Source organism: Kineococcus sp. NBC_00420, assembly GCF_036021035.1.
GTDB lineage: Bacteria > Actinomycetota > Actinomycetes > Actinomycetales > Kineococcaceae > Kineococcus.
The window spans coordinates 4474905-4590247 of sequence record NZ_CP107930.1 but is presented as its reverse complement, the minus strand read 5'-3'; the positions used below and the strand labels follow the sequence as shown (position 1 = coordinate 4590247).

The following is a 115343-nucleotide window of genomic DNA, read 5'->3' as shown; positions in this document are numbered from 1 at the left end:
CTGCATCCCGAAGGACACCCGGGTGAAACCCGCCGCGGCGAGGCGCTGCAGGCCCTCGGGGGTGACGGAGTCCGGGTTCGCCTCGGTGGTCACCTCGGCGCCGGGCGCGATGCCGAGTTCGTCGCGGACGGCGCCCAGCATCAGCTCGAGGTCGGCGGCCGGGAGCAGCGTCGGGGTCCCGCCGCCGAAGAAGACGGTCTCGGCGGGCCGGACGGCGTCCCCGAGCACGCGGGCGGCGAGGTGGACCTCCTGCGCGGCGGTCGCGGCGTACGCGGCCTGCGAGCCACCACCGCCGAGCTCGGTGGCGGTGTAGGTGTTGAAGTCGCAGTAGCCGCAGCGCACCGAGCAGAACGGGACGTGCAGGTAGACGCCGAAGGTGCGGTCCGCCGCGCCGCGCAGGGCGTCGGGGGGCAGCGACCCGTCGGTCGGGACGGACTCGCCGTCGGGGAGGGTGCTCGGCACGCCCCCAGTGTCACCCCGCCGCCGCCGCTTCGTCTTACCCCTAGGGGGTAGGGGTTGCAGGAGGAACCCCAGGGGGGTATCAAGGAGTCATGGAGAACGCAGTCGGGTACGCCGGCGAGAAGGACGAGGTCCTGAAGCGCCTGCGCCGGATCGAGGGCCAGGTCCGTGGCCTGCAACGCATGGTCGAGGAGGACGTCTACTGCATCGACGTCCTGACGCAGGTCTCGGCGGCGACGAAGGCCCTGCAGGCCGTCGCGCTGTCGCTGCTCGACGACCACCTCGGGCACTGCGTCGCGCAGGCGGTCGCCGAGGGTGGTCCGGTCGCGGACGCCAAGATCAAGGAAGCCAGCGCAGCCATCGCGCGGTTGGTGAAGTCATGAGTGACGTCGGGAGTGAGGCGACGATGAACGAGTTCGACGTGTCCGGCATGACGTGCGAGCACTGCGTGCGGGCGGTGACCGAGGAGGTCTCGGCCCTGCCCGGTGTCACCGACGTCCGCATCACCCTCGTGCCCGGCGGGAACTCCACCGTGCACGTGACGAGCACCTCCCCCCTCGACCGGGCCGCGGTCACCGCCGCCGTGGACGAGGCGGGGTACGAGCTGGCGGAGTGACCCGGTGAGCGATCGGGTCGAACTGCTCATCGGCGGCATGACGTGCGCGTCCTGCGCGAACCGCGTCGAGAAGAAGCTCAACCGGATGCCGGGCGTCGAGGCGAGCGTCAACTACGCGACGGAGAAGGCGCACGTCCTGCTGCCCGTCGGCACCGCCGTCGAGGCGGCGATCGAGGTCGTCGAGGCGACGGGTTACACCGCCACCGTGCCCACCCCCCTCCCTGAGCGCGAACCCGTGGTCTCCCAAGGGGATCCGGCGACGGAGGTCCTGCGGCGCCGGGTCCTGGTCTCCGCCGCGCTGGGGCTGCCCGTCCTGCTGCTCTCGATGGTCCCCGCCCTGCAGTTCACCAACTGGCAGTGGCTGGCCCTCACCCTGACCGCCCCGGTCGCGGTCTGGGGTGCGTGGCCGTTCCACCGCGCCGCGTTCGTGAACGCCCGCCACGGTGCGGCGACCATGGACACCCTCGTCAGCCTGGGCGTGATCGCCGCGTTCGCCACGTCGCTGGTGTCGCTGTTCCTCGGTGACGCGGGGATGCCCGGGATGCACATGGAGTTCTCGCTCTTCGGCTCCACCGGCGACGAGCTCTACCTCGAGGTCGCCGCGGTCGTCACCGTGTTCGTGCTCGTCGGGCGCTACCTGGAGGCCCGGGCCCGGCGCAGTTCCGGCGCCGCACTGCGGGCCCTGCTGGCGTTGGGGGCCAAGGACGTCGGGCTCCTCGACGACACCGGGGAACGTCGCGTCCCGATCGCGGAACTGCGGGTCGGGAACCGGTTCGTCGTCCGCCCGGGTGAGACGGTCGCGACCGACGGCACGGTGCTCGAGGGATCCTCCGCCATCGACCTCAGCATCGTCACGGGTGAGACCGTCCCCGTCGAGGTCAGCGCGGGTGACGCCGTCGTCGGCGGCACCGTCAACGCCGGCGGCCGCCTCGTCGTGCGGGCCACGCGCGTCGGGGCCGACACCCAGCTCGCCCGGATCGGTCGCCTCGTCGAGGCGGCCCAGTCGGGAAAGGCTGCGGCGCAACGACTCGCGGACCAGGTGTCGGGGATCTTCGTGCCCGTCGTCCTCATCGGGGCGGTGGCGACCCTCATCGGCTGGCTGCTGGCCGGGGCCTCCCCCGGTGCGGCCCTGACGACGGCCGTGGCGGTCCTCGTCATCGCCTGTCCGTGCGCGCTCGGGCTCGCGACCCCGACCGCGCTGCTGGTCGGCACCGGGCGCGGCGCCCAGCTGGGGATCCTCGTGAAGGGCCCGGAGGTCCTGGAGTCCACCCGCCGCATCGACACCGTCGTGCTCGACAAGACCGGCACCGTGACGAGCGGCCGGATGGCCCTCGTCGACGTCGTGCCCGCGGCCGGGGTGTCCCCCGAGGACCTGCTGCGAGCGGCCGGTTCGCTCGAGGACGCCTCGGAGCACCCCGTGGGCCGGGCGCTGGCCGCCGGGGCCCGGGCGCGGGTCGCGCTCTCCCCCGTGCGGGACGTGGTCGCCGCGGCGGGGGCCGGGATCGCCGGCGTCGTCGACGGTTCGCCCGTCCGCGCTGGTCGTCCCGACTGGGTGGGGGTTCCCGTGCCCGCGGAACTCGCCGGCGCCCTGGAGCAGGCCGAGTCCGCCGGACGCACGGCCGTCCTGGTCGCCTCCGCCGGCCGGGCCCTCGGCGTGCTGTCGGTCGCGGACACCGTGCGCGACACCAGCGCCGACGCCGTCGCCGGTCTGCGGTCGCTGGGCCTGCACCCGGTGCTGCTCACGGGCGACAACGAGCGGACGGCGCGGGCCGTCGCCACGGCCGTCGGCATCGACGACGTCACCGCCGGTGTCGCTCCCGAGGACAAGGTCGCCCACGTCGCCCGGTTGCAGGCCGCGGGGCACGTCGTCGCGGTCGTCGGGGACGGCGTCAACGACGCCGCGGCCCTCGCGACCGCCGACCTCGGCATCGCGATGGGCAGCGGCACGGACGTGGCGATCGAGGCGAGCGACCTCACCCTGGTGCGGGCCGACCTGCAGGCCGCCGTCGACGCGGTCCGGCTGGCCCGACGCACGCTGTCCACGATCCGCGGGAACCTGTTCTGGGCCTTCGCCTACAACGTCGCGGCCCTGCCGGTCGCGGCGGCCGGACTGCTGAACCCCGTCGTCGCGTCCGCGGCGATGGCGTTCTCGTCGGTGTTCGTCGTCACCAACTCCCTGCGGCTGCGCCGTTTCCGCTGACCAACTTCTGGGGAGCTTTCCACCCTTCCGGGGGCCGAGAAGGGTGGAAAGCTCCCCAGAAGTTGGTCAGTGGAGGGCGTTGGCCTTCGAAACCTCACCCAGCCAGTGGGCAGAGGGTTTGGGGTGGCGTTCGAAGGTCTCGCGGTCCCAGGCGACCAGGCCGAAGGTGGGACGGAACCCCGAGGCCCACTCGTAGTTGTCGAGCAGGCTCCAGTGCAGGTACCCGCGGACGTCGATCCCGTCCTCGAGGCACGCGTGGACCCCCTCGAGCGCACCCTGGGTGTAGGCGATCCGACGGGAGTCGTCGGCGGTCGCGATGCCGTTCTCGGTGACCATCAGCGGGACACCACCGGTGAGTTCCCAGGCCGAGCGCAACCCGTCGGCCGCGGCCTGCGGGTAGAACTCCCAGCCGGTGAGCGTCGTCTCGACGTCGTCGGCCACGGGGACCGGGCCGTCCGGGCCGACGAAGGTGCGGGTGTAGGCCTGCACGCCGACGAAGTCGTTGCCCTGGGAGTTCTCCAGGTACCAGTCGTCGCGCGGGTGGCCGTAGGTGTGGACCATCTCCTCCGCGCCCGGTTCGCCCGTGCTCCTGAACGCCTGGGTGGCGATCGTCCAGCCGGACTTCACCTCCGGCAGCTGCGAGAGCACGTCGCGGGCGCGTTCGTGCGACGCCAGCAGCTGGTCGGCGACGTGCAGGTCCGGGTTCGGCAGACCGTGCGCGACGAGGTTCGAGGCATCCTCTCCCCCGGCCAGCATCGCCGCGATGTTGGGTTCGTTGATGGTGCAGACCCACTCCACGTCGCGGACGACGGGCAGGGCCGCCTCCACGTAGCGGCCGAACAGGTCGACGGCGTCGTCGGCGCGCCAGAACCCGTCGCGCTCGAACCAGCGCGGCACCGTGAAGTGCATGAGGGTCACGACCGGCTCGATGCCGAACTCGCGGCAGGTGTCGACCATCCGCCGGTAGTGGTCGAGAGCCGCGCGGGAGACGAAACCCCGTTCGGGTTCGATGCGGGCCCACTCGATGCTGAACCGGTAGGAGTTCATCCCGAGGTCGGCGAGGATCCGGATGTCCTCGCGGTAGCGGTGGTAGCTGTCGGCGGCGTCGCCAGAGGGCTCGACGATCGAGGTACCGGTTTCGTGCTCGTGCACCCACCAGTTGCTGCCGACGTTGCCGCCCTCGATCTGGTGGGCGGCGGTGGCGGCACCCCAGAGGAAGCCGTCGGGGAAGCGGAGCATGGGTCGTCCTTCCGGTGTGTCGATCAGCGCGAGTGCGCGCGGGCGGGGTTCGGGACGGCGTCCAGCAGTTGCACCGTGTAGGGGTCGGTGGGGTGCTGCAGGACCTGCGCTGTCGACCCGCGTTCAACGACGCGACCCTCGTGCAGGACGAGGATGTCGTCGGTGATGAGCCGGGCGCTCAGCAGGTCGTGGGTGATGTAGAGCAGCGACAGTCCGAGCCGTTCACGCAGTTCCTCGAGGAGGGCCAGGACGCCGGCGCGCAACGACACGTCGAGCATCGACACCGGTTCGTCGGCGATGAGCACCTGCGGTTCGCAGGCCAGCGCGCGGGCGATGACGACCCGCTGACGCTGCCCGCCCGAGAGCTGGTGCGGGAGCTTCTGCGCGAACTGGCCGGTCGGCGCGAGTCCGACGGTCTCCAGGATCTCGTGGACCCGACGGCGAGCGTCGGCGCCCTTGAGGTCGGTGTGGTTCAGCACCGGACGGGTCAGCTGGTACTCGACGGTGTGCAGCGGGTTCAGCGCCGCGTAGGGGTCCTGGAAGACCATCTGCACGTTGCGGTGCAGGGCCTTCAGACCCCGGCCGTTGAGCTTGCCGATGTTCAGGTCGCCGTGGGAGACGGAACCCTCGGTGGGGGCCTCGACGCCAGTGATCATCTTCGCCAGCGTGGACTTGCCGGAACCGCTCGCCCCGACCAGGGCCAGCGCACCGCCGGGTTCCAGGGTGAAGGAGACGTCCCGCACGGCCTGCACGGGGGCTTCGCCCCGACGCGGCGCCGGGTAGGTCTTCGAGACCCCGTCGACGACGATCGCGGAACCACCGGGGCGACCGTGGTCGCGGCGGGGACGCAGGCTGCGGTCCTCGAACCCGGGCAGCGAGACGACCTCACCGCGCGGGTCGGCGTAGTGGCTCAGCAGCATCCGGGTGTAGTCGTCGTGGGGGTCCTCGTGGACCTGCTGCGAGGTCCCGTCCTCGACGATCCGTCCCTCGTGCATGACCAGCACGCGGTCGGCCGTCTCCAGGACGATGCCGAGGTCGTGGCTGATGAGGACGGCGGTGAAACCCTCGGTGCGCTGGAGCGCGGTGATGGTGTCCATCACCGCGTGCTGCACCAGGACGTCGAGCGCCGTCGTCGGCTCGTCGAAGACGACCAGCTGCGGGTCCAGCGACAGCGCCAGTGCGATCGAGACCCGCTGCCGCATGCCCCCGGAGAGTTCACCGGGGAAGCGGTCGAGGACCTTGGTCTCCAGTTCGACCTTGCCGAGCAGCTCCGCCGCCCGGTCCCGCCAGTGCGCCCGCGGTACGTGGCCGTGGGCCCGGAAGACGTCGACGAAGTGGTCGCGGATGCGACGCACCGGGTTCAGTGCGTTCATCCCGGACTGCAGGACCATCGCGAACCCGCCCTGCCGTTGCCGGCGGAGCTGTTCGTCGTCGAGTTCGCGGACGTCGTGACCGCCGAAGAGGATCTGCCCGCCGTTGGTGCGGGCCGGGGGCTTCTGCAGCCGGGTGATGGCGTAGCCGAGGGTCGACTTGCCGGACCCCGACTCCCCCACCAGACCGACGAACTCGCCGCGGCGCAGCGTGAACGAGACGTGGTCGACGGCCTGGACGGGGTCCTGGCCGGCCGACTCGTAGACGACGGACAGGTCGCGCACGTCCAGCAGCGGCTCGCCGAGCTCGCCCCCGGAACGCGATCCGGTGCCCAGGGTGTCGGGGCTGGTCATCACTTCCCCTTCCGAGCGGTCTTCGGCGCGGTCTTCCGGGCGATCTTCGTCGAGCCCTCGCGCAACCTGGGGTTGCTGACGGCGTCGACGCCGAAGTTGATGAGGGTCAGGCTCATGGCCAGCAGAGCGATGCAGAGACCGGGGGCGAACAGCAGGGCCCACTGCCCGGTGAGCAGCGCACTGGAGTTCTGCGCCCAGTAGATCATCGTGCCCCAGCTGACGACGGAGGTGTCGCCGAGGCCCAGGAACTCCAGCCCCGCCTCGGCGAGGATCGCCGCGGTCGCCGCGCCGAAGAAGCTCCCGACGATGAGCGAGGTCATGTTCGGCAGGATCTCGCGGAAGACGATGCGGGCCGAGGAGTCGCCGGAGAACCGGGCCGCCTCGACGAAGTCGCGGGAGCGCAGGGACTGCGTCTGGGACCGCAGGACGCGGGCACCCCAGGCCCAGCCGGTGATGACGATCACGGCGATGATGACGGTGATGCCACCGTTCTGCAGGTAGGCCGCGATGACGATCATGAAGGGCAGACCCGGGATGACGAGGAACAGGTTCACCACGAACCCGATGACCTCGGCCACCCACCCGCGGGTGTAACCCCAGGACAGACCGACGAGCACGGCGACGACCGTCGCGAGCAACCCGGCGGTGAACCCGACGAGGACGCTGATCCGGGCCCCGTGGACCAGTTGGCTCAGGACGTCCTCACCGGCGGCCGTGGTGCCCAGCCAGTGCGCCGCGGAGACGTCCTGGCCGCCTTCGAAGCTGTTGTCCTTGCCGTCGTAGGGCGCGATCAGCGGCGCGAACACCGCGACCAGGAGGAAGAACACCAGGACGACGACGCCGACCCGGGCCTTGCGGTTGGACCAGACGGTCGCGGCGGAGCGGCCGACGGTGCGCCAGGCGCTCGGTCCGCGGTCGACGCTGAGATCGCTCGGGGTGGTCGAGGTGGCCACGGGGATCACTTCCGGGTGCGGGGGTCGAGGAGGCCGTAGAGCACGTCGACGAGGAAGTTCGCGACGAGGACGCTCACGGTGATCATGAGGAACAACGCCTGCATCAGCGGGTAGTCCTGCCCGATGACGGCGTTGAAGAGAAGGTAGCCGATGCCCGGGTACCCGAAGACCTGCTCGACCAGCACCGACCCGCCGACGACCCCGCCCAGCGACAGCCCGAAACCGGTGAGGTTCGGCAGGATCGCGTTGCGGGCGGCGTAGCGGATCGCGACGGTGCGCCCGCGCAGCCCGTTCGCCTCGGCGAAGGTGACGTAGTCGTCGCCGAGGGTGTTGATCATCGCGTTGCGCATCCCGAGGATCCAGCCGCCCAGCGAGGTCAGCAGGATCGTGATCGCGGGCAGCGCGGCGTGGGCCAGGGCGTCGCCGAGGAAGTCGAGCCCGAACGCCGGCGTCGTCGTCGCCGAGTAGGCCCCCGTCGTTGGGAACCAGTGCAGGACGTAGCCGAGGAAGAACAGCAGCAGCAGCGCGGTCCAGAAGTACGGGAACGTCGAGAGGAAACTGCCCGACAGGGTCGGCAGCGCGTCCAGCCAGGTACCCCGCTTCCACGCCGAGGCGACGCCGATGAGGGTCCCGAGGACGAACGCCAGCACCGTGACCGCACCGACCAGCACCAGGGTGTAGGGCAGGGCCTGGGACACCATCGAGGAGACGGTCTGCGGGTAGAACGTGTAGGAGACCCCGAAGTCCAGGGTGAGCACCTGGTGCAGGTAGGAGACGTACTGCGAGAGCAGGTTGCCGTCCGGAACCCCGAGCTGGGCCTCGATGGCGGCGCGGGTGGCGGGGCTGACGGGTCCGTTCTGGGAGAGCTTCGCGACGGCGGCGTCGGCCGGGGTGCCCGGCATGAGCCGCGGCAACGCGAAGTTGACGGTGACGGCGGCCCAGAGGGTGAGCACGAACAGGCCGAGCTTCCCGAGCAGGTAGCGACCGGGGAACCCGGCCCCGGGCACCCGGGAGACCCGGGGTGGCGCAGCGGTGTCGAGGGCGGTCATGCCGCACCCCCCTTCCCGGTGAGCCGGAGGCGGGTGAAGATGCCCAGCGGCGCGGAGTCGTAGTTCTGCGGGGCCATGTACGGGTCGGCCTCGGTGGGCCAGCCGGTGAACTTGGCGTCGTTGTAGAGACCCCAGAGCCCGCCGTAGTAGAGCCCGATGACGGGCAGCTCGTCGTAGACCTTCTGCTGCAGCGCCTGCGCGGCGCGCAACTGGGCGGCGGGGTCGGTGGAGGACTTGAACGCCGTCAGCAGGTCGTCGACCGCGTCGTCGGAGAACCGTTCGTAGTTCGCCTGCGTCGTCTTCCCCACCTCGGTGACGAAGTCGCTGGACATCAGGTCGTTGAAGGCGCGGAACACGTCGCCGCCGCCCATGCCGCCGATCGCGACCTCGAACTCGCCGTTGCCCAGCGCGGACTGGTACCCCGCCGGCTGCGGGAGCTGGAGGGAGACGTCGAGGCCGATCTCGCCGAGCTGGCGCTGGACCTCCTGGGCCGCGCGGGTCCAGTCGGTGTAGCCGTTGGCGGAGGTGAGGGCGAAACCCAGCTGCTTCCCGCCCGCGTCGACCAGCTTGTCCCCCTGCAGGGTCCAGCCGGACTGCGCGAAGGCGGCGAGCGCCCCGTCGCGGTCCTGGGCGACCATCCCCTGGTCCGGGATGTCGGGGTTCAGCCACTCCTGCTGGTTGGGCAGCATCAACCCGGTCTGGCCGGCGGGTTGCATGTACCCCTCGCTGGCCACCTGGGCGATGCGGGCCCGGTCCAGGGCGAGCGACATCCCGCGGCGCACGTCGACGTCGTCGAAGGGGGCGACGGTGTGGTTGGGGACGAGGGCGATGATGCCGCCGGGCGGGAACCAGAACTTGTTGTGCTCGCTGGCCGCACCCCACGTCCCCTCGACGTCGGAGATGAACGAGTAGCTCCAGTCGTAGCCGCGGGTGACGGTGTCGAGCTGGTTGCTGGTGCCCGGCAGGATCAGGTGGGCGATCTCGATCTTCTCGGCCTGCCAGTAGTCCTCGTTGCGGTCCATCGAGTACTGCTGCGGGTTGTAGTTGCCCAGCACGAAGGGTCCGGTACCGACGGGGTTCTCGTTGCGGAACGTCGAGGGATCCGCGACGTCGCGCCACAGGTGCCGCGGCACGATGCAGGTGACGCCGAGGACCGCCAGCGCCGGGACGTCGTCGGTCTGCAGGTGGAAGACGACGTGGTCGCCCTGCACCTCGAGGGAGTCCAGGTGCTGCCAGGCGCCCTTGGTGTCGAGGGAGGGGTTCGCCTGGAACAGGTCGAAGGTGAACTTCACGTCGTCGGCGGTGAACTCCTCGCCGTCGCTCCACCGCGCCTGCCGGATCGTCATGTCGATCGTGCGGGCACCGGGGAGTTCCCAGGACTCGGCGAGCCAGGGGATCTGCTCGCCGTCGAGGGGGTTCACCAGGACGAGGGGTTCGTAGATCCACGTGGACGCGGTCCGCTTGTTCGTCAGGTACGGGTTGAAGTTCCTGTCGAAGAGCGGGTTGCCCTTGTCCGCGTTGATCAGCATGGTGTCGGCGCCGATCGTCGGATCGGCCTGGCTGCGCACCTGCACGCTGCATCCGCTGAGTCCTGCGGCACTCGCGAGCGCGGCACCTGCACCGAACCCTGCGAGCACTCCCCGGCGCCTCATGGCCGGGCCCTGCCGAAGCGTCATCGCTCTCGACCTCCACGTCGTCGTCCAGGCCAACGTATGCGCTTACATCGCGTGGTGCAAGCCCGTGCTGCCCGGACGGCTCAGAGCGTGGGCGGGCAGCTCTCCCGCAGCAGCACCTCGACGGGCAGCCGGGTGTCCAGCCGCGGCGCCTGCGGCAGCGCGAGGCGGTCGACGATCGCGCGCACCGCGGCCCGCCCCAGTTCCGCCATGGGCTGGGCGACGGTGGTCAGGGGCGGCTCGGTGAACCGGGAGACGTCGATGCCGTCGAACCCGGTCACCAGGACGTCCCCGGGGACCGAGAGCCCGCCGGCCCGGACCGCGTCGAGCGCCCCCAGCGCGGACTGGTCGTTGGCGCACACCAGCGCCCGCGGGGTCCGCTCCCGCAGCAGCCGGGTCACCGCCTCGAAGGCCCGGTCCCCCCGGAAGTCCCCGCGCAGCACCGGGACGGTCTCCGGCGCCACCCCGGCCGCGGTCAGCGCGGCGAGGAACCCCCGACGTCGCTCGGCCTCGTCCGGGGAGTCCTGCGGACCGGCGACGTAGACGACGTCGCGGACCCCGAGGGTGGTGACGACGTGGGTGGTGAGGGCCTGCATGCCCGCGGCGTTGTCGACGCTCACGTGGTCGAACCCGTCGGCGCGGGTCGCGTCGGCCAGGACCACCACGGGGATGCGCCGCGCCACGTGGGCCAGCAGGTCGTCGGAGACCGTGCGGGCCAGCACGGCGAGCCCGTCGACCCGGCCGGCGATGTCGTTGACGATGACCTCCCGGCTCGGTCCCCGTCCGGCCGCGACCATCAGGGCGAACCCGCGCCGCCAGGCCTCCACCTCGGCCCCGCGCAGCACCTCGTCGAAGTAGAGGTTGCGCATGGCCGGCGCCGGTCCCGGTCGGCGGTCGTCGACGATGCGGACCCCGCCCCGCAGCGTCATCGCGGGTCGCGGGTCGCGGACCGCCTCGTCGCGGGGGTCCTCGCCCTCCAGTCCGTCGTGACCGGGGAAGCACAACCCGATCACCCCGGTGCGCCGCCCGGCGAGCGCACGGGCGTTGCCGGAGGGGACGTAGCCGAGGTCGCGCACGGCCGTCATCACCCGTTCGCGCGTCGCCTCCCGGACGGCGTCGGGGGTGCGCAGGACGCGGGAGACGGTGGCGATGGAGACGCTCGCGCGGTCGGCGACGTCGTAGACCGTGGGTGCCTTGCCGCCGGAGGTTCCCGGGGACGACGTGGCCGCCATGGCTGCGCGCCTCCTGCTCGCTCGTGCTCGTCCCGCGCTCGAGCGCGGTCACCACCGCAGAGCGCGGTGGGCTCGGACGATGCTACGGCGCTCCCCGGATCCCACCACCGGTTGCGGCGCGGGCCCCGGGGTCCAACCCTGTTCCGATGAACAGCAGGAACGTCCAGTCCCGGGCCGAAGAGGGCGCCCGTCGGGGTGAGGCCTTCGCCCGGGCCCACGAGGCCGGGGTGAAGCGCGTCGGACGCGTGGGCGTCGCGGCCGAAGGGGTGGTCTACCTGCTCATCGCGTGGCTCGCGGCGCAGGTGGCGCTGGGTTCCGGCAGCGGTTCCGCCGACTCCAGCGGTGCGCTCGGCCAGATCGCCTCGAAGCCCTTCGGGGAGGTCCTGCTGGTGGTCCTGGCCCTCGGCTTCGTCGCCCTGCTCGTCTGGCAGGTCGTCGCGGCGATCACCGCGGACAAGACCTCGCGCCGGGTGAGCGCCGTGGCCAAGGCCGTGGCCGCCGCCGCGCTCGCGGTGTCGTCGCTGAAGTTCGTCGCCGGGGGCGGCTCCTCCAGCGGTCAGCAGCAGCAGACCGTCACCCAGCGCGTCCTCGAGGCCCCCGGCGGGGCCGTCGTGGTCGTGGTCGTGGGTCTCGTGATCGTCGGGATCGGGGTCGCGACGGTCGTGCGCGGGCTCCAGGAGAAGTTCGAGGACAAGGTCGAGGGTTCGCTCTCGCCGGCCCTGACCGGACTGGGGGTCGCCGGCTGGGTCGCCCGCGGAGTCGCCTTCGCCGTCCTGGGCGTGCTGGTCGTCGTCTCGGCGACCGGCGACACGGGCAAGTCCCGCGGCCTGGACGCCGCCTTCCACGAGATCGCCGCCCAGCCCTTCGGCACCGTCGCGCTCCTGCTGGTCGCCCTCGGGCTCGCGGCCTACGCCGTCTTCCAGCTGATCACGGCCCGGCGCCGGAGTCGGGCCTGATCCGCTCGGCCCACCGTGAGAACGTGATCCGACCGGGACGGCGGCCCGGGAACCAATCCGGCCGAGGATCGGTTGCGAACTGAGGGTGGCCTTATGGACGCGGGCGCCGAACCGGCACACTGGTCCGCGGCAGTCCACCCCCAGACTGGGATCTCACGGAAGCAGGAGTCACGTGTCTCGCAAGATCATCACCCCGGGGGACATCCGCGACCACGTCCTGCGCCTCGGGGAGAAGTACCCGCCGATCAGCCTGGACTCCGTCGACCGCACGGTGCACGACCCCCGCCGGGTGCGCGACACCTTCGGCCACGTCATCGACTACCTGGCGCGCGTGGAGCTCGAGGTGGACCGCAACGTCCTCGAGCTGCTCACGCTGCTGCCGGACGTCTCCGAGACGGACCGCCTCTTCTACGCCGACGTCTGGCAGCCCCAGGAGATCCAGCACGGGCTGATCCTGGACCGGTTGCAGCAGGACATCGACATCGCCCCCGCCGACCCCAACACCGACGACGTGAGCGCCAAGATCCGGCTGCTGGGGTCCCTGGCGCACTTCAAACCGATCCAGGAGGTCGCGCGGCTGCTCTACTACCTGACCGGCGCGGCGACGGAGAAGTCCGCGGTCGTGGCCTACAACCTGCTCGTAGACGGCCTCGACGGGATCGGCGAGGACGCGATCTCGAAGACGGTCGTGCAGCCCATCCGCCGTCAGGAACCGGGCCACTTCGCCTTCTACCGGCTCTCGGCGACGGAGATGATCCAGCAGAACGTCCTCGCCCCCTGGCAGTTGCGGCTGGCTAAGGTTCTGCGTCGCAAGTCCTTCGGCCTGGTCGGCGCGCACAACCCGCAGTACTCGGCGCAGCTCGGGGGGATCCTCAGCACCCTCGGTCTGGCCGAGAAGCTCGAGGACTTCGGCGCCCAGATCGGCCTGGTCGAGCGTGAGCTGCTGTGGGCGCGCGACCAGGGGATGCGCGTGCCCGACTACATCATGGCCGCGCTCAAGGACACGATCGAGCAGTTCCGCACCCAAGGACTGCCCCGCGTCGTGTGAGCAGTAGCGTTCCACCGTGCCGCTGACCGATCTCCCGCTGGCCGAACTCCGCACCTACCGCGGTGACGTGGCCGAGCCCGCTGACTTCGACACCTTCTGGGCCGACAGCCTGGCCCTGGCCCGTGCCCACGACCTCGCGGTGACGCTGTCGCCGTACGAGGGGCCGGCGCTGCCCGCGCTGCAGGTCCACGACGTGCGCTTCGCGGGCTGGGCCGGCGATCCGATCGCGGCGTGGCTGATCCGCCCCGCGCACCTCCCCGGCCCGCTGCCGGTCGTCGTGGAGTTCATCGGCTACTCCGGGGGGCGGGGTCTGCCGGTGGACCGGACGACCTGGGCCGCAGCGGGCTTCGCCCACCTCGTCGTCGACACCCGCGGGATGGGGCAGGACACCCCCGACCCGGACCCGAACGCCCCCGCGGGACAGTGGTTCGGCGGGTTCATGACCAAGGGGATCACCGACCCGGCGACGTACTTCTACCGCCGGGCCTACGTCGACTGCGCCCGCGCCGTGGACGTCGCGCACGCCCTGCCCGCCCTCGGGATCGACGTCGACACCCGCCGGGTGGTCGTGCGCGGCGGCAGCCAGGGCGGCGCGTTCACGCTCGCCGCGGCGGGCCTGTCCGGGGACCGGGTCGCCGCGGCGCTCGTCGACGTCCCGTTCCTCTGCCACGTCCGTCGGGCCGTGGACACCGCCCCCGACGGCCCGTTCCCCGAGGTCGTCCAGTACCTCCGGCGGCACTCCCCCGAGGCCGTCGAGCAGACGTTCACCACGCTGTCCTACGTCGACGGGGCGAACTTCGCGGCCCGGGCGAGCGTCCCCGCCCTCTTCAGCGTCGCCCTCATGGACCCCGTCTGCCCGCCCTCGACGGTGTTCGCGACCTACAACCGCTACGGCGAGCGCAGCGGCCGGGACGTGGCCAAGGACATCGACGTGTGGGAGTTCGCCGACCACGGCGGGGGTCTCGGGTTCCAGGTGCAGCGCCAGTTGCGCTTCCTCGAGCGCCTCGGGCTCCGGTGAGCGGGTTCGAGCCGGAGGTCGACCCGTGGGCCCTGTCCCTGGTGGCCCGCGTCGAACGTGAACCGCTCCCCACCCACACCGACGTCCTGGTCGCCGCGGCCCGGGCCGTCGTCCTGCTGCTGGACGACCCCCGGGCCACCGACCCCGAGGGTGAGCTCCACGACGCGGTCCAGGCCTGGCGCGACCGGCGGATCCGCAAGATCTGCCGCCGTGCCCGCGGCGCGAAGTGGGAGCGCACCGAAGGGCTGGCGCACGTCGAGGCCTCCCACGGGGACGCCGTGGTCCGGGTCTTCGCCCCGCACCCGCGCGACGAGGTTCCGCCTGCGCTGAAACCCCTGCAGGTCGGCGGCCTCGACCTCACCGACCCGGAGGACCTCCGGGCGCCCGGTCCCGACGGGCTGCTCACGATCAGGCTCAGCCCCGGGGTGACGATGACCACGGGCAAGGCCGCCGCGCAGGTCGGGCACGCCGCCCAACTCGCGTTCGAGCGGCTGCCCGCGGCCCGGGTGGACCCGTGGCGGGCGGCGGGTTTCCCGGTGCGCGTCGTGACCGGGGCCCCGGTCCTGGGGGCCGCCGGACGGATCGACGTGCGCGACGGCGGTTTCACCGAGGTCGCGCCGGGAACGGTCACCGCCAGTGCAGGTTTCGAAGGGACGGTCTGACGTGCCGGAACAGGGTGTGGCGCTGCGGCGCATGGGGTTCCTGACGATCGGGTCGTTCGACCCGGCCGATCCCGGACCCGGTCACGAGACGACGCTGGAGGTCGTGGAACTCGGTGAGCAGCTGGGTTTCGACTCGGCGTGGTTACGTCACCGGCACCTGCAACCGGGGATCTCCTCCCCCGTCGCGGTGCTCGCGGCCCTGTCCCAGCGGACCAGCAGGATCCACCTGGGGACCGCGGTCACCCCGCTGGGCTGGGAGAACCCGCTGCGCCTCGCCGAGGACCTCGCGACGGTCGACGTCCTCACCGGCGGTCGTCTCGAACCCGGCGTGAGCGTCAGCACGCCCATGCAGTACGAACGCGTCAAGGCGGCGCTGTACCCCGACACCGCCGACGTCGAGGACTTCGGCTACGAACGCGTCCTGCGGTTGCAGCGGTTCCTGCGCGGCGACCCCGTGACCGACTTCGCCGGGACCGAGGGCATCGAGGTGTTCTCCGACCGGGTGGAACCGCACTCCCCCGGCCTGGCGGACCGGCTCTGGTACGGCGGCGCGAGCCTCACGTCCGCCCGGTGGACGGGTGAGCAGGGCATCAACCTGCTGGCCTCCAGCGTCGTGCGCTCCGAGGACGGGTCCAGCGACTTCGCCGCGATCCAGGCCGGGCACCTCGAGGCGTTCCGCGCGGCGCACCCCACGGGGCGCACCTCGCAGGGACTGGTGGTCATCCCCACCGACACCGCCACCGCCGCACAGCGCGCCAGGTACCAGGCCTACGTCGACGCCCGGACCCCGCGCACCCGGGAACCGCAGGGCCCCGGCCGCTTGCTGTTCGCCCCCGACGTCATCGGGTCCAGCGAGGAGATCGCCGCGCAGTTGTGGGCGCACGCGGGGTTCCGCCTCGTCGAGGAGGTCGCCTTCGCCCTGCCGTTCGGTTTCGAGCACGAGGACTACGTGCAGATCCTCACCGACATGGCGACCCGGCTGGGCCCCCTCCTCGGCTGGGCACCCGCCCCCTGAACCGACCGTGGTCCCGCTGGAGACCCAGCGGGACCACGGTTCGGGGAGGTTACTTCTTGGCGTTCTTGGGGTCCGCCGCGTCGGAGGAGAGCGCGGCGATGAAGGCCTCCTGGGGCACCTCGACCCGCCCGACCATCTTCATGCGCTTCTTCCCCTCCTTCTGCTTCTCCAGCAGCTTGCGCTTGCGGGTGATGTCCCCGCCGTAGCACTTCGCGAGGACGTCCTTGCGGATGGCGCGGACGTTCTCCCGGGCGATGACCCGGGCCCCGATGGCGGCCTGGATCGGCACCTCGAACTGCTGGCGGGGGATGAGGTCCTTGAGCTTGCCGGCCATCATCACGCCGTAGCCGTAGGCCTTGTCGCGGTGGACGATCTGGCTGAACGCGTCGACCGTCTCACCCTGCAGGAGGACGTCGACCTTCACCAGGTCGGCGGCCTGCTCGCCGTCCACGTCGTAGTCGAGGGAGGCGTACCCGCGGGTGCGCGACTTCAGCTGGTCGAAGAAGTCGAAGACGATCTCGGCCAACGGCAGCCGGTACCGCATCTCGACGCGGTCCTCGGAGAGGTAGTCCATGCCCTGCAGGTCCCCGCGTCGCTGCTGGCACAGTTCCATGACCGCGCCGATGAACTCGGCGGGACACAGGACGGTGGCCCGCACGACCGGTTCCCGGACCTCGGCGATCTTGCCCTCCGGGAACTCCGAGGGGTTGGTCACCTCGACGACCCCCTTGTCCTCCAACGTGACCTGGTAGGGAACGCTGGGGGCGGTGGAGATCAGATCGAGGTTGAACTCGCGTTCGAGGCGCTCGCGGACGATCTCGAGGTGCAGCAGTCCGAGGAACCCGATGCGGAACCCGAAACCCAGGGCGACCGAGGTCTCCGGTTCGTAGCTCAGCGCCGCGTCGTTCAGCTTCAGCTTGTCGAGGGCGTCGCGCAGCAGCGGGTAGTCGGACCCGTCGATGGGGTACAGACCGGAGAACACCATCGGCTTCGGGTCGCGGTAGCCGCCCAGCGCCTTCGTCGAGGGTTTCGCCGCGTTGGTGACGGTGTCACCGACCTTGGACTGGCGGACGTCCTTCACCCCGGTGATGAGGTAGCCGACCTCACCGACCCCGAGGCCCTTCGACGGCGTGGGCTCGGGCGAGCTGACCCCGATCTCGAGGAGCTCGTGCGTCGCCCTCGTCGACATCATGACGATCTTCTCCCGCGGGGAGAGGCTGCCGTCGATGACGCGGACGTAGGTGACGACCCCGCGGTAGGTGTCGTAGACGGAGTCGAAGATCATCGCGCGGGCCGGACCGTCCGGGTCGCCGACCGGGGACGGGATCTGCTGCACGATCTGGTCCAGCAGCGGTTCGACCCCGACGCCGGTCTTGCCCGACACCCGCAGGCAGTCCTCGGGTTCGCAGCCGATGAGCTTGGCCAGTTCCTCGGCGAACTTCTCCGGCTGCGCGGCCGGGAGGTCGATCTTGTTGAGCACCGGGATGATCGTGAGCTCGTTCTCCATGGCGAGGTAGAGGTTCGCCAGCGTCTGCGCCTCGATCCCCTGCGCCGCGTCGACGAGCAGCACGGCGCCCTCGCAGGCGGCCAGCGAGCGGGAGACCTCGTAGGTGAAGTCGACGTGCCCCGGGGTGTCGATCATGTTCAGCGCGTAGTCGGTGCCCTCGTGGCCCCACGGCATGCGCACCGCCTGCGACTTGATCGTGATGCCGCGCTCGCGCTCGATGTCCATGCGGTCGAGGTACTGCGCGCGCATGGCCCGCGAGTCGACGATGCCGGTCAGCTGCAGCATGCGGTCCGCCAGCGTCGACTTGCCGTGGTCGATGTGGGCGATGATGCAGAAGTTGCGCAGCAGCTCCGGCGGCGTCGAGGCGGGTGCCGGTGAGGCGGCGGCCATCGGGGACACGGGCGGGGAGCACCTCTCGATCGGGCGGGCAGACGAACCCCCATGGTCGCACGTCCGCCCCCTCTCCCGTCCGTCTGCACGTCCCCGTGCGCGGGAACCGACGGGTGCACAGCGGCGTCCCAGCTCCACGGTCACGGCGACCGAACCCGCTGGAGGTGCCCGATGCCCGAGCCGACTCCCCCGTCCACCCGTCCCACCCCGTCCCGGGGCCGGCTCCTGGCCGCGCCCGCCGTGGCCCTGGTCCTGGTGCTGGGGGCCGCCGCCTGCAGCGGGTCCGGCGCCGGCTCGGACGGCTCCGGTTCCTCCCAGGGCATGGCCGACAGCGGCGGGGACAGCGGCGGGGGCAGCGCCGGCACGGCGGAGGGGGGCAGCGTCGCCGCCCCGGCGGAGGGTGCGGAACCTGCGGCCGTCGCGGCCGTCGGGGACGCCCAGCGTGCGGTCGTCTCGACCGGGACGCTCGCGGTCCGGGTGGAGGACCTCCCGAGCGCGACCACCGCGGTCGAGGCGTTGACGACCGGGGCGGGCGGATCGGTCGCGGCCAGCCAGGTGGGCGCCGCGGGCGAGGACCAGCAGGCCCACCTCACCCTGCGGGTCCCGTCGGCGTCCTTCGAGGACGTGCAGGCGGGCGTCGCGGAGCTCGGTCAGCAGACCGACCGCTCGACGACGTCCACGGACGTGACGGCGGAGGTCGCCGACGTGGACAGCCGGGTCGCGTCGGCGCAGGCCGTCCTCGTGACCTTCCGCGACCGGCTGCCGCAGGCGAGGACGATCCCGGACGTCCTGGCCATCGAGGGCGAGATCGCCACCCGGCAGGCGGACCTGGAGGCGCTGCAGGCCCGGCAACGGGTGCTGGCGGACCAGGTGTCGCTAGCGACGCTGGACGTGACGCTGACCCAGGGCGCTCCGACGTCGATCGTCGCGGCGAGCGACCCCGGGTTCCGAGGCGGGCTGGGTGCCGGGTGGCACGCGCTCGGCGAGTTCCTGCGGGTGGCGTCCCTCGTGCTCGGGGCGGTGCTGCCGTTCGTGGTGCCGGTGGCGGTCGTGGCCGTTCCGGTCCTGCTGCTGCGCCGGCGCCGGACGCGCACCACCGCACCGGTGGAATGAGCCGGGGAACTCCCGAACCCCTTGACCCCGGACCTGATCATCACTGAGTGTGTCTAGATGATTGCGGTGCAACTGCCCTTCCTGGTGGGGACGGTGGTGCTGGCCGTGGCGGGAGCGGGGAAGCTCCGGCACCCGGACGGTACGGCGCAGGCCCTGCGGACCCAGGGTCTGCCGTCGCACCGCGGGCTGGTGCAGGCCCTCGGCGTCCTGGAACTGCTCACCGCCGGGGCCGCCGTCGCCGGTTCGACCGTTGCGGCGTGGGGAGTTTCCGCGTTCTACACGGGTTTCACGGGTTTCGTGCTGCTCGCCCTGCTGCGGGGACGTCCGATGAGTTCCTGCGGGTGCTTCGGGGAACCCGACCTGCCCCCCACCCGCACCCACGTCGGGGTGACCGCCCTCCTCGCGGTGGCGGCGGGCACCGCGGCCTCCTCGGGTGCCGTCGGGGTGCCGCCCGTGCTGGCCCTCGGGCCCGCAGGAGCGCTCAGCACGTTCGCCGTCACCGCCCTGCTGTGCGCGCTGTGCCTGCTCACCCTCACCGGACTGCCGAGACTGACCGCCGCCCGCACCACGATCCGGGGAGCCGCCGCGTGAGCACCGTCGTGACGATCCTGCTGGTCGGTCTGCTGCTGGCCGTGGCGCTGCTCTCGGTGCTCGTCGCCGGCCTGCTGCGCTCGCACGCCGAGATCCTCCGCTCGCTGCACGAGCTGGGCGCCGGACGGGAGGACACCGCCCCCGGATCCGGACGGGTCCCCTTCGAGGTGGGACGCGGGGTGGTCGAGGGCAGCGGCCCGACCGGCCAACCGGCCCCCGACGTCAGCGGATCCACCCCGGCCGGCGACGCCGTGCAGGTCGCCGTCGGCGCCGCCGGGACCCACACCCTGGTGGCGTTCCTGTCCAGCGGATGCCTGACCTGCCAACGCATCTGGGACCGTCTCGCCGACCCGGCACCGTTGTCCCTGCCCCCCGCGACCCGGCTGGTCGTGGTGACCCGCGACGCCTCGGCCGAATCCCCCAGCACCATCGCGGCGCTGGCCGCCGGCCCGGTGCGGCGCGGGATCGAGGTGGTGATGTCGACGGCCACGTGGGAGGGCTACCAGGTCCCGGGTTCGCCCTACTTCGCCTACGTCGACGGGGACAGCCGCCGGGTCCGGGGCGAGGGGAGCGCGACCGACTGGGAACAGGTGGAACGCCTCGTGGGAGAAGCGGTGGGAGACAGCGTGATCCAGCTGCCCCGTCACGACCACCCGTACGACCACGAGCACCCGCACGACCACTCGCGAGACCACGGTGACGGGGCGCACCGCGAGGCCCGGGCGAACCGGGAACTCCTCGCCGCCGGGATCACCCCCGACCACCCGAGCCTGGGGCTGACCGCCACCGACCAGAGCGACGGACGCTGAATCCCGTGGAACCCCCGGCCCTCGCCGCGCTGGTCGTGGGGGTGCCGACGGCCGCCGTCGCCGCGCTCCGCAGCCTCTGGTCCCCTTGAGGCGAGTCGATGCTGTCCAGCATCACCCCCCTCGGTGAGCGGGGACGCGCCAGCCGGTGGCCGGTCACGGTCACCGCCCACCTCGTCGGTTCCGCCGTCGGGGGAACGGTCCTCGGAACCCTGCTCGGCGCCCTGGGGCTGGTGCTGCCGGGTTCGTCCCGGGTGGCCTTCGTCCTGGCGGTCCTCCTCGCCGGCGCGACGATCGCGGCCGAGACCGGCCGGCTGCGGAGGTTCCCCAGCTGGCACCGCCAGGTCGACGAGGACTGGCTGCACCGCTACCGCGGCTGGGTCTACGGGTTCGGCTACGGCGCGCAGCTCGGGACGGGGGTCGTCACCATCGTCACCTCCCCCGTCGTCCACCTCGCCCTGGCCCTCATGTTCGGGACCGGGAACCCGCTCGCGGGGGCTCTGACGGGTTTCACGTTCGGCGTCGTCCGGGCGCTGCCGGTGCTCGCGACCCGCTCGGTCACCACGCCGCAGCGGCTCGCGGGGATGCACCGCACGCTGGAACGGCGCGCACCGCAGGGCCGGGCGCTGACCGGAGCCTGGTCGGCGGTCGTGGCTCTCGTCTCGATCGGACTGCTCGTGGGAGGTTCCTGGTGAGGCTCGACGCGCACGGCATCTCGGTGGAGGCACCGCAGGGTTGGGAGGTCCGGATCACCCGGCGGAGCACGGAGGGGCACGACCCGCAGTCGCACCGGCGACCCGTCCTGCACGCCGCCACCGTTCCGTTGCCGGCGGTCCGCGGCGACTTCGGGGGTGGGGTCACCGGAACCCTCGGCGAGCAGGACCTCTTCGTCAGCCTCTTCGAGCACGACCCGGCCGCGTCCACGACGGCGCTGTTCGCCGACACCGGGTTCCCGCTCCCCGAGCTGGCCGACTTCGCCCCCAACCGCCTGCAGCGCAGCATCCCCGGTCAGGCCGGCGGCCAGTGGTTCTTCCACGTCGGCGGCCGGGCGTTCTGCCTCTACGTCGTCCTCGGTTCGTTCGCCCGCCGCGCCGAACTGTTCAACCGGCTCACCCCGCTGCTGCGCAGCGTCCAGCTCCAGACCGTCGAAGGGGTCTCCTCGTGAAGGTCACCGAACGGGTCCTCGGAGCCGTCAGCACGGCCCTGGCCGCCCGCACCAGCCGGCGGGGTTTCCTGGCCCGGACCGCCGTCGTCGGGTCGGCGTTGAGCGTCGGGCCGTGGGGGTTCCTCACCCGCCCGGTCTCCGCCTACGCCGCGGTCTGCGGCATCGACTCGACCTGCTCCTCGGGGTACACCGTCTTCTGCGCGACGATCGGCAACGGCGTGAACCGCTGCCCACCGGGGAGCCTCGTGGGCGGCTGGTGGAAGTCCGACGGGTCGGGGTTCTGCTGCGGCGGCGCCCGCTACTACATCGACTGCCACAGCTTCTGCTCCTGCGGGTGCGACGGCCGCCGGAAGTTCTGCGGCGAGGGCTGCCGCAACTGTTCCTGCGGGTGCGGTCCGGCCGGTCAGTGCGACCAGCGCAAGGTGTGCTGCAACGAGTTCCGCTACGGGCAGTGCAACCAGGACGTCGCCTGCACGGGTCCGGTGTGGTGCCGGGTCGTGACCTGCACCCCGCCCTGGAAGATCCCCGACTGGGAGTGCACCACGACCTCGGCCACCGACCAGCGGACCGGTTCCCACAGCGCCCCCGCCCTGCGCGACTGCACCCCGATCGGGCGGGAGTACACGGCGATCGGGGGGCAGGGCGGCGTCTTGGGCGAACAGCGGACCCCCGAACTGGGCACCCCCGGTCCCGGCGGGACGTACCAGTTGTTCGACTTCGGCTCGATCTACCACTCCCCCGCGACGGGGGCCCACGCGGTGCACGGCGCGATCCTGGCGACGTTCGCGGCGCTGGGCTGGGAGGCCGGACCGCTGGGGTACCCGACCACGGACGAACTCACGACGCCCGACGGCCGGGGCCGGTTCAACCACTTCGCCGGGGCCGACGGGTCCGGCAACGCCTCGGTCTACTGGACCGAGGCGACCGGGGCGCACGCCGTGCTCGGCCCGATCCGTTCCTGCTGGCAGCGGCTGGGCTGGGAGGCCGGTCCGCTCGGGTACCCCGTCACGGGCGAGACCACCACCCCCGACGGCAGCGGGTCCTACCTCCACTTCGAGCGGGGCTCGGTCTACGCCACCGACCGGACCGGGGCGTGCGCCGTCCTCGGCGCGATCCGGGAGGAGTGGGCCGGACGGGGCTGGGAGGCGGGGCCGCTGGGCTACCCCACGACCGACGAACTCCGTACCCCCGACGGCCGGGGCCGCTTCAACCACTTCACCGGGTCGCGCGGTTCGACCGGGGCGTCGGTCTACTGGACCCCGCAGACCGGGGCCCGTACCGTCCTCGGCGCGATCCGGGACGCCTGGGCCTTCCTGGGGTGGGAGGCCGGTCCCCTGGGCTACCCCGTGACGGGTGAGACGGCCACCCCCGACGGGCGGGCCGTCTACAACCACTTCGAGCACGGGTCGATCTACTCCGCCCCGGACAGCGGGACGCACGCCGTGCGCGGCGCGGTGCTCGACCTGTGGCGCCGGACCGGCTGGGAGGCGGGTCGGCTGGGGCTGCCGAGCACCGACGAGACCCCGGTGGCCGGCGGCACGTCGCAGAACTTCGAACTCGGTTCCGTCTACGTCTCGCCCGCGACCGGGGCCCGGACCGTCTCGGGTCCCCTCCGCACGGCCTGGCTGGACACCGGCGGCCCCGGCGGCCGGATCGGGTTCCCGGTGGCCGAACCGGACCCGGTCTCCGGCGGCCAGGTGCGGCAGCGCTTCGAGCACGCCACCGCGGTCCTCACCGTGGCCACCGGCGCCGTGACGTTCACCTGACCCACCCGACCCGTGGTCCCGCGGGGAACCCCGGCGGGAGCACGGGTGGTCAGGCGACGCGGGCGACGAGGACCTGCGCGGTGACCGTGGACTTGGGGCCGGAGTAGACGCCCTGCAGGGGTGAGACGTCGGAGTAGTCGCGGGCCCGGGCGACGACGACGTGGCGGTCGCCGATGGCGATGTCGTTCGTGGGGTCCCAGCCGGTCCAGGCGCCGTCGAAGAACTCGATCCACGCGTGGCTCTCGCCCGCGACCTCCTCCCCGAGTTCGGGGTCGCGGCGCGGGTGCAGGTAGCCCGAGACGTAGCGGGCCGGGATGCCGAGTTCGCGCAGGCCCGCGAGCGCCAGGTGGGCGAGGTCCTGGCAGACCCCGCTGCGCTGGTCCCAGGACTCCTGCGCCGTGGCGTGGACGCCGGTCGCCCCCGGGACGTAGGAGACCTCGTGGTGGATCCAGCCGCAGATGCGGTGCGCGGCCTCGCGCGGGTCCGAACCGCCCGCCAGGTCCCGCACCGCCTCGCGGAAGCCCTCGGGCGGCGGCAGGGTGCGCGGGGTGGGGGTGAGGAACTCCGCGAAGTCGTCGAGGAGGGCGTCGGAGCCGAGTTCCTCCCACGTCAGCGGGTCGGGGACGACGAGTTCCGCGCGGCGGTCCGTCTCGACGAGGCTGATGCCGCGGGTGACGAGGACGTCGTGGCGGGTGTGCAGGTCGAACGCCGTGACGTGGGTCCCCCAGTAGTCCCAGTAGCGGGTCAGCGTCGCCGTGGGGCTGACCTCGACCCGGGTGTCCAGGGCGGTCTGGTCGGGCAGCGTCAACGGGGTCAGTCGCGCCTCGTTGAAGGAGACCCGGACCGGGCCGCCGTAGGTGTGGGTGCTGGTGTGCTCGATGCGCAGTCTCATCAGGACCTCCCGGCCGTCCAGGACACGGCCCCGGCCATCGGGAAGAACCGTTCCGCCACCGCGGAGGACGCCGCGGAACACGCTTGCTGCACCTGTCGCATCTGGTCGTGCAGGTCGGCCAGGAGTTCCTCCGGGCTCTGGAACTCCAGTTGCGTGCGGGCCTGGCCGATCACCCGCCGGGCGTCCTGGGCGTAGCCGACCCGGCGCAGTTGCGGGTCGATGGCCTGCAGGCACCCCTCGGCGACCTCGAGCGCCGCGACGACCGAGCGCGGGAACAGCCGGTCGAGGAGGAGGAACTCGGCCGCGTCGGCCTCGCCCGCGGCTCCCGTGCTGGAGCCGTGGTAGGTGCGCAGGAACGCCTCGTAGGCCCCGGTGGAACGCAGCAGCAGGGGCCACTGGGTCCCCCCGGACACGACCCGCGTCGCGACGAGCCGGGCCGTCATGTCGGCCCGTTCCAGGGAGCGGCCGAGGACGAAGAACTGCCAGGAGTCGTCGCGGCTCATCGTCGCGTCGACGAGACCGGAGACGACGGCGGTCCGTTCCCGGATCCAGGAGAAGAACCGGTGGGGGCTCGCGGCGCGCCAGCGTCCGGACGCGAGCGCGTTCCACGTCGTGTTCAGCGACTCCCACATGTCGCTGGACACCGTCTCCCGCGCGCGCCGGGCGTTCTCCCGCGCGGCCCCGAGCGCCCCCGTGATCGAGCTGGGGCTGACGGTGTCGTAGGCCAGGGTCTCCAGCAGTTCCCGGCGACCGGTGCGGACGTCGTGGTCGACGGGCGCACCCATGACGCTCAGCAGCGAGCGCGAGACCGCGGCCTCGTCGATCCACGGGTCGGCCAGGGTGCGTTCGACGTGGACGTCGAGGATGCGGGCGGTGGAGTCGGCGCGTTCGACGTAGCGGCCGATCCAGAACAACGACTCCGCGATGCGGCTCAGCACGATCGACCCTCTTCCCCGAGTTTCTGCTGTTGCTGCTGCTGGGCCTGGTCGCTGCCCGACCCGGGCCCCGGGTCGGCCAGGTGGTGCTGCCCGGTCGGCGGCGCGGGTTCCTCGACGGGGGCCGCGACCTCGACCGCGACCGGCGGGAGGAGCTCCTCGACGGCCTCGTCGTCCCCGGCCAGGACCCAGGTGTCCTTGGACCCCCCGCCCTGGCTGGAGTTCACGACGAGGGACCCCTCGCGCAGGGCGACGCGGGTCAGGCCGCCCTTGAGGACCCGCACCTGCCGGCCGTCGTTGACGGCGAAGGGGCGCAGGTCGACGTGGCGGGGACGCAGGTGCGCCTGGGCGAGGGTGGGGACCGTCGAGAGCGCGATGACGGGCTGCGCGATCCAGCCCCGCGGGTCGGCCAGCACCCGGGCGCGCAGGTCCTCGATCTCCTGCGGGCTGGCGTCGGGGCAGACCACGAGGCCCTTGCCGCCGGACCCGTCGACCGGTTTCACCACGAGCTCCTCGAGACGGTCCAGCGCCTCCTCCCGCTCGGCGGGGATCTCGAGGCGGTAGGTCGGGACGTTGCCGAGGACGAGCTCCTCGCTCAGGTAGTACCGGGTCAGCTCGGGGACGTAGGTGTAGACGAGCTTGTCGTCGGCCACCCCGTTGCCGACGGCGTTGGCGATGCTCACCCCGCCGGCGCGGGCCGCGTTGAGGATGCCGGCGGCGCCGAGCACGGAGCTGCGGCGGAAGTGCAACGGGTCGAGGTACTCGTCGTCGACGCGGCGGTAGACGACGTCGACGCGGCGGTCGCCGGCGGTGGTCCGCATGAAGAGCCGGTTCCCGCGGCAGACGAGGTCGCGGCCCTCGACGAGCTCGACGCCCATCGCCCGGGCCAGCAGCGAGTGCTCGAAGTAGGCGGAGTTGTAGACCCCGGGGGTCAGCACGACGACGGTCGGGTCGTCCACCCCGGCCGGTGCCGAGGCGCGCAGCGCGGCGAGCAGGTGCTGCGGGTAGTCCGCGACGGGCTGCACGCGGTGGGCCTGCAGCGCTTCGGGCAGGACCTGGGTGATGGCCTGCCGGTTCTCCAGCACGTAGCTGACGCCGGAGGGGACGCGGACGTTGTCCTCCAGGACGCGGAAGTCGCCGGCCTCGTCGCGGACCAGGTCGATGCCGGCCACGTGGATGCGGACGCCGCCCGGCGGCTCGATCCCGACCGCGGCGCGGTGGAAGTGGCTGGAGGAGGTGATCACCTTCCGCGGGATGACCCCGTCCTTGACGGCCCGCATGGGGCCGTAGACGTCGGCCAGGAAGGCCTCCAGGACCCGTACACGCTGCGCCACGCCGCGCTCGACCCGGGCCCACTGGCGGGCCTCGATGATGCGCGGGACGACGTCGAGGGGGAAGGGTCGTTCCTCGCCCGCGTAGTCGAACGTCACCCCCCGGTCGAGGAAGGTGCTGGCGAGCTGGTCGGCCCGGGCCCGCAGCTCGGTGACCGGGAGCTCCTGCAGCGTGTCGTACAGCGCCGCCCACTCCGGTCGTGGTCTCCCGTCGACGTCGAGCATCTCGTCGACGGCTCGACCGGCCGCCGCTCCCGCCGGTGCATCGCGGTAGCCCTCGAACACGTCACCCATGGGGCGCACCCTAGGGAAGATGACGTTTCCGGCGCGTTACGCGGACGTTGCGGCGCGTGTCGTGGACGTGTCGCCGACCCGTTCCGTCCGCTGCTAGTCTTGAAGGCGCCTTCGCCTGAGTGCGGAGGTCACGGTCTCCCGCCGTCCCTCCCGGTGTCCCCACGCCGGAAGTCCCCGGTGGAGCGACCGCCCTCTGACACGATCAGCGATCGACAGGAAGACGGAACACGTGGCGAACATCAAGTCGCAGAAGAAGCGCATCCTCACCAACGAGAAGGCGCGCCTGCGCAACAAGGCCGTCAAGTCGGAGCTGCGCACCGTCGTGCGTGGCTTCAAGGAGGCGCTCGCCTCCGGTGACGCCGAGAAGGCTCAGGCCGCTCTGGCCCTGGCGAGCAAGAAGCTCGACAAGGCCGTGAGCAAGGGCGTCATCCACAAGAACCAGGCCGCCAACCGCAAGTCGGCCATCGCCAAGGCTGCGGCCAAGGTCTGATCTCCGGATCCCTGCGAAGGGCCGGCTCCCCACGGGGAGCCGGCCCTTCGTGCGTCCGGGCCGTCCGGGGGCTCAGGTGCGCGCCTCGCCGACGGTGCGGACGGCCTTCTCCAGCGCGTGCTGGGCGTCGCCTCCCCCGCCCTTGACCGCGTGGTCCGCGGCGGCGACGGCGAGGATCGCGTCGGAGAGGCCCTCGGGTGAGAGGTGCTGGAGGTCTCGACGGGCGCGGTCGATGAGCCACGGCGCCATCCCGAGGTCGTGGGCGACGTCGGCCGACCGGCCGCGCCCGGCCGCCGCGACCTTGGCGAGCTGGCGCAGCCGCGCGGCCAGCGCGGCGACCACCACGACCCCGGGGACGCCGGTGGCGGCGGCGTGGCGGACCAGCACCAGCGCCTGCCCCGTGCGGCCCTCGATGGCCGCGTCGGCGACCTCGAAGCCGCTCGCCTCGCGTCGACCCCCGTGGTAGCGGTGCACGGCCTCCTCGGTGACCGTCCCGTCGGTGTCGGTCAGGAGCTGGTCGACGGCCGCGGCGAGCTCGCCCAGGTCGCTGCCGAGGGCCGCGACGAGGGCGCGGGCCGCCTCGACGTCGATGCGCCGCCGGGCGCGTCGGACGTCGGCGAGGACGAAGTCGACCTTCTCCTGGTCGCGCTTCAGCGGCTGGCAGGAGACCTCGACGACCCCGGCGACGGCCCGGGCCGCGTCCAGGACCTTCTTCGCCCGGTTGCCCCCGCGGTGGCGCAGCACGAGGACGACCGTCTCGACCGGGGCGGTCAGGTACTCCAGGACGTCCTCGACGAACGCCTCGCTGGCCGCGTCGACCCCGTCGACGAGGACGAGGGAGCGCTCGTCGAAGAGGGACGGTGACGTCCAGGTCGAGAGCTGCCCCTTCTGGTAGCCCGCCGCGGAGACGTCGGTGCGCTCGAAGGTCGGGTCGAGCTCGCGCATCCGCGCGTTCAGGGTGCTGAACGCCCGGTCGGCGAGGTGCTCCTCGGACCCGACGAGCAGGACGACGGGAGCCGGGCCGAGGTCCTGCGGGGCGGTCGTGGCCGCCGCGGACGCCTTCTTCGCGGGGCTCTTGCTAGCGGTCTTGGCGGGCACGGGCCCACTGTCGCACGCGACCCCGACAGTGACTCCCCGCCTGCGAACGGGCACGCTCCGCTGTTGCTCGTGCGGCTCCTGAGACGAGGGAATTCCCGTGAGGGTGCGTTCGAAGGTCCTCAGCGGTGCGGCCGCTCAGATCCCGGCCCGGTGGGTGAACTCGCCCCCCAGCACCGTGGCGAGAACCTCGGTGGCGCGCAGCGCGGCGGCTCCCCCGGTGGCGAACGCCTCGGCGGGGTCGACCGCGACGAGGACCAGGTCGGCGACGTCGCCGACGTGGACGCCGTCGCGGCCACCACTGCTCGCCACCAGCGCGACCTCGAACGGCAGGTGCTGCTCGGGGTGCCACGGCGCCCGGTCGTCGACGCTGCGGTGGACGGCGCTGGCCAGGGCGTCCCACGGGTCCAGCGGCGCCACGGGCGCGTCGGAGCCGAGCAGCAGCCGCGCCCCGGCGGCGTGCAACGACGCGTAGGGGTAGGCGCGCTCGGCCCCGGTGGGCCAGTGCCGTTCCACGGTGTCGCGGTCGTCGACGACGTGGCGCGGCTGGATGCTCGCGGTGACCCCGAGACGGGCGAACCTGGGCACGTCGTCCGGGTGGACCTGCTGGGCGTGCTCCAGGGTTCCGACGCACGCGGCGGCCTCGAAGCCGTCGAGGGCGACGCGGACCGCGTCGTCACCGATGGCGTGCACGGCCACGGCGAGACCGTGCGACGTGGCCCGGCGCAGTGCGGGTTCCAGTTCGGCGAGCGGGATCCGCAGCATCCCGTGGCCCCCGGAGGGGTACTCCTCGTGGCAGAACGCCGTGCGGGTTCCCAGCGACCCGTCGACCACGTGCTTCACCGGTCCCACGCGGACCCGCTCGGGAGCGCCGGGAACGCGGTCCCCGGTGCGCAGGCCGGCGGCGACGGCCGCGTCCAGCCAGTCCGGCCAGATCCCCGCCGCGACCCGGACCGCGGGGTTCTCCCGGCGGGTCCAGACGTCGATCGGGGCGTACTCGAGGTCGACGATCCCCGTCACCCCGCGGGCGGCGGCGACGCTCGTCGCCTCCGCCACCCAGCGGTCCAGCCCGCTCGCCTCGGCGGCGTCCACGGCGGCGAAGAGTTCCATCGCGGGCGCCTCCCGCAGCACCCCGCTGGGTTCCCCGACGCCGAAGCGGGTGGCCGCCGCGGAGTTCAGCCAGGCCGCGTGCAGGTCCCCGCTCACGACGACCACCGGGCGGTCGAGGAACCGGGCGTCCAGCGCGTCCCGGTGGGCGGGTTCGCTCCACAGCCCGTCCCGGTAGCCGTGACCCAGCACGAGGTCGGAACCCGGCACCGCCCGGGCGAGGAGGACGTCGGCGACCTCCGCGGGCGAGGTCGCCGCCGCCACGTCGATGCGCCGGCGGGCGGCGGCCCACTGGGTGAGGTGGACGTGGGAGTCGACCAGACCCGGCAGCAGGACGGCCCCGCCGGCCTCGACGACCTGCACGCCGTCCCGCGGGTCGAGGCCCGTGCCCGCCGCGCGGAGGTCGTCGCCGATCGCGACGACGCGGCCGCCGGCGAGCAGGACGTCGCAGATCCGGCCGTCCCGCCGGACCTCGTGCAGCAGCAGCGGGGCGGGCGACGCACTCATCGACTGACCTCGAGACGGGCGGCCCGGCGGCGGGCCTGTTCGGCCGGGTCGGGCACCGGCGCCGCCGCCGGCAGCCGTGCACGGCGATCGTCTCGCACAGCGGGGCGGACCCGCCACAGCACTCAGCGCGGTGTGGGCGCTGCTGCGACCGGGCCGGTGAGCGAGGCGAGCATCCGGAGCTTCTCGTCGCTGGGGCTGCCCCGGTCCGCGTAGTAGAGGACCAGGAGCACCCCGTCGACGGGCAGCTTGTCGCGGTGCAGCTGCAGTTCGCCGACGACGGGGTGGTTCACGATCGCCGACCCACCCTCCAGGACGCGGACGTCGTGACGTCCCCAGAGGTCCCGGAACCGGTCGCTGGTCAGGGCGAGTTCCCCGACGAGTTCGACGATCCGGGGGTCCTCGACCTCGTTCCCGACGGACCCGCGCAACGCCGCGACGAGCCCCTCGGTGGCAGCCTCCCAGTTCTGGTGGAACTCCCGCTCCTCCGGGTCCAGCATCAGCGAGCGGAGGCGGTTGTTCCCAGAGCGCAACCGCGGGGAGAACGCGACCGCGAGGTCGTTGGCGGCGAGGACGTCGAAGGCCCGTCCCTCCACGAACGCCGGCACCCCGACGCTCGCCAGCAACTGGTGCAGCCGCGCGGGAACGCGTTCCGGTCGGGGCTGTCGGCGGGGTCGCGCCCGGGTGGTGGCGAGACCGAGGAGGTACTCGTGGTCGAGCTCGCCGAGCTGCAGGACCCGGGCGATCGCGCCGAGGACCTGGGCGGAGGGGTTCTTGTCCCGACCGCGTTCGAGACGCAGGTAGTAGTCGCCGCTGATCCCCGCGAGGAGGGCGACCTCCTCGCGCCGCAGCCCGGGAACCCGGCGGTTCCCGCCGCCCGGCAGTCCCGCCTGTTCCGGGGTGACCAGACCCCGCCGGGCCCGGAGGTACTCCCCCAGCCGGTTCGCCCGCTCCTCGCTCACCCTCCGATCGTAGGTCCGACGCGCTGCCGCAGAGGGGGTCCTGCCAGGACCCCGGACGAGCGGGGTCCTGGCCGGGTCTCGCGCCCCGGCGCACCGTGGAGGCATGGACACCAGCAACCGCACCGTCTTCCTCCCCGGCGCCACCTCGGGCATCGGCCTCGCCCTGGCCCGGCACCTCCGCGCCGCGGGCAGCACCGTCGTGGTGGGCGGCCGCCGCGCCGACCTGCTCGAGACGCTCGCCGCGGAGGGTTTCACCACCGTCGCGATCGACGTGACCGACCCGGCGAGCGTCGACCAGGCCCGCGACACCGTGCTCCGCGAGCACCCCGACCTCGACACCGTCGTCACCCTGTCGGGGGTGATGCTCGTCGAGGACCTCCGCGACCCCGCGCACTTCGCCGCCGCGCAGCTGAGCGTCGAGACGAACCTGCTCGGCACGATCCGCCTGCTCGACGCGTTCACCCCGCACCTGCTGGCCCGCGGGTCGGGGACGATCGTCACCGTCACCTCCGGCATCGGTTTCCTGCCCTTCCCGCTGATGCCGACCTACGCCGCCACGAAGGCCGGCGTGCACGCCTACTCCGAGGCGCTGCGCGCCCAGCTGGCCGGCACCGGGGTCGAGGTCACCGAACTCGTCCCGCCCGCGGTGGCGACCAGCCCCGAGGTGGCGCGGAGCAACCCCGCCGCCCTCGACCTCGAGGAGTTCGTCACCGAGGTGATGGACCTCCTCGGTGCGGACCCGACCCCCCACGAGATCCTCGTCGAAGGGGTCCGGATGCACCGCTGGGCGGAACGCGACGGGACCTACGACGAACTCGTCGCGCGGCGTTCGCAGGCGTTGGTGACGTTGCCGGGCCGTTGACCGCGGGTGGACGCCGGCGGTTCGGGGTCCACCCCTCAGCCGTTGGAGTACTTCGCCCGCCGCTTCGCCTGCGTCGGGTCCGAACCCCGCACCACCGTCCGCAACGCCCCCGCGGACCCCGCCACCGCCACGTCTCCGTCGGTGTCCGTCCGCAGCACCCGCGCGCCCGTCCGCGCCAGCAGCTCCAGCGTCGGCGCGGCCGGGTGGCCGTAGTCGTTGACCTCCCCCACCTCCACGATCGCCACCCGCGGCCTGAGTTCCGTGTAGAGCTCGGGGAACTGGTTCGCCGATCCGTGGTGGGCGACCTTCACGACGTCCACCACCGTCCCCTCGGGAACCTCCGACAACGCCCGCCGCTGACCGTCGCGTTCCAGGTCGCCGGTCAGCAGCACCGACACCCCGGCCACGTCCGCCAGCAACGCGATGCTCGCGTCGTTCACGTCGGAGGAGTCCGGCGCGGACTCCTCCGACACGGCGGGCAGCGGCGCCAGCACCGTCCACGACACCGAACCCGCCGAACCGGTCAGGCCGGAACTCAGCACCGTGACGTCCGCCCCGGCACCTGCCGCGATCTCCGCCACCCTGCGCGCGGCGGGTTCGACGGCCAACGGCGAGACGAACACCTCCCCCACCTCCCGCCCGTCCACCGCACCGGCGAAACCCCCGACGTGGTCGGCGTGGAAGTGGGTCAGCACCACCGCGTCCAGCCGCTGCACCCCCAACCGGTCCAGGCACCCGTCGACCAGCACGTCGTCCGGACCCGCGTCGACCAGCACCGCCGACGACGGCCCCGACCGCAGGACGACCGAGTCGCCCTGCCCCACGTCGCACCCGACGACCAGCCAGTCCGGCGGCGGCCACGGCCCCGACGGCGCACCCCAGCGCGGCGCGCACCGCACCAGTGCCGCACCGCCCACCACCAGCACGAGGGCCAGCCCCAACCACCTCCGCGGCCGGGAACCACTACCCCGGGAACCACTGCGCCGGAAACGCACCACGGCCGCCACCGCCCCGAGCAACAGCACCGTCAGGACGACCACGACCAGCACCCCGGTCACCCCGCCGGGAACGGTCACCGCCACCGGCAGCCTCGCGGCGACGCGGGCGAGACCGGCGATCCACCACGCGCACAACCCCGCCGGCCAGGCCAGCCACGTCGCCCCGGTCGACCACACCGGCGAGACGAGCGTCGCCGCCAACCCCAGCACCGTCGCCGGCGCCACCGCGGGGGCGACGAGGACGTTCGCCGGGATCGACAGCGGGTTCACCGCCGGCTGCAGCAGCACCAGCACCGGGCCGCAGACCACCTGCGCCGACACCGGGACCGCCACCGCGAAGGCCACCGGGCGCGGGAACCCCAACTCCAGCAACCGTTCCGCGAAGGGGCGCCCCAGCAGCACCAACGCCCCCGTCGCCAGCACCGAGAGCACGAACCCGAACTCGCGCGCGAGCCACGGATTCGCGACCAGCAGCACCAGCACCGCCGCGGCCAGCACGGGGACTCCCCGCACGGGTCGGCCCACCGCCAACCCGACCAGGCCCACACCCCCCATCACCGCGGCGCGCAGCACGCTCGGATCCGGCCGGGCGAGCACGACGAAACCCACCAGGCCGGTCGCCGCGACGACGAGGCGGGCCCGCCGGCCGAACCCCAGCCACGACGCGACCAGCACGAGGAACCCCACGACGAGGGTCGTGTTCGACCCGCTCACCGCGGTCAGGTGGGTCAGCCCGACGGCCTTCATGTCGTCCTCGAGGTCGCTCGGGAGGCGGGACGTGTCGCCGACGACGAGGCCGGGCAGCAGCCCGCGGGCGTCCGCGGGTTGCGGTTCCACCGCCTCCCGCAGACCCCCGCGCAGCCGCTCCGCGCCCCGGAACACGCGGCCGGCCGATCCCACCACCTCGGGTCGCCCGCTCGAGGAGACCACGGCGGCGGACCGTTCACCGGGGTCCGCGGGTCCCAGCCGACCGCCGAACTCCACGCGCTCCCCGAGGTGCACCCGAGCCCACCCCTCGGCGTCGGCGAACACCGTCACGCGCGCCGCGACCGGGATGTCACGACCGCGAGCCTGCAGTCGCGACACCGTCACCTCGACGACGACCCGCGGCGGTCCGCCGGGCCGCAGCGCCGTGATGGCCCGGGGATCGCTGCTCACGACGCCGGTCGCGGTGACGCTCACCTGCCGTTCCGCGAGATCGGCGATGCCCCCGTGGCCGGACCGGGCCTGGTGCAGCACGACCGAGGTCAGGACGAGTGCGGTCGCGACGAGCACCAGGAGGAGCCGGGCTCCCCGGCGGAGCACGACGAGCGCGCCGCCGGTCAGCGCCACCCCGACGAGCAGACCGCCGAGGGACGTCCTGGCGGCGAGCGGGTGGGCGATCACGACGAACGCCGACAGCCAGGCCAGGACGGCGGCCGCCACGAGCCGCAGGTCGAGTCCGACGGTCACACCGTCACCAGGTCCCGGACCCCGTCCAGCAGTTTCGGCCCGATGCCGGTCACCTCGCCGAGGTCGTCGACGGAGGTGAACCGGCCGTTCTCCTCCCGCCAGGCGACGATCCGGCCGGCGAGCACCTCCCCCACCCCCGGCAGGGCGTCGAGCTGCTCGGCCGTGGCCGCGTTCAGGTTCAGCGGTCCACTGCCGCCGGAGCCACTCGCCACCACCGGCCCCGCGACGGCCTGCCCCGGAGCGGGCACCAGGACCTGCTCGCCGTCGACCAGGACACGCGCGAGGTTCACCGCGTCGAGGTCGGCGTCCGGCAACGGACCGCCCACCGCGGCGAGGGCGTCCCCGACCCGGCTCCCGCCGGGCAACGTCACCAGCCCCGGGGTCGCGACCCGTCCCGCGACGTGCACGACGACCGGGGTGCCCGAGACGTCCGGCGCGGGAGAGCTCGAGACCGCCACCGTCGCCGTCCGTCCGGGCAGGACGTCCCCCGCGGGCGTCGCGTCCTCGGGCCAGGAACGCCACGCGGCGACGGCCAGCCCCGCGGCCACCAGCAACGCGACGATCAGCACCCCGACCGCAGCGCGCGGACTCACCCGCACCCGCGCCGCCCGGACGGAGGGCGGTGTCCGGTCGGCGATCCGCCGGCGCAGTTCGCCGGTACCGGAAGCGAACGGCTCCTCGGTCTCGTCGTCCCAGTCCTCCTCGAGGTCGTCCTCCACCGCGTCGGGCACGACGGGTTCCACCCGCCGGAACTGTCGGGACGCCAGCGCACGCGCTCGGTGCGCCGACTCACGCGGCCGGTAGGAGGAGGACACCTCGGCACGCTAGGTGGGCGCCCGGCACCGGGCGGGTCGCCGCCACCGCGCCTGTGGACGAGACTGCCCCGCAGGAACCTGTGGAGACCGCGGTGTCCGGGTGGTCCGCCGCACCCGGCCCGACGCTCAGCCGCTCGGGAGTTCCCGCTCGATCTGGGCCCCGACCTCGGCGACCATGTCGACGTCGTCGGGGTGCAGCAACCACTGCACCTGCAGACCGTCCATGACCGCGACCAACCGTCGGGCCGCGGACGCCGGCGCGGGGTGGGCGCAGTCGGCGAAGGCGTCGGTGAGGGTGGCGACGACGGAGCGGTAGCGCTGGTCGAAGAACTCGTGCGCGGGGTGCTCCGGCGAGGCGGACTCCGCGGCCAGGACGGTGAACAGCTCCACGACTCCGCGACGGGACTCGTTGCGGCGCACCACCTCGAGCAGCGCCGCGAGGCGCTCGCGGCCCGCACCGACCTGCAGGCCCGACGCTGCGGCGTCGTCCACGTCACGGCGTTCGAGCACGGCGAGCAGCAACGACTCCTTGCTCCCGACGTGGTGCTGCAGACCGGCCGGGGAGAGCCCGCAGCGGGCCGCGAGGTCGCGCATCGACGCCGCCCGGTACCCCGCTTCGGCGAACAGCGACACCGCCTCGTCGAGGATCTGCTCCCGGCGCGCTCGCCCCTTCGCGTACTCCCCACGGATGGCCATCCCCAATACCTATCACCTGCATGGTTTTCGGGGGTAGCCTCTGCGCCATGACCGACACCGACGTCCCCACCACCCCGCAGGGTGTCCTCGCGCAGCTCACGCTCGAGGAGAAGGCGGCCCTGCTGGACGGTTCCGACTTCTGGCACACCGAACCCGTCGAACGCCTCGGCGTCCCCGCGCTGATGGTCACCGACGGCCCGCACGGTCTGCGCAAGCAGCCCGAAGGGGGCGACCACCTCGGCCTGAGCGGCAGCGTCCCCGCGACCTGCTTCCCGCCCGCCGCCGGGCTCGCGTCGTCCTGGAACGTCGACCTGCTGCGCCGCGTCGGTGCGGCCCTGGGCCGCGAGACCCGCGCCGAGAAGGTGTCGGTCCTGCTCGGGCCGGGCGTGAACATGAAGCGGTCCCCGCTGTGCGGGCGCAACTTCGAGTACTTCTCCGAGGACCCCGTGCTGGCCGGCGACCTCGCCGCCGCCATGGTCGACGGCGTCCAGAGCCAGGGCGTCGGGACGTCGCTGAAGCACTACGCCGCGAACAACCAGGAGACCCGGCGGATGACGATCTCCGCCGACGTCGACGAGCGGACGCTGCGCGAGGTCTACCTGACCGCCTTCGAGCGCGTCGTGAAGCAGGCGCAGCCGTGGACGGTCATGTGCTCCTACAACCGGATCAACGGCGTCTACGCCTCCGAGGACCCCTGGTTGCTGACCACCGTCCTGCGCGAGGAGTGGGGTTTCGCCGGCCTCGTCGTCTCCGACTGGGGTGCGGTCAACGTCCGCGAGGACGGCGTCGCCGCCGGTCTCGACCTGGAGATGCCCTCGTCCTCGGGAGCGGGCACCCAGCGCATCCTCGCCGCCGTGGCGGCCGGGACCCTCTCCACCGAGGACGTCGACCGCGCCGCCCTGCGCGTCCTGGAACTCGTCGAGAAGTCGAAGGCCGCCCTCGCCGACCCCGGTTCGTTCGACGTGGCCGAGCACCACGCCCTGGCCCGCGAGGCCGCCACCGAGAGCGCCGTGCTGCTGAAGAACTCCGGCGACGTGCTGCCGCTGGCCGCGACCGGCGGCACCATCGCCGTCGTCGGCGAGTTCGCCCGCACCCCGCGCTACCAGGGCGCCGGCAGTTCCCAGGTGAACCCGACCCGGCTCGACGACGCGCTGACCGCCCTGCAGGCGCAGTTCGCCGGCCACCGTGAGGTCACCTTCGCCGCCGGGTTCGTCCCCCAGGACGAGGAGGTCCAGCCCGGGCTCGTCGCGGAGGCCGTCGCGAACGCGGCCGCCGCCGAGGTCGTCGTGCTGTTCCTCGGCCTGCCCGCCTCCTACGAGTCCGAGGGCTACGACCGCGACCACACGAACCTGCCGCCCGCGCAGCTCCACCTGCTCGAGGAGGTCGTCGCCGCGAACGCGAACGTCGTCGTCGTCCTGGCCAACGGGTCCGTCGTCAACCTCGCACCCTGGCAGGGTTCCGTGCCGGCCGTCCTCGAGGGCTGGCTCGGGGGCCAGGCCGGTGGCGGTGCCGTCGCCGACCTGCTCTCCGGGGTCGCGAACCCGTCCGGCAAGCTCGCCGAGACCGTCCCGCTGAACTACCTCGACAACCCCACCGTCGGGAACTTCCCCGGCGAGAACGGCCACGTCCGCTACGGCGAGGGTCTGCTCATCGGCTACCGCTGGTACGACGCGCACCAGCTGCCCGTCGCCCACCCGTTCGGCCACGGCCTCTCGTACACGACCTTCGCGTACTCCGACCTCAGCGTCGTCGACCGGGGCGAGCACGTCGAGGTCTCGCTCACCGTGGAGAACACCGGCGCGCACGCCGGGACGGAGACCGTGCAGGTCTACGTCAGCGACCACGAGGCGAGCGTCTACCGGCCCGAGCAGGAACTGAAGGGGTTCGCCCGGGTGACCCTGGCCGCCGGAGCACGCGACCGCGTGGTCGTCTCCCTCGACGCCCGCGCGTTCTCGTTCTGGCACAGCGCCGCCGGTCGGTGGGTCCTCGAAGGGGGCGACTTCGGGATCCGCGTCGGGTCGTCCTCCCGCGACATCCGGCTCGCCCGGACCCTGACCCTGCAGGGTCAGGGCGTGAAGCTCGAACTCGCCGTGGACGCCGAGGCCGAGGAGTGGCTGGCCCACCCCGTCGCCGGGGACGCCGTCCGCAGCGCGCTCGAGGGCACGATGTGGTCGGAGATGCTCTTCGACGAGCACAACGGGCAGATGATGCGGGCCATCCCGCTGCAGCGCCTCACCCGCTTCCCGGGGTTCCCCCTCGCCGAGGGCGATCTGCCGGAACTGGTCGCGAAGGCCAACGCCTCCTGAGGACCCGCGACGCACGAGGAGCCCGCCCGGATCCCGGGCGGGCTCCTCGCGCGCCGTGCTCAGAGCGGGAGGGTCATCACGACGTGGGGCCGTTCCTCGCTGTCCCCGCGCCACCCCTCGGTCATGCCGAGCTTGCGGGCCACGGCGAAGCTGGCGACGTTGTCGGGGTGGATGATCGAGATCAACCGCCGCAACCGCAGCACGTCACGGGCGTAGCCCACCCACATCGACGCCGCCTCGGTCGCGAACCCCTGGCCCCACGCCGACCGGGAGAGCCGCCAGCCGATCTCGACGTCGTCGGGGTACCAGCGCATGTGGTGCAGACCGGTGAACCCCAGGAACCGCCCGTCCTCGCGACGTTCCACCGCGGACAGCCCGAACGGGTTCTGCTCGAAGACCCCGTCGCAGCGCTCGGCCAGCGCGTCGGAACCCGCGCGGTCCAGCGGCGCGGGGAAGTGCCGCATCACCTCGGGATCGGCGTTGAGCTCGGCGAAGGGTTCCCGGTCGGCCGCGGTCCAGCGCCGCAGCAGCAACCGGGGTGTGACCAACCGGAAACCCTCGTTCACCGCCGGACTCCTCAGGCCGGGACGATGTTGACGAGCTTCGGCGCCCGGACGATGACGGTCCGCAGGCCCCGCCCCTCGAGCGCGGCCTGGACCTTCTCCGAGCTCAGCGCCAGCTCCTGCAACGCCTCCTGGGTGATGTCCGGGGACACCTCCAGCCGGTCACGCACCTTGCCCTGGATCTGGACCACGCACGTCACGGTGTCCTCGACGAGCAGCGCCTCGTCGACGACGGGCCAGCCGGCGCGGGCGACGCACGGGTCGTGGCCCAGCAGCGACCACATGTCCTCGGCCGTGTACGGCGCGACGAGCGACAGCATGATCGCCGTCGCCTCGGTGGCCTCGCGGACGGCGGGGTCCCCGCCCCCGACGCCGGAGTCGATCGCCTTGCGGGTCGCGTTCACGAGTTCCATGACGCGGGCCACGGCGACGTTGAAGCGGAACGCCTCGACGTGCTGCGACACCTCGTGCACGGTCTTGTGCGTGATCGAGCGCAGGGCGTTGTCACCCGTGGAGGGGTCCACCCCTGCAGCGGAGGTGACGTCGCGCGCCAGGCGCCACGCCCGGCCCAGGAACTTCGAGGAACCCGACGGGGACACGTCGGCCCAGTCGATGTCGTCCTCGGGCGGGCCCGCGAACGCCATCGTCAGCCGGATGGCGTCGACGCCGTGCTCCTCGAGCTGGTCGGAGAGCCGCACGATGTTGCCCTTGGACTTGCTCATCGCCGAACCCTCCATCTGCACCATGCCCTGGTTCAGCAGGCGGGTGAAGGGTTCGTCGAAGGGCAGGTAGCCCAGGTCGTGCAGCACCTTGGTGATGAACCGGGCGTAGAGCAGGTGCAGGATCGCGTGCGTGACGCCGCCGACGTACTGATCGATGGGGCCCCACTGCGCGATGAGGTCCCGGTCGAACGCCTGGGTGTCGTCCTTCGGGGACACGAAGCGCAGGTAGTACCAGGACGAGTCGACAAAGGTGTCCATCGTGTCCGGGTCCCGGCGCGCCGGAGTTCCGTCGACGGGGCTGGGCACGTTCACCCAGTCCTCCGCCGCCCCCAGCGGCGAGGTGCCCTTGGGGGTGAGGTTCAGACCCTCCGAGGGCGGCAGCACGACGGGCAGCTGGTCCTCGGGGACCGGGACCTCACCGGTCTCGGTGTGCACGATGGGGATCGGGGTGCCCCAGTAGCGCTGACGCGAGATCAGCCAGTCGCGCAGGCGGTAGTTCTTCGCCGCCCGGCCCTTGCCGGCCGCGACCAGGTCCTCGACCGCCCGGGCGATGCCGGCCTTCTTGTCCAGGCCGTCCAGCGCGCCGGAGTTCACCAGCCTGCCGTCACCGGCCGTCGCCTCGCCGGACTCCACCGGGTCGGGCAGGGGGTTGCCGTCCGCGTCGCGGACGTCGACGACGACCCGGACGGGCAGGCCGAACGCCTTGGCGAAGTCGAGGTCACGCTGGTCGTGCGCGGGCACGGCCATGATCGCGCCGGTGCCGTAGTCGGCCAGGACGTAGTCGGCGGCCCAGATCGGCAGCCGCTCCCCGTTGACCGGGTTCACCGCGAAACGACCCAGGTCGACCCCGGTCTTCTCGCGCTCCGAGGCGAGGCGGTCCATGTCGGAGGTCTCCTGCACCTGGGTGCGGTAGACCTCGAACTGCTCACGGACCTCCGGCGACGCGCCCGCGGCCAGTTCCTCGGCCAGGTCGGAGTCGGCCGCGACGACCATGAAGGTCGCGCCGTGCAGGGTGTCCGGTCGGGTCGTGTAGACGCTGATCGGCTCCGCGCGGCCCTCGATGACGAACTCGACCTCGGCGCCGGTGGAGCGCCCGATCCAGTTGCGCTGCATCGAGATGACCTTGGCGGGCCACTGGCCCTCCAGGGCGTCCAGGTCGTCCAGCAGCCGGTCGGCGTAGTCGGTGATCCGGAAGTACCACTGGGTCAGCTTCTTCTTGACGACCTTGGCGCCGGAACGTTCCGAGGTGCCGTCGGGCAGCACCTGCTCGTTGGCCAGCACGGTCTGGTCCACCGGGTCCCAGTTGACCAGGGAGTCCTTGCGGTAGGCCAGTCCCTTCTCGTACAGCTTGAGGAACAGCCACTGGTTCCACTTGTAGTACTCGGGGTCGGACGTGTGCAGGACCCGGTCCCAGTCGAAGGAGCACGCGTAGCGGCGCATCGACGCACGCTGCTGGGCGATGTTGTCGTACGTCCACTGCCGCGGGTCGAGGCCGCGCTTGATGGCGGCGTTCTCGGCGGGCAGACCGAAGGCGTCCCAGCCGATCGGGTGCATCACGTCGAAACCGCGCTGCAGCCAGTACCGCGCGATGACGTCCCCGAGCGCGTACGCCTCGGCGTGACCCATGTGCAGGTCGCCGGAGGGGTACGGGAACATGTCCAGCACGTACTTCTTCGGGCGTTCGTCGCCCGCCTCACCGCTCGTGAACGGCTTGCGCTCGTCCCAGACCGGCAACCACTTCTCCTGCAGCGCGAACGCGTCGTAGCGGTTCTCGTCCGCCTCGTCCCGTGCCTGCGTGTCGGCCTGCGTCATCTCGTCCTCCCGGTGCGTCCGTGCGTCCCGCACCTGAACCTCCTGCGGACAGCGGAAGACCCCTCACTCAGGAGGGGTCACGGCGCCGGCACCTGCGAGGTCGCAGCAGCTCAGCGCCGGCTGGCAAGTCGGCGGGAAGACACGACCGACAGCCTACTCCGTCGGACTCACGAGCGTTCCGGACGGGCCGAGCGGTCGGCGCGACGTCGACCCCAGCCGTGCTGCGGGGTGCTGCGACGCAACGCGCGACGCTGGGCCAGGGCCTGCTCGGCGCGCACCAGCAGGTCGGTGACGCCACCCTCGTCCCAGGGCGCCAGCACGGCCGCGCCGGCCTCGACGGACAGCCGCGCACTGGGCGCCCCGCCGGCGGTCGCGGCCGGGTCGAGGGCTGCGGCGACCTGCAGCCGCTCCTGCGCCAACCCGACGCGCATCCGCCGTTCCAGCTCCTGGGCGTGCAGCCCGGCCCCGGGTCCCAGGACGATGAAGCGGCCCTCGTCCACGCGGGCGACGACGTCGGAGGTGCGGGTCGCGGCCCGCAGCGAACCGGCCGCGGCGGCCCACTCGGCCTCCTGCTGCCGGCGCTGCTCGTCGGCGCTGCGCACGAGGCCACCGACCTGCACACCGGGGGTGACCTCGATGATGCAGGCGTGCACGGCGCCCCCGGAGCGGCGGGCCGACTCCAGCACCTGGTTGCCGATGAGCATCAGCCCCCGACGGTTGAGCAGCCCCGTGACCACGTCGTTGACGTTCTCGTCCCGGGCGTGCTCGAGGGCGGACACCAGCGAGTCGGCGGCTCGCTCGGCCTCCCGGTGCGCCCGGTGCGCGACCGCGAGAGCCGCGGCGAGGATCCCCGCGAGCGCCAGGGCGCAGCCGAGGGCGACGAGGAGGGTGGTGGTCACCGGGGCCACGGTGGCCGTGACGGCGGTCGCGAGGACCCCCGCCACGGGCACGGCGACGAGAGCGGTGGTCCACGTGCGGCCGGCGGGGCTGCTGCTGGCGCGCGCCGGACGGACCGAGGGCTCGGAGGATCCGGGGGTGCTGTTCACCCTGGTGACGTCGGCACGCGGAGGTGTCGGCTGGATGGGGCGAGAGGGTGACGAGCGCATCCGTGCATCGTGACGCGGCGATCCGGGTGGACCGCCCGTCTCAGGCCGTGGCGCGCGAGAACTCACCCGCCCGGCGCACCTGGTCCTCGTCCGGGCGAACGCCGGTGTAGAGGACGAACTGCTCCGCGGCCTGCAGGGCGGCCACCTCGGTCCCGGTGACGACCTGCTTGCCCAGCTCACGACCGAGGCGGACGAAGGGGGTGTCCTCGGGGACGGCGACGACCTCGAAGACGGCGTCGGCGGCCTCGACGGCGGCCCGCGGCACGGGGAGGTCCGCGGCGGCGGAGCCACCGGCCATCCCGACGGGGGTGGCGTTCAGCAGCAGGGTCGGGCGGTGCTCCCCGAGGTCGGGCACCCAGCGCGCGCCGTGGGCCGCGGCGAGCGCCGGGCCGGCCTGGGGGTTGCGGGCGACGACGACGAGGTCGTCGAAGCCGTTGTCGCGCAGGGCGGCGAGCGAGGCCTTGGCCATCCCGCCGCTGCCGAGGACGGCGGCGGGGCCGCTGGGGACGATGCCGTGGGTGGCGAGGAGGCCGGCGACGGCGAGGTAGTCGGTGTTGTGGGCGACGAGGTGGGCCACCCCGTCGATCGGGGTGTTGACGATGGTGTTGACCGAGTCGATGGCGGCCGCGGAGGGGTCGAGGGCGTCGACGAGCGGGATGACGGCCTCCTTGAAGGGCATCGAGATCCCGGCACCGCGGATGCCGAGGGCGCGGAGGCCGCCGATCGCGGCGGGCAGGTCGGTCGTCGTGAACGCCTTGTAGACGAAGTCGAGCCCGAGCTCGGCGTAGAGGAAGTTGTGGAACCGGGTCCCGAGGTTGCTGGGCCGGCCGGACAGGGAGAGGCACACCTGGGTGTCTTTGGAGAGCACGACCCCATCCTGGAACACACCGAGGATGTTGATGGTTCAATGACAGTGTGAACAGGTCCGCGAAACGCATCGGGTTCCTCTCCTTCGGGCACTACCAACCCGTCGCCGGGTCGGCGGCCCGCACCGCCCGCGACGCCCTCGTGCAGACGGTGGAACTGGCGGTGGCGGCCGAGGAACTCGGCTTCGACGGCGCCTACGTCCGCGTCCACCACTTCGCGCGTCAGCAGGCGGCCCCCTTCCCGGTCCTCGCCGCGATGGCCGCGCGCACGAGCCGCATCGAGCTCGGCACCGGCGTCATCGACATGCGCTACGAGAACCCGCTCTACATGGCGGAGGAGGCGGCGATGACCGACCTCATCTCCGACGGCCGGCTGCAGCTCGGCGTGAGCCGTGGTTCACCCGAGCCCGCCCTGCACGGTCCCGCGACGTTCGGCCACGTCCCGGCCGAGGGTGAGACCGAGGGCGACATGGCCCGGCGTCACCTCGACGTCTTCCGCCACGCCATCGCCGGCGGCAAGGTCGCCGAGGCGAACCCGCGGATGACGGGCAGTTCGCGAGCGCTGCCGGTCCTCCCCCAGGCCCCGGGCCTCTCCGACCGGATCTGGTGGGGCTCCGGCTCGCGCGAGACCGCGCGCTGGACGGCCGAGCAGGGCCTGAACCTCATGAGCTCGACCCTGCTCACCGAGGACACGGGCATCCCCTTCGACGAGCTGCAGGCCGAGCAGATCGCCCTGTACCGCCAGGTCTGGAAGGACTCCGGTCACTCGCGCGAGCCGCGGGTCTCGGTGTCGCGCAGCGTGATGCCGATCGTCAACGACCTCGACGAGGCCTACTTCGGCCGCGACCGGCACTCCACCGACCAGGTCGGTTCGCTCGGCGAACCCGGCCTCGCCCGCTTCGGGCGGACCTACGCCGGGGACCCGGACCAGGTCGCGGAGGACCTGGCCAAGGACGTGGCCGTCCAGGAGGCCGACACCCTGCTGGTGACGATCCCGAACGCCCTCGGGGTCGACTACAACGCCCACCTCATGAGCTCGATCGTCGAGCACGTGGCCCCTGCCCTGGGGTGGACGCGCGCGTCCTGACCTCCTCCCGCACGACCGCGGCCCGGGCCTCGACCTCGTCGAGGACCCGGGCCGTCGTCGTCCTCGGACCCACCGCGCACCGCCCCGCACGTCCGGCCTCTGGCGCGGGCGGGCGGATCGGCGCACGCTGGTGACGAGCCCGGCGACGAGGAGGCGCATCGTGGACGTGTCCCGACGAGGTGCCGTCACGGCCGGCGTCCTGGGCCTCCTCGCCGCCCCCGCCGGACCGCGACCCGATGACGTCTCCCTCAGCGCCACCGACCTGCTGACCGGGCGTCGCCTCGAGCACCGCGCCGAACGCCCCTGCCCCGTGCTGACCCTCTCCGCCGGTCTCGCCCTCGGCCTCCTCCTGCGCGAGCGCGGTGTGGACGAGCTCACCCGCGTCGTCCGCTTCACCCGCGGTGACGTCGTGCGCTCCTCCCCCGTCTGCGCCTGGCACCTGCAGCAGGGGTTGTCCCTGGCCCGTCTCGGCGACGCGGCCCTGCGTCGCGGCGACGCGACGGCCACGAACCTGCTCGTGCGCCACGTCGGCGGGCCCGCGGCCCTCACCGGGTTCTGCCGGGAGCTCGGCGACGAGTGGACGAGGCTGGACCGGGTCGCCCCGGCCTCCTGCGGCGGTGACCCCTGGGACCCGCGCGACACGACCACGGTCACGGCCCTGGCTCTCGACCACGCGGTGCTGCTCCTCGGCGGCGTCCTCCCGCCCGGCAGCCGGGGTGTGCTCAGCGGGCTGTTCCCCACGGCCCGCCTCGCCGGCGGGTGGGAGTTCAGCGGGAGCACCGCCACCGCGCGCTACGGCTCCGTCGTCGCCGTCGGCACCGCGCGCCGGGACCGGCGTCGCGTCGTGCTGGCCGCTGCCGTGCGCAGCGGGCAACCGGGGACGTGGGGCTCGGAGCGTGCTCTCGTCCCGGTGCTGGACGACGTGCTGGCCGGCCTGGATCGCAGGTGGTGAAGTCCCGGGAACGACGGAAGGCCCGGACTCTCGTCCGGGCCTTCCGTCTGCGGTGGAGCTGAGGGGATTCGAACCCCTGACCCCCTCCATGCCATGGAGGTGCGCTACCAGCTGCGCCACAGCCCCGCTTTCGTCACTCAGGGTTTCCCCCGGCAACGAGGACAACACTACCGCACCGGCCGGGGTGGTCCGAACCACCCCGGGGCGCGGCGTCAGCCCTCGGCGCCCACCGCAGCGCCGGGCGGGCCGGCGTTGTACTCCTCCAGGACCCACTCCCGGGAACGGCGGCGCAGCACCGCCCAGTGGGCGTTGCGGAAGCCCGCGAAGGCGCTGCCCGCGGTCACCGGCAGGTCGAGGAGGCGCAGCACACCCGCCTTCAACGCCGCGCCGTGCGAGGCGACGAGCAGGGTCCCCCCGTCGGGGACCGCGGCGGCGTGCGCCTCGACGGCGGCGGCGATGCGCTCACCGAGCCGGGTGCGGGTCTCGCCCCCACCCATCGCGACGTCGTCGCCACGACGCCAGGCCGCGTGCTCCTGCGGCCACTTCCGCGCGATCTCGGCGCCGACCAGGCCCTGCCACTCCCCCGCGTCGACCTCGCGCAGGGCGGGGTCACGGGTGAGGGTGTGCCCGGTGCGGGACGTGAGGGCCGAGGCGGTGTCGAGCGCGCGGACGAGGTCGCTGGAGACGACCACGTCGATCGGCAGGGTGCAGAGGTGAGCCGCCGCTGCGGCGGCCTGGGCCCGCCCGACGTCGTCGAGGGGGACGTCGAGCTGGCCCTGGAAGCGGTTCTCGGCGTTGAACGGGGTGCGCCCGTGACGCCAGAGGACGACGGTGGAAGCCGTCACGCCTGACTGTCGGACGGCGCGGACGCCGCCGTGGACGCGGTAGCCGCCAGTTCGATGACCGGGCAGTCCTTCCACAGCCGCTCGAGCGCGTAGTACTCGCGCTCCTCGGTGTGCTGGACGTGCACGACGAGGTCGACGAAGTCCAGGAGGACCCAGCGGCCTTCGCGTTCGCCCTCGCGGCGCACCGGCTTGGAGCCCATCGGGAGGAGCTTCTCCTCGATGGCCTCGGCGATGGCGCGCACCTGGCGTTCGTTGGGAGCCGAGGCCACCAGGAAGGCGTCGGTGATGAAGAGCTGGTCGGACACGTCGAGCGCGATGACGTCGGTCGCGAGCTTGTCCGTCGCCGCGGCCGCGGCGCTGGTCACCAGCTCGAGGGCTCGATCGGTTGCGGGCACGGAACTCCTCGCCTGCATGAGCAGGTGTCGGCCGGGCACGAGGCCCGGGAAGCGGTCAGTCCGCTGATTCTCCCACGGCGAGAGCCTCCTGCCGGGCGCCGACCGCCGCACCCTCCGCCGGGGCCGCGTACAGGCCGTGCTTGGAGATGTGCTGGACGACACCGTCGGGCACGAGGTACCAGACCGGGAGGCCGCCGGCGACGCGATCGCGGCAGTCCGTGGAGGAGATCGACAGCGCCGGGACCTCCATCAGGCTGACCCCGTCCAGCGGCAGGCCGTCGTCGCTGAGGGGGTGGCCCGGCCGGCTGACGCCGACGAAGTGGGCCAGCGACCAGAGCTCCGCGACGTCCTTCCACTGCAGGATCTGCGCGAGGGCGTCGGCGCCCGTGATGAAGAAGAGGTCGGCCTCAGGACGGATCTCACGCAGCTCACGCAGCGTGTCGATCGTGTACGTGAACCCGCCGCGGTCGATGTCGATGCGCGACACCGTGAACCGCGGGTTCGACGCCGTCGCGATCACCGTCATGAGGTAGCGGTGCTCGGCCGGGGCGATGTCGACGCGCGACTTCTGCCAGGGCTTGCCCGTGGGGACGAACACGACCTCGTCCAGGTCGAAGCGGGCGGCCACCTCGCTGGCGGCCACCAGGTGCCCGTGGTGGATCGGGTCGAAGGTGCCACCCATGACCCCGACCCGGGGCCGGCGACCCGCCGACGAGCTCAGTGGCGGGTCCCGACGCTCTTGAACGCCAGCGTCACGATGAGCATCATCGCGAGGAGGCACAGCGCCACGATCATGAAGGCGATGGGCGGCATGGGCAGCTTCCCGTGGACCTCTTCGGTCGCCTGGTTGGCCTGCGCGACGAGCGCGTGCAGCATGGTCGTCCTCCTGGCTTGCGGGCTGGTGCGTGCTGATCGGTGCGTGCTGGGTCGTGCGGTGGAGCCGGTGGTCAGTCTGTCACGGCGCGCGGAGCACCGCGGGGCGGGTGTGCGGGAGGATCCCCACGTGTCGACCGCCGAGAGCCCCCCCGACGTCGCCCTGTCCGTGGTGGTGCCGGCCTTCGACGAGGCCGAGGTGCTGCCCGCGTTCGCGCAGCGGCTGCGTCCCGTGCTCGACGGCCTGCTCGAACAGGGTCTCGGCGGCTACGAGGTGCTCGTCGTCGACGACGGCAGCTCGGACCCGACGCCCGTCGTCCTCGCCCGGTTGCGCCGGGACTGGCCGCAGCTGCGGGTGGTCCGTCTGCGCGCCAACGCCGGACACCAGGCGGCCCTCTCGGCGGGGCTGGCCCGGGCCCGCGGGCGCGGCGGGGTGCTCACCATGGACGCCGACCTGCAGGACCCGCCGGAGGTCCTCCCCCGGATGCTCGCCGCCGCCGCCGGGAACGACGTCGTCTACGCCGTGCGCGAGGACCGCTCCGTCGACTCCGTCCTCAAGAGGCTGACGGCGGCCGCCTTCTACCGCCTGGTCTCCGCGCTCGGCGGTCGGGCCCCCGCGCAGGCGGGGGACTTCCGCTTCACGAGCCGGGTCGTCGTGGACACCGTCCTGGGCCTGCCCGAGGCGCACCGGGTGCTGCGCCTCGTCGTCCCCGACCTCGGCTTCGCCTCCACCACCGTCGGCTACGTCCGCGAGGCCCGCGGCGCCGGGCGCACCAAGTACCCGCTGGGGCGGATGCTGCGACTCTCCCTGGACGCCATCACCGGGTCCTCGACGGCACCGCTGCGCCTGGCGTCGTTCTTCGGCCTGGGCGGGGCGCTGCTGACGTTCCTGCTGCTGCTCTACGCGCTGGTGTCGTTCGCGCTCGGGTCGACCGTGCCGGGGTGGACGTCGACGCTGGCCGTCGTCGCCGGGGTCGGCACGCTGCAGCTGCTCTGCCTCGGGGTGCTCGGCGAGTACGTCGGGCGGCTCTACGTGCAACTGCAGAACCGGCCGACGTACCTGGTGGCGAGCGACTCCCTCGAGGACCCTGCGGACCGGGGTCAGACGCGGACGTGACCGTCGCCGAGCACCTGCCACGTCGTGGTGGTCAGCTCGGCCAGCCCCATCGGGCCGCGGGCGTGCAGCTTCTGGGTGGAGATCCCGACCTCGGCTCCCAGCCCGAACTCCCCGCCGTCGGTGAACCTCGTCGAGGCGTTCACCGCGACGACCGCGGAGTCGACTGCGGCGCAGAAGTAGTCGGTGACCCGGACGTCGGTCGCGAGCACGGCTTCGGTGTGCGCGGAGGTCCACCGGGAGATGTGCTCGACGGCGTCCTGGACCGAGTCGACGACGCCGACGGCGATCTCCATCCCGTGGAACTCCGCCGCCCAGTCCGCGTCGGTGACGGGCTCGGCCGGGATCCCCTGCGCCTGCGCGGCCCGCAGCGAGGTCGCGTCGGCGTGCAGGAGCACACCCGCCCCGTGCAGCGCGGCGAGCAGCGTCGGCAGGAAGTCGGCGGCGAGCGCCGAGTGGACGAGGACGGTCTCCGCCGCGTTGCAGACGCTGGGTCGCGAGGTCTTGGCGTTGAGGACGATCTGGACGGCCTGGGCGAGGTCGGCGGAGGCGTCGACGTAGACGTGGCAGTTGCCGACGCCGGTCTCGATGACGGGGACGGTCGCCTCCCGCACGACGCGCTGGATGAGGTCGGCGCCGCCGCGCGGGACGAGGAGGTCGACCAGCCCGCGGGCGGTCAACAGGACCCCGACCCCGTCCCGGCCGAAGTCGTCGATGCTCGTGACCGCGTCGGCGGGCAGCCCGGCGCTCTCCAGGGCTGCGCGGATGACCTCGACGAGGACGGTGTTGCTGGACTGCGCGGCCGAGCCACCGCGCAGGACGACGGCGTTGCCGCTCTTGAGCGCCAGCACCGCGACGTCGACCGTCACGTTGGGCCGGGCCTCGTAGACCACGCCGAGCACCCCCATGGGGACGCGCAGCTGCCGCAGCCGGATGCCGTTGGGGAGGGTGGAGCCGCGGACGACCTCGCCGACGGGGTCGGGCAGCGCCGCGACCTCGCGGACCGCGGCGGCGACCCGGACCGGGTCCAGGCGGAGGCGGTCGAGCAGGTGCTGGGAGGTGCCGTCGGCCTCGCCGCGGGCGAGGTCCTCGGCGTTGGCCGCCACGATGCGCTCGGTGGCGGCGTCGATGGCGTCCGCGATCGCGTGCAGCGCGGCGTCCTTGGTCGCCCGGGTGGCCACGCGCAACGGTCGTGACGCCACCTTGGCGCGTCGGCAGACCGCCAGCACGGCGTCCTCGACGGTGGTTCCGGCAGCCTTCTCGGGCGCGAGCGTCATGGCCGCAGCCTACGCGTGCCCCGCAGATCGTTCAACGATCCTTCGCCGGCGAGGCCAGGGACCTCACCAGGGAGCGATGTCGCCGATCAGGTCGAGGGTCCGCACGCGGCGGGTGGGCACTCCCCCGCCGCCGACCCCGTGGCGCCGGCGTTCCGCCTGCTGGTCGACCCGGTGCTCCACGGTCGCGCGGTCGACGACCTCGACACCGACCACCGACCAGCACGGCAACCCGGCGCTCGCGCGGTGCTCGGGCCACAACCGCAGGGCCATCGCGGCGGCGTCGTCGACGTCGCGGGCCTCGTCCCAGTAGCGCAGTTCCACCCTCGTGCTGCTGTAGCGCACGCTGGAGAGGAACGGGTGCTCGCTCAGCAGGCGGTCGAGCGCGCTGCGCAGGGTCTCCAGGTCGGTCTCGACCCCGGCGACCGTCAAGGTCACCGACCACAACGGCAACGGCGTCTGCGCCACTCCTGGCTCCCCGGTTCGAAGCTGTCTGGGTCGAGGGCGCGGTCAGCGCCCCAGGAGCACCAGGTGGTCACGGTGGACCACCTCGCGCTCGTAGGCCGGGCCCCACTGCCGGGCGAGCTCGCGCGTCGACCGGCCGAGCATGTCCGGCAGTTCTTCCGAGGAGTAGTTCACCAGTCCCCGGGCCAGCGCGTGGCCGTTTCCGTCGACCAGGTCCACCGGGTCCCCCGCGCGGAAGCGTCCCGACACCCCGACGACCCCCGCGGGCAGCAGCGAGGAGCGGTTGGCGCGCACCGCGCGCACGGCCCCGTCGTCGAGCACGAGCCGGCCGGCGGGTGCGGCGGCGTGCGCGAGCCAGAGCTGTCGCGTGCTGCGGCGGGCCCGGCGAGCGGTGGGCAGCGCGAACCAGGTGCCGACGTCCACCCCGCTCAGCGCGTCGTGCGCGAGCGTCGCGGAGGTCACCAGCGTCGGTACCCCCGCGGCGACGGCGATCGCGGCGGCCTCGACCTTCGTGCTCATCCCGCCCGTCCCGACGCCCGCGGCCCCGGCGGAGCCGACGGTCACCCCCGAGAGGTCCTCGGGGCCGCGGACCGTGGCGATCCGGCGCGCGCCCGGCGTCGAGGGCGGGGCGTCGTAGAGGGCGTCGACGTCGGAGAGCAGCACGAGCGCGTCGGCGCGCACGAGGTGGGCGACGAGCGCCGCGAGCCGGTCGTTGTCGCCGAAGCGGATCTCGTGGGTCGCGACGGTGTCGTTCTCGTTGACCACGGGCACGACCCCGAGGCCGAGCAACCGTTCCAGCGTGCGCTGGGCGTTGCCGTAGTGGGTGCGTCGCACGACGTCCTCGGCCGTCAGCAGCACCTGCCCGACGGTGAGGCCGGCTCGGGCGAAGGCCCGGGTGTACTCGGCCAGCAGCAGGCCCTGCCCGACGCTGGCCGCGGCCTGCTGGCTCGCCAGGTCACGCGGACGCTTGCGCAGGCCCAGCGGCGCCAACCCCGCCGCGATGGCGCCGGAGGAGACGAGGACGACGTCCCCGCCCCCCAGCCGACGTCGCGCGAGCACGTCCACGAGCGCGTCCAACCGCGACGCGTCCAGTCCCCCGGCCGCCGTCGTCAGCGACGACGAGCCGACCTTGACGACGACGCGCCGGGCCTGCGCGAGGTCCTCGCGCCGGGCGACCGGGGACGGGGTGGTCACTGCTGTGAGAACTCCTCGCTGGTGGTGTCCTCGTTGGTCCAGTGACCGGCCTGGCGTTCGGTCTCGAGCTCCCCGCGGGCCTCGGCCTTGGCGGCACGACGCTCGCGTTCCTGGACGCGCTTCTCGTCACGGGTGGGACGGGAGTGGTCCTCCAGGCGCAGGTCGCTGCCGCGCTGGCCCAGGACCTCGGCCCCGGCGATCATCGTGGGTTCCCAGTCGAAGACGACGGCGTTCGCGTCGTCGCCGATGACCACCTCGGCGCCCGGGGTCGCCCCGGCCTTGAACAGCTCGTCCTCGACGCCCAGGCGGGCGAGGCGGTCGGCCAGGTAGCCGACGGCCTCGTCGTTGGTGAAGTCGGTCTGGCGGACCCAGCGACGGGGCTTCTCGCCCCGGACGCGGAAGCGGACCTGACGGTCCTCGACGTCGCCGTACTCCTCGCGCGTGACCTTGAAGCCCTGGTCGTTGATCGCGGGCGGGTTGAGCACGATCCGGGTCGGGACCGCTTCCGGCGCAGCGGCTCGCGACGCGGCGACGAGTTCGGCCATCGCGAAGGAGAGCTCGCGGAGCCCGGTGTGCGCGACCGCGGAGACGACGAACACGGGCGCGCCGCGCTGCTCGAGGTCGGCGCGGACGATCTCGGCCATGTCCCGCGCGTCGGGCACGTCGGCCTTGTTGATCACGATGATCCGCGGACGGTCCTGCAACGGGACCGTGCCGTCGTCGACGGGGTAGGCGGCCAACTCCTTCTCGATCGCCTCGAGGTCGCTGACCGGGTCGCGGTCGCTCTCGAGGTTCGCGCCGTCGAGGACGTGGACCAGGGCGACGCAACGCTCGACGTGGCGCAGGAAGTCCAGGCCCAGCCCGCGGCCCTCGCTGGCGCCGGGGATCAACCCGGGGACGTCGGCGATGGTGTAGCGGGTGGAACCGGCCTCGACGACACCGAGGTTGGGGACGAGCGTGGTGAAGGGGTAGTCGGCGATCTTGGGCCGGGCCGCGGACAACGCCGCCACCAGGCTGGACTTGCCGGCGCTGGGGAACCCGACGAGCGCGACGTCGGCGAGGGTCTTGACCTCCAGGTGCAGGTCGAGGACCTCACCGGGCTCACCGAGGAGGGCGAAACCGGGCGCCTTGCGCTTGGCGGAGGCCAGCGCCGCGTTGCCCAGACCACCGCGTCCACCGGGAGCGGCCACGAAACGGGTCCCGTAGCCGACCATGTCGGCGAGGATCTCGCCCTTGGCCGAACGCACGATGGTGCCCTCGGGGACGCCGATGACGAGGTCGTCGCCCTCGGCGCCGTTGCGGTGGCTGCCCATCCCGAAGCGGCCGTCGGGCGCGCTGCGGTGCGGCCGGCGCTGGAGCTCGAGGAGGGTCGTCACCTGCGGGTCGACCTCGAGGATCACGTCCCCGCCCTTGCCGCCGTTGCCGCCGTCGGGGCCGCCGAGCGGCTTGAACTTCTCGCGGTGGACCGAGGCGCACCCGTTGCCGCCGTCACCGCCGGACGCGTGGACGACGACGCGGTCGACGAAGTGGGTGGACATGGTTGAAAGCCTCTCGTAGCCCAGCGATGGTGATCTTGCAGGTAGTCCCAGCTCGATCTCCGGCGCTGGGCGCCGGCTCCACGATTGCGGGGGCTGACGCACGGAGGGGCGGACCGGATCGCTCCGGTCCGCCCCTCCGCGTTCACGACTGGTGGTACGTCACACGCCGGCTGCGACGATGTTGATGACCTTGCGGCCACGACGCGTGCCGAACTCGACGGCGCCGGGGATCAGAGCGAACAGCGTGTCGTCGCCGCCACGGCCCACACCCGCACCGGGGTGGAAGTGGGTGCCGCGCTGGCGGACGATGATCTCGCCCGCGAGGACGACCTGACCGCCGAAGCGCTTGACGCCGAGGCGCTGGGCGTTGGAGTCACGACCGTTGCGCGAGGAGCTCGCGCCCTTCTTGTGTGCCATGAGTCAGCTCACTCCCCGATGCTGGTGATCTTGACGCGGGTCAGCGGCTGGCGGTGGCCCTGACGCTTGCGGTACCCGGTCTTGTTCTTGTACTTCAGGATGGTGATCTTGGGGCCCTTGGCCTCCTCGACCACCTCGGCGACGACCTTGACACCCGCGAGAGCCGAAGCCTCGTGAGTCACGGTCTCACCGTCGACGAGGAGAAGGGGCTGCAGTTGCAGCGTCTCCCCGTTGGCCACGGGGACACGGTCGATGGTCAGCACGTCGCCGACCGAGACCTTCTCCTGCCGGCCGCCGGCGCGGACGATGGCGTACACCACAACGAACCCGTTTCTCTCGTCACAACTGGAAGGCCAGCAGACCGATGGACGGTCTGTGGCTCGCGCACGATGGCGCACCAAGGGTCAAGCGTACGGAACGCCGTCCCATGGGTCAAAACGGCTGGCCGCGAACGGCCGGCCGAGTCGTTCAGTCGCCCGCGGACGAGGCGCCCGGGGCGGACCCCTCGCGCTCCTCGCGCTCCTTGTGGCGGGCGGCCGCGGCCACGGCCGCGATCGCGGCGAGGACCGCGGAGTCCTTGGCGGGCTCCCGGGGGGCGTCCTGCTCGGACTCCCCGCGCGGGGCGGAGCCGTTCGAGGAGGATCCCTCGACCGAGGGGGCGTCGCCGGCGGGACGGCCGTTCTCCGTCTCCCCCTCGGCCCCCTTGTCCCGGCCCCGACCACGGCGCGAGCGGGACTTCGTGCTGCCCCCGTTGCCACCGGAACCGCCGTTGCCCCCACCGTTCGAGGAGGGGCCGGAGGAACCGCTGGAGGAGCTCGAGGAACCCGTGGGCGTCGGCTGCGGGGCGGGGTTCGCGTCGGCGGCGGCGTCGAGCTCCTCGAGGACCGCCGCGAGGCCCTGTCCGGTCCGCTTGCGCGTCATCTGGACCAGCCCGAGCGAGGTCACCTCGGCCACCTGGTGCTTGGTCCGGTCCCGGCCCAGGCACTCGATGAGGCGGCGCAGCACGAGGTCGCGGTTGGACTCGAGGACCATGTCGATGAAGTCGATGACGATGATCCCGCCGATGTCGCGCAGCCGGAGCTGACGGACGATCTCCTCCGCGGCCTCGAGGTTGTTGCGGGTGACGGTCTCCTCGAGGGTCCCGCCGACACCGGTGAACTTCCCGGTGTTGACGTCGACCACGTGCATGGCCTCCGTCGGGTCGATGACCAGGGAACCGCCCGAGGGCAGCCAGACCTTGCGGCCCAGCGCCTTCTGCAGCTGCTCGTCGATGCGGTGGTGGGCGAAGACGTCCTCGCTCCCCTCCCAGCGCACGAGCCGGTCAGCGAGGTCGGGGGCCACGTCGTCGACGTAGTCGCGCACCGTTTCCCACGCCTCGTCCCCGGACACGACGAGCTGGGTGAAGTCCTCGTTGAAGACGTCGCGCACGACACGGACGGTGAGGTCCGGCTCGCCGTGCAGCAGGATCGGCGAGTTCTTGCTGGACGCCTTGGCCTCGATGGCCTCCCAGGTGGCCTGCAACCGCTGCACGTCCGCGGCCAGCTCCTCCTCGGCCACACCCTCGGCGGCCGTGCGCACGATGACGCCGGCCCCCTCCGGGACGACCTGCTTGAGGACCTTCTTCAACCGCGCGCGCTCGGTGTCGGGCAGCTTGCGGGAGATGCCCGTCATCGACCCGCGGGGGACGTAGACGAGGTAGCGACCGGGCAGCGAGACCTGGCTGGTGAGTCGCGCACCCTTGTGCCCGACCGGGTCCTTGGTGACCTGGACCAGGACGGAGTCGCCGGACTTCAGCGCCGCCTCGATCCGGCGCGGCTGCCCCTCGAGCCCGGCGGCGTCCCAGTTGACCTCACCGGCGTACAGCACGGCGTTGCGGCCCTTGCCGACGTCGATGAACGCGGCCTCCATGCTGGGCAGCACGTTCTGCACGCGGCCCAGGTACACGTTGCCGACCATCGTGGTCTGCGCGGACTTCGCGCCGTAGTGCTCGACGAGGATCCCGTCCTCGAGGACGCCGATCTGGGTCTTGTCGTCCTGCTGACGCACGACCATCACGCGTTCGACGGACTCGCGGCGGGCCAGGAACTCGGCCTCGGTGAGGATCGTGCGCTTGCGGCCCTGCTCGCGGCCCTCGCGGCGGCGCACCTTCTTCGCCTCGAGACGCGTCGAGCCCTTGAGCGCGGTGATCTCGTCCTCGCCGGTGCCACCGATCGTGACCGCGGCACGGGGACGACGCGGTTCCCGGACCCGGGTGACGGTGTTCGGCGGGTCGTCGGGCGAGACGTCCTCGGACTCCGCGGAACCGCTGCGACGGCGACGGCGACGACGGCGGCGGGAGGACCCGTTCGACTCCTCGCCGTCGTCGTCCTGCTCGGTCTCGTCCTCGGGGTCCTCGGTCTGGTCCCCGGAGTCGGTCTCGGCGACGTCCTCGTCGTCCGCGCCGGTCTCGCCCGACTCGTCCTCGACGTCACCGTCGACGGGGGTGCGGCTGCGGCGACCGCGGCCACCGCGGCGGCGACGCCGACGCGGCGCACCACCGTCGTCGTCGTCGTCGTGGTCGTCGTCGCCCGCGTCACCCTGGTCATCGATCTGGTCGTCCTCGTCACCGGTCCGGTCGAGGGCGTCGTCCACCTCGACGTCGGACTCGCCGTCCTCCTCGCCGTCGAAGGCGAAGGTGTCCTGGTCGCTGACGGGGGGCGGGCCGGCGGGTGCGGAGGCGCGACGGCTGCGACGCACGGGCTCCTCGTCGACGGGGGCCTGGAAGAAGAGGGCGGTGGCGCGGGCGGCCGCGTCGGCGGCACGCTCACCCTCGCTGGGGGCCCGTCGTCCCTGGGCGAACCCGGCGGCTCGCAGCAGGACCGGGTCGTCCATGAGGTCGGGGTCCTCCGCCACCGGGGTGACGGGGGTCTCGACGGGGGCTTCCTCCACCGGGACGTCCTGCGCGAGCGCAGCGGCCTCGACGGGCTCCTCCTCGACGGGGACGGCCGGCACCACGGGCGCGACGGCCGTCTTGCGGCTGCGACGACGACGGGCGGGGGCCGCGGCCGGGGCCTCGGCGGGGGCCTCCGCAGTGGTCTCCACGGCGGCCGGTTCGACGGCGGGCTCGGGGGTGGGTTCCGGGGTGACCTCGACCTGGGGGGTCACCTCCGCCACGGGTTCCACGACGGGTTCGGCGACAACGGGTTCGGCGGCCACCTCGGCCGGGGTCGCGACCTTGCGGGTCGCCCGACGCGCACGACGACGCGGCGGCGCCTCGGTCTCCACGACAGGCTCGGGTGCCGGGGCCACGACGGGCTCCGGCTCCGCCGCCACGACGGGATCGGGCGTCGGTTCCGCCACAGCGGGGGTGGCGGGGGTGGCGGGCTCGGCCGCGGCGCTGGTCTCGCCTGACACGTCGACGTGGGCCGGCGGACCGGCGGGTCGACTCGCCGCACGGCGCCGGCGGGGCCGCGTCGTCGCCGCGCCCTCGGCTGCTGCTGCGTCGTTCTCTTCGGGTGTGGTGCTCACGGGTGCTCCGCTCGCCCGCGGCGCCCGCTCCACCGGTGAACCCACGGCCGCGCGAGCGTCCTGGTCGGAATCGCCGGGTGGGTCGTCCCGCACCCGACGGAAGTCCTCTGTGTGCACCGACGGGTTCGCGCTCTTCGCGTGCTCCGTCCGTGCCGCCGGCGGTCGACGTCCGGCGTGTGGCCCGGGGCGCCTGCGAGGTCCTTCCACTGGACCGCGGCGCTCCCCGGAGCCCGCGCGCAGGGCGACGGTCTCGACAGCGGGCCGGGCGCCCGGTGTAGGGAACGCTCGACCACTGTCAGTGTCGCACAGCTCGCCAGGACGGGTCCGGGCCGTCCGCGGCAACCGTCGCCAAGGGGGCCGGCGGTCCGCTACTCTCCGATCAACACCATCCAGAGTGGCCGAGAGACCTGGCTCGACGACGCCACAGCAACCACCGCGCAGCGGCAGGTGCTCCCGCCAGGGCGATGGAGGAAACAGCGTGATCAGCCGTACCCGCTCGACCCTGACCCGGCGCTTCCACGTCGACTTCTCGCGCGCCGCCTCCACGGCGTGTCGCCAGGGCGCTCCGATGCGCCGGGGGACGCCGCGCGCGGTCTGAGCACCGCCGCCGCATCCCCGCAGCACCTCGCTCGACCTCCTCCCCCGCGCCCTCGCGCACCCCGACGGACGGTCACCGTCCGCCTACCCCCCGGAGCACACCCATGTCCGCGCCCCGTCGCACCCTCCTGCCCGCCAGCACCTCCCGACTCCTCGCGTCCCGTCGGCGGGTCCTCTCCGGGGCTCTCGGCCTCGGCGCGCTCGCCGGCACCGGCACGCTGGCCGCCTGCGGTGACGAGAGCACCTCCTCGGGCCTGAGCGCCGGGAAGGCCGTCGACCTCAAGGGGGCGACGATCAAGCTGATGGTGAACCAGCCGCACGTGCTGGCCTTCACGGACCTGCTCGGCAAGAAGTTCGCGGCGGAGTTCGGCGGGAAGCTCGAGGTCACGGCGATCCCCTACGACCAGCTCACGAGCAAGCAGATCCTGGACGTGCAGGGCGGCGACGGGGAGTTCGACGTCTTCGACTACTTCTACTTCGGCCTCGGCCAGCTCGTCGACGCCGGCGCCCTGGTCGACCTCACGGACTGGATCGGCGCGAACACCGACATCGCGACCGACGACTTCCTGCCCTCGATCTACGACCCGTACACCCTGATCGACGGCAAGCGCTACGGCCTGCCCTTCGACGGCGACACCCACGTCCTCTACTACAACACCGAGGTCTTCGAGAAGTACGGCGTCGAACCGCCCAACACCTGGGACGACTACGACGCGGTCGCCGCGAAGATCACCCAGGACTCCGGCGGCAGCGTCTACGGCGCGATCGTCGAGGGTCAGCAGGTCCCGATGATCCTGGGCTGCTCCTTCATCAACCGCCTCGCCGGCTACGGCGGCACGCTCGTCGGCTCCGACGGCAAGGCCGCGTTCCACGGGGCGGAGGGGCTGGCCGCGCTGCAGCACCTCATCGACGTCTCCCCCGCGGCCCTGCCGACACCGCTGCAGACCGGCTTCGACCAGGCCAACTCCGCCTTCCTCTCCGGTCAGGGCGCGATGCTCGACACCTGGACCGACCTCGGGCTGAAGGCGCAGGACCCGGCCGGCTCGAAGATCGTCGACAAGTGGGGCGTGGTCACGCTCCCCGTGGGCGGGAAGAACACGACCGCGCGCACCGCGCTGGACGCCGGGTTCGGCCTGGGCGTCTCGAGCGCCTCCCAGCAGATCGACAAGTCCGCCGCCTTCGTGAAGTGGGCGACGAACCAGGAGAACAACCTGCTGCTCGCCTCCACCGCGGGTTCTGGGATCGACCCGGCGCGCAAGACCGTCCTGGACTCCACCGACTACGCCACGGCCGCGGGCATCGCGACCGACGTCATCCGCGAGGGTCTCGACGGTGACCCGCTGGCCTGGCCGAGCCGGGCCGGTGCGCCGAAGGCGCTGCAGGACCTCGTCGACCAGCTGGCGCTCGCCATCCAGGGGTCCACGGAACCGCAGGCCGCGCTCGACAAGGCCGCTGAGAGCTGGGAGAAGGAACTCGGATGAGCCAGCTCCTGGACGGGCAGCGCACCGTGCCCGGGCCGCGGCGGGGTCGCCGCGATCCTGCGGCCCGGCGCGCGGTCCCCGGCCGCCACCGGCCGGGGCACGTCTCGACGTGGCTGGCCGCGCCCAGCCTCGCGGGGCTGGCGCTCATGCTGGTCTACCCGACGGTGTTCGTCGTGGCCCTGGCCTTCACGAAGTCGTCGCTGGGCAAACCCCTCCAGCACTTCACGGGGGTCGACAACTTCGTCGACGCCTGGGAGTCGCTGGCCTTCGCGGGTTCGCTGGTCCGTTCCGTGGTCTTCGCCGTCGTGGCCGCCCTGGTCGCGACGGGACTCGGCATCGCCCTCGCCCTGTTGCTGCACGCGCGGGGGACCCGGTTCGGCGCGGTGGGAACGATCCTCCTGCTGCCCCTGGTCACGCCGCCCGTCATGGTCGGGGTGGCCTGGAAGCTCATGCTCGCCCCGGTCGGGGGCGCGTTCGGCGGGTTGTTCTCGGCGATCGGCTTCCCCGGCGCGAACCCGTTGGGCGACAGCGTGGGAGCCTTCGCCGCGTTGATCGTCATGCACGTCTGGCAGTGGACGCCCCTGGTGACCCTGCTGGTCTTCGCGGCCCTGCTGGGGGTCCCCGAGGAACTCCGCGAGGCGGCCTCCCTCGACGGCGCCGGTGCGTTCCGCACGTTCACCTCGGTGGTCTGGCCGGTCGTCGCCCCCAACGTCCTCTCGGTCCTGCTGCTGGAACTCGTCATCGGGTTGAAGGTCTTCGACCTGGTGACCGTGGTGACCCAGGGCGGGCCGGGGGTCTCCACCATCGTCAGCAGCTTCGAGATCTTCCGGACGGGCATGCGCGGCAGCTACGAGATCGGGACGGCCGCCGCCGAGACGCTGGTCTTCGGCCTGGTCGTCGGGGTCCTCACCACCGTGGTGACGCTGGTGCGTTCGCGTGCCGTGAAGGCCGACCGGTGACCGGCGCCGTGCTGCGCCGCAGCGGTCTGCGCGTGATCCTGGCGGCCGTCGCGTTCGTGGCGCTGCTGCCGATGCTGTTCATGGTCTCGCTGTCGCTGCGCAGCGTGGACGACATCGCCAACGGCGGCTGGCTGCCGACGAACTTCGTGTGGTCGAACTTCAGCAAGGCCTTCGCGACGGTCCCGCTCTCGACGATGCTCGCGAACTCGTGGGTCGTCGCGATCGGGGCGACGCTGCTCACCTCGATCGTCGCGGTACCCGCCGCCTACGTGACCGCCCGGGCCGGGGCGCGCGGTGAGCGTCTGCAGACGGTGCTGCTGGCCAGCTACTGCGCCCCGCCGATCGTGGCGGTCCTGCCGCTGTACTACTTGCTCAAGCAGGCGGACCTGACGAACTCCGCGATCGGGCTGGTCCTGGTCAACGGCCTGGCCAACGTCCCCGTCGCCGTGTGGTTGCTCGACGGTTTCGTGCGGCGCATCCCGCTGGAGGTCGAGGAGGCCGGCTGGGTCGACGGCCTGTCCACGACGAGGGGGCTGTGGCACCTGGTGCTGCCGCTGCTGGCGCCCGGACTCGTCGCCGCCCTACTGATCTGCCTGTTCCTGTCCTACAACGAGTTCCTCTTCGCCGTGTCGTTCTCGCAGAGCACCTCCAGCCAGACCCTGCCGGTCGGGTTGTCGCTGTTCCAGGGTGACCGCACGGTGCAGTTCGGCCAGCAGGCCGCGGCGTCGCTCGTCGGGATCATCCCGATGTACGTGCTCGCGGTGGTGGCCCAGAAGTGGCTCGTCGGTGGGTTGTCCGCCGGGGCCGTCAAGTGACCGAGTTCGAGGAGACGTCCGTGACCGACCGCAGGATCCACCTGAACGCCTTCGACATGACCTGCGTCGGTCACCAGTCCCCCGGGTTGTGGAGGCACCCGGCCGACGAGTCGCACCGCTTCGACGACATCCGCTACTGGACCGACCTCGCGAAGCTGCTGGAGCGCGGGAGGTTCGACTCGCTCTTCATCGCCGACGTCCTCGGGATCTACGACGTCTACCAGCAGGGTCCCGAGACGGCGCTGCGCGAGTCGACGCAGGTCCCCGTGGGCGACCCGCTGCTCGCGGTGTCGGCGATGGGTGCGGTCACCGAGCACCTCGGGTTCGGCGTCACCGTCTCGCTGACCTACGAACAGCCGTACTCCTTCGCCCGGAAGATGGCGACGCTGGACCACTACACCAACGGTCGCGTCGGCTGGAACGTCGTGACCAGCTACCTCGAGTCCGCCGCGAGGAACCTCGGCCTCTCCACCCAGATCACCCACGACGACCGCTACGAGCTCGGCGAGGAGTTCATGGAGGTCGTCTACAAGTTGTGGGAGGGCTCCTGGGAGGACGACGCCGTCGTCCGCGACGCGGAGGCGGGGGTGTTCACCGACCCGGCGAAGGTCCACCCGATCGAGCACCACGGCCGGTTCTTCGACGTCCCCGGCATCGGGCTCACCGCGCCGTCCCCGCAGCGCACGCCGGTCATCTTCCAGGCCGGTGCCTCCCCGCGGGGGATCGCGTTCGCGGCCCGGCACGGGGAGGCGATCTTCAACACCGCCACGCGTCCCGAGGTCATGCGCCCCTGGGTCGACCGGCTCCGGGCCTCGGCCGCGCAGGCCGGTCGCGACCCGCGCAGCGTCAAGGTGTTCACGCTCGTCACGATCATCACCGCGGCCACCGACGAGGAGGCGCGGGCGAAGTACGAGGACTACGCGCAGTACGTCAGCTACGACGGCGCCCTGAACCTCTACGGCGGCTGGAGCGGGCTGGACCTGGCGAGCTACCCGCCGGACGAGCCGCTGGAGTACGCCGAGACGGAAGCCGTCCGCAGCGCCGTCGAGGCGTTCTCCACCGCCGACCCGGACCGGAAGTGGACGCCCCGCGACATCGCGAACTGGGTGGGGATCGGGGGGATGGGTGCCGTGATCGTCGGCTCCCCCACCACCGTCGCGGACGAACTGCAGCGCTGGATCGAGGTCGGTGACGTCGACGGGTTCAACTGCGCCTACGCCGTCACCCCGGGCACGTTCGAGGACATCGTCGAGTTCATCGTCCCCGAGCTGCAACGCCGTGGCGTCTACCCCAGCGACTACGAGGGGGAGACGCTGCGCGAGACGATCTACGGCAAGGGTCAGGTCCACGTGCGCGACGACCACCCGGCGGCGGCGTACAAGGTCTCCCGGGTGCCGCGGTGACGGCCCCCGTCGCCGCCGACTCCGCCGCGGCGTCGGTGTCCTCGAACCTCTCCGCCCTGCTCGACGTCTTCCCACCCGCGAACGGGTGGGTGTGAGGAGAACCATGACCACCAGGAACCAGGTCCTCGACGCCGCCCGCGACGTCGCGAACCACCTCGCCCTCGACGCGCTCGAGCGTGACCGGGCGAACGCCGAACCGTTCGCCGAGGCCGAACTGCTGCGCAAGGCGGGCCTGCCGAACGTGCTGCTGCCCGCGACGATCGGCGGGGCCGGCCTGCCGTGGTCGGTCGCGCTCGAGGTGGTCCGCGAGATCGCCCGGGCCGACGGCTCGATCGCGCAACTGCTCGCCTACCACTACGTCAACGCGCACAACCTCGTCTGGGTCGCCGACGACGCGGGCCGGCGCCGCTGGGGTGTGCCCACGGCCGAGAACCAGTGGTTGTGGGGCGACTCGGTGAACCCCGTCGACCCGGACCTGCAGCTCGTCCGCGACGGGGACGGGTACCGGTTGCGGGGCACGAAGAACTTCTCCACCGGCGCGAGCGTCGGTGACGTCACGGTGGTGGGTGGCCTGACCGACACCGGGGAGGACCTGCTGGTCGTCGTCCCCCGCGAGGCCGAGGGTTTCGTCAAGGGGGGCGACTGGGACAACCTCGGTCAGCGGCTGTCCGCGTCGGGTTCGGTGCGCTTCGACGACGTTCGCGTCGAACCCGACGCGGTCCTCGGCTCGGCGTCGACGAGCGGGGCGTTCGGGTCGCTGGTCACGCCCGCGATCCAGGCCGCGTTCGGGCACTTCTACCTCGGGGTCACCCGGGGGGCCTTGGAGGCCGCCGCGGAGTACACCCGCACGTCGTCACGGCCGTGGCTGCTCTCCGACGTGCAGAAGGCCGTCGAGGACCCCTACGTGCTCGCCACGTACGGGCGGCTCGTGGCCCGGCTGCGGGCGGCGGAGGCCCTGGGCCGCAGCGTCGGTGAGTCGCTGTCGCAGGCGCACGAGCGCGGCGGGGACCTGACCTGGGCCGAACGCGGCGAGGTCGCGGAGGAGATCGCGGCCCTCAAGGTCGTGTCCTCCGACCTGGCCCTGGAGGCGACGTCGGCGATCTTCGAGGTGACCGGGGCCCGGGCGTCGGCGAACCGGTTCGGGTTCGACCGGTTCTGGCGCAACGTCCGCACCCACACCCTGCACGACCCCGTGCAGTACAAGGCGCGCGAGGTCGGCGACCACTTCCTCACCGGCGCCCACCCGGCCTTCTCGCTCTACACCTGACGCTTCTCCCCCGCGGAAACAACACTTTCCGCCCTCGAACGCCTCCCCGGAGGGCGGAAGGTGTTGTTTCCGCCCTCCGGGATGGGGGGTCAGGGGGTGTGGCGCAAGAGCACGGCACCGTGCGGTGCGAGCACGACGGGGATCGCGGTGCTGCCGGGCGCGACGCCGCGGGTCGAGTCCTCCTGCGCCGTCACCGGGACCGTCGAGACGGGTGTCCCCGTCCACAACTCCTCGACGGTGCCGAGTCGCGCGGGCAGGTCGACGTTCTGGCTGTCGAGGGCGACCTCGAGGGGCTCCGGGCCCAGGTTGAAGGCGGCGACGTAGCCGACGCCCTCCCCCTGCGACGTCCAGAGCACCAGCGGTCCCTCCCGGAACACCTCGCGGTTCCCCGTGGAGGACAGGACGGCGAGCACGTCGGGGTTGGTGAACAACGCGATCGTCGCCGGGTCCGAGGTCGGCAGGTCACCGCCGATCATCAACGGCGACCGGGCCACCACCCACAACGTCATGAGGGTCCTGCGTTCGGCCGGCGTCAACCGGTCGTGCCGGGGTTCCCCCCGTTCGGCGCGGATCCCCACCCGACCGAGCGGGAGCATGTCGCCGTCCGGCCACCCCTGCGGCCCCGCGTGCGGGGCCCAGCGCGCGAACCGGGCGAAGTTCGCCTCGACGTCCTCCCACCGGTCCCACAGGTCGTCGCAGATCCGCCACATCGTGGCGTGCTCGCGCAGGTGGTCCAACCGCGACAGGGAGAGGTCACGTCCGGGCGACAGGCTGAGTTCCATCGGCCGCCCGCAGCGCCGGATGGCGGCGGCGAAGGCCTCGATGTCGACGGCCTGGTAGGGCCAGAGCATGTCGTCGACCTTGAGGAAGTCGACGCCCCACTGCGCGTAGAGGCTCAGGACCGAGTCGTAGTAGGCCTGAGCGCCCGGGTTCGTGTGGTCGAGGCCGAACATGTCGGGGTTCCACTCGCACACGTTGGTCCGGTCGGCCACCTCGTCCACCCCGGGCACCGAGCGCGGGATCCCGCGCATGACGTGGATCCCGAACTTCAGGCCGAGGGCGTGCACCTGCTCGGCCAGCGGAGCGAACCCCTCCCCACCCGCGGCGGACGGGAAGCGGCCCGGGTCCGGCACCAGCCGGCCGAGCTCGTCGAGGCAGAGCGGCGCCCCGTCGTTGTACCCGTGTGCGCGGGCCGTCGGGTCGGACCAGTCGATGTCGACGACGACGGTGTCCCAGCCGAACTCCAGGAGGTGCTCGGCCATGAAGCGGGCGTTGGCGAGCACCTCCTCCTCGGTCACGGTCGTGCCGTAGCAGTCCCAGCTGTTCCAGCCCATCGGTGGACGGCTCACGGGCGCAGCGCCTCCGGCAGCCGGTCCGCGTGCGCGGCGAGCAGTTCGTCGGTCATGGCCCGGATCTGCTCCAGCGTCAGCAGCGCCGCGGTCAACGGGTCCATCGCGACCGCGTGGTGGACGTTCTCGACGTCGCCGGTGAGCGCGGCGCGGACGGCGAGGGTCTGCACGTTGACGTTGGTCCGGTTCAGCGCCGCCAGCTGCAGCGGCAGTTCCCCGATGGCCGTCGGCTGCACGCCGTTCTCGTCGACGAGGCAGGGCACCTCGACGCACGCGTCGGCGGGCAGGTTCGAGATCACGCCGGTGGCGTTGGGGACGTTGCCGTAGACGACGCTGGGGACACCGGTGACGACGGAGTTCACGATCGACGCGCCGTACTCGACGCTCGGGGCGAGGTCGGCCTTGAGCTTCTCGAGCTGGGTGTCGATGTCGCCCTGGTCGTCGTGGTTGACGCAGATCTCGTAGTAGTCCCAGCGCTCGGGGATGTACTCGCGGATCATCTCCGCGTTCTTTCGGAAGTACGGCAGGTACTCCGAGGCGTGGTGGCTGGACTCGGTCTCGAAGTAGCCGAACGACTTCATGATGGTCGTGCGCACCTGCTCGTTGCCACCCTCGTAGGTGCTGGCGGAGGCGGCGGCCTCGCTGTGGTCGCCGTCGTCGCCGGCGAGTTCGGCGGCCGCCCGGCCGACGACGTGCTTCTGGTTCATCACCTCGCGCAGTCGCGGGTAGAGGTCCTCGGTGCCGTGGCGGAACCTCAGGATCCAGGCCTGGTGGTTGATGCCGGCCGAGAGGAAGTTCACCTCGTCGTAGGGGACGCCGAGGGTGCGGGCCAGCATGCGGGTCGTGCCCTGGACGCTGTGGCAGAGGCCGACGGTCTTCAGGCCCTGGGCGTTGAGGTAGGCGGTGGCCATCGCCATCGGGTTCGCGTAGTTGATGAACACCGCGTCCGGGCAGACCTCGCGCGCGTCGGCGGCGATCGCCGCGTAGGCGGGGACCGAGCGCAGGAAGCGGAACACCCCGCCGGGCCCGATGGTGTCACCGACGGTTTGGTCGATGCCGTACTTGCGCGGGATGAGCACGTCGTGCTCGTAGGACTCCACGCCCCCGACCTGGAAGGTGATGATGACGAAGTCGGCACCGTCGAGGGCGGTCCGGCGGTCGGTGGTCTCGACGACCTCGGTGTCGAACCCGTGGTGGGCGACGAGCTTGCGCGCCGCGTCGGCGACGGGGGCCAGCTTGTCGGGGTTCACGTCCATCAGGCACAACTGCGCCGAACGCAGGGCCGGGAAGCTCACGAGGTCGCCGATGAGGCGGAAGGGGAAGACGAAACCACCAGCGCCGATGATGGTGATCTTGGGGCTCTGCGTCGAGGACATGGCTCGATCCTAGGCCGCGGACCGGTCGACGGCCTTCAAGAAGTCACCGCAGTGGTTCCAGTATCCTCAGCTACGCTCGGGTCTGTGAACACCCCGGACGTCCAGGAACCCGCCCTCTGGGTGCACCGCGGTTCCGCACCACCGATGCGGGAGTTCCACCGTCACGACGACCTGGAGATCAACGTCGCGCTGCGTGGATCGCTGGAGTACCTCCTGGGGGGTGAGCGGGTGCTCGTCCCCGAAGGGCACACCGCCCTGTTCTGGGCCGCGGCGCCCCACCGGTTGATCGGGGCGGATCGGTCGCAGGAGAGCGACATCTGCTGGATCCACCTACCGCTCGCGGCGGCCCTGCGCTGGGCACTGCCCGAGGCCTTCTCGACCGTCGTCATGTCCCACGGCACCGTCGTCGTGCCGACGGCGGCCGTCGGGACGCACGTCGAGGCGCAGTTCGAGACCTGGCGGCGGGACCTCGACGCCGGGGCGGACACGGCCATGCTCCTGCTCGAGGCGAACGCTCTGGTGCTGAGAATCCTGGGACACCGGGAACCGATCCCCACCCCCGCCGACCGGCCACGGTCCGCGCTGCGCCCCGTCGCACTGATGGCCCGCTACACCGCCGAGAACTTCCGGGAGGCGATCTCCCCCGCCGACATCGCCCGGGCGGCGAACCTCAACCCGAACTACGCGACGACGTTGTTCCGGCGCTCCACCGGCGTCACCCTGGGCGACCAGCTGCTGCGCCACCGCATCGCCGAAGCGCAGCGACTGCTGCTGACGACCTCCCTGACGACGGCCGCCGTCGCGCACGCCGCGGGTTTCGGCTCGGGGAGCAGCCTGTACGCGCACTTCGCGCGCGCCTGCGGCTGCTCCCCCGGCGCCTACCGCGCCACCCGGTCGGTCACCCCCACGAACCCCTCGTCCGTCACGGCGGCGCCTTCGCCGTGAGGAGCGCGTCCAGCGTGCGTCGGCCCCTGTACCTGCTGGTCGGGCGAGCCACCCTCGGTGAAGGCCGGCGGGGGCATGCACTCCTGGTCGATGAGGCCCTCCACCGGTCGTCATGGCCCGGCCCGTGGGTGTCGATCTCGGCGGTCGCCTTGACGCCGACGGCACCGTCGACAGCGCGCTACCCGGGGTGGGAGGACGTCCCGTTCGGGACGGCCCTCGCAGCCGAACGCAGGTTGCCCGTCATCGTCGACGACCTGGTGGCGGCGGTGGGGAACTTCACCATGCCCGAGAGGATCGTCATCTCGGGCGAGAACGCGCGCCTCGCCGAGGTCGGCCAGGCGGCCCTGCACGACGGGATCGCGCAGGGCCGCAGCCGGATGGCCTCGGAACTCGTGGTCGACGTGCAGCTCACGGGTTTCGCGGAGTGGGCCCGGGGTGCGGCCGTGACCGCGATCCGGACGTTCGTCCTCGGCTCACGCCGCTGACGGACGTCCGGACCGCAGCCTTCAGACCACCGGTTCGAAGGTGAGCACGAACCGCGTCGGCTGCGCCTGGAGCCGGTAGGCCGGCAGCGCACCCGGTCCGCAGGAACCCGTCCCGATCCCCTGCTGGGCCTGGTCGAGGTGCAACCAGATCCGGCCTTCGTCGTCCAGCGCCGAGGTGTGCGTCGCGGCGTCGAGGGTCTCGGTGCTCCACGGCCGCACCGTCACCCCGATCGTGGGTTCCGCGCGGACCCGCAGGCCCGAACCGTCGGCGGCGGTCAGGACCGCCCACCGCACGTCGGCCCGCTGGCCGTTCTCCTGCGGACGGACGTAGGGGGTCTGCAACTCCTCCACCGACCGCGAGAACCTCCCGGTCCACGTCGCCGACCCGGTGTCCGGGTAGGCCTCGCCGGGACCACGGCCGAACCAGTCCAACCGCCGCAGCGTGCGCGGCAGCGCCAACCGGATTCCCAGCCGCGGCAACGGGACCGACAGCCCACCCGGGGTCTCGGGGGTCACGTCGACCTCGAGCCGGACGGCTCCCCCGACGTCGCTCCACCGCCAGGTCGTCGCGAACCCCGTGTCCGTGCCCGCCGGGGCGGAACGCCCGGTCACGACGACGTCGCGCTCGGACACGGCGACGGAGACCGTGCGGTGCCGCAGCCGGTGCAGACCGAGGGTGCGCCAGGTGGGTTCCAGGGGTTCCCCGTGCTCCCCGCGGTCGTTGTCGGTGGGGGCGCGCCACACCGACAGTTCGAGGGTCTCCACCGGGAGCCCGCCCAGGGCCCGCAACGTCCCGGTCCGGGCGTCGAGGACGGCCGGCCCGACCAGCAGGTCCGGTCCCCGGCGGACCGGGGCGATCGCGGCCGGGGTCTTCGGCAGCGCGGCCTCCACCAGCTGCACCTGTCCCCGTCCCAGCACGTGACCCGCCGGCGCCCAGCCGGTCTCGTCCACGAGCTCGGCGACGACGGTGAACCAGCGTTCACCCACGGCCGGGGAGAGCTGCCGGACCTCCGCGGGGAGGTCGAGCAACACCGAGGCGCGCGGGGCCAGGTCGGGGGTGGGCAGGTCACCGTGGGCGACCTCGATCCCCTCGTCGGCGACGCTCCACCGCAGGCGGACGTGGGCGAGGTCGACCACGTCGTAGTGGTTGGTCAACCGCAGCCGCGTCCCCTCGGGTCGCAACCGCACCTGGGCGATGACGGCGGCGTAGTCGAGCAGGCCCGGGGACGGGGTGCGGTCAGGGAAGACCAGACCGTCGGCGACGAAGGCGCCGTCGTGCAGGGGTTCCCCGAAGTCGCCGCCGTAGGCGAAGCGTTCCCGGCCGTCCGGACCCTGCTGGCGCAGACCGTGGTCGATCCACTCCCAGACGAAACCGCCCATGCACCGCTCGGAGCTCTCGAAGAGGTCCTGGTACTCGACGAGCCCGCCCGGGCCGTTGCCCATGGCGTGGGCGTACTCGCACTGCACGAACGGCATGGCCCGTCGCCGGGCGTCCGCCTCCGCGTCCGGCAGGGCCTCCTCGCTCCGGGTGGCGATGTCGGCGACCTCGGCGTGGCTCGCGTACATGCGGGAGTAGACGTCGGCGTAGGGGACGGCCCAGTCGTGTTCGTAGTGGACCAGCCGGGACGGGTCGCGGTCCTTCGTCCAGGCCGACATGGCGGCCAGGTTCTGCCCGGTCCCGCTCTCGTTGCCCAGCGACCAGAGCACGACGCTCGCGTGGTTCTTGTCCCGCTCGACGGTGCGCCGCATCCGGTCCAGCAGGGCCTCGCGCCAGCGCGGGTCGTCGGAGGGGTTGTCGCGCCAGTCCAGCAGCCAGAAGCCGTGGGTCTCCAGGTCGCACTCGTCGACGACCCAGAGGCCGTGCTCGTCGCACAGGTCCAGGAACGCGGGGTGGGGCGGGTAGTGGCTGGTGCGGACGGCGTTCACGTTGTGCTGCTTCATGAGCAGGACGTCGGCCAGCATCTCGGCCGGGGTGACGGCGCGACCGCGGTCGGCGGAGACCTCGTGGCGGTTCACCCCGCGCAGCTTGACCGGGGCGCCGTTGACCGTGAACACGCCGTCGAGCACGGCGACGGTGCGGAAGCCGATGCGCAGCCGGACCCGCTCCCCCGCCGAGACGACCTCGGCGGCGTAGAGCCGGGGCACCTCCGCGGACCAGGGCTCGACGCGCTCGAGGACGACGTCCTCGTTCGTGGCGACGTCGACGCCCAGTTCGGGCACGAGCAGCCGCGCCGCCGAAGGGGTGTCGACCCGCAGCGTCCCCGCGCCCGTGGTGTGGTCGTAACCGGCGTGGACGAAGACGTCCTCGACGCCGTCGAGGGGACGGGCCAGGAGGGTGACGTCGCGGAAGATCCCCGACAGCCACCACATGTCCTGGTCCTCGACGTAGCTCGCCGCGGACCACTGGTGCACCCGCACCGCGAGGACGTGCTCGTCGGAGCCGACCAGGGCGTCGGTGACGTCGAACTCCACCGGGAGGCGGGACCCGACGGAGCGGCCGACCTCGGTCCCGTCGACCCACGCGGTGAACGCGGAGTCGACCCCCTCGAAGCGCAGGACCACGCGGGGGGCGCCGGCGGTGAACCCGTCGGGCAGCACGAAGGTGCGGCGGTGGTCCCCGGTCGGGTTCTCGTCGGGCACGAAGGGCGGCTCGACGGGGAACGGGTAGACGATGTTCGTGTAGGCGGGTTCACCCCAGCCCTGCAGCTGCCAGTGCCCGGGAACGGTGATCTCGCCCCAGGCCGCGTCGTCCAGCGCCGGGTCGGCGAGGTCGGCCGGGGTGTCCGCGCGCTCGGCGTAGCGGAACCGCCAGCCGCCGTTCAGCGACAGCGTGGGTGCATCGGAACGCACCCACGCCCGCGCGGGGAGGTTCCCCCGCGCGGGCGTGAAGTCCTCGAACCAGTGGCTCATCCCTTGGTGGCTCCCAGCGTCAGACCGGAGACGAACTGCTTCTGCAGTGCGAAGAACACGACGAGCACCGGCAGCGCGACCAGCACCGAGCCGGCCGACAGCAGGTTGTAGTCGGTGAAGAACTGGCCCTTGAGGTTGTTCAGCGAGCTGGTGATCGGGAACTTGTCCCCCGACTGCAGCAGCACCGTCGCCCAGAAGAACTCGTTGTAGATCCAGGTGATCTCGAGCACCGCGAGGGCCGCCAGCGCCGGGCGGCACAGCGGCAGGGTGATCTGCCAGTACTGCTTGAAGACGCTCAGGCCGTCGACCTGAGCAGCTTCGTAGAGCTCGTAGGGCAGCGTCTTCATGTAGTTGCTGAGCACGAAGGCGCAGAACCCCGTCTGGAACGCGGTGTTGACGATGATCAGCGCCCAGTAGCTGTCCAGCAGCGTCCCGGAGTAGCTGAACCAGTACGGGACCTGGATCGCCTTGAACAGGCGGAACAGCGGGATCAGCAGCGCCTGCGGCGGGAGCAGGTTCGCGGCGGTGAACAGCCCCAGCAGGGCCAGGTTGAACTTGAAGTTGAACCGGGCCACCACGAACGCGACCATCGAGGCCAGGAACAGGGCCAGCACCACGGAGGGCACCGTGATGATGACCGAGTTCAGGAAGTGCTGCCCGAAGTCGCCCTGCTGCCAGGCGTTCACGTAGTTCTGGATCGTGAACCCGCCGAAGGAGGCGTAGCCGTGCGCCTGGGTGTACCCGTAGTCGCGGAAGGAGTTGAAGACCGCCCACAGCAGCGGGAAGAGCCAGAGCACCGACGCGGCGATGAGGAAGACGTACAGCACGATCCGGGCCGGCGGCACCTTGTGCGGCACCTTCGGGACGTCCGCGGCCTGGCCGCGGACCCGAGGCACGGTGGTGGAGCTCATCGTTCTTCCTCTCGCATGACGACCGCCAGGTAGATGCTGATGAAGACCAGCGAGATCAACAGCATGATCGTCGCCAGCGCCGATCCGAAGCCGATGCGGCTCGCCTCACCGACGATGTTCGCGGTGACCAGCGTGGCGATCAGTTCCAGTCCGTTGCGGCCCTGGTTGATGACCCACACCAGGTCGAAGGCGCGCAGGGACTCGATGACGGTGATGACGAGCACGATGATGTTGATGGGACGCATGACCGGGAAGACGATCCGGAAGAACGTCTGGACCTGGTTGGCGCCGTCCATCTGCGCCGCCTCCTTGAGCGAGGCGTCGACCCCCTTGAGGCCGGCCAAGTACAGCAGCATCACGTAGCCGACCTGCTTCCAGCAGGTCGCGAAGAGCGCTGCCCACAGGTTCCACTTCGGGTCGCCGTAGAAGTCGACCTGCGTCCCGAGGACCGCGTTGATGAGGCCCTGGTCCCGGGAGTACATGAGCTGCCAGATGAACCCGACGAGCGCCAGCGACAGCACGACCGGCAGGTACAGCGCGGTCTGGTAGAACCGGCTGCCCTTGAGGTCCTTGTCGATGAGGACCGCGAAGAGGATGCCCAGCGGGGTCGCCACCACGAACATCACGACGAGCCAGATCAGGTTGTGCTCGATCGCCGGCTTGAAGGGCGGGTAGTTCGTGAAGACGTTGGTGTAGTTCTCCACGCCGATGATCTTGACGTCGGCGAGCGACCCGATCCCGTTCCAGTTGGTGAAGGACAGGAAGACCGAGGAGATCGCGGGGAGCCAGATCAGGCCGACGACGATCAGGGTCGGGATCGCCACCATGAGGATGACGGCGATGCGGTCGAAGCCGCTGAGCCGCTTGACGCGCTGGTTCTTGCCGGTGCCGTGGTGCGACCCCGCAGTCGGCGCGGGGTGCGCCGTCTGCGGGGCGACGAGCGGCAGGTCGGGAGACGACACGGAACGCTCCTCAGGAGGTGAAGATGCTCTTCTTCTGGTTTTCGATCTCGGTGCACAGACCGTCGATGTCGCTCGGGTCCGAGATGAACTTCTGCAGCTCCGGGATCATGACCGTGGAGGCGAAGTCCGGACGGGTGTCGCGGTCCATGAACTGCGAGATGGACTTGGCGCTGGCCACGAACTGCGCGCACTTCTTCTGCAGCTCGGTGTAGTGGCCCTGGTCGGACTTCGTGTTCGCCGCGATGCCCGAAGGGTCGTTCGTCGTCTGGACGACACCGTCGTCGGGCGAGCCGAAGTACTCGAGCAGCTTCTTGGCGCCGGCCTCGTTGCGGGGCCGCTTCGACATCATGAAGCCGTCGATGGGGGCCTCGACCGCGTCCGCGCCGATGTTGGAGTCGACCTCGGGGAAGTTGAAGAAGTCGATGTCGTCCTGGTCGGCGTCCTCGAACTGCTGGCCGATGAAGGAACCGATGACCATCATGCCCGAGGTCTTGTTGACGACACCGGTGGCCGCCTCCTGCCAGGTGCGACCCAGGGAGTCGGTCTGGTGGTAGGGCAGCAGCCCCTTCCAGGTGTCGAAGACCGTCTTGACCTTCTGGTCGGTCCAGGCCTCCTTGCCGGCCATCAGGTCGACGTGGAACTGGTAGCCGTTGATGCGCATGTTGAGCTGGTCGAAGGTGCCCATGGCCGGCCAGCCCTCCTTGTCCGCGAAAGCCAGCGGCACGAGGCCGTCGGTCTGCATCTTCTTGGACAGGGTGACCATCTCGTCGAGGGTCTCGGGGGCCGTGTAGCCCTTCTCCGCCCAGAGCGACTTGCGGTAGAAGACGGCCCACGGGCCGTAGGTGGTCGGGACGAAGTACTGCTTGCCGTCCTCGCCCGTGGAGGCCTTCTTGAAGGCGTCGGTGTAGTTCGCCCCGATGGTGCTCCAGACGTCGGTCAGGTCCGAGGCGAGGCCCTGGGCGGCGAAGAACTGCATGCGGTACCCGGCGAACCAGGCGAACACGTCGTCCGGGCTGCCCTGGAGGTAGTTGTTGATGTTGTTCTGGAAGGTCGTGTGGTCGACGGTGTTCAGCTTGACCTTGATGCCCTGCTTGGTCTGAGCGTCGGCGACCATGGCGTTCATGGCCTTGACCGGGACCGCGTCGGAGAAGTTCGAGCCGAGGGTGACGTCGCCGCCACCGCCCCCGCCACCGCCACCGGCGGTGTCGTTGCCGCCGCACGCGGCGAGCAGGGCGGGAACGCCGGCGGCGAGCAGCGAGCCACGCAGCATCGAGCGACGGCTGAAACCGTGGCGGCCGGCGGAGGCGGGCACGAGGCCTGCGAGGTACTCGGCTTCGGTGGTGGGGCGGTTCATCGCGACTCCTTCGTCGGCGTCCGGCGAGGGCCGGCTCTGCGCGTCTTCGAGTCGACCGGGAACGCGGTCGACCACGACAACAACTCTGGGCCCGGGGCCGTCCGCTGTCAAGCTGTTCGCGCAGAACCGAACGAACCTGTGACCCGTTGATGTTCGGGTCTGGTCGAAACCGGTGTCCGAAACCGCCCGTCGGCGTTGACTCCGGGACCCCCGAGCCGCATGCTCGACGGGTCAAGGTCGACGGAACCACGCTCGCCGTGGGGTGGGGGTGTCCCGGTGGTACTGGCTCGAAATCGACAGAAACTCATCCTCGAAGCGTTGCGCAGCAGCGGAAGCGTCCGCGTCTCCGACCTGGTGGACCGCCTCGGCGTCTCGGACGTGACGATCCGCCGGGACATCACGGAACTGTCTCGATTGGGTCTCGCCGACCGTGTCCACGGCGGCGCGGCCCTCCCCGAGGGTTTCGGCGCGGAGTTCGGTTTCCCGACACGAGACACCGGGAACCGACACCTGGAACGTTCGATCGGAGAACTCGCCGCGTCCCTCGTCCAACCGGGTTCCTCGGTCGCCCTCTCGGCGGGCCCGACGACGCTCGACGTCGCCTCCGCCCTGCACAGCGTCCCCGGTCTGACGGTCGTGACGAACTCCCCGGCCGTGGCCCAGGTCCTCCACGAACCGTACCGGCACGACCGTGCCGTCATCCTCACCGGCGGGATGCGGAACGCGGCGGGCGCGCTGGTGGGACCGGTGGCGAACCGCAGTCTCGAACCCCTCCACGTCGACCTGCTGTTCCTGGACGTGCACGGGTTCAGCGCCGCGGAAGGACTGACGAGTTCCGAACTCGCCGAGGGCGAGACGAACCGTGCCCTCATCTCCGCGGCGGCCTGCACCGTGCTCGTCGCCGGCTCCGACCGCTGGGGTCTGGTCGGTCTCGCGACGATCGCGGGCCTGGACGAGGTGGACGTCCTGGTGAGCGACGACGGTCTGCCGCAGGCGGCCTGCAGAGCCGTCAACGACCGCGGCGGGCAGGTTCTCCTCACCCCGGGTGACGGTGGTGGGGCCGGCTGACCGGCCCCACCTGCCTCAGACCCGCCGTGCGCGCACCAGCACCAACTGCTGGGGTTGCAACGCCGGAGCCGCGACCCCGACGGCGGCGAGCGTCCGGCCGTTCATGCGCACCCCGTTCGCCAACCAGGGCAGGTCGGCCTCACTCCGCACCGCGGGGATGTCCCCCGGTGCCTGCGCGCTGACCTCGTACTGCGCGTCGGGCAGCAGTCCCGGCAACCGGACCCGGCCCGGGACCGAGGCGTCGGGGGTGCTCAGCTGCACGACCGCGAAGAGGGCGTCGGAACCGTCACCGGCCACCGTCCCGTGCACCTGGAAGGACGGGTCGTGGTCGTCGCAGCGCACCACGGTGCCGGTGTGCAGCAGACCCCGGAGTTCCTTGTACAGGGCGACCCAGCTCGCGAGTTCCGCCCGTTCCGCGGGTTCCAGCCTGGTGATGTCGGTCTCGATGCCGAACGAGGCGAACAGCGCCGTCCCCGCCCGGAACGACAGGTCCGAACTGCGGTGGGTGGTGTGCGACGGCGAGGCGCCGACGTGGGAACCGATGAGTTCCGGCGGGACGAGCTGGGTCGTCCAGCGCTGGATCTGCTGCCGTTCCAGCGGATCGATGCAGTCGCTGCCCCAGACCCGGTCGGTGTGCTCGAGGATCTCGAGGTCGACCCGCAACCCGCCCGAGGAGCAGGACTCGATCTCGACCCCGGGGTGCCGGGCCCGCAGTTCGTCGAGCAGTCGGTACACGGCGAGGGTCTGGGCGTGCACGCCGGCCGCGCCGGAGGGTCCGGAACCGGCCTCGAGCAGGTCCCGGTTGTGGTCCCACTTGAAGTAGGCGATGTCGTACTCGGTGAGCAGCGCGTCGAGACGTTCGAGGACGTGGGCGAACGCCGCCGGGTTCCCGAGGTCGAGGACCTGCTGCTGACGCGACGGCAGCGGGGTGCGCCCGCCCGTCTGCAGGACCCAGTCGGGGTGGGCCCGCACGAGGTCGGAGTCGGGGTTCACCATCTCGGGTTCGACCCAGAGGCCGAACTCCAGCCCCAGCGCCCGGACGCCGTCGACGAGCGGGTGCAGGCCCTGCGGCCAGACGCCCTCGTCCACGTACCAGTCGCCGAGGCCGGCGTCGTCCCGGCGGCGGTGGCGGAACCAGCCGTCGTCGAGGACGTAGCGTTCCGCGCCGACCTCCGCGGCGGCCCGAGCCAGGGCCAGCAGCTTCTCGAGGTCGAGGTCGAAGTAGACGGCCTCCCACGTGTTCACGACGACCGGTCGCGGGGTCGAGGGGTGGTGCGGACGCGACCGCAGGTACTGGTGGAACCGCGCCGCCATCCCGTCCAGCCCGTCGGCGGACCAGGCCCCGAACACCCACGGGGTGCGGTACTGCGCCCCCGGCGCCAGTCGGACCTCGCCGGGCAGCAGGAGTTCACCGGCCGCCAGCGTGGTCGTCCCGCTGGACAGCTTCTCCACGCTGCTGCGGTGGTTCCCGCTGAACGCGGTGTGGGTCGCCCAGACCTCCCCGTCGCGGAAGCCGAACCCCCGGGTCCCGACGGCGAGCACGAGGGGCGCGTCGGGACCGGTGCGACCGCGGCGGTTCTCCCGCACGTGGGCGCCGAAGACCAGCGGACGCCGCTGCGGGACGCGTTCCTTCGCCCAGCGACCCGCCAGGTCGAAGATCTCGGTCGCGACCGGCGGGACGGGGAGCGCCAGGGCGAGGTCGGCGACCTCGTAGTCCCCCTCGCCCGTGTTCGTCAGCGTCGCCCGGTGGCGCAGCAACCCCGAAGGAAGCAGTTCGAGCTCGAGGGTCAACGCCAGACCGGCCTCCGGGTCGGCGGTGTCGAGCACGAGGCGGCCACCGTCGCTCCGTTCCTCGACGAGGGCCCCGGTCGGGACGAACCGCGTGGACCACGCCGTGCCGGCGCGGTGACCGGACAGGCCGGGACGGCCGTTCCATCCCCAGGCCTGCTCGGGGAGCAGCCGGGTGGGCTGCGGCACGTCCAGGTCGTTGTTGGCCCGGGCGGTCCGCCCGGACGTGACGAGGTCGGCGAGGGCGGCCTCGGAGAGGTCGCCCAGGTCGGCTCCCCAGTGCACCAGCGTCGGGGTGGAGGTGGCGTGCAGGTCCACGACGAGGCTCACCCCCGCCGTCCTCAGGTGCAGGACGCGGCCGAGCGCAGCGGTAGTGGCCCCCGGGGTCGCGGGAGGGGTGCTGCGCTGGGGGTCGTGCGGTGAGGTCACAGGAACTCCGTCGGGGCACGTCGGTGTGGCGGACGGTGACACTTCTACGCTGAAAGCTCCACGGCGTCAATCACCCGTCCAGCGGGTCGTCTCCTCGACCGAACCGCCTCGGGTAGGTTTCACTCCAACACTCACGACGACGAGAGGACTGGACGTGGACGCACCGCCTCGCACCACCCCGTCCACGGTGTCCTGGACGCCCCTGACCGGGACGGCCCACAGCATCGCCCTCGAGGTCCTGCTGGACGGACCCCTGCCGCGCAGCGAGCTCGCCCGCCGCCTCGACCTCTCGGCCGGGACCCTGACCCGCTTGTCGAAACCCCTGCTCGACTCCGGGTTGCTGCAGGAGACCGGCAGCGCCTACGACCCCGTCACCGGGCGGCCCACCCGCCCGATGGACGTCGACGAGCACTCCCACCTCTTCGTCGGGGTGAAGCTCACCGCCCGCACCGCGCACGCCGTCCTCACCTCGTTGCGGGCCACGGTGCTGGCCAGTGACGAGGCCGTCCTCGGCGACACCTCGCCCGGGGCGGTGGTCGCCACCGTCGTCGGGCTCGTGCGGTCGCTGCTGGCCGAGCACGGGGCGCGGGCGTCGCTGCGGGCCGTGGGGGTGAGCCTCGGCGGTCTCGTCGGCGAGGGCGGGCACGTGCTGAACGCCAGCTTCCTCGGCTGGCAGGACGTCCCGCTGGGGCCGGTGCTGGAGGAGCAGCTCGGACTGCCCGTCGTCGTCGACAACGACCTGCTGTCCTTCACCCGCGCGGAGCAGTGGTTCGGGACGGCGCGACGGTGCCGGCACTTCGCGGTGCTGACGATCGGTGAGGGCCTCGGGTACGGCCTGGTCGTCCACGACGAGGTCGTGGACCGACCCGACGCGGGCGTGGGGTTGCTCGGGCACTTCCCCCTGCTGCCCGGCGGGCCGCTGTGCCCGCTGGGGCACCAGGGCTGCGCCGACGCCCTGCTCACCGTCGCCGCCGTGGAGGCCCGGGCCGCGGCCGCGCTGCGCCGACCGGTCCGCTACGAGGAGGTCCTCGACCTCGCCGACGGCGGGGACCCGCTGGCCCGGCGCGTCGTCGACGACTCCGCGCACGCCCTGGGGACGCTGGTCGCGGCGATCGGGAACCTCACCATGCCGGAGAAGCTGATCCTGTCCGGTGAGGGGATCCGCCTCGCCGTCGTCGGGCAGGACGCGCTGTGGGCGGGGATCCGCGAGCACCGCAGTCCCTTCGCCTCCCGGCTCGACATCGACGTCCAGCCCACGGGCTTCACCGAGTGGGCCCGCGGTGCGGCCGTCACCGCGATCCGCACGTTCGTCCTCGGCCACCGTCGCTGAACCCCCGTCCGCAGGACCGCGGCCCCGCCGAGCGAGGTCGACTGGGCGGACGGGGTCGCGACGCCTACCCTGGAGCCGTGCGGACCGCGGGAGCGACGAACGGGCGACTGGTGCGCCGTCGCCACGTCGACCTGTGCCGCACCCACGGCGCCACCTGTTCCTGAGGACGAGTCCCCCACCGGATCTCTCCTCTGGAGCCCACGTGAGCCTGTCCCTGCGCACCCCGTCCGACGACGACCTCTCCCTGTGCCTGGTCGGAGGCGGCCCCCGAACCCTCGGCGTCCTCGACCGGTTGTCCGCCCGCGCCGTCGCCGACCCGACCCGGGTCGTCGACGTGCACGTCGTCGACCCCCACCCGCCGGGGGCGGGACGGATCTGGCGGGCCGACCAGCACCCGTTGCTGTGGATGAACTCCCGCGCAGCCGACGTCACGGTCCTGCCCGACGACTCCTCGGTGCTGCCCGGCCCGGTGCGCACCGGGCCGACGCTGTTCGCCTGGCTGGAGGAGCACCGGGGCGACCTGGCCGCGGAGTTCGAGGCCGCCGGCGAGGCGGAACTCCACCGCGAGGTGCTGGGGGTGCAGGAGGGCACGTTCGTCTCCCGGGCGCTGGGCAGCCGCTACCTCTCCTGGGCGTGGGACCGGACGCTCGCGGGGACGCCGGCGAACCTGCGGGTGCACGTGCACCGCACCCGGGCGGTCGACCTGCGCGGCCGCCAGGTGGTGCTCGAGGACGGCGGGACGCTCGACGTCGACGCGGTGGTCCTCGCGCAGGGCCACCCGGACGTCGTCCCCGGCGCGCGGGAGGTCACCGCGCAGGAGTTCGCGGACCGGCACGGGCTGGGCTACGTCGCCCCCGGGTACACCAGCGACCTCGGTCTCACGCAGGACGAGGTGACGTTGCCCCCGGGCGCCGACGTGATCGTGGCGGGGATGGGGTTGGCCTTCGTCGACCTCGCGGTGCTCGTCGGACAGGGTCGGGGCGGGCGGTTCTCGGAGGGATCCGACGGACTCGTCTACCACCCCAGCGGCCGTGAACCCGTGCTGCACGTGGGCAGCCGGCGCGGGGTCCCGTACCGCTCGAAGATCACCTACGTCCTCGACGAACGTCCGCCGCTCCCCCGGTTCTTCACGGCGGAGCCGTTCCTGGGCTCGACGCGACCGCTGAACCTGCGGGCCGACCTGTGGCCCGTCGCGGCGAAGGAACTGGCGGGGGCGCACTACCACGAACTGTTCCGCTCCCACCCGGAGCGCACGGCACTGGCCCCCACGGAGTTCGGGACCCGGTTCGCGGCCGCCCCCTGGGGCAGCGCGGAACTGGACGACCTGGTGGCGACCGCGGTGCCCGACCCCGCGGACCGCCTCGACCTGGGCCGCCTCGACCGGCCGCTGGACGGGTGGCGGGCGACGTCGGCGCAGGAGGTCCACGACCGGGTCCGCGCGCACGTCGCCGCGGACGTGCAACGCCGGGGCGACCCGGCCCACAGCATGGACGCCGCCGTGTTCTTCGCGTTGCTGTCCTGCTACGTCACCGTCGCCGGGCTCGCCCACCGCGGTCTGCTCGACGAGGAGTCGACCCTCGAGGTCGACGGGTGGTGGCACGGGTTCTTCAGCTACGTCGCCTCCGGCCCGCCCCCGCAGCGGCTACGCGAACTCCTCGCCCTGGCCGACGCCGGGGTCGTCCGGTTCCTCGGTGGTGACGTGCAGGTGCGGGCGGACGAGGTCGCTCGGTGCTGGAGCGCCCGGTCGGGGAACTCACCGGCCGGGATCTCGGCGCGGGTCCTGGTCGACGCGCGGTTGCCCACGCCCAGCATCGCCGACAGCGCGGACCCGCTGCTGGCCGGGTTGGCCGCTCGCGGGGAGGTGACCGAGATCGGCAACGGCCGGCTCGTCGTCGACCCGGACCAGCGCCTGGTCGCCACGGACGGTTCCGTGCACCCGCACCGCTACGCCGTCGGCCCCTGGGTCGCGGGTGGTGGCTGGGCGGCGGCGTTCGCCCGTCCCGGCGTGGACGCCGGGTTCTTCCGGCTCAACGACCGGATCGCGGCGTCCCTGCTGACCGCGACCCGGCCGCACGCACCGGTCAGCGTCGTCGGCCCCCGAGCAGCCAGTAGCGCGCCGCACCGCGGAACTGTTCGCGTCGACTGAGTTCGACCTCGAGTTCCTCCAGGTCGGCGGCCACCCGGTCGTCGACCCGGTCGGACTCCTCGAGCAACGTCGTCACCGCGAGGATCCCGGCCCGGCGCGTCACGTCGCAGCCGACCGCCGCCAGCGCGTCCTCGACGAACTCCGGGGACAGCCGCAGCGCGGTGTGACCCGTGCCCGGGTCCAGCGCGCGTTCCCCGTCGAGCGCGACCCAGGCCGCGGCGGGCCCCTCGCGCAGGACGCTCGCGACGACGTCGGCGGCGGGGTTCGGCGCCAGCAACGACACCAGACCGCCGGGGCGCGCCGAGGAGACCAGCGTCGCGACGTCGGCCCGCACCTGCCCCGGGGACTCCCGGTGCTGCAGCACGTCGTGGCAGAGGACCACGTCGAAGGACCCCGAACCCCCCTCGCGGTGGCGGGTCAGCGCGGCCAGGGCCGTGAGGTCCTCCAGGTCGGCCGCGACGGTGTGCAGGCGGTCCCCCACGCCGGCGGCGGCGGCCGCCGCGCGGGCCAGCGCGAGCATCTCCGGGGAACGGTCGAGCACCGTGACGGAGTGCCCGGCGAGGGCGAACTGGACGGCGTCGCGACCGTCGCCCCCGCCCGCGTCGAGCACCCGCAGCGGTCCCTCACCGAGGTCCGCGCACCACTCCTGCAGGACCCGGGCGACGACGCGGTAGCGCAGCCGGCCCCACGGGGAGTCCTGCCACAACGCCCACGCGGCGGCCTCCCCCGAGGCCCGGTCCCGGGTCACCGGGGACTCACCCGAAGAGTCGTTCGCCTGCGAGTCGCGCACCCTCGCCGAGGGTCGCGAGCTTGGCGACCGCGATCTGCGGGTGGATGCGCCCGCCGAGACCGCAGTCGGTGGAGGCCACGACGTTCTCCGGGCCGACGACCGAGGCGAACCGCTCGATGCGGTCGGCCACGAGTTCCGGGTGCTCCACGACGTTCGTCGCGTGGCTCACGATGCCGGGGACGATCTTCTTGCCCGCGGGCAGCGCCACGTCCTTCCAGACCTTCCACTCGTGCTCGTGGCGCACGTTGGCGGCCTCGAAGGAGTAGGACCCCGCGTCGATCTCGAGCATGAGGTCGACGATGTGCTTGAACTCGACGTCGGTGGTGTGCGGGCCGTGCCAGGAACCCCAGCAGAGGTGGAAGCGGATCTGCTCGGTCGGCAGACCGCGCAGGGCGTGGTTCAGCGCCTCGACCCGGATGCGGGTGAACGCGCGGTAGTCCTCGATGGAGGGTTCGGGGTTGATCTGGTCGAAGTTCTCCGCGATGGAGGGGTCGTCGATCTGCAGGGTGAGCCCGGCCTCGACGACCGCCCGGTACTCCTCGCGCAGCACGTCCGCCCACGCCCAGATGTGTTCCTCCTCGGTCGCGTAGTGGCGGTTCGCGATGCGCGCCCCGCTGCCCGGGGAGAGCGAGGTGATGAACCCCTCGGTGACCCCGGCCGCGGCGAGGCCGGCCTTGAGGTTGGCGATGTCGGAGGCGATGGCCGCCTGACCGGTGTAGGCCAACGGCCCGACCGTCGCGGGGAACGCGGTGGCGTTCTTGCCCGTCGAGATCCCCGACGCCGGGTCCTGGTAGGCCTCGCGGAACGTCACCCAGTCGCGTCGGTCGGGGAAGCTGGTCAACCGCACGTGGCCGGGTTCGGAGCGCACGACGGGCTGGGTGAACAGGTCCTCGCCGGTGACCTCGAGCCCCGACACCCGCTGGAAGGAGTAGGACCACCAGGCGCCGTAGTCGACGGCGCTGGACATGGCCTTGCCGTACTCGCCGTCACCGACGATGGTGACGCCGAGGGCCTCCTGGCGCTTCACCAGGTCCACGACCGCGTCGGTCAGCAGGGCGTCGAACTCGGGGGTGCGTTCGAGGGTGAAACCGTCGTCGCCGATGCGGCGGGCCTCGTTCGCGGCGATGAGTTCCGGGGTGCGGGGCAGGCTCCCGGCGTGGGAGACGGGGATCTGGTGCTCGGTCACAGGGGTTCTCCGATCAGGGTTTCGCGCGCAACGCGCGGTCGAGGTCTTCCAGCAGGTCGTCGGGGTCCTCCAGGCCCACCGACAACCGCAGCACCCCGTCGGTCAGGCCGATGGCGGCACGGCCTTCGGCGCCCAGACGACGGTGCGTCGTCGTGGCGGGGTGGGTGGCGAGCGACTTGGCGTCGCCGAGGTTGTTGGAGATGTCCACGATCCGCAGGGCGTCGAGGACCTCGAAGGCGCGGTCCTTGCCGCGCCCGCGCGGGGCGTCGAGCTCGAACGTGAGGACCGTCCCGCCGAGTTCCATCTGCCGCTTCGCCAGGTCGAACTGCGGGTGGCTGGCCAGCAGGGGGTGGCGGACCCAGCGGACACCCGGCGACTGCTCCAGGTGCTCCGCGAGGCGCAGGGTGGTGGCTGCGGCGTGCCGCACCCGCAGGCTCATGGTCTCCAGGCCCTTGGCCAGGGTCCACGCGTTGAACGGGCTGAGCGTCGGTCCGGTGTGCCGGGTGAGTTCGCGGAACCTGCCGTCGATGAACTCCGAGGTCCCGAGGACCGCGCCGCCCATCACCCGGCCCTGGCCGTCGATGTGCTTGGTCGCGGAGTACACGACGACGTCGGCCCCGAACTCCAGCGGGTGCTGGCCGACGGGACTGGCGAAGGCGTTGTCGACCACGACGGTCGCCCCCGCGGCGTGCGCGAGTTCGCTCACGGCGGCGATGTCGACGAGGGTCTGCATGGGGTTCGCCGGGGTCTCGAAGAACACCGCCTGCGCCGGGGTCGAGAGCGCGCGTTCCCACTGCGCCAGGTCCTCGCCGTCGACGAACTCCGTCGTGACGCCCCACCGGGGGAGGATCTCGTCGAGGATCACGAAGCAGGAACCGAAGAGGCTCCGCGCCGCCACCACCCGGTCACCCGCGCCGAGGAGCGCGGCGAGCGCGTAGAACACCGCGGACATCCCGCTGGCGAGGCCGTAGCAGGCCTGCGCCCCTTCCAGCTGCCGCAACCGTTCCGTGAACACCGACACCGTCGGGTTCCCGTAGCGGGAGTAGACGTAGCGGTCGACGTCGCCCGCGAACGCGGCCTCGGCGTCCGCCGCGGTCGCGTAGGTGTACCCCGACGTGAGGTACATGGCCTCGGCGGTCTCCTCGAACTGCGACCGGACGAGGCCGCCGCGGACGGCGGTGGTGTCCGGGCGCCAGCCCTCGCTCACGACTGTCGCCAGGGCAGACCGGCCGCGCGCCAACCCACCGCACCGCGGTGACCGGCGTCGTCCAGCGGACCCTCGAACCCTTCGAGGACGTTGTAGCTGGGGGCGATCCCGGCGGCGGTGGCGGCCTCGGCCGCACCGACGGAACGCTGCCCGGAGCGGCAGAGGAACACGACCGGGGCGCCCGCTCCCGGGGTGATCCCCGCGGCGGCGAGTTCGGCCAGGAACCGCGGCGGGTCGACCGGGAGCCAGGACACGAGGACCGGCTCCCGGCCGGTCCCGCTGGTGTCGGGGACCCCGACGAAACGCCATTCGGCGTCGGTGCGGACGTCCACGAGGACCGCGTCCGGGGTGTCCCGGACCAGGTCGAAGGCCTCACGCGGTGTGAGGTCGCCGGCGTAACCCACTCTTTCCTCCCATCGGTCCTGGCATGAGCACCCTCCCCGCCGGTGAGGGCGAGGGGGTTGCTGCGGCGTCGACGAGCCAGGTCTCTCGGCCGCTCTGGATGGTCCCGTCAGCGTAGGGCATCGCGACGAGGGGCAGGACGGGTGGAGCAGCGTGGGTGGCTACTCCTCGGTCACTCGTCGGTGTGGCCGAGGTCCAGGTCGGGCAGCGTCCGGACCCACGGGTCCGCGGCGGCGTCGAGTTCCAGGACCGTCACGTCGTTGGTCCCCGCCCGCAGGACCGGCCCCGGGACGTAGAGCGTCCGCTGCGGTCCGCGCCGCCAGTAGCGCCCCAGGCAGAACCCGTTGACCCAGACGACCCCGCGCCCCCAGCCGGCCGTGTCCAGGAAGAGGTCGACGGGCTCCGCCACCTCGAGCTCCGCGCGGGCCAGGACCGGGCCGGCGAGGAACGTCACCGCACCCGAGCGTCCCGCCGGGGCAGTCGCCAGCCGGTCCGGGTCCAGCGCCTGCACCCGGAGGTCGCGCACCGCCGCGTCCCCGACGCGGACGGGACCGACGACGCCCTTGGGCTCGCCGAGGCGCGGACCGTAGTTCACCCGGCCCGCGTCCTCGAGGAGCAGGTCGAGCCGGGTGCCGGCGGGGTGCGGCGGGAGGGCGAGCGTGGTGTCGTGGTCCTCCCGGAACAGGGTGCCCAGCCGCACTCCGTCGAGCAGCACGGTGAGGCGGTCGCGCACCTCGGCCACGTGCAGGACGGTCGGACCCGGGGACCCGGGCGAGGTGGCGCTGACCCACGCGAAGGGGGCGGGTACCCCGCTCTCCGTCGCCAGGTCGTCGAGGAACGGGACCTCCTCCCCCGCCACCGGCTCGAGACCGTCCACGGCCTCGATCAGCGGGAGCGCACCGACGAGCGGAGCCCGCAGGACCGGCGCCGGCCGCGCCGGCGGCGGGACGTCGGCACCGAGTTCGGCGTACCCGCCGAGGACCTCGCGGAAGGCCCAGTACTTCGGCGTGGGCCGGCCGGCCTCGTCGAGGAGCGCGTCGTAGTCGTAGGACGTCGTGGTCGCCTGGTAAGTACCCTTGTCGTTGGCGCCGCTGGTGAACCCGAAGTTCGTGCCCCCGTGCACGACGTAGACGTTCACTCCCGCGCCGCGTTCCAGCATCGTCGTCAGTTCGGCGACGGCCGCCTCCGGGGGCGTCGTCCGGTGGTGGGAACCCCAGTGGTCGAACCAGCCGACCCAGAACTCCGAGCAGACGAGCGGTCCCTCGGGCTGGTGGCGGCGCAGGGTGTCCAGCCGCTCGGCCGCCCGGCCGCCGAAGGACCCGGTCGTCAGCAGTCCGGGCAGGGTCCCCGCGGCCAGCATCTCGTCGGTGGGCTGGTCGACGGTCGTCAGCGGCACGGTGATCCCGCAGCGGCGCGTGGTGGCCACCAGGTGTTCCAGGTAGGCGGTCCGGGCGGCGGTGTCCGTCGCGGCGCTGTCTGCTGCGCCGGAACCGGTCTCGTAGGCGCCGTACTCGTTCTCGACCTGCACCAGGACGACGCGTCCGCCCCGGTCGGCCTGCCGGGGAGCGACGACCTCGTAGACCCGGGTCAGGAACTCGTCGACGGCCTCGAGGTAGTCCGGGTCGTCGATGCGCAGCCGGACCCCGGAACGGGTGAGCCAGACCGGCAACCCGCCGTTGGACCACTCGGCGCAGATGTAGGGGCCCGGCCGGACGACCACGTCGAGGTCCTCCGCGGCCGCCGCGTCGAGGAACCCCGCGAGGTCGCAGGAGCCGTCGGTGCGGAACTCGCCGCGTCGTGGGGCGTGCAGGTCCCACGGCACGTAGGTCTCCACCGTGTTCAGCCCCAGTTGACGCACCGACCGCAACCGGTCGCGCCACTGGGCGGGGTGGACGCGGAAGTAGTGCAGCGCACCGGACAGCAACCGGTGGGGACGCCCGTCGGCGAGGAACCCCTCCGGCCCGAGGGTCAGAGCGGAGGTGCGGGCGGTGGGGTTCACGTCGACTCCTGTGCTGGGCCGGCGCCCTCGCCGGTGCGGGAGGCCACCGTAACGCCCGGGGATCCGCGCCGGAGCGGGGTCAGTCCTCGACGAGGAAGCGGTGCATGACGTGCAGGCCGACGAGACCGTGCTCGGGGTGGTCGAAGGCCTCGGGAACGGTGCCGACGATGCTCATCCCCAGCGAGCGCCACAACGCGACCGCCGCGGTGTTGGTCTCGACGACGGCGTTGAACTGCATGGCGCGGTACCCGCGGAACGCAGCGAGGGCGAGGACGTGCTCGCCGAGGGCGCGTCCGACGCCGCGACCGCGCGCGGCGGGCGAGACCATGAAGCTCGCGGTGGCGACGTGGGCCCCGGGGCCCGGCCGGTTCGGCCCCGTCTTGGCGGTGCCGAGCACCTGCCCGTCCTCCAGCGCCACCACCGTCACCCCCGGCGGGGACTCGACCCAGAGGTCGCGCGCGCGCTCCGAGGTCAGCCCGCGCGGGTAGGCGTAGGTCTCCTCCTCGGCGACGATCTCGTCGAAGAACGGCCAGATCTGCGCCCAGTCGGCGTCGGTGAACTCGCGGATCTCCACGTCCGCAGGCTACCCACCGACCACCGGGTGCCGAGGGGTCCCGGGGCTCAGGGGGTGGCGGGCGCGCGGAGCAGGGCGTCGGCGAGCGCGGACCAGCTGAGGAGGGCGCACTTCACCCGCGCGGGGTACTTCGCGACACCGGCGAGGGCGACGGCGTCGCCCAGCACGTCCTCGTCACCCTCGTCCTCACCACGACTGGTCAGCATGTGCTGCACCGCGTCCCGCACCGTGACGACCTCCTCGAGCGAGCGCCCGACGACGAGGTCGTGCAGCACCGAGGCCGAGGCGCGGCTGATCGAACACCCGAGGGCGTCGTAGGAGACGTCCTCGACCGTGTCGCCGGCGAGCGCCACCCGCAGGGTGATCTCGTCGCCGCACGTCGGGTTCACGTGGTGGGCCTGCGCCGCGAACGGGTCGCGCAGACCCTCGCCGTGCGGACGTTTGGAGTGCTCGATGATCAGCTGCTGGTACAGGTCCACGGCGGTCAGGCTCTCACGCGAAGAGCGCCCGGACGCGGTGCAGCCCGCGCAGGACGGCGTCGATGTCGGAGCTCTGGTTGTAGGGCCCGAAGCTGACCCGGGTGGTGGCCGCGACCCCGAACCGGCGGTGCAGCGGCCAGGCGCAGTGGTGCCCGACCCGCACGGCGACGCCCTCGTCGTCGAGCAGCTGCCCGACGTCGTGGGCGTGGACGTCCTCCACCACGAAGGAGACCAGGGCGACCCGCTCGGCGGCGTCGAGCGGGCCGAGGACGCGGACCCAGGGCAGTTCCGCCAGTTCGGCGAGCAGACGTCGGGTGAGGTCGCGTTCGTGGGCCTCGAGGCGGGCCATCCCCGACCCGTCGGGGCCGAGCCCGCGCAGGTAGTCGACGGCGGCGTGCAACCCGACGGCCTGCGCCGTCATCGGGACACCCGCCTCGAACTTCTGCGGGACGGGGGCGAAGGTGGAGCGTTCCATCCGGACCAGTTCGATCATCGACCCGCCGGTGAGGAACGGCGGCATCGCGCCGAGGACCTCGGCCCGGCCCCAGAGGATCCCGATCCCCGACGGCCCGAGCATCTTGTGCCCGGAGAACGCCGCGAGGTCGACCCCGAGCGACGGCAGGTCGACGGGCAGGTGCGGGACGGACTGACAGGCGTCGAGGACGACGAGCGCCCCCACCCGGCGGGCCGCGGCGACGAACGCCTCGATCGGGGCGAGTCCGCCGAGGACGTTGGAGGCGTGCGCGAAGGCGACGACCTTGGTCCGCTCCCCGACCAGCGCGTCGAGGGCGTCGAGGTCGAAGGACCCCCCGTCGGTGACGGGGACCCAGCGCAGCACGGCTCCGGTCCGGGCGCAGAGTTCCTGCCAGGGCACGAGGTTGGCGTGGTGCTCGGCCTCGGTGACGAGGATCTCGTCGCCCTCGGCGAGGACGAACCGCGGATCGACGGCCTGACCGTCGGGGGCGCTGCCGCGGGCGGCGTAGGCCGTCGTGGTGCTGAACGCGTGCGCGATCAGGTTGAGCGACTCGGTGGCGTTCTTGGTGAACACGACCTCGTGGGCGGGGGCACCGACGAAACCCGCGATGGCGGCCCGGGCGGCCTCGAAGTCGTCGGTGGCCTCCTCGGCCAGCTGGTGCGCCCCGCGGTGGACGGCCGCGTTGTGGGTCTCGTAGAAGCGGCGTTCGGCGTCGAGGACGGCCCGCGGTTTCTGCGACGTGGCGCCGGAGTCCAGGTACACCAACGGGTTCCCCGACCGGGTCGAGCGGCCCAGGATCGGGAAGTCCGCCCGCAGCGCGGCCAGTTCGGCGTCGCCGAACGGAGCGGCGAGCAGTTCGGTGGTGCTCACCGGGGATCCTTCTCCCCCGCCGCGACGGGCACGGTGAGGCGGTTCTCGGCGGGCGGCAGCGGGCAGGTGGCGTGGTCGGTGAACGCGCACGGCAGGTTCGTCGCCCGGTTGAAGTCCAGCACGACGTGTCCGTCGGCGCCGGGTTCGGGGACGGAGATCGAACGGGTCGTCCCCGTCGTGCTCACACCGCTGGTCGCATCGGTGAACAGGATGGTCGAACCCTTCGCACTGCGGAAGACCGTGAGTTCCTGGGGGCCGTCGAGCTCGAACCGCACGGTTCCGACGGCCTCGTGGTGGTGCTGCAGCCCTTCGACGACCGCGCCGACGACGACGGCCCGGGACTCCTCGTAGGGCACGAACTGCGCGTCGAGCACGTAGCGGTCCTCGAACTCGAACACGGGGACCCCGGTGAACGCCGCGAGCGTCGGGGACTTCGGGTCGCGGACGCGCAGGGCGTGCATCCCGGTGCGCTGCATGACCTCCACCCGGCGGTCCCCGATCTCGAAGAGGGTCCCCGGAGTCCCCTCGACGGTGTCGATCCGCACGGTCCCCTCGACCGGGGCGCCGTTCACGACGACCCCGTCGGCCGCGGTCGCTGTGAGTCGGACGCCACCCTCGACCGACTCCCAGGTGCCGGGCAGGTCCGCGACGGGACCGGCCTCGCCGACGAGCCAGTGCAGTCCGGTCAGGCTCAGCCAGCCGTGCGGCGCGCTGAGGTCGGCCGTCCGGGTGGCACGCCAGTCGTCCCAGGTCCGGCGGGCGGTGTCGAGGGTGCTGGTCGTCGTGGTCATGGCGGACTCCTCAGGCGGTGGCGCGGACGGCGGGGGCGAGACGGTGCGGGTGCGGCACACCGAGGTGCTCGCGCAGGGTCGAGCCGGTGTAGCCGGTGCGGTAGCTGCCGCGTTCCTGCAGCAGCGGGACGACCTTCTCGACGAACTCGTCGAGACCGGCCGGGGTGAGGCTGGGCACGAGGATGAACCCGTCGCAGGCGTCGGCCTGGACGTAGGTGTCCATCTCCTCCGCGACCTGCGCGGGGGTGCCGACGAACTGCTGGCGGCCGGTGACCTCGACGACGAGTTCCCGGCTGCTCCACCCGTGGGCCGCGGCGAGGTCGCGCCACGTGCGCGCGGTCTCCACCGGGTCCTTCGTCATCCGGGTCCGGCCCTGGGCGATGGTCGAGGTCGTCTCCGGGTCCTGCGCCGGCAACGGTCCCTCGGGGTCGTGGTCGCTCAGGTCGCGGCCCCAGACCTGTTCGAGGAACGCGATCGCCTGCGCCGGCCCGACCTGCTGGAACCGGATCTCCCGGGCGTGCTCGCGGGCCTGCCCGGGGGTGTCGCCGAGGACGAACGTGACCCCGGGGAGGATCTTCAGGTCGTCTCCGGAGCGGCCGTTGCGGACGGCGCGGGAGCGCATGTCGGCGGTGAACCGCTGCCCCGCCTCCAGCGAGCCGTGCATGGTGAAGATGGCGTCGGCGTACGTGGCGCCGAACTCGCGGCCGTCGTCGGAGTCGCCGGCCTGCAGCAGCACCGGGTGACCCTGCGGGCTGCGCGGCAGCGAACCGGTCCCCCGGACCTGGAACTGCGGGCCGCGGTGGTCGACCTCGGAGATCCCCCGGGCGAAGACCCCCGTCTCGGGGTCGGCGACCAGGGAGTCCTCGGCCCAGGAGTCCCAGAACTCCCGCGCGACGTCGAGGACCTCACGGGCCCGGACGTAGCGGTCGGCGTGCGCGAGGTACCCGCCGCGGCGGAAGTTCTCCCCGGTGAACGCGTCGGAACTGGTGACGACGTTCCAGGCCGCGCGCCCACCGGAGAGGTGGTCGAGGGAGGCGAACTGCTTGGCGAGTTCCGCGGCCTCGTTGAAGGTGGCGTTGATCGTCCCGGCCAGCCCAAGGTGGGTCGTGACCGACGCGATCGAGTTCAGGACGGTGAGGGTGTCGGGACGGCCGACGACGTCGAGGTCGTGGATCTTCCCGCGCTGTTCGCGCAGCCGCAGCCCCTCGGCGAGGAAGAAGAAGTCCATCAACCCCCGTTCCGCGGTCCGGGCGAGGTGTTCGAAGGAGGAGAAGTCCACCTGGCTGCCGGAGCGCGGGTCGCGCCACACCGTGGTGTTGTTGACGCCCGGGAAGTGCGCCCCGAGGTGAATCTGGCGAGGGGTCTCACGGGAGGTCTCACGGCGGGTCATCGGACGCCTCCGATCCTGGCGTAGCGGCTGGTGGGGCGGGGCAGGCCGAAGCGTTCGCGCAGCGTGCTGCCCGCGACCGGCGGCCGGGTCAGCGCGGGGACGACCCCGCTGACGACGAGTTCGAGCGTCGCGGGCAGGTCCAGCGGCGCGAGGACGGCGCCGTCGAGGCCGTCGGGCAGCTCGGCCAGGGCCGCGGCGAGGGTGGCGGGAGTGCCGAGGTGGCGCACCGAGCGCGGCGCGGCGCCGGGGTTCAGCTCGTCGAGCCGGCCGGCGACGTCGAGGGCCTCCGTGGCGGTCTGCCGGAGCAGGACCTCCACGTCGAGCAGGACGGTCAGCTCGCGACCGGCCAGGGTCCGCAACCGGTCCGCGGTCTGCGCCGCGGTGCGTTCGTCGCCGGCCTCGATCCGGGCGACGTCGGCGTGCGCGGCGGCCACCGCGAGGGAGTGCTCGTCCCGGACGGGCACCACGACGAGCGGCTGGCCCTGCGGGGAGCGCGGGGTGATCGACGGGCCGCGGACGGAGAACCGCTCCCCCTCGAAGTCGACGTAGTGCAGCTTGTCGCGGTCCACGAACCGGCCGCTGGCGACGTCGCGGACCACCGCGTCGTCCTCCCAGCTGTCCCAGAGCCGACGGACGACCTCGACGGTGTCCGCGGCCTCGCGCCACAGCTCCCCTGGCGGGGCGGTCCCCGTCCGCCCGAAGGTGTCCGCCTCCTCGGCGGTGGTGGAGACCTCGACCTGCCAGCCGGCGCGGCCGAGGCTGGTGAAGTCGAGGGTCGCGACGGCCTTGTTCGTGTGGAACGGCTCGGTGTGGGTCGTCGTGACGACCGGCACGAGACCGACCCGGCGGGTCAGCGGCGCGAGGTGCGCGGCGATCGCGACGGCGTCGAGGCGACCGCGCTGGTCGCGCTCGTCACTGGAGCCGAGGCGGAAGGAGTCGGGGACCACGAGCAGGTCGAGGTCGGCGCGCTCGACGAGCGCGCCGAGGCGGCGCCAGTGGGCGGCGGTGAAGAGCTCGGCCGGGCGCGCGCCGGGCAGGCGCCACGCGGCGGGGTGGCGACCGGCGGCGTCGAGTTCGACGCCCAGGCGCAGTGGCTCTCGGGACATGGCGTACCCCTCCGGGGCTGCTGACGTGACCGGCCGGGTCGCTCGGCTGAGCACCCGGGGGCCGCCGGGTGTTCCCGGCGACGTGCCCTGCGGGTCAGCGACAGGCGGAGGAGCGGGTGCGGCAGAGGTCGACGTGACGACGCTGCACCGCGAAGAAGGGGCGGGCGACCGCGGACGCCGGGGGCGTGCTCACGCTCACCCGGGTGCTCTCCACGGTCCGAGCCTACGGCGCGGCTACCCTGGCGGCCAAGCCGGCCGACGGCCGGTCCGCCGACCGCCCCGCCCGTGAGGACGCACCGCATGACGAGCACGCCCCTGGACGACCCCGCGCAGGACCTCGTCTTCCCGCCGTCGGCGCAGTTCAGCGCCCAGGCCAACGTCGGCGCGGGCGAGTACGAGCGCGCGGCCGCGGACCCCGAGGCGTTCTGGGCCGAACAGGCCCGGCGGCTGCAGTGGGACGAGCCGTTCCACACCGTCTTCGACGGCTCGACGTTGCCGACCGCGCAGTGGTTCACGGGCGGCAGGCTCAACGTCGCGGTGAACTGCGTCGACCGCCACGTCACCGCGGGCCGGGGCGAGAAGGTCGCGTTGCACTGGGAGGGCGAACCCGGGGACTCCCGCACCATCACCTACGCGCAACTGCAGGACGAGGTCTGCCGACTCGCGAACGCGCTGGAGGAAATCGGGATCGGGCACGGCGACCGCGTCGTCCTCTACCTGCCGGTGCTGCCCGAGACGATCGTCACGACCATGGCGTGCGCGCGCATCGGCGCCGTCGTCAGCCTGGTGTTCGGGGGTTTCTCCGCCGAGGCGCTGCGGTTCCGGGTGGAGGACACCGGCGCGAAGCTCCTGGTCTGCACCGACGGGCAGTTCCGGCGGGGTAGCGCCGTCGCGGTGAAGGGAGCCGCGGACGCGGCCGTCGAGGGGCTCGACCACGTCGAGCACGTCCTCGTGCTGCGCCGCACCGGGGAGGCGACGCCGGACGTCCCCTGGACGGAGGGCCGCGACGTCTGGTGGCACGAGCTCGTCGACCGTCAGCCCGTCGAGCACGTCGCGCCGAGCTTCGACAGCGAGAACCCGCTGTTCATCATCTACACCTCGGGGACCACGGGGCGGCCCAAGGGGTTGGTGCACACCAGCGGCGGGTACCTCACCCACACCTCCTGGTCGCACTGGGCGGTGTTCGACGTCAAGGACGACGACGTCTACTGGTGCCAGGCGGACCTCGCCTGGGTCACCGCGCACAGCTACGAGATGTACGGCCCGCTGTCCAACGGGACCACCCAGGTCATCTACGAGGGCTCACCGCTGACCCCGCACCCCGGTCGCCACTTCGAGGTCATCGAGAAGTACGGCGTGACGATCTACTACACCGCCCCCACCCTGGTGCGGACGTTCATGAAGCACGGTCCGGAACTGCCCGCGGGCTTCGACCTGTCGTCGTTGCGGCTGCTGGGTTCCGTGGGTGAGGCCATCAACCCCGAGGCGTGGACGTGGTTGCACCGCAACGTGGGTGGTGGACGCTGCCCCATCGTCGACACGTGGTGGCAGTCCGAGACCGGGGCGGCCGTCGTCGCCCCGCTGCCCGGCGTCACCCCGCTGAAACCGGGTTCCGGGACGATCCCGCTGCCCGGGTTCTCCGCGACCGTCGTCGACGAGGCGGGTGACGAGGTCGCCCCGGGCGAGCAGGGCGTCCTGGTCATCACGAAACCCTGGCCCGGGATGGCCCGGACGGTGTGGCGCGACCACGCGCGGTTCGTCACGAGCTACTGGGAGCCCTACGCCGCGCAGGGCTGGTACCTGGCCGGGGACGCCGCGACCAAGGACGCCGACGGCTACATCTGGATCGGCGGCCGCATCGACGACGTCCTGAACGTCTCGGGTCACCGGCTCTCCAGCATCGAACTCGAGTCGGCCCTCGTGTCGCACCCGCGGGTGGCCGAGGCCGCCGTCGTCGGGGCACCGGACGAGACGACGGGTCAGCGGATCGTGGCGTTCGTCATCCTCCGCGGCACGGGCCCCTCCGACGGGGTCGGCGCGGAACTGCGGGAACACGTCGCGCGCGCCGTCGGGGCGATCGCGAAACCCCGCGACGTCGTCGTCGTGCCGGACCTGCCGAAGACCCGGTCGGGGAAGATCATGCGCCGGCTGATGGCCGACATGACCGCCGGTCGCTCCGGCGGGGACGTGACGTCGCTGCAGGACGAGACCGCCCTCGCCGCGGTCGAGACGGCGTGGGCGCAGTACGTGCGCTCCCGTCCCTGACCTTCCCGGTCCGCGATCGTGCAGGTCTTCCCCGCGAGATCGCGGACCGGGCGGGTGGTCAGGCGGGTTCGCCGATGCTGCCGGCCTCGGCGGCCGCCGCGAGGTCCATCCAGCTGACCTCCCAGACGTGACCGTCGGGGTCGCGGAAGCTGGTGCCGTACATGAAGCCGAGGTCCGTGGCCGGGCCGTAGACGGACCCGCCGTTCGCCAGCGCCTTGGCCACGAGGTCGTCGCACTCCTGGCGGGAGTCGGCCGAGAGCGCGAGCATGTACTCGGTCGTCCCTGCGGGGGCGGACTCCGAGTGCAGGAAGTCCTTCCAGCGCGAGGGCTCGTGGACGAGGACGAAGATGTTCTCCTCGATCACGATGCAGGCCGTGTCGTCGCTCTCGAACTGCGGGTTCGGCGCGAACCCGAGCGCGGAGAAGAAGGCCTTGGAGGCCTCCTTGCTCGCGACCGGCACGTTGAGGAAGGCCATGCGCATGAGTGCTCCCGGGGTCTGAGGCCGTCTGTCCGGCCTTCTCGATCCTTCGACCTCAGACTGCCCGAGAACTCATCGCCGTGTCAGAGGTTCGGGAACCAGAGGCCGATCTCGCGGGCCGCGGACTCCGGGGCGTCGGACCCGTGGACGAGGTTCTGCTGGACCTTCAGGCCCCAGTCCCGGCCCAGGTCGCCACGGATGGTGCCCGGCGCGGCGGTCGTCGGGTCGGTGGTGCCGGCCAGCGAGCGGAAGCCCTCGATGACGCGGTGGCCCTCGACGACCGCGGCGAGCACCGGGCCGGAGAGCATGAACTCCACGAGCGGTTCGTAGAACGGCTTGCCCTGGTGCTCCTCGTAGTGACCGGCGAGGAGTTCCGGGGTCGCGGTCCGCAGTTCGACGGCGACCAGGGTGTAGCCCTTGGCCTCGATGCGCCGCAGCACCTCCCCGGAGAGGTTGCGCCGCACGCCGTCGGGCTTCACGAGGACGAGGGTCCGCTGCAGGTTCGTTTCAGTCGCCACGGCAACGACCCTAGTGGACCGACCCATCCGGGCGGCCGACGGCTCCGAACCAGGACCGTGGACTGTCCGGCCACCCTGGTCGTGGTCCCGGCTCACGGGCGGAGCGCCGTGATCGGGTCGCTCCGGCGCGTCCTGGCCGCGGCCCCCGTCGAGGTGCTCGTGGTGCTCGAGGAGGACGACCACGCGGTCACCGACCTGGTCGAGGAGTTCGCCCGCAGCCACCTCGAGGTGCACCTGCTGCACCGGCGCCGCGGGAAGGGGGTGGGCACGCCCCAGCGGGAGGGACTCCTCTGGGGTCTCGAACGCGGCTACCAGGTCCTCGTGACGATGGACCTGGCCCACCCCGCCGAGCGGCTCCCGGCGGTGCTCGCCGCGCTGGAGGACGCCGACCTCGTGCTCGGCTCCCGCCACCTCGCCGCCCCCACCACCCTCGCCGTGGCCGACGACCACCGGCTGGGTCCGCTGGTGTCACGCGCGGGGAACGCGTGCCTCGCCGCAGTCCTGCGACTCCCGGTGCGCGACGTCACCACGGGGTTCCGCGGGTTCCGCCGCGAGGTCCTGCTCGGCATCGGGATCAGCGCCCTCACCTCGCGGGGCTCCTCCTTCCGCATCGACACCACCCACCGGGCCCACCAGGGCGGGTACCGGCTGGTCGAGGTCCCCGTGGTCGTCCCCGGCGAGCGCGGCGCCACCGCGGCCGGTGTCCGGGAGGTGCTGACGACGGCGATGACGACGGCGATGACACGACTGCGCGCCAAGCCGTGCCGACGTGGCCCGGTCCGGCTCCCGGAGCGCTCGACGCGGGTCGGTGGTCTGCGCTGAACTGAGGACGTGTACCGCGAACGTGCGTCGCTGGTCCCCGGCGCCCGGGTCTGGTCGAGCAGCGCCGCCGACCGTTCGAGCGGACTCGTGCTGCCCGACGGCTGCATCGACCTGCTCTGGCGGGCGGAGGGAGGCGACGGCGAACTGCTGGTCGCCGGCCCGGACACCCGGGCCCAGACGGTGGAAGGGGACCCGGCGGTGCGCTGGACGGGACTGCGCTTCGCCCCCGGCCACGCACCGTCGTTCCTCGGCGTGCCGGGCGACGCGCTGCGCGACGCGCGGGTCCCCCTCGCCGACCTCTGGGGTCCCGTGCGAGCACGGGACCTCGTCGAGCGGGTCGCGCGCGCCGTCCACGCGGGGGCGGCGCTGGAGGAGATCGCGGCGCAGGCTCCCCCGCGCGACCCCGCCACGGTCGCGACGGTCCAGCTGCTGGCGGGCGGGGGCAGCGTCGCCGAGGTCGCCGACGCGCTGGGCCTCGGGGTGCGCACGCTGCACCGGCGCAGCCTCGCCGCCTTCGGCTACCCGCCCCAGGTGCTCGCGCGGGTCCTGCGCCTGCAGCACGCGGTGGCGGGGTTGCGCTCGGGGCTCAGCGCGTCCCGGGTCGCGCAGGAGGCCGGGTTCGCCGACCAGGCGCACCTCGCGCGCGAGGTCCGGGCCTTCACGGGGACCTCGCCGCGGTCGTTTCAGCCCAGGGCGGCGAACAGGTCGACCGAGCCGCCGTCGGGGTCGAGGACCACGGCGTAGCGCTGGCCCCACACCGCGTCGAAGGGGGCCAGGTGCGCCGGCGCCCCCGCGGCCGTGAGGTCCGCGAACACCTGGTCGACGCCCGCGGGGCTGGCGCAGTCGAAGGCGAGGGCACCGCGGTTCCCACCCCGGGCGGGCTCGAAGCCGGGGTCGAAGGACCGCAGGACCTCCTCGGTGTCCCAGGCCAACCGCAGACCACCCGGCAGGGTGACCTCGACGTGCGGTTCGGCGTCCGCCGTCGCGGGCAGGTCGAGACCGAGCCGGCGGTAGAAGGCCAGCGCGCGGGCCATGTCGGCGACGACGAGGCCGACGAGGTCGAGCCGGGGGACGACGATCGGTGTGCTCATGGCGACGAACCTGCTGCACGCCGAGCGGGGTGTCTTGAACGGATCGGACACGGTGCCAGGATGTGGGCCCCGTTGCGAGGAAGGGATCCGCTGTGCCGCTGCGTCACGACCGTGAGGACACCACCGCCCAGGAGGAGGCGCTGCGCGCCGCCCGCGACGAGGCCGCGACGGTGATGGCCGAGCTCGCCGCCGAGGCGAGGTCGCTCGGCAAGGCCTACGCCGGCCGCTCCGCCCGGATCCCCGACGGGTCCGCGCTGGCCGGGCTGATCGACGCCGCCCGCCGTGCGGAGGAGGACGTGGACATCGCCGCGCACGACCTCGCGACCGCCCGCGGCGAGGACGCCTGACCGCTCTCGGGGTGCGGTGAGGCAGGTGCGGCAGGAAGATCGACGACGGGCTCCGGCCGGGGCGCCACGCGCACCCTGAGAGGACCCCCATGTCGCAGCAGGACGCGAGCGGTTCCGCCCGCGACAGCGAGGAGCAGCAGCACGCGACCACCAAGGTCGTGCTGATCTCGATCGTGGCCGCCATCGGCGGTTTCCTCTTCGGTTTCGACACCTCCGTCGTCAACGGGGCCGTCGACGCGGTCACCGAGAAGTTCGCCCTGTCCGGGTGGCTCTCCGGTTTCGCCGTCTCCTGCGCCCTGCTCGGTGCGGCCGTCGGGGCCTGGTTCGCGGGCCGCATCGCCGACCGGTTCGGCCGCAAGTCCGTGATGGTCATCGGCGGGGTCCTCTTCGCCGTCGGGGCCGTCGGCTCGGCCTTCGCCTTCGCGGTGTGGGACCTCATCCTCTGGCGCGTCGTCGGTGGTCTCGGCGTCGGCGTGGCCTCCGTCATCGCCCCGACCTACATCGCCGAGGTCGCCCCCGCCTACCTCCGAGGTCGCCTCGGGTCCCTGCAGCAGCTGGCCATCACCGTCGGCATCTTCGCCGCCCTGCTCTCCGACGCCTTCATCGCCAACACCGCCGGTGACGCGTCGCAGACGACGTGGCTGGGCTGGGAGGCCTGGCGCTGGATGTTCGTCGTCGGCGTGATCCCGTCCGCGGTCTGGGCGTTCCTGGCCCTGCAGGTGCCGGAGTCGCCGCGCTACCTCATCGCCCAGGGCGAGACGCAGAAGGCGACCGAGGTGCTGCGCGAGGTCCTCGGCAACCGCAGCCTGGAGGCCCTGCAGCGCAAGGTCGCCGAGATCAAGAACTCGATGAAGCGCGAGGACGACCCCAGCCTGCGGGACCTGCGCGGGCCGCGGTTCGGTCTGCTGCCCATCGTCTGGGTCGGCATCCTGCTCTCGGTGTTCCAGCAGGCCGTCGGGATCAACGTGATCTTCTACTACTCCACGACGCTGTGGAAGGCCGTGGGCTTCGAGGAGTCGCAGGCCCTCACCACCTCGGTCATCACCTCCGTGACCAACGTCGTCGTGACGTTCATCGCCATCGCGACCGTCGACAAGATCGGGCGCAAACCGCTGCTCACCATCGGGTCGGCGGGGATGTTCGTCTCCCTGGCCGTCATGGCCGTCACGTTCTCGCAGTCGGTCGGCAGCGGGGACGACGTGAGCCTGCCGGGCCACTGGGGCATCGTCGGCATCGTCGCCGCGAACGTCTACGTCATCTCCTTCGGCGCGACGTGGGGTCCGGTCGTGTGGGTCCTGCTCGGGGAGATGTTCCCCAACAAGATCCGGGCCGCGGGCCTCGCCGTCGCCGCGGCCGCGCAGTGGCTGGCGAACTTCGCCGTCTCCACCAGTTTCCCGTCGCTGGCGAAGCTCGGCCTGCAGTACGCCTACGGCCTCTACGCCGTCATCGCCCTGCTGTCCTTCGTGTTCGTCCGCCGCGCCGTGCAGGAGACGAAGGGTCGCGAACTCGAGGACATGGACGAGGCCGCCACCGCGCGCTGACGCCGACCTCCCCCTCCCGATCTGTGATCTCGCCGGGGTCCCGCGGGACCACGGGTCGGGAGGGGTGGTGGTCAGGGGTTGTCCGCCAGGCGGCGGGCGACCTCGTCCTTCTCACGGTCGACGCGAGCACCGATGCGCAGCGCGAAGAACCAGATGACGGCGAAGGCGACCCCGATGCCGAACATCATCGGCACCACGAACCCGCCCGCGATCATCACGGCCTGCAGGACCCAGCCGAGCGCGTACCCGGCGCGGGAACGGAGCATCCCCGCGCACAGCACGCAGAGCAGCATGAGGACGCCGCCCACGACGAGGTAGCTGGTGTGGCGCTGGCCGATCGGTTCGAGGGCGAACGCGACGAGGGTCGCGAAGAACACCAGCATCGCCTCGCAGATCAACGTCGTGGCGGCGAACATCCGCTTCGTGGACCGTCTCACTGCGTCCTCCTCCCCAGCAGCGCGCGGGCGTCCCCGACGAGGACGACCGAACCCGCGACGACGATCCCGGCACCGGAACCGCCCATGCCACCGCCGGCGCCCGACTCCGACTCGGCCAGGTCGACGGCGGTCGCGATCGCCTCGTCCAGGCGTTCCACGACGTGGACCCGGTCCTCGCCGAACACGTCCTCGGCGATCTCACCGAGTTCGGCGGGTTCCAGCCCGCGGGGGGAGCTCGACCGGGTCACGACGACCTCGGCCAGGACGGGTTCGAGCGCGCTGAGCACTCCCTCGACGTCCTTGTCCCCCATGATCGCGATGACCCCGACGAGGCGGCTCAGCGTGAAGGCCTCGGCGATGCCGACGGCCAGGGCCTGCGCACCCGCCGGGTTGTGCGCGGCGTCGGCGAGGATCAACGGCGAGTTCCGCAGCACCTCCATCCGCCCCGGTGAGGTGACGTCGGCGAACGCGGCCTCGACCAGACCCGGTATGAGGGTCCCGCCCGGCATGGCCAGCAGGGCCTCGACCGCGCTCAGCGCCGTCACGGCGTTCTCGGCCTGGTGCACCCCGTGCAGCGGGAGGAAGACGTCGGTGTAGGTACCGCCGCGGGTGCGCAACGACACGAGCTGCCCGCCGTGGGCCAGGGTCCGTTCCTCGATCCCGAAGTCCATCCCCTCCCGCACGACGTTCACGCGTTCCGCGGCGACCCTGGCCATGAGCACGGCCGCGGCCTCCTCCTCCTGCTTGCCGAGGACGACGATCGAGCCGTGCTTGACGATCCCGGCCTTCTGGCCCGCGATCTCCTCCAGCGTCGACCCGAGCCACGTCTCGTGGTCCATCGACACCGGGGTGATGACGGCGACGTCGGGTTGCACGACGTTCGTGGTGTCCCACGTCCCGCCCAGCCCGGTCTCGATGACGGCGACGTCCACGGGGGCGTCCGCGAAGGCCGCGAACGCCATGAGGGTCAGGACCTCGAAGAAGCTCAGCCGCGGTTCGTCGCGTTCGGCCGCCTTCGCGTCCACGATCGAGACGACCGCTTCGACGTCGTCCCAGGCCCGCACGAACGCCGCGTGGGTGATGGGGTCGCCGTCGACGGAGATCCGCTCGGTGATGTCGACGAGGTGCGGGCTGGTGAACCGGCCCGTGCGCAGGTCGTGCTCGCGGACCAGGCGTTCCACCATCCGCGCCGTCGACGTCTTGCCGTTGGTGCCGGCGAGGTGGACGACGCGGTAGGCGTTCTGCGGATCGCCCAGCAGCGCGCACGCCTCGCGCACGCGCTCCAGGGTCGGGTGGATCCGGTGCTCGGGGTTGCGGGACAGGATCTGCGCCACGACCTCGTCGAAGCGCGGGTCGTCCTCCACCGGCGGTCCGGGGTTCGCGGCCGCGACCGCCGCCCCGGGTTCCCGGGACGGCGGGCGACGGTCCTGCGGGACCCGGCCGCGGCGGAGACCGTCGGTGCCGAACCCCTCCTCACCCTCGTCGTCGTCCGAGAGCGGGCCCATGAGGTCGTCGAGATCCTCGTCCTCGTTCTCGAACGGGTCGAGCGGTCCTTCGCTCATCAGATCGTCTCTGCCTTCTGCACCACGATGCGCACCTCGTGCCCCTCGACCTGCCCCACCAGCGTCGCCGTGCCGGCCGGGACGGCCGCCACGGAACCGCTGGACCCGAACTGCTGCGCCAACGTCTCCTCGACGACGAGGTTCTGGTGGGTCACCAGCGCCTCCCAGACCGGGCCGGCCGCCGCGACCGTCAGCCGGATCCGGTCCGACACGTGCAGACCGGCGTCGCGCCGGGCCTGCTGGACGAGCCGGATCACGTCGCGGGCGATGCCCTCGGCCGCGAGCTCCGGGGTGACGGTCGTGTCCAGCACGACGAAACCCCCACCGGCGAGCGCGGCCGTGGCGAGACCGGAGTCGACGCCCTCCACGACGGTGCTCAGCTCGTACTCGCCCTCGACGAGCTCGATCCCGCCGGCGACGACGGTCCCGTCGGGACGTTCCTCCCACTCCCCGGACTTCGACCCCTTGATCGCCTGCTGCACCTGCTTGCCCAGGCGGGGTCCGGCGGCGCGGGCGTTGACGGTCAGCTTCGCGACGACGCCGTACTCGACGGCCTTCTCGATCGGCCCGAGGGCGACCTCGCGGACGTTGACCTCGTCGGCCACCAGCTGGGCGAACGGCTGCAGGGCAGCCGGATCGGCGACGAGGACCTCGAGGCGGTTCAGCGGCAACCGCACCCGCAACCCGTTGGCCTTGCGCAGCGCCAGCGCGTTGGAGCAGGTCACGCGGGCCTCGTCCATGGCGGCGACGAGAGCCGGGTCGCTGGGCAGGTCCATCGCGTCCGGCCAGTCGGTGAGGTGGACGGAGCGTCCGCCGGTCAGCGAGCGCCAGATCTCCTCGGAGAACAGCGGGAGCAGCGGCGCGAGCATCCGCGTCGTCGTCTCCAGCACCGTGTAGAGGGTGTCGAAGGCGTCCTTGGCCCGGTCGGACTCACCGTCCCAGAACGCCGACCGCGAGCGCCGGACGTACCAGTTGGTGAGGGAGTCCAGGAACTGCCGGGACGTCTCGCAGGCCCCCGCGATGTCGTAGACGTCGAGTTGCGCGGTGACGGCCACGACGGTGTCGTGCAGCTTCGCGAGGACGTAGCGGTCGAGGACGTCGGAGGAGGAGGTCCGCCAGCGGGGGGTGTGGCTGGAGGTCCCGGAGTACAGCTGGAAGAACGAGCAGGTGTTCCACAGCGGCAGCAGGACCTGGCGGACGGAGTCGCGGATGCCCTGCTCGGTGACGATGAGGTTCCCCCCGCGCAGGACGGGGGAACTCATGAGGAACCAGCGCATGGCGTCGGCGCCGTCGCGGTCGAGGACCTCGGAGACGTCGGGGTAGTTGCGCAGCGACTTGCTCATCTTCCGGCCGTCGTCGCCCAGCAGGATGCCGTGGGAGACGGCGGTGCGGAACGCGGGCCGGTCGAAGAGCGCGGTCGCGAGCACGTGCAGCGTGTAGAACCAGCCGCGGGTCTGGCCGATGTACTCGACGATGAAGTCGCCCGGGTAGTGGCTCTCGAACCACTCGGTGTTCTCGAAGGGGTAGTGCACCTGGGCGAAGGGCATCGACCCGGACTCGAACCAGCAGTCGAGCACCTCCGGGACCCGGCGCATGGTCGACTTCCCGGTCGGGTCGTCCGGGTTCGGGCGGGTGAGGTCGTCGATGGTGGGGCGGTGCAGGTCGGCCGGGCGCACGCCGAAGTCGCGCTCGAGGTCGTCCAGCGAGCCGTACACGTCGACGCGCGGGTAGGTCGGGTCGTCCGACATCCACACCGGGATGGGGCTGCCCCAGTAGCGGCTGCGGCTGATCGACCAGTCGCGCGCCCCCTCGAGCCACTTGCCGAAGGAGCCGTGCTTGACGTGCTCGGGGACCCAGGTGATGTCCTCGTTCAGCTCGACCATGCGGTCGCGGATGGCCGTGACCTTGACGAACCAGCTGGAGACGGCGCGGTAGATCAGTGCGTTCCCGCAGCGCCAGCAGTGCGGGTAGGAGTGGTCGTAGGTCTCCAGCCGCAGCAGGAGGGCACCGCTGGGGACCCCGTCGCGCAGGGCGCGGTTGATCTCCTTGTTGGCGTCGAAGACGTGCATCCCGGCGAAGTCGGTGACCTCGGCCGTGAACGTGCCGTTGGAGGCGACGGGCACGACGGGGACGATGCCGGCGGCGTCGGTGACGAGCTTGTCGTCCTCGCCGAAGGCGGGCGCGATGTGCACGATCCCCGTCCCGGAGTCGGTCGTGACGTAGTCCGCGGCCAGGACCTGGTGGGCGTTCTCGCGGCCGGCGAAGTAGTCGAAGGGCGGGACGTAGCGCCGGCCCAGCAGTTCCTCACCGCGGTAGCGGCCGACGACGCGCTCGGCGGCGTCCTCGCCGAGTTCGCGGGCGTAGTGGGAGAGGCGGTCCTCGGCGAGCAGGAACCTGCGGCCCTCGTGCTCACCGGTGCCCGTGACCACGACGTAGCGCAGGTCGGGGTGCACGGCCATGGCGAGGTTGCTCGGGAGGGTCCAGGGGGTGGTGGTCCAGATGAGGGCGAGGACGCCGTCGAGGGCGTCGTGGGACCCGTCGCCCAGCAGGCGGAAGCCGACGGTGACGGCCGGGTCCTGCCGGTTGCGGTAGGTGTCGTCGAGGCGGGTCTCGGAGTTGCTGAGCGGGGTCTCGCAGCGCCAGCAGTAGGCCAGGACGCGGAAGCCCTCGTAGACGAGGCCCTTGTCCCACAACGTCTTGAAGGCCCACATGACCGACTCCATGTAGTCGGTGTCGAGGGTCTTGTAGTCGTTGTCGAAGTCGACCCAGCGCGCCTGGCGGGTGACGTACTCCTCCCACTCCTTCGTGTACTTCAGCACGGAGGTGCGGCAGGCGGCGTTGAACGCGGCGACGCCGAGTTCGTCGATCTCGGACTTGTGGGTGATCCCGAGCTGCTTCTCGGCCTCGACCTCGGCGGGCAGGCCGTGGGTGTCCCAGCCGAAGCGCCGCTCGACCTGGTGCCCGCGCATGGTCTTGTACCGGGGGACGAGGTCCTTCACGTAGCCCGTGAGCAGGTGGCCGTAGTGCGGCAGGCCGTTGGCGAAGGGTGGGCCGTCGTAGAAGACGAACTCGCCCGCAGCGGAGCCCTTGCGGGCGTCGACGCTGGCCTGGAAGGTGCCGTCGGCGGCCCAGGAGTCGAGGATGCGCTGCTCGATCTCGGGGAAGCGGGGGCTGCTGCCGGCCTCGCTGGTGTCCCCGGGGGCCACGGTGGTGGTCTCGTCCGGCGGCGTGACGTCCTGCGACACGTGCGTCTCCTCGACTGATGCTTCCAGCCACGAGGACGACTCCCGCCGGGGCCGGCGGTGCCGCGGTACCACCCCGCTTGCCGTCCCCGACCGCCCCGAAGGACCGACGACGACGACCTCTCGTCCGGCTGTCACGGGCCGCACCCGTCCGGTTCTAGTGAGCCGTCCCACCCGCTGGGTGGTGCGGCCGTTCTTCCGGAGGCTCACCGGTGATGGCCGGATCGATGCCTGTGCGGTCATGGTAACCGTCGCCGAGGTCCAGGTCTTCCCCGTTCGGCACCGGCAGTCACGGATGTCGCGACTCCGGTCACCACCCGTCAAGGGTTGCGTGAGGTGACGTCACTCCGGGTGACGACCAGGGGTCCAAGCGGTCTGTTCATCACCGCAGCGTTACCTCTAGCGGCGGAACGGAGCTGTTGGTGCAGCAATCGGCTACCTAACGTCACTGATGAGCCCCTCGCACTGCACCCCCGAACTCCCCCCGCCCCCGGAGGAACCCCCATGGCCGTCCAAGACCTCGCCCCCCTGCTGGTCCAGCCCGAACCCCGGGTCGTCGAAGGCACCGTCGTGCCGCGCCTGAGCGTGCCGGCTCCCCGGACGAGCATCGCCGACCGGATCGCCGACACCGCGGTGACCGCCCGCCGTGCCCTCGAGGTCACCATCCACCGGCTGCGCTACCGCCCGGCCACCCGCCGCACCGCCAAGATGGCCGTGCTGCTCCCCGCGCACAACGAGGAGCAGGACATCGAGGCGTGCCTGGAGTCGCTCATGGCGCAGTCGCGGACCCCCGACCTCATCGTCGTCGTCGCCGACAACTGCACCGACGCCACCGTGAAGATCGCCAAGCGCTACCGCGGGGTCAAGGTCATCGAGACCGTCGGCAACACCGACGCCAAGGTCGGCGCCCTCGCCACCGGGTACGCGGAGTTCCTGGCCGGCGGCGCCTTCGACGTCATGGTCAGCATGGACGCCGACGTCGTGCTGGACCCCGACTGCCTCGCCGACCTCGAGGCCGAGCTGCTGAAGACCCCCAGCGCCGCCGCCGTGTCGGCGAAGTACCACTTCGCCGAGGGCACCGGCGGCTGGTTCAACCGCCAGCTGGTCCGCGCCCAGAAGATGGACTTCACCCAGTTCCAGGTCCGCGCCAACGAACGTGCCCGCAAGACCACGATCGTCGGCGGTCAGTGCTCGGCCTTCCGCTTCAGCGCCATCGACGAGGTCACCCGCCGCCACCACCGTCCCGCGCCGTGGACGAACGAGACCGCCACCGAGGACGCGCAGCTCGGCCTCGAACTGCAGGAGATCGGCTGGACGACGGTCATGTCGGCCACCGCCCGCGCCCAGGTCGGCGCCATGCCGACCGTCCGCGCCCTCTCGGGTCAGCGCGCCAAGTGGAACGCCGGGCTCATCTCGCTCATGACGAGCATGCCGCTGTCCAAGCGCACCCTGCCGTTCTGGCTGCAGCACATCGGTCTGGGCCTCAACGTCGTCATGCGTCTCGCCTTCGTCGCCCTGCTCGCCGCGTCGCTGTCGGTCTCGCAGTTCGTCTGGTCCTGGTGGTGGATCACCCCGACCGCCCTCGCGGCGCTCTACCAGCTGAAGATGGCCCACCTCTCCCCCCACCGGACCCGCGCCGACTACCTCTTCGCCGTGCTCTGGCTGCCCGGTGAGATGTGGCTGTGGTTCTCCGGCTGGAACACCGCGAAGTCCTGGGTGACCCACCTGCTCGGCAAGCGACGCGACCTCTGGGCCGACCAGGCCGCCGCCGAGGCCGGCAAGCGCAGCGGCAGCGGCGCGGGCGCCCTGCTCGCCACCATCGTCGGCTCCGTCGTCGCGTCCTCCGTCGGCGCCTGGTACTGGCTGACCCAGGCCAGCGTCGAGTTCCAGCGCGTGGTGCTCACCGTCGGCTGGCGCACCCTCGCCGCCGTGACGATCATCGCCAGCGTCCTGCTCGTCATCAAGCTGCTGCGCCCGACCCGCGGGCTCACCGCCTGACCCACCACCCAGAGCGCGGACAGGTCCCCGGACCGGTCCGCGCTCTCGTGCGTCCGGGCTCGGCTCAGGCGACGACGTCGAAGACCAGCACCCCGTCGGTGGGGTGCAGCAGGGGCCCGACGAACTCCTTGAACCGCGCGTGCGCGGGGTCGAGGTGCGCGGGATCGTCCAGGACGGGGGTGCCCACGTAGTAGTTGCGGTCGCCCTCCGAGGCGAACGTCACGACGATGCCGTGGTGGAACGGTGCCGCTCCCTCACCGCTGGCCTGCTCCCCCGCCTCGATCGAGACGACGTAGCGCTCACCGTCGCGCTCGGAGTCCGCGAGCGCCCGGAACCGGCGCAGGACCTCCTGCTGCTGCTCCTCGGTCACGTCGTCGCGGTAGCGGAACAGGACCACGTGACGCACGGTGGCGGGACGGTAGTCGCGGGCGGTGAAGGTGGCCGGGCCGACCTCGGCCAGCTGACGTCTGAGTTCTTCGAGCACGACGGCATGCTGGCACGTCCTCCGCGCGCCGCGAGTGGAACGTCCGGCGGCTCACAGGTGCCTCTGAACACGTCGAACGTTCCACTCCACGGACTGGAGCGCACCGCGTCGCGAAGGGCCCTCAAGGACGCGAAACACTCCCGTCGAGCGGGAAGCGCGTGTCCGCTGGACGCAGACGGGGCCACGGTGTCCGTCGGAGACGTCATCGGGCAGACCCGTCAGGTCGTCGCGAACCTGATCACCGCACTGGCGGCCGCGGGAGCGGAGCTCTCCGACGTGGTGAAGACCACCGTCTACGTCGCGTCCGCGGACCGTGATGACCTCGGCGCGGTCTGGGACGTGGTGCGGACGGCGTTCGGCGACCACGACGCTCCGAGCACGCTGCTCGGCGTCAGCGTGCTCGGCTACCCGGATCAGCTGGTGGAGGTGGAGGCGGTCGCCGTCCTGACGTGAGCGCGGCTACCGGTCCTTGACGTCGGCGAAGGCCGAGGGGGTGCCCAGCCACGACCAGTGCGAGACCGGCCAGACGACGCTGTAGGCGCGACCCACGACGAGGTCGATCGGGACGAAACCGCCGTCGGTGGACCCGGCGTTGTAGCGGGAGTCGCGGGAGTTCTGCCGGTTGTCGCCCATGACCCAGAGCTCCCCGGCGGGGACGGTCACGTCGAAGTCGACCTCGGTGGGTTCGGCGCCGGTGGCGAGGTAGGACGACTCGTCGACGGGCGTGCCGTTCACGGTGATCTCGCTGCCGTCGTCGGTGCCGACGACGTGGTCGCCGGGGAGGCCGATGACGCGCTTGATGAGGTGGTCGTCGGAGTCCTCGGGGAGCAGACCGACGAAGGTCAGGACGTCGGAGACGGCCGTCGCCACCGCACCGCGCTGGACCGTGCTGCCCGGGGGCAGCCAGCCCCCCGGGTCCTGGAAGACGACGACGTCGCCGCGGGCGAGGTCGAAGGGGCCCGGCGTCAGCTTGCTGACGATGACCCGGTCGCCGACGTCGAGGGTCTGCTCCATCGACTCCGAGGGGATGAAGAAGGCCTGGAGGAGGAACGTCTTCACGACGAGGGAGACGACGAGGGCCACCGCCACGACGAGGACGACCTCGCGCACGGCCGCGAAGAGCCGGCCGCCCGCGGACGGCTGCGGTGGCGGCGTCGAGCCCGGAGCGTCGACGTCCTGTTCGGTGCTCATGCGTTCTCCCTCACCCGTGCTCCCCATCCGTGCAGGCCCAGTCAACTGCACGCCCGCCCCAGCGTCACACGCGTGGTCAGTGGGCGATGACCGGACCCGCGTCGGGGTCGAACTGCGGCGCCCCGCGACGCAGCAGCAGACCGGTGGCGAGGGCACCGACCACGAAGATCCCCGAGCAGACCCAGAACGCGACGTGGTAGCTCGACAACGTCGCCTGGGCGAGGTCGGCCGGGGACGGCTCGCCGTCGACGTGGTCGGCGAGGTAGCCCGTCACGGTGCTGCCGGCGAGCGCGGAGAGCAGCGCGGTGCCGATGGACCCGCCGATCTGCTGGACGGTGTTGGCCATCGCGCCCGCGACGCCGGCGTCGGCGGGCTGGACGCCCAGGGTGGCCGTGGCCATCGCCGCGGAGAAGATGAAGCCCAGGCCGACGCCCTCGACGATCAACCCGGGCAGGACGACCGAGGCGTAGTGGGAGTCGACGTCGATGCGGGTCAGCAGGGCCATGCCGAGCGCGGCGAGGACGAGGCCGGTGGGGACGAGGGGCTTGGGACCCACGCGCGGCAGCAGCCGGGCCCCCACGAACGGTGCGGTCACCGAGACGGCACCGATCATCGGCAGGAACGCCAGCCCGGTCTGCACCGGGGTGTACCCGAGCTGCTTGGCCAGGTAGTAGGTGAGGAACAGGAAGACCCCGAACATGCCCGCCCCCACGACGGCCATCGCCAGCAACGACCCACCGCGGTTGCGGTCGAGGACCACGCGCAGCGGCAGCAACGGGTGCGCCGCGCGGGTCTGCCACCAGCAGAACACCACGAGCAGGACGATCCCGGCGACGAGGAACCCCCACGTGCTCGGGGAGGTCCAGCCGTGGGTCTCGGCGTTGCCGAGGCCGTAGACGATCCCGACGAGACCGAGGACGGCGGTCACGGTGCCGAACCAGTCCAGCGGGGCGGGGTTCGCCGACCGCCGGTGCTTGAGCAGCAGGGACGCGGCGACGACGGCCACCACGGCGAGGACGTCGTTGATGTAGAGGCACCAGCGCCAGGACAGGTGCTCGGTGAGCAGCCCGCCCAGGAGCAGCCCGATGCCGCCGCCGGCGCCCGCGACCGCCCCGAAGATGCCGAACGCCTTGGTCCGCTCACCCGGTGCGGTGAAGGTCGTCATGAGCAGCGACAACGCGGCCGGGGCCAGCATCGCGCCGAAGGCACCCTGCAGGGCGCGGGCCACGATGAGCATCCCGAAGCCCTGCGCGAGACCGCCGAGGGCGGAGGCGAGGGCGAAACCCACCAGACCGGTGAGGAACATCGGCTTGCGTCCGACGACGTCGGAGAGGCGGCCCCCGAGCAGCAGCAGACCGCCGAAGGCGAGGGCGTAGGAGGTCACGACCCACTGGCGGTCGTCGTCGGAGAAGCCGAGGGAGGCCTGCGCGGTGGGCAGGGCGATGTTCACGATCGTGGAGTCGAGGACCACCATGAGCTGGGCCAGCGAGAGGACCGCGAGGACGAGCCAGCGCGAACGGTCGGCCGGGGGTGCCGGGACGTCGTTCTCGGGCGAGGTGCGCGGACGCGGCGGCACCGCGCTCGCGGTCTCACGCACCGGGTCGCGGGGCGGGTCTGCCGGGGTGGCCTCGGTGCTCACGAGCTCTCTTCCGTGACGGGGGTCTGCTGGTCTCCGGTTCTGCTTCGGCCGCGCCGCGCGCGAAGTTGAGGCCCGTCCTCCACTTCGTCCGCGGACGTGCCGATGGGCAGGTCGTGAGCACCACCACCCCCGCCCCGGCAGACCGCCCGCTGCGGCGCGACGCCGAGCTGAACCGCCGACGGGTGCTCGACGCCGCCCGGACGGTGTTCGCCACCCGCGGCCTGGTCGCCAGCCTCGACGACGTCGCGCGCCACGCCGGCCTCGGGGTGGGGACGGTCTACCGCCGCTTCCCGGACAAGGACGCCCTGGTCGAGGCGCTCTTCGAGGAACGCATCCGCGAGCTCGTCGACCTCGCGGACAGCGCGGCCGCGGAGGTCGACCCCTGGGACGCCGTCGTGCGCTTCCTCACCGGCGCGTGCGAGCGGATGGCCGCCGACCGCGGGCTGCGCGACGCCGTCCTCTGCGCGGAGCACGGTCGCAGCGGACTCGCCCTGACCCGCGCCGAGCTCGGGCCCCGGTTGCAGGAGCTGGTCCGGCGCGCCCGCTGCGCCGGTCGGTTGCGGCCCGACGTGGAGACGAGCGACCTGGTGGTGCTCCTGAAGTCCGTGCACGTGCTGGACGCCGGCGAGGCCTGGCGCCGCCAGCTCGCCATCGCGCTCGACGGTCTCTGCACCGCCCGTCGCCACCCCACGCCGTTGCCCGGGACCGCGCTGAGCGAGGACGCGTTGCAGGCCGCGCTGTCCGCCGCCCGGGCGATAAGCGGGACTCCCGGTACCGGATAAACCGGACGCCGCGTACGGTGGTGCCCGCCAGCACCAGTGACGAGGAGGTCCTGTGGTCCACACGCCCGCCCCGGGTCGGAGCGTCGTCTTCGCCGACGGCGTCCGCACCCCGTTCGGCAAGGCCCGTCCCGACGGCCTGCACGCCCAGACCCGCGCCGACGACCTGGTCGTCGCCTGCCTGCGCGAACTCCTGCGGCGCAACCCGTCCCTACCCCCAGAACGGGTCGAGGAGGTCGCGATCGCGGCCGCCACCCAGTCCGGCGACCAGGGCCTCGTCCTGGGCCGCAGCGCGGCCCTGCTGGCGGGACTGCCCGTCACCACCCCCGGCTACGCCATCGACCGCTGGTGCGCCGGCGCGATGACGGCCGTGACGACGACCGCCGCCTCCATCGCGATCGGCGCCCTCGACGTGGCGCTCGCGGGCGGCGTCGAGCACATGGGCCACCACCCGCTCGGGCAGGGTATGGACCCCAACCCGCGGTTCCTGGTGGAACGCATCGTCTCCCCCGATGCCCTGGACATGGGCAAGACCGCGGAGGCCCTGCACGACCGGTTCCCGCAGCTCACCAAGCAGCGGGCGGACGAGTTCGCGGTGAACTCCCAGGCGAAGTTCGCCAAGGCCGTCGCCAACGGCCAGGTCGGCGCCGACCTCGTCCCGGTCGCCTCCGCCAGCTCCGAACGCGGCTGGGGGCTCGCGACCGAGGACGAACTGGCCCGCCCCGGGACGACCGTGGAGGCGCTCGCGAACCTGCGCACCCCGTTCCGGCCGCACGGGCGGGTCACCGCCGGCAACGCCTCCCCCCTCACCGACGGGGCGACGGCGTCCCTCATCGCGGCGGAGGACGTGGCCGGGGAGCTGGGCCTGACGCCGAAGATGCGGCTCGTCGGTTTCGGGTTCGCCGGCGTGGAACCCGAGGTCATGGGCCTCGGCCCGATCCCCTCCACCGAGAAGGTCCTGGCGCGCACCGGGTTGACCATCGACGACATCGGCCTGTTCGAGCTCAACGAGGCGTTCGCCGTGCAGGTCCTCAGCTTCCTCGACCACTTCGGCATCGCCGACGACGACGAACGGGTGAACCCCTACGGCGGGGCCATCGCCATCGGGCACCCCCTCGCGGCGTCCGGGGTGCGGCTCATGACCCAGCTCGCCCGGCAGTTCTCCGAGCACCCCGAGGTCCGCTACGGCCTCACCGCCATGTGCGTGGGCCTGGGTCAGGGCGGTTCGGTCGTCTGGGAGAACCCGTCCTGGCAGGGCTTCGACGGAGGAGCGAACTGATGCCCGTCTTCGTCCGCACCCTCGACCTGCCCGCCTCCTCCGGTGTCGCCGGTCCCGGGAGGATGGCCCTGCTGACCCTGGACTCCGGCGACCCGCGGCGGCCCTTCGTCCTCGGTTCCGACACCCTGCCCGCCCTCGAGCAGGCGATCGACGAGGCCGAACGGCTGGTCCGCGACGAGGGTGTCGTCGCCATCGGCGTCACCGGGGTCAACGGGGTGTTCTGCGCCGGCGCCGACCTGAAGTCCGTCGCGCACACCACCTCCCGCGAGGACGCCGTCGCGACGGCGGAAGCCGGCCACCGGGTGCTGGGCCGATTCGCCGACGCGCCGGTCCCCACGTTCGCCTACGTCAACGGACTCGCTCTCGGCGGCGGCCTCGAGACGGCCCTGCACTGCACCTACCGCACGGTGTCGAGCTCGGTCCGCGGCCTGGGGTTGCCGGAGGCCCACCTCGGCCTGGTCCCCGGTTGGGGCGGGACGTACCTGCTCCCCCGGATCGCCGGCCCGGACGTCGCGGTGAAGGTCGCGATCGAGAACGCGCTGGCGAACAACCGCACGCTCTCGGGTCCGCAGGCCTTCGAGGCGGGGATCGTCGACGCCCGCTTCGAACCCGCCGACTTCCTCCTGGAGTCGTTGCGCTGGACGGCGTCCGTGCTCGCGGGCACGACCACCGTGGTGCGTCGCGAACTCGCCGACGCGCCGACCTGGGACGCCGCGATCGCCCGCGGCCGGGCCGTCGCCGACACCCGCGTCCACGGCGCCGCACCCGCGCCCTACCGCACCCTGGAACTGCTCGAGGCCTCCCGCACGAACGACCGGGCGACGCACTTCAGCGCCGAGGAGGCCGCCCTGGGCGACCTCATCGTCTCCGGTGAACTGCGGGCCGGGTTGTACGCGTTCGACCTCGTCCAGCGCTACGCGAAGAAACCCGCCGGTGCACCACCCGCCGAAGCGGCGCGGAAGGTCACGAGCGTCGGCGTGGTCGGGGCGGGTCTCATGGCCTCCCAGCTCGCGCTGCTGTTCCTGCACCGGTTGCAGGTCCCGGTCGTGCTCACCGACGTCTCGGCCGAACGGGTCGAGAAGGGCGTCGAGTTCGTCCGCACCGGTGTGCGGGAACTCCTCGGCAAGGGCCGCATCACCCAGGACACCGCGAACCGCCTGACGGCGTCGGTGTCCGGTTCGGTCGACAAGGGCGCGCTCTCCGACGCGGACTTCGTCATCGAGGCGGTGTTCGAGGAACTCTCCGTCAAGCAGGACGTCCTGCGCGAGATCGAACCCCTGCTGCGTGAGTACGCCGTGCTGGCGACCAACACCAGTTCGCTGTCGGTGACGGAGATGGCCTCGGTCCTGAAGAACCCCGAGAGGTTCGTCGGGTTCCACTTCTTCAACCCCGTCGCGGTGCTCCCGCTCGTCGAGGTCGTGCGCACCGGGACGACCGACGAGGCCGCCCTGGCCACGGCGTTCGCCGTCGGGAAGCGGCTGAAGAAGACGTGCGTCCTGGTCCAGGACGCGCCCGCGTTCGTGGTGAACCGCATCTCGACGCGCATGTTCGACGAGGTCGTCCGGGCCCTCGACGCGGGAACCCCGCTGCTCGAGGTGGAACGCAGCCTCGACCCCCTCGGGCTGCCGATGTCGCCGTTCCGGTTGGCGTCGTTCGTCGGGCCGGCGGTCATGCTGCACGTGCACGAGACGCTCGCCGCGGCCTTCCCCGACCGCTACCGCGTCTCGGACAACCTGCGGCGCTGGGTCGAGGCCGGTTCACCCGAACTCGTCACGCCGAAGGGCCCGGTCGCCGAGACCGGGGCCGCGGAGGGGTTGTTCTCGGTGGCCACCGAACCGCTCACCGGTGAGCAGGTCCTGCGCAACGTGCAGGACGCGCTCGCCGACGAGATCCGCCGGGTGCTGGACGAGGGGGTGGTCGCGGGACCGCAGGACGTCGACGTCTGCCTCGTCCTGGGCACCGGGCACCCGTTGTTCACCGGCGGGATCACCCCGTACCTCGACCGCGTCGGGGCCTCCGAGCGCGTCACCGGACGGCGGTTCCACCCGGCGGGATAGCCTGTCGGCCGAGAGTTCTCGGTCCGGGAGGGTGGTGGCAGTGGTACGCGACGCCCCCACCCTCCCCACCGCCCCGTCCCGGGCCTCGCTCGCCGACGCCGTCCACACCTCGTTGCTCACGTGGTTGATGGACGGCCACGCCGCCCCGGGTTCCTCGTTGAGCATCGACGGGCTCGCGCGCGACCTCGGCGTCTCCCCCACGCCGGTGCGGGAGGCGTTGGTCCGCATCGAGTCCACCGGTCTCGTCCACCGCGCGGCCCTGCGCGGGTACTTCGTCGCGGACATGCTGAGCGCGACCGAGGTGAACGACCTCATGGACGCGCGGTTGCTGCTGGAGTGCCGCAACGCCGCCCTGGCCGCGGCGCACGTGGACGACGCCCTGCTCACCGTGCTGGCGGCCACCGTGGAACGCATGGCGGCGGCACCCACCGGACCGGGTTTCGCGGAGTACCGCGAGTACCACGCGGCGGACAACGAGTTCCACCACGTCCTGAACCGGGCTGGCGGGAACCGGTTCCTCGCCGAGGCGTTCGAGGGGCTGAACGGACAGATCCAGCGCTTCCGATTGCGCCTGGTCCCCGGCGTGGGGGTCACGGACGCCGGGTTGGCGATCGCCGAGCACGCGGCCATCGTCGAGGCCCTGGGCCGCCGGGAACCGGACGGGGTGGAACTCGCGGTGCGCGAGCACCTCGAGAAGGTGCGCGAACGCGCCCTCGACGATCGCGAGTCCGTCCCCGCGGGTTAGTGGATGAGCTTCCCGCCGTCGACCTGGAACTCCGCGCCGTTCACGTACCCCGCGTCCTCACCGAGCAGGAATGAGACCATCGCGGCGATGTCGTCGGGCTGGCCGACGCGGCCGACGGGGATGCCGGCCGACATGTCGGCCTTGCGCTCGTCGGTGAGCTTCCCGCCCATGATGTCGGTGTCGATGGGACCGGGCAGGATCGCGTTCGCCGTGATGCCGAACGGGCCGAGTTCACGCGCGGCGCCCTTGGTCAGCCCGAGGACGGCGGCCTTCGAGGCCGCGTAGGCGGTCTTGGAGAACGTCCCGCCCCCGTCGAGCGCGGTGATCGAGGAGGTGTTGACGATCCGCCCGACCCCGACCTCCATCATCCGCTTCGCCGCGGACTGGATCATCAGCAGGGACCCCGTCGCGTTCACCGCGTAGCTGAGGTTCCACTCCGCCACGGTCAGCTCCATCAACGGCGTGGGACAGGCGATCCCGGCGAGGTTCACGAGACCCACGACGGGCGGCAGCGCGTCGTCGATGCGGGCGAAGGCGGCCACGACGTCGTCCTGGGCGGTGATGTCCACGGCGACACCGAGCGCCGCGGTGGACCCCGACAGTTCCTCGGCGATCTCGGCGACTCCGTCCGCGCGGACGTCGACGAGGGCGAGGCTCCAGCCCTCGCGGGCGAGGCGGCGGGCCACCACGCGACCGATGCCGCGCGGGGCACCGACCCCCGTGACGACGGCGGTGCGCTGGGCGGGGAACGCGTTCACGGCGGATTCGTCTCCTTCGATGGACCAGTCACCACGATCCAACATCCAATAGGATTTTCCGTCAACCCCTTGACGATGGCCTCAGGCACCCACAAGCTCGACGTGACTCTGTGACCACGGAAGGTCCCCCCACGTCGAAGGAGACCGCTGCGATGACGCAGACGACCCGTTCCGACCTGTCGGTGCGCCGACGCCCGATCAGGAATCTGCGCTGGTGGATCCTCGGTTTCGCCCTGCTCGCGGGGATCGTCAACTACATGGACCGCAGTGCGGTGTCGATCGCCGCCCCCGAGATGATCTCGGAACTCGGCATCACGCGCACCGACATCGGCCTGCTGGGGGCGGTGTTCTCCTGGACCTACGCCTTCGCGCAGTTGCCGGTCGGCTGGATCGTCGACCGGCTCGGCGCCCGGCGGGCGTACTTCCTGGCCATCGGCCTGTGGTCGATCTCGACCGCGTTGATGGCCCTCGGTCAGCGCGCCGGCCACTTCGTCGTCTTCCGCGTGCTCCTGGGCATCACCGAGGCCCCCAACTCCCCCGCCGCCGCCCGGATGACCGCCGACTGGTTCCCCCGGGCCGAGCGCGGCCAGGCCACCGCCATCTGGGACAGCGGGT

Annotated in this window: 101 protein-coding genes, 1 tRNA gene, 1 pseudogene and 2 riboswitches (2 of these 105 cut by a window edge); of the genes and pseudogenes, 42 read left to right on the top strand and 61 right to left on the bottom strand. The window is 72.4% G+C overall.

What is annotated here, in order from left to right; translation table 11 throughout:
* Window positions 1-462, bottom strand: partial view of a radical SAM family heme chaperone HemW gene (gene hemW, locus OG218_RS22500; protein WP_328295450.1) — the start only. Its footprint begins 744 nt before the window's first position; 462 of the gene's 1206 nt are visible here — the first part of the coding sequence; it begins with the start codon at window positions 460-462; its stop codon lies off the left edge, out of view.
* A gap of 89 nt (window positions 463-551) precedes the next feature.
* Between hemW and OG218_RS22495 the strand changes: the two genes are divergently transcribed.
* The 3 genes from OG218_RS22495 to OG218_RS22485 are packed head-to-tail and all read left to right on the top strand — an operon-like array spanning window position 552 to window position 3275.
* Window positions 552-842: a metal-sensitive transcriptional regulator gene (locus tag OG218_RS22495; RefSeq protein WP_328295449.1), complete on the top strand. Its 291-nt coding sequence runs from the start codon at window positions 552-554 to the stop codon at window positions 840-842.
* The gene (locus OG218_RS22490) at window positions 839-1075 is read left to right on the top strand and encodes a heavy-metal-associated domain-containing protein (protein ID WP_328295448.1); all 237 of its coding nucleotides are present in this window, start codon (window positions 839-841) and stop codon (window positions 1073-1075) included. The genes OG218_RS22495 and OG218_RS22490 overlap by 4 nt, the downstream gene beginning before the upstream one ends.
* Before the next feature lie 37 nt (window positions 1076-1112).
* Window positions 1113-3275, top strand: coding sequence for a heavy metal translocating P-type ATPase (locus OG218_RS22485; RefSeq protein WP_442906543.1), 2163 nt, complete (start codon window positions 1113-1115; stop codon window positions 3273-3275).
* 66 nt (window positions 3276-3341) lie between these two features.
* Here OG218_RS22485 and OG218_RS22480 read toward each other — a convergent pair whose 3' ends face one another.
* From OG218_RS22480 to OG218_RS22455, 6 genes are all read right to left on the bottom strand, one after another.
* Window positions 3342-4514 carry a glycoside hydrolase family 1 protein gene (locus OG218_RS22480; protein WP_328295446.1) on the bottom strand — a complete coding sequence of 391 codons (1173 nt, stop codon included), beginning with the start codon at window positions 4512-4514 and terminating at the stop codon, window positions 3342-3344.
* 23 nt (window positions 4515-4537) lie between these two features.
* Complete coding sequence (locus OG218_RS22475) at window positions 4538-6238, bottom strand: ABC transporter ATP-binding protein (RefSeq protein ID WP_328295445.1); 1701 nt, start codon at window positions 6236-6238, stop codon at window positions 4538-4540.
* The gene (locus OG218_RS22470; protein ID WP_328295444.1) at window positions 6238-7191 is read right to left on the bottom strand and encodes an ABC transporter permease; all 954 of its coding nucleotides are present in this window, start codon (window positions 7189-7191) and stop codon (window positions 6238-6240) included. The genes OG218_RS22475 and OG218_RS22470 overlap by 1 nt, the downstream gene beginning before the upstream one ends.
* A gap of 5 nt (window positions 7192-7196) precedes the next feature.
* Window positions 7197-8240, bottom strand: a complete 1044-nt coding sequence (locus OG218_RS22465) for an ABC transporter permease (protein WP_328295443.1) — start codon at window positions 8238-8240, stop codon at window positions 7197-7199.
* Complete coding sequence (locus tag OG218_RS22460; RefSeq protein WP_328295442.1) at window positions 8237-9814, bottom strand: ABC transporter substrate-binding protein; 1578 nt, start codon at window positions 9812-9814, stop codon at window positions 8237-8239. Before OG218_RS22460 ends, OG218_RS22465 begins: the two co-directional genes overlap by 4 nt.
* Before the next feature lie 182 nt (window positions 9815-9996).
* The gene (locus OG218_RS22455; protein ID WP_328295441.1) at window positions 9997-11145 is read right to left on the bottom strand and encodes a LacI family DNA-binding transcriptional regulator; all 1149 of its coding nucleotides are present in this window, start codon (window positions 11143-11145) and stop codon (window positions 9997-9999) included.
* A gap of 146 nt (window positions 11146-11291) precedes the next feature.
* On the opposite strand from OG218_RS22455, the gene OG218_RS22450 reads away from it, so the two are divergent.
* The 5 genes from OG218_RS22450 to OG218_RS22430 all read left to right on the top strand — a co-directional run bounded on the left by OG218_RS22450 (window position 11292) and on the right by OG218_RS22430 (window position 15844).
* Window positions 11292-12101 carry a DUF1206 domain-containing protein gene (locus OG218_RS22450; protein ID WP_328295440.1) on the top strand — a complete coding sequence of 270 codons (810 nt, stop codon included), beginning with the start codon at window positions 11292-11294 and terminating at the stop codon, window positions 12099-12101.
* 172 nt (window positions 12102-12273) lie between these two features.
* Window positions 12274-13149 carry a GTP-binding protein LepA gene (locus tag OG218_RS22445; protein WP_328295439.1) on the top strand — a complete coding sequence of 292 codons (876 nt, stop codon included), beginning with the start codon at window positions 12274-12276 and terminating at the stop codon, window positions 13147-13149.
* A gap of 16 nt (window positions 13150-13165) precedes the next feature.
* The gene (locus OG218_RS22440) at window positions 13166-14167 is read left to right on the top strand and encodes an acetylxylan esterase (protein WP_328295438.1); all 1002 of its coding nucleotides are present in this window, start codon (window positions 13166-13168) and stop codon (window positions 14165-14167) included.
* Window positions 14164-14829: a hypothetical protein gene (locus OG218_RS22435; RefSeq protein WP_328295437.1), complete on the top strand. Its 666-nt coding sequence runs from the start codon at window positions 14164-14166 to the stop codon at window positions 14827-14829. The genes OG218_RS22440 and OG218_RS22435 overlap by 4 nt, the downstream gene beginning before the upstream one ends.
* 1 nt (window position 14830) lies before the next feature.
* On the top strand, window positions 14831-15844 hold the full coding sequence (locus tag OG218_RS22430; protein WP_328295436.1) for an LLM class flavin-dependent oxidoreductase: 1014 nt from the start codon (window positions 14831-14833) through the stop codon (window positions 15842-15844).
* Window positions 15845-15893: 49 nt separating this feature from the next.
* Here the strand turns inward: OG218_RS22430 and lepA are convergent, their stop codons facing one another.
* Window positions 15894-17741: a translation elongation factor 4 gene (gene lepA / locus OG218_RS22425; protein WP_328296280.1), complete on the bottom strand. Its 1848-nt coding sequence runs from the start codon at window positions 17739-17741 to the stop codon at window positions 15894-15896.
* 171 nt (window positions 17742-17912) lie between these two features.
* On the opposite strand from lepA, the gene OG218_RS22420 reads away from it, so the two are divergent.
* From OG218_RS22420 to OG218_RS22395, 6 genes are all read left to right on the top strand, one after another.
* On the top strand, window positions 17913-18854 hold the full coding sequence (locus OG218_RS22420) for a DUF4349 domain-containing protein (RefSeq protein ID WP_328295435.1): 942 nt from the start codon (window positions 17913-17915) through the stop codon (window positions 18852-18854).
* Window positions 18855-18920: 66 nt separating this feature from the next.
* Entirely contained in the window at window positions 18921-19445 is a 525-nt protein-coding gene (locus OG218_RS22415) for a MauE/DoxX family redox-associated membrane protein (RefSeq protein ID WP_328295434.1), read from the top strand.
* Window positions 19442-20254 carry a TlpA family protein disulfide reductase gene (locus tag OG218_RS22410; protein ID WP_328295433.1) on the top strand — a complete coding sequence of 271 codons (813 nt, stop codon included), beginning with the start codon at window positions 19442-19444 and terminating at the stop codon, window positions 20252-20254. The genes OG218_RS22415 and OG218_RS22410 overlap by 4 nt, the downstream gene beginning before the upstream one ends.
* Before the next feature lie 98 nt (window positions 20255-20352).
* Window positions 20353-20946 carry a hypothetical protein gene (locus OG218_RS22405; protein ID WP_328295432.1) on the top strand — a complete coding sequence of 198 codons (594 nt, stop codon included), beginning with the start codon at window positions 20353-20355 and terminating at the stop codon, window positions 20944-20946.
* A complete protein-coding gene (locus OG218_RS22400; protein ID WP_328295431.1) occupies window positions 20943-21416 on the top strand; it encodes a hypothetical protein in 474 nt (157 codons plus the stop codon). Before OG218_RS22405 ends, OG218_RS22400 begins: the two co-directional genes overlap by 4 nt.
* Entirely contained in the window at window positions 21413-23182 is a 1770-nt protein-coding gene (locus OG218_RS22395) for a twin-arginine translocation signal domain-containing protein (protein ID WP_328295430.1), read from the top strand. The genes OG218_RS22400 and OG218_RS22395 overlap by 4 nt, the downstream gene beginning before the upstream one ends.
* A 49-nt stretch (window positions 23183-23231) precedes the next feature.
* Here the strand turns inward: OG218_RS22395 and OG218_RS22390 are convergent, their stop codons facing one another.
* The 3 genes from OG218_RS22390 to OG218_RS22380 are packed head-to-tail and all read right to left on the bottom strand — an operon-like array spanning window position 23232 to window position 26634.
* A complete protein-coding gene (locus OG218_RS22390; protein ID WP_328295429.1) occupies window positions 23232-24074 on the bottom strand; it encodes a transglutaminase family protein in 843 nt (280 codons plus the stop codon).
* Complete coding sequence (locus OG218_RS22385) at window positions 24074-25012, bottom strand: alpha-E domain-containing protein (RefSeq protein ID WP_328295428.1); 939 nt, start codon at window positions 25010-25012, stop codon at window positions 24074-24076. Before OG218_RS22385 ends, OG218_RS22390 begins: the two co-directional genes overlap by 1 nt.
* On the bottom strand, window positions 25006-26634 hold the full coding sequence (locus tag OG218_RS22380; RefSeq protein WP_328295427.1) for a circularly permuted type 2 ATP-grasp protein: 1629 nt from the start codon (window positions 26632-26634) through the stop codon (window positions 25006-25008). The genes OG218_RS22385 and OG218_RS22380 overlap by 7 nt, the downstream gene beginning before the upstream one ends.
* Before the next feature lie 229 nt (window positions 26635-26863).
* Between OG218_RS22380 and rpsT the strand changes: the two genes are divergently transcribed.
* Window positions 26864-27124, top strand: coding sequence for a 30S ribosomal protein S20 (rpsT, locus tag OG218_RS22375; protein WP_328295426.1), 261 nt, complete (start codon window positions 26864-26866; stop codon window positions 27122-27124).
* A gap of 72 nt (window positions 27125-27196) precedes the next feature.
* On the opposite strand, the gene holA is transcribed toward rpsT, so the two are convergent.
* The 3 genes from holA to OG218_RS22360 all read right to left on the bottom strand — a co-directional run bounded on the left by holA (window position 27197) and on the right by OG218_RS22360 (window position 30792).
* Window positions 27197-28222 (bottom strand): DNA polymerase III subunit delta, encoded by a 1026-nt coding sequence (gene holA, locus OG218_RS22370; protein ID WP_328295425.1) that lies wholly within the window; start codon window positions 28220-28222, stop codon window positions 27197-27199.
* A gap of 135 nt (window positions 28223-28357) precedes the next feature.
* Entirely contained in the window at window positions 28358-29833 is a 1476-nt protein-coding gene (locus OG218_RS22365) for an amidohydrolase (RefSeq protein WP_328295424.1), read from the bottom strand.
* Between the two features lie 122 nt (window positions 29834-29955).
* Window positions 29956-30792, bottom strand: a complete 837-nt coding sequence (locus tag OG218_RS22360; RefSeq protein WP_328295423.1) for a helix-turn-helix domain-containing protein — start codon at window positions 30790-30792, stop codon at window positions 29956-29958.
* A 103-nt stretch (window positions 30793-30895) separates the two neighbouring features.
* On the opposite strand from OG218_RS22360, the gene OG218_RS22355 reads away from it, so the two are divergent.
* Window positions 30896-31654 carry an SDR family oxidoreductase gene (locus OG218_RS22355; RefSeq protein WP_328295422.1) on the top strand — a complete coding sequence of 253 codons (759 nt, stop codon included), beginning with the start codon at window positions 30896-30898 and terminating at the stop codon, window positions 31652-31654.
* Window positions 31655-31689: 35 nt separating this feature from the next.
* Here the strand turns inward: OG218_RS22355 and OG218_RS22350 are convergent, their stop codons facing one another.
* The 3 genes from OG218_RS22350 to OG218_RS22340 form a co-directional block, all read right to left on the bottom strand.
* A complete protein-coding gene (locus OG218_RS22350) occupies window positions 31690-34104 on the bottom strand; it encodes a ComEC/Rec2 family competence protein (protein WP_328295421.1) in 2415 nt (804 codons plus the stop codon).
* Window positions 34101-34847, bottom strand: a complete 747-nt coding sequence (locus OG218_RS22345) for a ComEA family DNA-binding protein (RefSeq protein ID WP_328295420.1) — start codon at window positions 34845-34847, stop codon at window positions 34101-34103. Before OG218_RS22345 ends, OG218_RS22350 begins: the two co-directional genes overlap by 4 nt.
* 198 nt (window positions 34848-35045) lie before the next feature.
* Window positions 35046-35615, bottom strand: coding sequence for a TetR/AcrR family transcriptional regulator (locus OG218_RS22340; protein WP_328295419.1), 570 nt, complete (start codon window positions 35613-35615; stop codon window positions 35046-35048).
* A gap of 47 nt (window positions 35616-35662) precedes the next feature.
* Between OG218_RS22340 and OG218_RS22335 the strand changes: the two genes are divergently transcribed.
* Window positions 35663-37921, top strand: a complete 2259-nt coding sequence (locus tag OG218_RS22335) for a beta-glucosidase (protein ID WP_328295418.1) — start codon at window positions 35663-35665, stop codon at window positions 37919-37921.
* Between the two features lie 59 nt (window positions 37922-37980).
* Here the strand turns inward: OG218_RS22335 and OG218_RS22330 are convergent, their stop codons facing one another.
* From OG218_RS22330 to OG218_RS22315, 4 genes are all read right to left on the bottom strand, one after another.
* A complete protein-coding gene (locus OG218_RS22330; protein WP_328295417.1) occupies window positions 37981-38487 on the bottom strand; it encodes a GNAT family N-acetyltransferase in 507 nt (168 codons plus the stop codon).
* An 11-nt stretch (window positions 38488-38498) separates the two neighbouring features.
* Window positions 38499-41018 (bottom strand): leucine--tRNA ligase, encoded by a 2520-nt coding sequence (leuS, locus tag OG218_RS22325; protein WP_442906542.1) that lies wholly within the window; start codon window positions 41016-41018, stop codon window positions 38499-38501.
* Window positions 41019-41185: 167 nt separating this feature from the next.
* The gene (locus tag OG218_RS22320; protein WP_328295415.1) at window positions 41186-42064 is read right to left on the bottom strand and encodes a GGDEF domain-containing protein; all 879 of its coding nucleotides are present in this window, start codon (window positions 42062-42064) and stop codon (window positions 41186-41188) included.
* Window positions 42065-42164: 100 nt separating this feature from the next.
* The gene (locus OG218_RS22315; RefSeq protein WP_328295414.1) at window positions 42165-42992 is read right to left on the bottom strand and encodes a shikimate 5-dehydrogenase; all 828 of its coding nucleotides are present in this window, start codon (window positions 42990-42992) and stop codon (window positions 42165-42167) included.
* 47 nt (window positions 42993-43039) lie between these two features.
* Between OG218_RS22315 and OG218_RS22310 the strand changes: the two genes are divergently transcribed.
* Both OG218_RS22310 and OG218_RS22305 read left to right on the top strand, forming a co-directional pair.
* Entirely contained in the window at window positions 43040-44077 is a 1038-nt protein-coding gene (locus tag OG218_RS22310) for an LLM class flavin-dependent oxidoreductase (RefSeq protein ID WP_328295413.1), read from the top strand.
* A 160-nt stretch (window positions 44078-44237) separates the two neighbouring features.
* On the top strand, window positions 44238-45029 hold the full coding sequence (locus tag OG218_RS22305) for a serine hydrolase (protein WP_328295412.1): 792 nt from the start codon (window positions 44238-44240) through the stop codon (window positions 45027-45029).
* A 53-nt stretch (window positions 45030-45082) separates the two neighbouring features.
* On the opposite strand, the gene OG218_RS22300 is transcribed toward OG218_RS22305, so the two are convergent.
* The 5 genes from OG218_RS22300 to OG218_RS22280 form a co-directional block, all read right to left on the bottom strand.
* Window positions 45083-45155, bottom strand: a tRNA-Ala gene (locus tag OG218_RS22300).
* Window positions 45156-45241: 86 nt separating this feature from the next.
* The gene (locus OG218_RS22295; RefSeq protein WP_328295411.1) at window positions 45242-45874 is read right to left on the bottom strand and encodes a histidine phosphatase family protein; all 633 of its coding nucleotides are present in this window, start codon (window positions 45872-45874) and stop codon (window positions 45242-45244) included.
* On the bottom strand, window positions 45871-46269 hold the full coding sequence (gene rsfS, locus OG218_RS22290) for a ribosome silencing factor (protein WP_328295410.1): 399 nt from the start codon (window positions 46267-46269) through the stop codon (window positions 45871-45873). The genes OG218_RS22295 and rsfS overlap by 4 nt, the downstream gene beginning before the upstream one ends.
* 55 nt (window positions 46270-46324) lie before the next feature.
* Window positions 46325-46990 carry a nicotinate-nucleotide adenylyltransferase gene (gene nadD, locus OG218_RS22285; RefSeq protein WP_380162162.1) on the bottom strand — a complete coding sequence of 222 codons (666 nt, stop codon included), beginning with the start codon at window positions 46988-46990 and terminating at the stop codon, window positions 46325-46327.
* Complete coding sequence (locus OG218_RS22280) at window positions 46987-47145, bottom strand: hypothetical protein (RefSeq protein WP_328295408.1); 159 nt, start codon at window positions 47143-47145, stop codon at window positions 46987-46989. The genes nadD and OG218_RS22280 overlap by 4 nt, the downstream gene beginning before the upstream one ends.
* 127 nt (window positions 47146-47272) lie before the next feature.
* Between OG218_RS22280 and OG218_RS22275 the strand changes: the two genes are divergently transcribed.
* Window positions 47273-48259 carry a glycosyltransferase family 2 protein gene (locus OG218_RS22275; protein WP_328295407.1) on the top strand — a complete coding sequence of 329 codons (987 nt, stop codon included), beginning with the start codon at window positions 47273-47275 and terminating at the stop codon, window positions 48257-48259.
* Here OG218_RS22275 and OG218_RS22270 read toward each other — a convergent pair.
* The 7 genes and pseudogenes from OG218_RS22270 to OG218_RS22240 all read right to left on the bottom strand — a co-directional run.
* Entirely contained in the window at window positions 48244-49533 is a 1290-nt protein-coding gene (locus tag OG218_RS22270) for a glutamate-5-semialdehyde dehydrogenase (RefSeq protein WP_328295406.1), read from the bottom strand. The two genes, OG218_RS22275 and OG218_RS22270, sit on opposite strands and share 16 nt — an antisense overlap.
* 63 nt (window positions 49534-49596) lie before the next feature.
* Entirely contained in the window at window positions 49597-49998 is a 402-nt protein-coding gene (locus tag OG218_RS22265) for a hypothetical protein (protein WP_328295405.1), read from the bottom strand.
* A gap of 42 nt (window positions 49999-50040) precedes the next feature.
* On the bottom strand, window positions 50041-51189 hold the full coding sequence (proB, locus tag OG218_RS22260) for a glutamate 5-kinase (RefSeq protein WP_328295404.1): 1149 nt from the start codon (window positions 51187-51189) through the stop codon (window positions 50041-50043).
* Window positions 51186-52727 carry a GTPase ObgE gene (gene obgE / locus OG218_RS22255; RefSeq protein WP_328295403.1) on the bottom strand — a complete coding sequence of 514 codons (1542 nt, stop codon included), beginning with the start codon at window positions 52725-52727 and terminating at the stop codon, window positions 51186-51188. Before obgE ends, proB begins: the two co-directional genes overlap by 4 nt.
* Before the next feature lie 159 nt (window positions 52728-52886).
* Complete coding sequence (rpmA, locus tag OG218_RS22250; RefSeq protein WP_328295402.1) at window positions 52887-53144, bottom strand: 50S ribosomal protein L27; 258 nt, start codon at window positions 53142-53144, stop codon at window positions 52887-52889.
* Between the two features lie 8 nt (window positions 53145-53152).
* Window positions 53153-53464: a 50S ribosomal protein L21 gene (gene rplU / locus OG218_RS22245; protein ID WP_380157337.1), complete on the bottom strand. Its 312-nt coding sequence runs from the start codon at window positions 53462-53464 to the stop codon at window positions 53153-53155.
* 553 nt (window positions 53465-54017) lie between these two features.
* Window positions 54018-56696 (bottom strand): annotated as a pseudogene (locus tag OG218_RS22240) (Rne/Rng family ribonuclease); the annotation flags it as partial.
* Window positions 56697-57033: 337 nt separating this feature from the next.
* Window positions 57034-57122, top strand: a riboswitch (SAM riboswitch).
* Window positions 57123-57352: 230 nt separating this feature from the next.
* Between OG218_RS22240 and OG218_RS22235 the strand changes: the two are divergent.
* From OG218_RS22235 to OG218_RS22215, 5 genes are all read left to right on the top strand, one after another.
* A complete protein-coding gene (locus OG218_RS22235; protein WP_328295400.1) occupies window positions 57353-58729 on the top strand; it encodes an ABC transporter substrate-binding protein in 1377 nt (458 codons plus the stop codon).
* The gene (locus OG218_RS22230) at window positions 58726-59688 is read left to right on the top strand and encodes a carbohydrate ABC transporter permease (RefSeq protein ID WP_328295399.1); all 963 of its coding nucleotides are present in this window, start codon (window positions 58726-58728) and stop codon (window positions 59686-59688) included. The genes OG218_RS22235 and OG218_RS22230 overlap by 4 nt, the downstream gene beginning before the upstream one ends.
* Complete coding sequence (locus OG218_RS22225; protein ID WP_328295398.1) at window positions 59685-60503, top strand: carbohydrate ABC transporter permease; 819 nt, start codon at window positions 59685-59687, stop codon at window positions 60501-60503. Before OG218_RS22230 ends, OG218_RS22225 begins: the two co-directional genes overlap by 4 nt.
* Window positions 60504-60559: 56 nt before the next feature.
* Window positions 60560-61906, top strand: coding sequence for an LLM class flavin-dependent oxidoreductase (locus tag OG218_RS22220; protein ID WP_442906541.1), 1347 nt, complete (start codon window positions 60560-60562; stop codon window positions 61904-61906).
* Between the two features lie 103 nt (window positions 61907-62009).
* The gene (locus tag OG218_RS22215) at window positions 62010-63173 is read left to right on the top strand and encodes an acyl-CoA dehydrogenase family protein (RefSeq protein ID WP_328295396.1); all 1164 of its coding nucleotides are present in this window, start codon (window positions 62010-62012) and stop codon (window positions 63171-63173) included.
* An 89-nt stretch (window positions 63174-63262) separates the two neighbouring features.
* Here the strand turns inward: OG218_RS22215 and OG218_RS22210 are convergent, their stop codons facing one another.
* Window positions 63263-64507: an alpha-galactosidase gene (locus OG218_RS22210; RefSeq protein ID WP_442906540.1), complete on the bottom strand. Its 1245-nt coding sequence runs from the start codon at window positions 64505-64507 to the stop codon at window positions 63263-63265.
* A gap of 11 nt (window positions 64508-64518) precedes the next feature.
* Window positions 64519-65898, bottom strand: a complete 1380-nt coding sequence (locus OG218_RS22205; protein ID WP_328295394.1) for an alpha-glucosidase/alpha-galactosidase — start codon at window positions 65896-65898, stop codon at window positions 64519-64521.
* An 84-nt stretch (window positions 65899-65982) separates the two neighbouring features.
* On the opposite strand from OG218_RS22205, the gene OG218_RS22200 reads away from it, so the two are divergent.
* Window positions 65983-66843, top strand: a complete 861-nt coding sequence (locus tag OG218_RS22200) for a helix-turn-helix domain-containing protein (RefSeq protein WP_328295393.1) — start codon at window positions 65983-65985, stop codon at window positions 66841-66843.
* A gap of 14 nt (window positions 66844-66857) precedes the next feature.
* Entirely contained in the window at window positions 66858-67328 is a 471-nt protein-coding gene (locus tag OG218_RS22195; protein ID WP_328295392.1) for a hypothetical protein, read from the top strand.
* Window positions 67329-67349: 21 nt separating this feature from the next.
* On the opposite strand, the gene OG218_RS22190 is transcribed toward OG218_RS22195, so the two are convergent.
* The 4 genes from OG218_RS22190 to OG218_RS22175 are packed head-to-tail and all read right to left on the bottom strand — an operon-like array spanning window position 67350 to window position 73465.
* Entirely contained in the window at window positions 67350-70238 is a 2889-nt protein-coding gene (locus OG218_RS22190; protein WP_328295391.1) for a glycoside hydrolase family 2 TIM barrel-domain containing protein, read from the bottom strand.
* Window positions 70235-71149 carry a carbohydrate ABC transporter permease gene (locus OG218_RS22185; RefSeq protein ID WP_328295390.1) on the bottom strand — a complete coding sequence of 305 codons (915 nt, stop codon included), beginning with the start codon at window positions 71147-71149 and terminating at the stop codon, window positions 70235-70237. The genes OG218_RS22190 and OG218_RS22185 overlap by 4 nt, the downstream gene beginning before the upstream one ends.
* Complete coding sequence (locus tag OG218_RS22180) at window positions 71146-72111, bottom strand: carbohydrate ABC transporter permease (RefSeq protein WP_328295389.1); 966 nt, start codon at window positions 72109-72111, stop codon at window positions 71146-71148. The genes OG218_RS22185 and OG218_RS22180 overlap by 4 nt, the downstream gene beginning before the upstream one ends.
* Before the next feature lie 10 nt (window positions 72112-72121).
* Entirely contained in the window at window positions 72122-73465 is a 1344-nt protein-coding gene (locus OG218_RS22175) for an ABC transporter substrate-binding protein (RefSeq protein ID WP_328295388.1), read from the bottom strand.
* A 219-nt stretch (window positions 73466-73684) separates the two neighbouring features.
* Between OG218_RS22175 and OG218_RS22170 the strand changes: the two genes are divergently transcribed.
* Window positions 73685-74533 (top strand): DeoR/GlpR family DNA-binding transcription regulator, encoded by an 849-nt coding sequence (locus tag OG218_RS22170; protein WP_328295387.1) that lies wholly within the window; start codon window positions 73685-73687, stop codon window positions 74531-74533.
* 15 nt (window positions 74534-74548) lie between these two features.
* Here the strand turns inward: OG218_RS22170 and OG218_RS22165 are convergent, their stop codons facing one another.
* Window positions 74549-76750 (bottom strand): alpha-galactosidase, encoded by a 2202-nt coding sequence (locus OG218_RS22165; protein WP_442906422.1) that lies wholly within the window; start codon window positions 76748-76750, stop codon window positions 74549-74551.
* A 154-nt stretch (window positions 76751-76904) separates the two neighbouring features.
* On the opposite strand from OG218_RS22165, the gene OG218_RS22160 reads away from it, so the two are divergent.
* Both OG218_RS22160 and OG218_RS22155 read left to right on the top strand, forming a co-directional pair.
* Window positions 76905-78080 (top strand): ROK family transcriptional regulator, encoded by a 1176-nt coding sequence (locus OG218_RS22160; protein WP_328295385.1) that lies wholly within the window; start codon window positions 76905-76907, stop codon window positions 78078-78080.
* 202 nt (window positions 78081-78282) lie between these two features.
* Entirely contained in the window at window positions 78283-80226 is a 1944-nt protein-coding gene (locus tag OG218_RS22155) for an FAD/NAD(P)-binding protein (protein WP_328295384.1), read from the top strand.
* On the opposite strand, the gene OG218_RS22150 is transcribed toward OG218_RS22155, so the two are convergent.
* The 11 genes from OG218_RS22150 to OG218_RS22100 form a co-directional block, all read right to left on the bottom strand.
* Complete coding sequence (locus tag OG218_RS22150) at window positions 80162-81016, bottom strand: class I SAM-dependent methyltransferase (RefSeq protein WP_328295383.1); 855 nt, start codon at window positions 81014-81016, stop codon at window positions 80162-80164. The genes OG218_RS22155 and OG218_RS22150 overlap by 65 nt on opposite strands.
* Entirely contained in the window at window positions 80982-82202 is a 1221-nt protein-coding gene (locus OG218_RS22145) for a cobalamin-independent methionine synthase II family protein (protein WP_328295382.1), read from the bottom strand. Before OG218_RS22145 ends, OG218_RS22150 begins: the two co-directional genes overlap by 35 nt.
* A 13-nt stretch (window positions 82203-82215) precedes the next feature.
* Window positions 82216-83442 (bottom strand): O-succinylhomoserine sulfhydrylase, encoded by a 1227-nt coding sequence (locus OG218_RS22140; protein ID WP_380157366.1) that lies wholly within the window; start codon window positions 83440-83442, stop codon window positions 82216-82218.
* Window positions 83406-83813 carry a rhodanese-like domain-containing protein gene (locus OG218_RS22135; RefSeq protein WP_328295380.1) on the bottom strand — a complete coding sequence of 136 codons (408 nt, stop codon included), beginning with the start codon at window positions 83811-83813 and terminating at the stop codon, window positions 83406-83408. The genes OG218_RS22140 and OG218_RS22135 overlap by 37 nt, the downstream gene beginning before the upstream one ends.
* Before the next feature lie 6 nt (window positions 83814-83819).
* A riboswitch (SAM riboswitch) is annotated at window positions 83820-83918 on the bottom strand.
* Window positions 83919-83983: 65 nt separating this feature from the next.
* Window positions 83984-85810, bottom strand: coding sequence for a glycoside hydrolase family 35 protein (locus OG218_RS22130; protein WP_328295379.1), 1827 nt, complete (start codon window positions 85808-85810; stop codon window positions 83984-83986).
* Window positions 85811-85889: 79 nt separating this feature from the next.
* Window positions 85890-86384: a GNAT family N-acetyltransferase gene (locus OG218_RS22125; protein WP_328295378.1), complete on the bottom strand. Its 495-nt coding sequence runs from the start codon at window positions 86382-86384 to the stop codon at window positions 85890-85892.
* 47 nt (window positions 86385-86431) lie between these two features.
* Window positions 86432-86872, bottom strand: coding sequence for a Fe-S cluster assembly sulfur transfer protein SufU (gene sufU / locus OG218_RS22120; RefSeq protein WP_380162168.1), 441 nt, complete (start codon window positions 86870-86872; stop codon window positions 86432-86434).
* Between the two features lie 4 nt (window positions 86873-86876).
* Entirely contained in the window at window positions 86877-88208 is a 1332-nt protein-coding gene (locus tag OG218_RS22115) for a SufS family cysteine desulfurase (protein ID WP_328295376.1), read from the bottom strand.
* Window positions 88205-88999: a DUF1684 domain-containing protein gene (locus tag OG218_RS22110; protein ID WP_328295375.1), complete on the bottom strand. Its 795-nt coding sequence runs from the start codon at window positions 88997-88999 to the stop codon at window positions 88205-88207. The genes OG218_RS22115 and OG218_RS22110 overlap by 4 nt, the downstream gene beginning before the upstream one ends.
* 10 nt (window positions 89000-89009) lie before the next feature.
* Entirely contained in the window at window positions 89010-90389 is a 1380-nt protein-coding gene (locus OG218_RS22105) for an NtaA/DmoA family FMN-dependent monooxygenase (RefSeq protein WP_328295374.1), read from the bottom strand.
* Complete coding sequence (locus tag OG218_RS22100) at window positions 90386-91495, bottom strand: LLM class flavin-dependent oxidoreductase (RefSeq protein ID WP_328295373.1); 1110 nt, start codon at window positions 91493-91495, stop codon at window positions 90386-90388. Before OG218_RS22100 ends, OG218_RS22105 begins: the two co-directional genes overlap by 4 nt.
* A gap of 300 nt (window positions 91496-91795) precedes the next feature.
* Between OG218_RS22100 and acs the strand changes: the two genes are divergently transcribed.
* On the top strand, window positions 91796-93760 hold the full coding sequence (gene acs / locus OG218_RS22095; protein ID WP_328295372.1) for an acetate--CoA ligase: 1965 nt from the start codon (window positions 91796-91798) through the stop codon (window positions 93758-93760).
* A 58-nt stretch (window positions 93761-93818) separates the two neighbouring features.
* Here acs and OG218_RS22090 read toward each other — a convergent pair whose 3' ends face one another.
* Together OG218_RS22090 and ndk are read right to left on the bottom strand one after the other, a co-directional pair.
* A complete protein-coding gene (locus OG218_RS22090) occupies window positions 93819-94241 on the bottom strand; it encodes a VOC family protein (protein WP_442906421.1) in 423 nt (140 codons plus the stop codon).
* Between the two features lie 80 nt (window positions 94242-94321).
* Complete coding sequence (gene ndk, locus OG218_RS22085) at window positions 94322-94756, bottom strand: nucleoside-diphosphate kinase (protein WP_328295370.1); 435 nt, start codon at window positions 94754-94756, stop codon at window positions 94322-94324.
* Window positions 94757-94813: 57 nt separating this feature from the next.
* On the opposite strand from ndk, the gene OG218_RS22080 reads away from it, so the two are divergent.
* Window positions 94814-95578: a glycosyltransferase gene (locus tag OG218_RS22080; protein WP_328295369.1), complete on the top strand. Its 765-nt coding sequence runs from the start codon at window positions 94814-94816 to the stop codon at window positions 95576-95578.
* A 9-nt stretch (window positions 95579-95587) separates the two neighbouring features.
* On the top strand, window positions 95588-96322 hold the full coding sequence (locus tag OG218_RS22075) for a helix-turn-helix domain-containing protein (RefSeq protein WP_328295368.1): 735 nt from the start codon (window positions 95588-95590) through the stop codon (window positions 96320-96322).
* On the opposite strand, the gene OG218_RS22070 is transcribed toward OG218_RS22075, so the two are convergent.
* Window positions 96262-96669, bottom strand: a complete 408-nt coding sequence (locus OG218_RS22070; RefSeq protein ID WP_328295367.1) for a VOC family protein — start codon at window positions 96667-96669, stop codon at window positions 96262-96264. The two genes, OG218_RS22075 and OG218_RS22070, sit on opposite strands and share 61 nt — an antisense overlap.
* 92 nt (window positions 96670-96761) lie before the next feature.
* On the opposite strand from OG218_RS22070, the gene OG218_RS22065 reads away from it, so the two are divergent.
* A complete protein-coding gene (locus OG218_RS22065) occupies window positions 96762-97016 on the top strand; it encodes a hypothetical protein (RefSeq protein WP_328295366.1) in 255 nt (84 codons plus the stop codon).
* 89 nt (window positions 97017-97105) lie between these two features.
* Window positions 97106-98557: a sugar porter family MFS transporter gene (locus OG218_RS22060; RefSeq protein WP_328295365.1), complete on the top strand. Its 1452-nt coding sequence runs from the start codon at window positions 97106-97108 to the stop codon at window positions 98555-98557.
* A 71-nt stretch (window positions 98558-98628) separates the two neighbouring features.
* Here the strand turns inward: OG218_RS22060 and OG218_RS22055 are convergent, their stop codons facing one another.
* The 3 genes from OG218_RS22055 to ileS are packed head-to-tail and all read right to left on the bottom strand — an operon-like array spanning window position 98629 to window position 103762.
* Complete coding sequence (locus OG218_RS22055; RefSeq protein WP_328295364.1) at window positions 98629-98994, bottom strand: DUF4233 domain-containing protein; 366 nt, start codon at window positions 98992-98994, stop codon at window positions 98629-98631.
* Window positions 98991-100556 (bottom strand): bifunctional folylpolyglutamate synthase/dihydrofolate synthase, encoded by a 1566-nt coding sequence (locus OG218_RS22050; RefSeq protein ID WP_328295363.1) that lies wholly within the window; start codon window positions 100554-100556, stop codon window positions 98991-98993. The genes OG218_RS22055 and OG218_RS22050 overlap by 4 nt, the downstream gene beginning before the upstream one ends.
* Window positions 100556-103762 carry an isoleucine--tRNA ligase gene (gene ileS, locus OG218_RS22045; RefSeq protein WP_442906539.1) on the bottom strand — a complete coding sequence of 1069 codons (3207 nt, stop codon included), beginning with the start codon at window positions 103760-103762 and terminating at the stop codon, window positions 100556-100558. The genes OG218_RS22050 and ileS overlap by 1 nt, the downstream gene beginning before the upstream one ends.
* Before the next feature lie 540 nt (window positions 103763-104302).
* Here ileS and OG218_RS22040 point away from each other — a divergent pair.
* The gene (locus tag OG218_RS22040; RefSeq protein ID WP_328295361.1) at window positions 104303-105796 is read left to right on the top strand and encodes a glycosyltransferase family 2 protein; all 1494 of its coding nucleotides are present in this window, start codon (window positions 104303-104305) and stop codon (window positions 105794-105796) included.
* A 64-nt stretch (window positions 105797-105860) separates the two neighbouring features.
* On the opposite strand, the gene OG218_RS22035 is transcribed toward OG218_RS22040, so the two are convergent.
* Window positions 105861-106280, bottom strand: a complete 420-nt coding sequence (locus OG218_RS22035) for a Dabb family protein (protein WP_328295360.1) — start codon at window positions 106278-106280, stop codon at window positions 105861-105863.
* Window positions 106281-106286: 6 nt separating this feature from the next.
* Here OG218_RS22035 and OG218_RS22030 point away from each other — a divergent pair, with 6 nt between their 5' ends.
* Complete coding sequence (locus tag OG218_RS22030; RefSeq protein ID WP_328295359.1) at window positions 106287-106733, top strand: RidA family protein; 447 nt, start codon at window positions 106287-106289, stop codon at window positions 106731-106733.
* A gap of 6 nt (window positions 106734-106739) precedes the next feature.
* Here OG218_RS22030 and lepB read toward each other — a convergent pair whose 3' ends face one another.
* Window positions 106740-107471: a signal peptidase I gene (gene lepB / locus OG218_RS22025; protein ID WP_328295358.1), complete on the bottom strand. Its 732-nt coding sequence runs from the start codon at window positions 107469-107471 to the stop codon at window positions 106740-106742.
* A gap of 76 nt (window positions 107472-107547) precedes the next feature.
* The gene (locus OG218_RS22020) at window positions 107548-109047 is read right to left on the bottom strand and encodes an MFS transporter (protein ID WP_380162174.1); all 1500 of its coding nucleotides are present in this window, start codon (window positions 109045-109047) and stop codon (window positions 107548-107550) included.
* 176 nt (window positions 109048-109223) lie between these two features.
* On the opposite strand from OG218_RS22020, the gene OG218_RS22015 reads away from it, so the two are divergent.
* The 4 genes from OG218_RS22015 to OG218_RS22000 are packed head-to-tail and all read left to right on the top strand — an operon-like array spanning window position 109224 to window position 113970.
* Window positions 109224-109892 carry a TetR/AcrR family transcriptional regulator gene (locus tag OG218_RS22015; RefSeq protein ID WP_328295356.1) on the top strand — a complete coding sequence of 223 codons (669 nt, stop codon included), beginning with the start codon at window positions 109224-109226 and terminating at the stop codon, window positions 109890-109892.
* Window positions 109893-109944: 52 nt separating this feature from the next.
* Complete coding sequence (locus OG218_RS22010; RefSeq protein WP_328295355.1) at window positions 109945-111168, top strand: thiolase family protein; 1224 nt, start codon at window positions 109945-109947, stop codon at window positions 111166-111168.
* Complete coding sequence (locus OG218_RS22005) at window positions 111168-113225, top strand: 3-hydroxyacyl-CoA dehydrogenase NAD-binding domain-containing protein (RefSeq protein ID WP_328295354.1); 2058 nt, start codon at window positions 111168-111170, stop codon at window positions 113223-113225. Before OG218_RS22010 ends, OG218_RS22005 begins: the two co-directional genes overlap by 1 nt.
* Window positions 113226-113265: 40 nt before the next feature.
* Complete coding sequence (locus OG218_RS22000; protein WP_328295353.1) at window positions 113266-113970, top strand: GntR family transcriptional regulator; 705 nt, start codon at window positions 113266-113268, stop codon at window positions 113968-113970.
* Here the strand turns inward: OG218_RS22000 and OG218_RS21995 are convergent.
* On the bottom strand, window positions 113967-114773 hold the full coding sequence (locus tag OG218_RS21995; protein WP_442906419.1) for an SDR family NAD(P)-dependent oxidoreductase: 807 nt from the start codon (window positions 114771-114773) through the stop codon (window positions 113967-113969). The two genes, OG218_RS22000 and OG218_RS21995, sit on opposite strands and share 4 nt — an antisense overlap.
* Window positions 114774-114880: 107 nt before the next feature.
* On the opposite strand from OG218_RS21995, the gene OG218_RS21990 reads away from it, so the two are divergent.
* Window positions 114881-115343, top strand: partial view of an MFS transporter gene (locus OG218_RS21990; RefSeq protein WP_328295351.1) — the 5' end (the start) only. It continues 836 nt past the right edge of the window; 463 of the gene's 1299 nt are visible here — the first part of the coding sequence; the start codon lies at window positions 114881-114883; its stop codon lies beyond the right edge, outside the window.

What these genes read in the sequence shown, in the direction of transcription:
- OG218_RS22495 (WP_328295449.1), top strand. Translation starts at nt 552, where the DNA reads ATGGAGAACGCAGTCGGGTACGCCGGCGAGAAGGACGAGGTCCTGAAG.
- OG218_RS22490 (WP_328295448.1), top strand. Translation starts at nt 839, where the DNA reads ATGAGTGACGTCGGGAGTGAGGCGACGATGAACGAGTTCGACGTGTCC.
- OG218_RS22485 (WP_442906543.1), top strand. Translation starts at nt 1,113, where the DNA reads ATGACGTGCGCGTCCTGCGCGAACCGCGTCGAGAAGAAGCTCAACCGG.
- OG218_RS22480 (WP_328295446.1), bottom strand. Translation starts at nt 4,514, where the DNA reads ATGCTCCGCTTCCCCGACGGCTTCCTCTGGGGTGCCGCCACCGCCGCC.
- OG218_RS22475 (WP_328295445.1), bottom strand. Translation starts at nt 6,238, where the DNA reads ATGACCAGCCCCGACACCCTGGGCACCGGATCGCGTTCCGGGGGCGAG.
- OG218_RS22465 (WP_328295443.1), bottom strand. Translation starts at nt 8,240, where the DNA reads ATGACCGCCCTCGACACCGCTGCGCCACCCCGGGTCTCCCGGGTGCCC.
- OG218_RS22455 (WP_328295441.1), bottom strand. Translation starts at nt 11,145, where the DNA reads ATGGCGGCCACGTCGTCCCCGGGAACCTCCGGCGGCAAGGCACCCACG.
- OG218_RS22450 (WP_328295440.1), top strand. Translation starts at nt 11,292, where the DNA reads ATGAACAGCAGGAACGTCCAGTCCCGGGCCGAAGAGGGCGCCCGTCGG.
- lepA (WP_328296280.1), bottom strand. Translation starts at nt 17,741, where the DNA reads ATGGCCGCCGCCTCACCGGCACCCGCCTCGACGCCGCCGGAGCTGCTG.
- OG218_RS22420 (WP_328295435.1), top strand. Translation starts at nt 17,913, where the DNA reads ATGCCCGAGCCGACTCCCCCGTCCACCCGTCCCACCCCGTCCCGGGGC.
- OG218_RS22405 (WP_328295432.1), top strand. Translation starts at nt 20,353, where the DNA reads ATGCTGTCCAGCATCACCCCCCTCGGTGAGCGGGGACGCGCCAGCCGG.
- OG218_RS22390 (WP_328295429.1), bottom strand. Translation starts at nt 24,074, where the DNA reads ATGAGACTGCGCATCGAGCACACCAGCACCCACACCTACGGCGGCCCG.
- OG218_RS22380 (WP_328295427.1), bottom strand. Translation starts at nt 26,634, where the DNA reads ATGGGTGACGTGTTCGAGGGCTACCGCGATGCACCGGCGGGAGCGGCG.
- OG218_RS22365 (WP_328295424.1), bottom strand. Translation starts at nt 29,833, where the DNA reads ATGAGTGCGTCGCCCGCCCCGCTGCTGCTGCACGAGGTCCGGCGGGAC.
- OG218_RS22355 (WP_328295422.1), top strand. Translation starts at nt 30,896, where the DNA reads ATGGACACCAGCAACCGCACCGTCTTCCTCCCCGGCGCCACCTCGGGC.
- OG218_RS22340 (WP_328295419.1), bottom strand. Translation starts at nt 35,615, where the DNA reads ATGGCCATCCGTGGGGAGTACGCGAAGGGGCGAGCGCGCCGGGAGCAG.
- OG218_RS22335 (WP_328295418.1), top strand. Translation starts at nt 35,663, where the DNA reads ATGACCGACACCGACGTCCCCACCACCCCGCAGGGTGTCCTCGCGCAG.
- leuS (WP_442906542.1), bottom strand. Translation starts at nt 41,018, where the DNA reads ATGACGCAGGCCGACACGCAGGCACGGGACGAGGCGGACGAGAACCGC.
- OG218_RS22280 (WP_328295408.1), bottom strand. Translation starts at nt 47,145, where the DNA reads ATGCTGCACGCGCTCGTCGCGCAGGCCAACCAGGCGACCGAAGAGGTC.
- OG218_RS22270 (WP_328295406.1), bottom strand. Translation starts at nt 49,533, where the DNA reads ATGACGCTCGCGCCCGAGAAGGCTGCCGGAACCACCGTCGAGGACGCC.
- obgE (WP_328295403.1), bottom strand. Translation starts at nt 52,727, where the DNA reads ATGTCCACCCACTTCGTCGACCGCGTCGTCGTCCACGCGTCCGGCGGT.
- rpmA (WP_328295402.1), bottom strand. Translation starts at nt 53,144, where the DNA reads ATGGCACACAAGAAGGGCGCGAGCTCCTCGCGCAACGGTCGTGACTCC.
- OG218_RS22235 (WP_328295400.1), top strand. Translation starts at nt 57,353, where the DNA reads ATGTCCGCGCCCCGTCGCACCCTCCTGCCCGCCAGCACCTCCCGACTC.
- OG218_RS22230 (WP_328295399.1), top strand. Translation starts at nt 58,726, where the DNA reads ATGAGCCAGCTCCTGGACGGGCAGCGCACCGTGCCCGGGCCGCGGCGG.
- OG218_RS22220 (WP_442906541.1), top strand. Translation starts at nt 60,560, where the DNA reads ATGACCTGCGTCGGTCACCAGTCCCCCGGGTTGTGGAGGCACCCGGCC.
- OG218_RS22215 (WP_328295396.1), top strand. Translation starts at nt 62,010, where the DNA reads ATGACCACCAGGAACCAGGTCCTCGACGCCGCCCGCGACGTCGCGAAC.
- OG218_RS22210 (WP_442906540.1), bottom strand. Translation starts at nt 64,507, where the DNA reads ATGGGCTGGAACAGCTGGGACTGCTACGGCACGACCGTGACCGAGGAG.
- OG218_RS22205 (WP_328295394.1), bottom strand. Translation starts at nt 65,898, where the DNA reads ATGTCCTCGACGCAGAGCCCCAAGATCACCATCATCGGCGCTGGTGGT.
- OG218_RS22190 (WP_328295391.1), bottom strand. Translation starts at nt 70,238, where the DNA reads ATGAGCCACTGGTTCGAGGACTTCACGCCCGCGCGGGGGAACCTCCCC.
- OG218_RS22185 (WP_328295390.1), bottom strand. Translation starts at nt 71,149, where the DNA reads ATGAGCTCCACCACCGTGCCTCGGGTCCGCGGCCAGGCCGCGGACGTC.
- OG218_RS22175 (WP_328295388.1), bottom strand. Translation starts at nt 73,465, where the DNA reads ATGAACCGCCCCACCACCGAAGCCGAGTACCTCGCAGGCCTCGTGCCC.
- OG218_RS22170 (WP_328295387.1), top strand. Translation starts at nt 73,685, where the DNA reads ATGCTCGACGGGTCAAGGTCGACGGAACCACGCTCGCCGTGGGGTGGG.
- OG218_RS22110 (WP_328295375.1), bottom strand. Translation starts at nt 88,999, where the DNA reads ATGACCACGACGACCAGCACCCTCGACACCGCCCGCCGGACCTGGGAC.
- OG218_RS22105 (WP_328295374.1), bottom strand. Translation starts at nt 90,389, where the DNA reads ATGACCCGCCGTGAGACCTCCCGTGAGACCCCTCGCCAGATTCACCTC.
- OG218_RS22100 (WP_328295373.1), bottom strand. Translation starts at nt 91,495, where the DNA reads ATGTCCCGAGAGCCACTGCGCCTGGGCGTCGAACTCGACGCCGCCGGT.
- acs (WP_328295372.1), top strand. Translation starts at nt 91,796, where the DNA reads ATGACGAGCACGCCCCTGGACGACCCCGCGCAGGACCTCGTCTTCCCG.
- OG218_RS22090 (WP_442906421.1), bottom strand. Translation starts at nt 94,241, where the DNA reads ATGCGCATGGCCTTCCTCAACGTGCCGGTCGCGAGCAAGGAGGCCTCC.
- OG218_RS22070 (WP_328295367.1), bottom strand. Translation starts at nt 96,669, where the DNA reads ATGAGCACACCGATCGTCGTCCCCCGGCTCGACCTCGTCGGCCTCGTC.
- OG218_RS22060 (WP_328295365.1), top strand. Translation starts at nt 97,106, where the DNA reads ATGTCGCAGCAGGACGCGAGCGGTTCCGCCCGCGACAGCGAGGAGCAG.
- OG218_RS22050 (WP_328295363.1), bottom strand. Translation starts at nt 100,556, where the DNA reads ATGAGCGAAGGACCGCTCGACCCGTTCGAGAACGAGGACGAGGATCTC.
- OG218_RS22040 (WP_328295361.1), top strand. Translation starts at nt 104,303, where the DNA reads ATGGCCGTCCAAGACCTCGCCCCCCTGCTGGTCCAGCCCGAACCCCGG.
- OG218_RS22030 (WP_328295359.1), top strand. Translation starts at nt 106,287, where the DNA reads ATGCTGGCACGTCCTCCGCGCGCCGCGAGTGGAACGTCCGGCGGCTCA.
- lepB (WP_328295358.1), bottom strand. Translation starts at nt 107,471, where the DNA reads ATGAGCACCGAACAGGACGTCGACGCTCCGGGCTCGACGCCGCCACCG.
- OG218_RS22005 (WP_328295354.1), top strand. Translation starts at nt 111,168, where the DNA reads ATGCCCGTCTTCGTCCGCACCCTCGACCTGCCCGCCTCCTCCGGTGTC.
- OG218_RS21995 (WP_442906419.1), bottom strand. Translation starts at nt 114,773, where the DNA reads ATGTTGGATCGTGGTGACTGGTCCATCGAAGGAGACGAATCCGCCGTG.